The organism is Aquibium sp. ELW1220 (assembly GCF_030398385.1).
Lineage (GTDB): Bacteria > Pseudomonadota > Alphaproteobacteria > Rhizobiales > Rhizobiaceae > Aquibium.
Genome location: NZ_JAOAOQ010000018.1, coordinates 1 through 115,343 on the forward strand (window position 1 = coordinate 1; position 115,343 = coordinate 115,343).

A 115,343-nucleotide genomic window follows, 5' to 3' on the forward strand; every position below is an offset into this window, starting at 1 on the left:
CTCGGTTCGGGAAAGCTACGCCGATTCGGGCCGTCGCCCGTGGGTCACGCTCCGTTCCGCTCCGCTTCACTTCGCGCGACCCACGGCGTGCATCCAGAAACCGCGGGAAAAGGGTACAGGGGGCTGCAGGCATGACGGGTCGGCAAGGTACGACGATCCGCCCCGCCGAAGGCCTTGGTCGCCGCTGCGGCCGGGCTTCGGACGGTGACCGCCTGCCGTGATGGAACCGCGCGCGGTCGGCGGCCTTCTTTTCGCGCCGGGATTGTTCTAATTCAGTCTCAGGCCGCACACGGGAGACAGCCTTGGACCGAAACGCCTTCTTCGGCACGCTCGCCGCGCTGAGACTGCATGCCGGAACGCATGCGCCGCAGGACCTGCGCATGGCTTTCGCCCTTGATACGGACCGTTTCGACCGGTTCTCGCTGCGGCTCGACGACCTGCTGCTGGACTGGTCGAAGACCTCGGTGGACGCCCGGGCCATGGACCTGCTTGCGGGCCTCGCCAGCGCCGCCGGTCTGGAGGCGCGGCGCGACGCGATGTTTGCGGGCGAGCCGATCAATACGACCGAAGGCCGGGCGGTGCTGCACGTCGCGCTGCGGGCGCCTGAGGGCGCCGGCCTCGGCGTAGGCGGGCAGGACGTGATGGGCGAGGTGCATGCGGTGCTGACCCGCATGGCGCGTTTCGCCGAGGCGATCCGTTCCGGCGAATCGGCGGGCGCGACCGGGCAGCCTGTCACCGACGTGGTCAACATCGGCATCGGCGGTTCGGACCTCGGACCGGCCATGGCGACGGCCGCGCTGGCGCCGTATCACGACGGGCCGCGCTCGCATTTCGTCTCCAACATCGACGGCGCGCATATAGCCGACGTGCTGAAGCCGTTGGATCCCGCGACGACGCTCGTCATCATCGCGTCCAAGACCTTCACCACGGTCGAGACCATGACGAACGCGCAGACGGCCCGGCGCTGGATCGAAGCGGCGCTGGGCGCGGATGCGATTTCGGCGCATTTCGTCGCCGTCTCGACCGCGCTCGACAAGGTCGCCGCCTTCGGCATCGCGCAGGACCGGGTGTTCGGCTTCTGGGACTGGGTCGGCGGACGCTATTCGCTGTGGTCGGCGATCGGCTTGCCGATCATGCTGGCCATCGGGCCGGACCGCTTCCGCGCCTTTCTCGAAGGCGCCCACGCCATGGACGAGCATTTCCGTACGGCGCCGCTGCTCCAGAACCTGCCGGTAGTGCTGGGTCTCGTCGGTTTCTGGCATCGCGTGGCGAAGGGCTATCCGGCGCGCGCGGTGATCCCCTACGATCAGCGGCTGGCCCGACTGCCTGCCTACCTGCAGCAGCTCGACATGGAATCAAACGGCAAGTCGGTGACCGTCGACGGCCAGCCGGTGCCGACGCCGACGGGTCCGCTCGTCTGGGGCGAGCCCGGCACCAACGGCCAGCACGCCTTCTTCCAGCTGCTGCACCAGGGGACGGATGTGGTGCCGGTCGAGTTCATCGCGGCGGCCGTCGGCCACGAGCCGGAGCTGCGCCACCAGCACGCGCTGCTGCTCGCCAATTGTCTCGCCCAGTCGCAGGCGCTGATGACGGGGCGGACGCTCGACGAGGCGAGAGCGCAGATGGCGGCAAGGGGCATGGCGCCGGACGAACTGGACAGGATCGCGCCGCACCGCGTCTTCCCCGGCAACCGGCCGTCGATCACCATCCTGCATCGTCAGCTCGATCCGTTCACGCTCGGTCGCCTGATCGCGCTCTACGAGCACCGGGTGTTCGTGGAGGCACAGCTCTTCGGCATCAACGCCTTCGACCAGTGGGGCGTGGAGCTCGGCAAGGAACTCGCGACCGCGCTGCTGCCCGTCGTGGAAGGCAAACAGGACGCCGCTGGCAGCGATGCCTCCACGGCCGGGCTGGTGAACTATCTGCGCGGGTTCGCCTGACAGGCCGCCTGTTTCCTATCGTTCGTTTCCCGCGCCGTCCGGCGCCGATTTCGCGAGATCTGCATGGCCATCAGGGGCATCCTGTTCGACAAGGACGGAACGCTGGTCGACTTCCACAAGACGTGGCACGCGATCGGTGACCGGCTCGCTCTGGAGGCGGCCGGCGGCGACCGCGGCAAGGCCAACGACCTGATGGAACTGGCCGGCTATGATTTCGAAGCCGGCCGTTTCCGCGGCGATTCCGTGTTCGCGGCCGGCACCAACGCCGACATCGTGGCGCTGTGGTATGCCAACGCGCCGCAGGACGAGCACGAGGCGCGGGTCAGGCATTTCGATGCGGTGACGGCGGCGGAGGGGGCGCGGTCGGCGGTGCCGCTGGACGGCGTGCTCGATGCGCTGCGCGACCTGCACAAGCGAGGCTACAAGCTCGGCGTCGCCACCAACGACAGCGAAGGTGGCGCGAAGCAGACGATCCAGGCGATCGGCGTCGCCCACCTCTTCGTCGCAGCCTATGGCTACGATTCGGTCGCACGGCCGAAGCCCGCGCCGGATGCCATCGAGGCCTTCTGCGCGCTGACGGGATTTGCGCCTGACGAGATCGCGATGGTGGGCGACAATCGCCACGACCTGGAGATGGCGCGCGCCGGCCGTGCCGGCCTCGCCGTGGGCGTGCTTTCTGGGACCGGCACGCAGGAACGGCTCGCGCCGCTGGCCGACGTGGTGCTATCGTCGGTGCGTGATTTGCCGGCATATCTCGCAGGCTAGGGTTCGGCGCGGCGAAGGTGTTTCGCAGCCGGTCCGTGCAGCTGCAGGTTGCCGCGTTCTTTCGCAGGCGAAGCTTGCGGTTCCCCTAGAGACGGATCGGCGACGACGATGAAGCAGGAACTCGACATCCGGCCCGTGGGCGAGGCGAACATGCCGGGGCTCGCCTCGCTCTATCGCTACCTGCATCCGCAGGACCCCGCGCTGGCCGTCGTCACCGCGCGGATGACGCTCCGCCAGGGTGTCGCCGAACCCGGGAGCGCGGTGCTCGTGGGCTTTCTCGGCGATGTGCCGGTGAGCAGTTGCGCGATGGTGGTGGTGCCGAGCGGAACCAGGGTCGGCAAGCCTTCGGCTCTGATAGAGAACGTCGTGACGCATCCAGGGCAGCGTCGCCGCGGCTACGGAACCCTCGTCCTGCAGTCCGCGCTGGCCCGCGCCAGGGAGGCCGGCTGCTTCCGCGCCACCGTACTGACGACATCGCTCGACGACGTGCCCGCGGCCTTCTTCTTCGCCTCCGGATTCGAGACGTCGGCGAACGGATTTCGGCTGAAACTTGCCTGACGGTCGGCGGTTTACATTTACCATTTTATTAACTATATGAATTAACATCATTTTCAGGCGTGAATTGATGCGGTGCCGGGGAGTGGACCTCCAGGCGCGTGCGGGACCGGCAAGACGATGGAACAGGCACTGCGCATCCGACCCATTTCCGATGGCGACCTGACTGACCTTACGTCATTGTACAGGCACCTCTATCCGCGCTACCAGATCTTCGCGGCGGCCCTTGCCCGCGACGCCTTTCACCAGGCGCTGGAGGAGCCGGGCATCACCATCCTGGCTGGGTTCAAGGGCAAGCAACTCGTCTCCGCCAGCACCCTCATCGTCATCCCGAACGCCACCTGGGCGGGGAAGCCTGCGGCGCTGATCGAGAACGTCGTGACGCATTCCGACCATCGCCAGAAGGGCCACGCCGGCAAAGTCATCAACTGCGCCGTCAGGCTCGCCTGGCGGGTCGACTGCATCAAGGTCCTGGTGCTCGGAGGGTTCAACGACCCGGCCGTGCTCGGCCTCTGCGCGGCCGCGGGCTTCGACCAGACACGCTATGGCTTCGAATTGCGGCGCGACGCGCAGCCGGCCCCGGTCAGGAGACGTCAGGCCCTTCGAGCCTGACGGTTGCAGGACCTTGGTCCAGTCTACCTTCCGCCTGCCCGGCGCAGCGCGTCGTGAACGCTCCGATCCCACCGCGCACCCTTCAGGCTTCCGGTTCGCGCATTCCCCTTTGCCGAACCGGTGCACGTGTTCGGAAGACTGCGCTCAGTTCCTCAGTTCGCGCCGCAGGATCTTGCCGACGTTCGTCTTCGGCAGTTCGGTGCGGAATTCGATCTGCTTGGGCCGCTTGTAGGCGGTGAGCTTGTCCTTGCACCAGTCGCGGATGTCGTCGGCGGTGAGGTTCGGATCCTTCTTGACGATGAAGACCTTCGGCACCTCGCCCGACTTCTCGTCCGGCACGCCGACCGCCGCCACCTCCAGCACGCCGGGATGGCCGGCGATCACGTCCTCGATCTCGTTGGGATAGACGTTGAAGCCCGAGACCAGGATCATGTCCTTCTTGCGGTCGACGATCTTGATGTAGCCGTCGTCGTTCATGAAGCCCATGTCGCCGGACTTGAAGAAGCCGTCCGCCGTCATGACCTTGGCGGTCTCGTCCGGTCGGTTCCAGTAGCCGGCCATCACCTGGGGGCCGCGGATGCAGATTTCGCCGACCTCGCCCAGCGCGACGTCGTTGCCGTCGTCGTCGCGGATCACGATTTCCGTCGACGGAATCGGAAGGCCGATCGTGCCGGTGAACTCGTCGGCATCGAAGCGATTGCCGGTGGCGACCGGCGAGGTCTCCGACAGGCCGTAGCCTTCGGCGATGACGAGGCCCGTCACCTGCTTCCAGCGTTCTGCCACGGGACGCTGCACCGCCATGCCGCCGCCGAAGGTGACGAGCAGGTGGGTGAAATCGAGCTTGCGGAAGTCCTCGTTGTTGAGGAGCGCGTTGAACAGGGTGTTGAGGCCCGGAAAGACATTGACCTTGTAGGTGCCGAATTCCTTGACGAGGGCCGGGATGTCGCGCGGGTTGGCGATCAGGATGTTCTGTGCGCCCTGCTGCATGCCCATCAGCGCGTTCACCGTCAGCGCGTAGATGTGGTAGAGCGGCAGCGCGCAGAGATAGACCGGCATGTCGGGCCGCGGTTTCTTGACATAGGCCGCCTCCACCCAGAGCGCGTTCTGGGCGACGTTGGCCAGGATGTTGCGGTGGAGCAGCACCGCGCCCTTGGAAACACCGGTGGTGCCGCCCGTGTACTGCAGGAAGGCGACGTCGTCGGGGCCGACCGCGACCGGCTTGAGGCTCTGGCCCCGGCCGGACGAGAGCGTCTCCTTGAACGAGACGTGGCCGGCCAGCGACCAGGCGGGGACCATCTTCTTCACGCGGCGCACGACGAGGTTGACGAGCAGGCCCTTGAGGCCAAGCATCTCGCCCATCGAGGCGACGACGACATGCTTCACCTTCGTCCTGCCGACCACGGCCTGCAGCGTCGCGGCGAAGTTCTCCAGGATGACGATGGCTTCGGCGCCGGAATCGTTCAGCTGATGCTCGAGTTCGCGCGGGGTGTAGAGCGGATTGACGTTGACGACCGTGCAGCCGGCGCGCAGCGCGCCCATCATGGCGATCGGGTATTGCAGCACGTTCGGCATCATGATCGCCACGCGCGCGCCCTTGGCGAGGCCCTTGCCCTGGAGCCAGGCGCCGAAGGCGGCCGAGGCCTGCTCGACTTCGGCGAAGCTCATCGACTTGCCCATGCTGGTGAAGGCCGGGCGGGCCGAGAACTGCCGGCATGCATTGACGAGAAGCTCGCCGATGGAATTGGCCGGGAGCCCGGCAATGTCGGCCGGGATGCCCTGCGGATAGCTCTTCAGCCAGATGCGCTCCGCGCCTGCCGTCTGCCCAGAACTGGCCATGTCTCGCTCCCTCTTGCCGGAACGGCGGGCGCGTGCGGCGGCCCGGCCGTTCGGCTCTCTTGTGCTGCCTCCCGGCGGGTCGTGCCCGCCTCTCTGCGCCTATCTACGGGCAACCGGCGATCTCGTGCAAGTCTTACGAAAACGTAAACGTAAGGGAGTGTGCCGATGCCGTGGCCGCCGTTGCTGCTACTGGCCGTAACCCGCGTGCGTGGCGAGGAATTCCGCCTCCTCGGGCGTGGTCTCGCGGCCCAGCGCGGCGTTGCGATGGGGGAAGCGGCCGAAGCGGGCGACGATGTCGCGGTGCTCGATTGCGAACTTCAACGCCTCCTCGTTGCCGAGGTCGCGGAACAGCTTCACGCAGAGTTCCTGGTCGGACACCACCTCCGAATGCATCAGCGGCATGTAGAGGAACTGCCGTTCCTGTGGTGTCATGCCCGCATCCCAGGAGCGGTCGAGCGCTCCGTGTGTCACGAGAAGCGCGACCGGATCACCTGAAAAGGCACGCGGCTGGCCACGGAAGAGCTGGCGCGGAAACTGATCGAGCAGGATGATGCCGGCCAGCGCCGTGCGGGGATCCGAGAGGTAGTCCTCCGGCTTGCCGCCGAGCGCCTGCTCGCAAAGCGCACCGAAGCGGGTCCTGATCTGCTCGTCGAGTTCGGGCCTTCCGCTGAACCAGTCCGCGGGGCCGAGTTCGCCGAACCAGTAGGCGAGTACGGCGTCGGTCGCCGGCTTGTCGTCCATGTTCACGTCCCTCCTCTTGCCCTGCGCAGATAGGCGATCGAGACGCGAATTCAAATGCGTTCCTCTTCGCTTTGGCGCGGATGTTTGTCATCCGAATGCCAGCCGCGGCGCAAATCTTTACCCAAGGTCGCCCTGCGGGGAGTTTTCTTGTCCATTGAACGGTGCTTATATGCCGGCTTCACGGGCCGGGGCACAACGGATCCCGGACACTTGAATGGGAGTCTCAAGACTATGAAACGATTCGGTTTCGCGGGAATGCTGCTTGCCGCGACTGTGTTGAGCGGTGCGGCGAGCGCCAAGACGCTCGTCTATTGCTCGGAAGGATCGCCGGAAGGCTTCGATCCCGCGCTCTACACCGCCGGCACCACGTTCGACGCCTCGTCGAACCCCGTCTACAACAAGCTGATGGAGTTCGCGCCCGGCACGACCAACCCCGAGCCCGGCCTCGCCGAAAGCTACGAGGTCTCCGACGACGGCCTGGAGTACACGTTCAAGCTCCGCCCGGGCGTCAAGTTCCAGACCACGGACTTCTTCACGCCGACGCGCGACTTCAATGCCGACGACGTGATCTTCACCTTCGAGCGCCAGCTGAAGGCCGACAATCCCTGGCACCAGTATGTGGCCGGCGCGGCCTGGGAGTACTTCAACGGCATGGGCTTCCCCGACCTGATCGAGACGATCGAGAAAGTCGACGACATGACGGTCAAGTTCAAGCTGAAGCGGAAGGAGGCGCCGTTCGTCGCCAATCTCGGCATGGACTTCGCGTCGATCATGTCGAAGGAGTATGCCGACAAGCTCCAGGCCGATGGCAAGATGGAGCAGCTCAACCAGATGCCGCTCGGCACCGGGCCATTCGAGTTCGTGGCCTATCAGCCCGACGCCGTGATCCGCTATCGCGCGAACGACGATTACTGGAAGGGCCGCGAGAAGCTCGACGACCTCGTCTTCGCGATCACGACCGATGCCGCCGTGCGCTACCAGAAGCTGCTCGCCGGCGAGTGCCATGTGATGCCCTATCCGAACGCGGCGGACGTGGAGGCCATGAAGGCCAACGAGAGCCTCACCGTGATGGAGCAGGAAGGCCTGAATATCGCCTACCTCGCCTACAACACGACCCAGGCGCCGTTCGACAAGCCGGAGGTCCGCAAGGCCCTCAACATGGCGATCAACAAGCAGGCGATCGTCGACGCCGTGTTCCAGGGCGCGGCGACGCCGGCCAAGAACCCGATTCCGCCGACGATGTGGTCCTACAACGACGCCATCCAGGACGATCCGTATGATCCGGATGCGGCGAAGAAGATGCTCGAGGAAGCCGGCGTCACCGACCTCGACATGAAGATCTGGGCCATGCCGGTGGCGCGTCCCTACATGCTCAACGCGCGCCGCGCGGCCGAGCTGATCCAGGCCGACTTCGCCAAGATCGGGGTCGACGTCGAGATCGTCTCCTTCGAATGGGCCGAGTATCTCGCCCGCTCCAAGGACAAGGATCGCGACGGCGCCGTGATGCTCGGCTGGACCGGCGACAACGGCGACCCGGACAACTTCCTGCACACCCTGCTCGGCTGCGATGCCGTCGGCGGCAACAACCGCGCGCAGTGGTGCAACGAGGAGTTCGACCGCATCGTGAACGAGGCCAAGGTGGAGACCGACCAGGCTGCGCGCACGAAGCTCTACGAAGAGGCGCAGGTCGTCTTCAAGCGCGAGGCCCCGTGGGCGACGCTCGACCACAGCCTGGTCGTGATGCCGATGCGCAAGGAAGTGCAGGGCTATGTCATGAGCCCGCTCGGCAAGCACCACTTCTCGGGCGTCGACATCGCCGAGTAAGTCTCGTGTAGACGAGGGAGCGGGGGCGATCGCCAGGCGAGCGCCCCCGCTGCTTTTGTGTTGCTGAGCCGGACGCGCTCTTGTCCGGCAACAGGGGGCAAAACATGCTTCGGTTTCTCGTCGGTCGGTTCGCCGTTCTCATCCCGACCTTCATCGGCGTCTCGATCATCGCCTTCTCCTTCATCCGGCTGCTGCCCGGCGACCCGGTCATGCTGATGTCGGGCGAGCGCGTGATGTCGCAGGAGCGCTACGAGAAGATCACGCAGGAACTCGGCTACGACCGGAACATCGTGATCCAGTATCTCGACTATTTCGGCGACCTGATGCAGGGTGATTTCGGCACGTCTCTGGTGACGAAGAAGCCGGTCCTGACGCATTTCTCGGAACTGTTCCCGGCGACGCTGGAACTGTCGCTCTGCGCGATCCTGTTTGCCGTGCTGCTGGGCATTCCCGCCGGCGTGTTCGCGGCGATCAAGCGCGGCTCCGCCTTCGACCAGACGATCATGGGGACCGCGCTGGTCGGCTATTCGATGCCGATCTTCTGGTGGGGCCTGCTCCTGATCATCCTGTTCTCCGGCATCCTCGGCTGGACCCCGGTCTCGGGCCGGATCTCGCTGCTCTATTATTTCCCGTCCGTCACCGGTTTCATGCTGATCGACTCGCTGCTGTCGGGGCAGGCCGGGGCTTTCAAATCCGCGGTGAGCCACCTGATCCTGCCCACCATCGTGCTCGGCACCATCCCGCTTGCCGTCATTGCCCGGCAGACGCGCTCGGCCATGCTTGAGGTGCTGAGCGAGGACTACGTCCGCACCGCGCGCGCCAAGGGCATGCCGCCGCTGCGCGTCATCGGCGTGCACGCGCTGCGCAATGCCATGATCCCGGTCATCACCACGATCGGCCTGCAGGTGGGGGTGATGCTGGCTGGTGCGATCCTGACCGAGACGATCTTTTCCTGGCCCGGCATCGGCAAGTGGATGGTCGATTCCGTCTTCAAGCGCGACTACCCGGTCATCCAGGGCGGGCTGCTGCTGATCGCGGCCATCATCATGCTGGTCAACCTGCTGGTCGACATCCTGTACGGCCTCATCAACCCGCGCATCCGGCATTGAGGTCGACCATGGCACAGGCATCCACCGCGGCATTGGACAAGGCGAAGGCCGGCGAGGTGACGCGCCGGCAACGCTTCGCGGAGTTCTGGTTCTATTTCTCCGAAAACAAAGGCGCGGTCATCGGGCTCTGGGTGTTCCTCGCGCTCGTCGTGCTCGCCATCCTGGCGCCGCTGATCGCACCGCACGCGCCGAATGCGCAGTATCGCGAGGCGGTACTGTTGCCGCCATTCTGGCAGGACGGCGGTCAGGCGGCCTATCTGCTGGGCACCGACCAGGTGGGCCGGGACATGCTGTCGAGACTGCTCTACGGCGCGCAGTTCTCGCTGTTCATCGGCATCGTGGTGACGACCCTGGCGCTGACCGGCGGCATCTTCGTCGGCGTCATCGCCGGCTATTTCCGCGGCTGGGTCGACACCGTCATCATGCGGCTGATGGACATCATCCTGGCCTTCCCGTCGCTGCTGCTCGCGCTGGTGCTGGTGGCGGTGCTCGGACCCGGCCTGATGAACGCGATGATCGCCATCGCGCTGGTGCTGCAGCCGCATTTCGTGCGGCTGACACGCGCGGCCGTGATGGCCGAGAAGGGGCGCGACTACGTCGTCGCCGCGAAGGTGGCGGGCGCCCGGCCGCTCAGGCTGATGTTCCGCACCATCCTGCCCAACTGCATGGCGCCGCTGATCGTGCAGGCGACGCTGTCGTTTTCGACCGCGATCCTCGATGCAGCCGCGCTCGGCTTCCTCGGCATGGGCGCGCAGCCGCCGACGCCGGAATGGGGCACCATGCTCGCCGAAGCGCGCGAATTCATCCTGCGCGCCTGGTGGGTGGTCACGCTGCCGGGCGTCGCGATCCTGGTCACGGTGCTTGCCATCAACCTGATGGGCGACGGATTGCGGGATGCGCTCGATCCGAAGCTGAAGAGGAGCTGAGGGGTGGAGGCCTGGGTTGGACCGGCGATCGTCGCCGCGGTCATCTCGGGCCTCGTGAGCCTCATCCTGGTGCAGTTGAACTTCAGGCAGGGACGGCGGCTGGAGCAGGCGAGGCGGGACGAGAAGGTCAGGGACTTCCAGATTGCGATCCGTGCGGAAATCAGAAGCGAATTAAGGAATCTCGTGCAGTACGACGTAGGAAGACAGCTCGAGCAGGTGAAGGCGCGCTACGAAAGCGATCCCGCCTACGCCATCTCGGTGCCGCGGCCGGTTCGCCAGTCGGTCTTCGAGGCGCTGGTGGGGGAGATACACGTCCTGCCGGAGGCGGTGATCGATCCCATCGTGCTCTACGCGCGGCAGCGCAATGCGATCGATTCGATCGTCGAAGACATGCGCGCGCCGGGATTCCGGGCTCTCTCACGCGACCAGCAACTCGCGATGTATGAAGACTACCTGAACATGTGGGATGCGTGGCGCGCGTTTGCACTTGCGGCGGAGGCCGCACTCAACGGAAGCGCGTCAGTAGCCGGGCCGCGGGCCGGTCTGGCCGCTGATGGGCGGAACGGGAGGTAGGGGGCGTGGCTTGGACATTCCGTCGATCTCACCTCTTCATCTCAAGATATAAGCGTCTTCGACGCGAAAATCCAACCGGAATTTATCATGCCCCTTTTGACAATCGATAACCTCGTCGTCGAGTTCGAGACCGCCACCGGGCCGTTCCGGGCGGTGGACGGCGTGTCGCTGTCGGTCGACGCGCGCGAGGTGCTGGCGATCGTCGGCGAATCCGGGTCCGGCAAGTCGGTGTCGATGCTGGCCGTGATGGGTCTTCTGCCCTGGACGGCGATGGTGACGGCCGACCGGATGGACTTCGCCGGGCGCGACCTCCTGACGATGAGCGATGCAGACCGGCGCAAGATCATCGGCAAGGACATCGCGATGATCTTTCAGGAGCCGATGTCGAGCCTGAACCCGTGCTTCACCGTCGGCTTCCAGATCGAGGAGGTGCTGCGCTTCCACCTCGGCATGGACCGCAAGGCGCGGCGGGGCAGGGCGATCGAACTGCTGGAGGCAGTGGGCATCCCCGATCCCGAGCAGCGCCTGTCATCCTATCCGCACCAGATGTCGGGCGGCCAGTGCCAGCGCGTGATGATCGCCATCGCGCTCGCCTGCAACCCCAAGCTCCTGATCGCCGACGAGCCGACGACGGCGCTCGACGTGACGATCCAGAAGCAGATTCTCGACTTGCTGATGGCGCTGCAGGCCGAGCACGGCATGGGGCTGATCATGATCACGCACAACATGGCGGTGGTGGCCGAGACGGCCGACCGCGTCATCGTCCAGTACAAGGGGCGCAAGATGGAGGAGGCGGACGTGCTGACCCTCTTCGAGAACCCGAAGAGCAACTACACCAAGGCGCTGCTGTCGGCGCTGCCCGAGCGCGCGACCGGCGACCGGCTGCCGACCATCGCGAGCTTCATGGAAGGCCTAGAGCCGACGGGAGACGCCCGATGAGCGAGATCGTCGTCGAGGGCCGCAACCTCAAGCGCGACTACCGCATCGGCGGCGGCCTGTTCTCAAAGGAGCGCGTGGTGCATGCCGTCAAGGGCGTGTCGTTTTCGGTGGAGAAGGGCAAGACGCTGGCGATCGTCGGCGAATCCGGCTGCGGGAAGTCCACGCTGGCCCGCATCATCACCATGATCGACGCGCAGACCGACGGCGAGCTGCTGATCGACGGCAAGCCCGTCGACATCCGCAAGCAGTCACTGACGGCCGAGATGCGCCGCAAGGTGCAGATCGTGTTCCAGAACCCGTACGGTTCGCTCAATCCGCGCCAGAAGATCGGCGACGTGCTGGGCGAGCCTTTGCTGGTCAACACCGGCATGCCGGCGTCGGAGCGGCGCGAGCGGGCGATGGAGATGCTGGTCAAGGTCGGGCTGGGGCCCGAGCACTTCAACCGCTATCCGCACATGTTTTCCGGCGGGCAGCGCCAGCGCATTGCGATCGCGCGGGCGCTGATGCTGAACCCGCGGATCCTGGTCCTCGACGAGCCGGTCTCGGCGCTCGATCTTTCGGTGCAGGCGCAGGTTCTGAACCTGCTATCCGACCTGCAGGACGAGTTCGACCTGACCTACATCTTCATCAGCCACGACCTGTCGGTGGTGCGCTACATCGCCGACGACGTGATGGTGATGTATTTCGGTGAAGCGGTGGAGTATGGCTCGCGCGACGCGGTGTTCACGGACCCGCAGCACGACTATACGAAGACGCTGTTTGCCGCGACGCCGCGGGCCGATGTCGAGAGCATCCGGCGGCGGCTGGCGGCCAAGGCAGCCTGACGGGACACCCCTGCGGGGCGGCCTGTCGCGACATGAGGGCATGATGCAGCTTCCGACCTTTGACGACGTGGTGGCCGCACATGAGCGCATCCGCCCGCATGTCCACTTCACGCCGGTGCTGACGAGCAGCCACCTCGATCGCCTGACGGGCGCGCGGCTGTTCCTCAAATGCGAGAACCTGCAGAAGATCGGCGCATTCAAGGCGCGCGGCGCCTGCAACGCCGTGTTCGGCCTGTCGGAGGCGCAGGCTGCGCGCGGGGTGCTCACCCACTCGTCGGGCAATCACGGCCAGGCACTGGCCTATGCCGCTGCCAAGCGCGGCATCGCCGCGACCATCGTCATGCCGGAGACCTCGGCCAGGCCGAAGCTCGACGCGGTGCGCGGCTATGGCGGCCGCGTCGTGACTTGCGCGCCCGGCACGAAGGCGCGCGAGGAGGCGGTGGCGGCCGAACTCGAGCGGACGGGCGCTGAGATCGTACACCCCTATGCCGACGCGCGCGTGATCGCGGGGCAGGGGACCTGCGCGCGCGAACTGATCGATGAGACGGGGCCGCTCGACGCCATCGTGGCGCCGGTGGGCGGCGGCGGGCTGATCTCTGGCACCTGCATCGCGGCGCATGCGATGGCGCCGGGGATCAAGGTCTTCGCGGCTGAGCCGGCCAATGCCGACGATGCCTTCCGGTCGAAGCAGGCGGGGCATCTCGTCGAGGACGACGCACCGCAGACCATCGCCGACGGGCTGCGCGCCTCGCTGAAGCCGATCACCTTCCACTATGTCCACAATGCGGTGGAGGAAGTACTGACGGTCTCGGAGGCTGAGATCGTGGCGGCTATGCGCCTTGTGTGGGAGCGGCTGAAGATCGTCATCGAGCCGTCCAGCGCGGTCGCGGTCGCGGCGGTGCTGAAGAACGCGCAGCGCTTTGCCGGGCAGACCGTCGGGATCATCATCACGGGTGGGAACGTCGATCTCGACCGCCTGCCGTGGATGGGATGACAGGAGGCTTTTCCCGCCGGGTGCGCGGCATCTTCCACCGGTCCCGCAAAGCCCTATCTTGACGGGATGCGTCCCTCCGACCTGCTGCAGCCGCGCCCCCAGGGCCTCTACTGCCCTCCCGGCGACTTCTTCATCGATCCGGTGAAGCCGGTCGGCCGTGCGCTGATCACGCATGGCCATGCCGACCATGCGCGGGCGGGGCATGGCACGGTGATGGCGACGCGCGAGACACTCGAGATCATGGCAATCCGCTACGGCGAGGGGTTTGCCGGTTCCAGGCAGGAAGCGCGGCTCGGCGAGCGGGTTGCCGTCAACGGCGTCGAGGTGAGCTTTCACCCGGCGGGGCACGTGCTGGGTTCGGCGCAGATCCGCGTGGCGCAGGGCGGCCGTTGCATCGTCGCCTCCGGCGACTACAAGCGGCGGCGCGACCCGACCTGCCTCGGCTTCGAGCCGATCGCCTGCGACGTCTTCATCACCGAAGCGACCTTCGGCCTGCCCGTCTTCCGCCATCCCGACGATGCCGGCGAGATTGCGCGGCTGCTCGCGTCGCTCGGGCAGTTTCCGGAGCGCACGCATCTCGTCGGCGCCTATTCGCTTGGCAAGGCACAGCGGGTGATCCGTCTGCTGCGCGACGCGGGATACGCGGAGACGATATACATCCATGGCGCGCTGGAAAAGCTCTGCGCCTATTACGAGAGCCAGGGCATCGCGCTCGGGCCGCTGGCGCCCGCCACGATCGACAATGGCGGCAAGGCGGCATTTGCGGGAAAGATCGTGGTGGGGCCGCCGTCCGCCTTCGCCGACCGCTGGGCGCGGCGTTTTTCCGATCCCGTCTCGGCTTTCGCCTCGGGCTGGATGCGCATCCGCCAGCGCGCCAAGCAGCGTGGCGTGGAATTGCCGCTGATCCTGTCGGACCATTCCGACTGGGACGAACTCGTCGCGACCATCGCCGACACCGGCGCCTCGGAGGTCTGGGTCACGCATGGGCGCGAGGAGGCGCTGGTGCGCTGGTGCGAGATCAACGGGATCGCGGCACGGCCGCTCCACCTCGTGGGGTACGAGGACGAGGGGGATTAGGTGGTGAGGTCGTTCGGTTACGTCGCGTCCTGTCGCGCCCCCCTCTGTCCTGCCGGACATCTCCCCCACGAGGGGGGAGATCGGCAGCTTCGGCGCGGCCGCCATTCCTGCACCGTCGATGATCGGCGAAAGCGGACGCGACAGGCGATCTCCCCCCTCGTGGGGGAGATGGGCGGCAGCCCAGAGGGGGGCGCGACGGAACGCCGGCCTATGCCTGACCGCGATGCACCTGCATTTCGAGCGTCCCGTTCCCACCCATGAAACTCTTCGCCGACCTCCTCGATCGCCTGGTGCTGACGTCGTCGCGCAATGCGAAGCTGAAGCTGCTGGCGGACTATTTCGCGTCCGTGCCGGACCCCGACCGCGGGCTGGCGCTGGCGGCGATCACGGGGGATCTCGACATTCCGAGCTTCAAGCCGGCTATGCTGCGGGCGCTGGTTATGGAGCGGATGGACCCGGTGCTGTTTGCCTATTCCTACGACTATGTCGGGGACCTGGCGGAGACCGTGTCGCTGGTCTGGCCGGCGCGCGAGGGCCGGGTGCTGCACAATGCCGATCCGAGCCTGTCGGAGGCGGTGGCGGCGCTGATCGAGGCCGGACGCGCCAACGGGCCTTCGGTGTTCGCGGCCCTGCTCGACCGGCTCGACGCGCCGTCGCGCTTCGCGCTGATCAAGCTGGTGACCGGCGGCCTGCGCATCGGCGTCTCGGCCAGGCGCGCCAAGCAGGCGCTGGCGGATTTCGGGCAGATCGAGGTGGCCGAGATCGAGGAACTCTGGCACGGGATCGCGCCGCCCTACGAAGCGCTGTTCGCCTGGCTGGAGAAGCGCGGCGAAAAGCCCGTGCCGCAGGCGCAGGCGCTGTTCCGGCCCGTGATGCTGTCGAACCCCGTGCAGGACGGCGACCTGGAGAAGCTCGATCCCGCCGACTACAGGGCCGAATGGAAATGGGACGGCATCCGTGTGCAGGCAACGTCCGAGGGCGGCGTGCACCGGCTCTATTCGCGCACCGGCGACGACATCTCGGGCGCGTTTCCCGACCTGCTCGAGGCGATGGATTTTTCCGGCGCGATCGATGGCGAACTGCTGGTGGGCGTGGCCGGGCAACACACCGGCACCTTCTCGGACCTGCAGCAGCGGCTGAACCGCAAGGCTGTGTCGGCGAAGATGCGCGAGAAGTTCCCGGTCTTCGTGCGCTGCTACGACCTGTTGCAGGATGGCCACGATGACCTGCGGCCGCTGCCCTTCCTCGAGCGGAGGTCGCGGTTGGAGGCTTTCGTGGCGCGCCTGCCGGCCGTGCGCTTCGACCTGTCGCCCTTCGTCGATTTCTCCGGCTGGGAGGAGCTCGACGACAGGCGCCGCCGGCCGCCGCACCCGGTCATCGAGGGGGTGATGCTGAAGCGGCGGGATTCGGCCTATGTGCCAGGCCGGCCGAAAGGGCCTTGGTTCAAATGGAAGCGCGACCCGCACACGGTTGACGCGGTGCTGATGTACGCCCAGCGCGGCCATGGCAAGCGGTCGAGCTTCTATTCCGACTACACGTTCGGGGTCTGGACCGGGCCTGAGGAGAAGCCGGAGCTCGTGCCGGTGGGGAAGGCCTATTTCGGCTTCACCGACGAGGAACTGCGCCAGATCGACAAGTTCGTCCGCGACAACACGGTCGAGCGCTTCGGTCCCGTTCGATCCGTTCGCGCCGAACGCGGGCACGGGCTGGTGCTGGAAGTGGCCTTCGAAGGGCTCAACCGGTCGACGCGGCACAAATCCGGGGTCGCCATGCGCTTTCCGCGCATCTCGCGGCTGCGCTGGGACAAGCCGGCGGCGGAAGCGGACCGGCTGGAGACCCTGCAGGCGCTGCTCGACGGCTGAGCCGGTGCGCGCCGCGGTCTTTCAGACGGGCTTCCTGCGCCTCGGCTTCTCGTGGGGGTGCGTCGGCCTCAGTCCGGAACCGAGACGCTGATGTCGATGATGTCGACCGAGCGGCCTCCGTCGCCGAAATCGGTAACGATGGCGATGTTGCCGGCTCGGGTCGGCTGGATGTCGGGGACATCCAGTCCGACGGCATAGTCGCGGTTTTCCGAGGAGACGACGTAGCGCTTGCGGCCGCAATCGCCGAGCGGGCCGAAGTCGCAGGTGACCAGGATCTCCGTCTCGCGGCCAGGCTCGGTCCTGGCCCTGATGTTGAACACGGCGCTGCGGCCGGCGATCCTCTGCAGAATGCCCTGGCCGACTTCGAAGCGGACGGGTTCGTTCGGCGCAGAAGAGCGGATGCGCAGGGCCATGCCGCCTTCGATCTCGATCACCTGTGCCGTCCCGCCCGACAGGGTGAGCACGCGCGTCGGGTCGGTCGGCGTGAAGACGGTGATCCAGTCGTCATTGCCGTCGGCCGCCTGCGTGTCGCTGAGCGGCGGCGGGGCTTCAGGCTGGAACTCCTCGTCCTCCAGCGTCAGGGGCGGGTTCGGAACGCTGGTGTCACGCTCCTCGGCAGAGAGGAAGAGGCCGCTGTCGATTGCCCACCAGACGGCCATGGCGCCGGCCGCGAAGAGGGTGACTGCGAGAAACAGGATGATTAATAAGCGGCCGCGGCGACGCCTCGGCTCGCCGTCACCGTGAGTCGGCCCGTCGAACCGCGAGCCTCGGCTACGCTCGTCGCGCCGCGCCACCAGTCCGTCCAGGCCTGGTGCAGCGGCGCCATGGCTGGTGTCGCGCGGGGCGCGCCGGGGCTCTATGTCGGGCAGCGGAATGGGTCCATCGTCGAAGGCCTGGCGCGGTTGCTGCTCGATGACCACCGTCTCGCGCGCCCGCTGCTGGCGCGGCCGTGCGGGAGCATTGTTCCTCTGCTCACCGCCGTAGTACCGGCTGGATGCGGCCGCCCAGGAGGACGGCTGTTCGCCGCCGCGCGTCGGCGCCTGCGGAAACGGATCCATGCGATGGTCCCGGGCCGCCGGGGCCTCGAAGCTCTCTTCGTCCTCGAACGGCTCTTCGAACTCGATGGGTTCCTCGTCCTCGACAGGGTTCTCGGGTTCGAAGGCGGCCACGAATTCCTGCTCGACCGTGCGGATGCTGGCCTTCAGCATCTCGCGACGCTGATCCACGGCATGGTCCGGGAGATCCGGATTGGCGGCGATGTTCTTTTCCAGTGCCGCGTAGACGGAACGGTAGACCTTCTCGCGATAGGCGCGGTCGTCGGCGTCGCCTCGCTCCAGGGCGGTCCGGATCGTCTTTTCGATCGGATTCAACTGCAGTACCTCATATGCCGCGTCGCGAATGGTTAACCGCGCCACAGGCAGCAATCAACAACGCATCGGCTTTTGCGGTGCCCCGTCCCAAGAAACTCGCTCGCGGCGCTGCCGATGGATGCGACCGGCCCGCCGCGCTTGCCCGCATGGCGATCTGCTTGTATCGACGTTTACGCAAACGTCAAAGCCTGCGGGGAGTGAACGACGCCATGGCCGTACCGGACATCCTGAAGAAGAACCTGCGCATTCCGGTGGTCGGGTCGCCGCTCTTCATCATCTCGCACCCGCCGCTGGTGCTGGCGCAGTGCAAAGCCGGCGTCGTCGGATCGTTTCCGGCGCTGAATGCCCGCCCCGAGGCACAGCTCGACGAATGGTTGGCCGAGATCACCGAGACGCTGGCCGCCCATGACGCGGCGAACCCGGACCGCCCGGCCGCACCCTATGCGGTCAACCAGATCGTCCACAAGTCAAACACGCGCCTGCAGCACGATCTGGAGATGTGCGTGAAGTACAAGGTGCCCGTGGTGATCACGTCGCTCGGGGCGGTGGAGGAGGTCAACCAGGCCGTCCATTCCTATGGCGGCATCGTGCTGCACGACATCATTCACGACCGCCATGCCCGCAAGGCGATCGAGAAGGGTGCCGACGGGCTGATCGCGGTCGCGACGGGCGCGGGCGGCCATGCCGGAACGCTGTCGCCCTTCGCGCTGGTGCAGGAGATCCGGCGCTGGTTCGACGGGCCGCTGCTGCTGTCCGGTTCGATCGCCAATGGCGGCGCCATTCTGGCCGCGCAGGCGATGGGTGCGGACATGGCCTATATCGGCTCGCCCTTCATCGCCACCGCCGAGGCGCGCGCCGAAGATGCCTACAAGGCCATGATCGTCGAGTCGAAGGCGGCGGACATCGTCTATTCCAACCTCTTTACGGGCGTGCACGGCAACTATCTGAAGGGATCGATCGCCGCGCAGGGGCTCGATCCCGACAACCTGCCGGTCTCGGATCCCTCGAAGATGAACTTCGGCAGTTCCACGACCAAGGCCTGGAAGCACATCTGGGGCTGCGGCCAGGGGATCGGCGTGGTTGACGAGGTGGTTCCGGCGGCAGCGCTGGTGGACCGGCTGGCGAGCGAGTACGAAGCGGCGAAGCAGCGTCTCTTCGCCTGATCGAAGCCGCCAGGTCGGCGGATGCCGCCGGCAGGGCTTGCGTCAGGCAACCCGACGCTGCGCGCCGCCGTGATCGGGATACGCGTGCATGACCGCGAGAACCTTTTCGCGGCATCGCTCGAAGGCGGCCACGCAATCCGGATCGAAGTGGCGTCCCGCCTGCTCGCGCAGGTGCTGGAAGGCGCGGTCGACGGTCCAGGCGCACTTGTAGGCTCGCTCGGAGGTGAGGGCGTCGAACACGTCCGCCACCGCCGCTATGCGCCCGACGAGAGGGATGTCCTCGCCCGACAGGCCTTTCGGATAGCCGGATCCATCCCAGTGCTCGTGATGCGAGACGGCGATGGTGGCCGCGAGCTGGAGCAGGTCGCAGGACGAGCCGGCGAGGATCGCGGCGCCGATGCTCGTGTGCGTGTCGATGTGCGCGCGTTCGGATGCGGTGAGGCTTCCCTGCTTCAGGAGCACGTCGTCGCGGATGCCGACCTTGCCGATGTCGTGCATGGGAGCGGCGAGTTGCAGGTCGCGGCAGAACGCGTCCGACAGTCCGAGTTCCCTGGCGATGAGCGCCGAGTAGCGCGCCATGCGCAGGGTGTGGTCGGATGTCTCCTGATCCTTGTAGCCGGCGGCGAGCGTCAGCCGGTTGATGATTTCCTCCTCGCGGCGGCGCAGTTCGAGCGTCGCCATCTCCACCTCGCTGCGCAGCCACTCGGCCTGGTCGGCAAGCTTCAGCTGCACCTCGCAGAGCCGCGCGAGATTGGTCAGGCGCGCCTTGAACTCGACTGGCTCGAGAGGCTTGGTGAGAAACTCGACCGCGCCCGCCTTGATGGCGCGAAGTCGCAGATCGGCATCGTCGTCTGCGGTGATCATGACGATCGGCTTTTCGGCGAAGCGGCGATCCGCGCGGATGGCGGCGATCAGGTCGATCCCGTTCATGCCCGGCATCTGGTAGTCGACGAGAGCGATGTCGAAATGGATGTCGGGGAGATCGGCGAGCAGCCTGCCTGGATCGGGATAGGAGAGGACGGAGCAGCGACCGACCTGACGGACGAGCATCTCCATCAACATCAGGTTGGATCGGTTGTCCTCGACGATCAGGACGTTCAGTTGCATGCCATGCTCCTATGCCGCCTGCTGGCCCTGGGTGTCGTTCAACCGTGCGATCTCGGCGGCCACCCGCGCGAGTGCGGCTTCGTCCAGACGCGTCGACCGCAGACTCTCGGCGAGCTCCGCGACCTGCGTAAAGCCGAGATTGGAGGCCGAGCCCTTCAATGAATGCAGAGACCGGTCGAGAAGCTCGTGGTCGTGCGAGCCCATCGCCCGGTGCAGGTCCGACAACAGCGACGTCGCGTCATCGAAGAAGACGCCGAGCAGCTGTTCGAAGCCGTCCTGGCCGATCGCTTCCACGAGTTCCTCGTACCGTCCTTCGTCGCGGATGCCTGCGGTCGGCGAGGCGGCAGCCGCCGGCGCCGAAACCGAAGCCTCGACCTGCCGATCCAGCGCCATGCCGTGTGGTGCTGCCTGTCCGCCGTGCTCGGTCAATAACCTGGCGAGCCTTGCCGAACTGATCGGCTTCGCCTCGAAGCCGTTCATGCCGACTTCCATGCAGAGATTGCGGTCGGTGTCGGAGGCGTTCGCCGTCATGGCGACGATGGGAACGCGGCCCAGGATGCCGTCGAGCCTGCGGATTTCGCGGGTGGCGGCGATGCCGTCCATCACGGGCATCTGCATGTCCATCAGGATCAGGTCGTAGAGATGATCCCTGGCCATCGCCACCGCCTCGGCGCCGTCGACGGCAATCGTGACCGACTGTCCGAGGCGTTCCAGAAACCGGGTCGCGACCTGCCTGTTCACCTCGTTGTCCTCGACGAGCAGGATGTCGAGGCAGGGTGGCGGCACGGAAGCCACCGGCTGTTCGGCCATGGGTGCCTGTGCCGGAGCGCGCTCGGCCGGAACCTCGAACCAGAACAGGCTGCCGCGGCCCGGCGCGCTTTCGACGCCGATCTCGCCGCCGAGGCTTTCGACGATGCGCTTGCAGATCGCCAGTCCGAGCCCGGTGCCGCCATAGCGACGGCTGATCGTGCCGTCGACCTGGCTGAAGGCGTTGAACAGGCGGTGGAGCGCGTCCTTGGGGATGCCGATGCCGGTGTCGGAGATCTCGAAGCGCAGACGCGGACTGCCGTCGGGCGAACGCGAGTCTGAGGCCTTGACGTGGATCGTGCCGTTTTCGGTGAACTTCACCGCATTGCTGACCAGGTTCAGCACCACGCGGCGCAGCTGCGTGGGGTCGCCATAGTACCAGCTTTCGCCTTCGATCCCGCAGGAGCAGGTCAGCGTGTCCCCCTGTTCTCTGGCGCGGCCCTCCATGATGCGCAGCGAATCCTTCACCAGCGCACGCGCATCGAAGGGCAGGTTCTCGGCCGGCTGCTCGCCGTGCTCCAGCTTGGCGAAATCGAGGATCTCGTTGATCACCTCGAGCAGCGCCGTGCCGGAGCTGGTGATCACCCGCACGTTCTCGCGGTTCTCCGCCGAGAGCGTCGTGCCGGACATCAGTTCGGCCATGCCGAGGATGGCGTTCAGCGGCGTGCGGATCTCGTGGCCCACCGTGGCCATGAACTGCGACTTGGCGCGGTTGCCGGCCTCGGCGGCCTCATATGCCTCCGAGAGTTTCTCCGTCATCCGCTCCAGATGTTCTGAAGCCCTGCGCATCACGGAAAGCTGGCGCTTCAGGTTGAGGACCAGCAGCCCGATCGACATCATCAGCGCCACGACGAAGATGGCAGCGATGTTCTGCAGGCGCATGACGAAGTCGCGTGAATCGGCGCGCGCGGTCGAAACGGATGCGTTGGTGAAGGTCAGGAGGTCGTTGGTGTGCTGCAGGAGTTCGGGCAGTTTCGCGCGCAGGTCGACCAGCGCGGACGTCGTCAGCGAATTGCCGCGAGCGATATCGTTGAACACCGGCTCGATGCCGAGCACGATCTCGCGCACCTGGTTGCGCCGGTTGCTGATCCGCTCGCTGGCGACGAAATGTGGCGCGTACTGCCCGTTGTCGAGGATCGACAGCCGGGAATAGAGGATGTCGTAGCGGGTGATGAGGTTCTTCAGCGTCGCCGCATCGCTCGTTTCCGATGCGCCGTGCAGTCTCTCCGAAAGCGTGCGGGCTTCCCGGTCGAGCTGGTAGACCGCCCAGAGCGCGTCCTCGCGGATGGAGTCCTGGAGCGAATTCTGTCTCGACGACAGGTGCAGGAAGGCTCCGGCAAGCGCCAGCATCAGCCCGACCGACAGCGCGATCAGGTATCTGGTCGTCCTGCCGGCCTTCCGGACGGCCTCGCGGCTGGCGGCGAAGTCGGCTTTCAATCGACGACCTCGATTTCCTTGATCTGCCAGACCGAGCGCGAGAAGTACTTCTCGTTATAGAGCTCGGGGTGCTTGTCGAAGGGGTAGATCATGAAGAGCGGTCCCTTGTCGCGGACCGACATCTCCTCGCCGTTCATGCGGATCGCCAGCATGGTGGGGAAATCCTGCGCATCCTCCATCGGCACTTCGGCCGAATAGTCGTTCAGCGCCTTGACGATCAGCGTCTTCCCCTGTGCGCCGGCGGCATCGAGGATCGCCTTCAGGAGCGGGCCTTCGAACGCCACCTTTCCCTCGGTCCAGGGGGTCTCCATCGTCGCGGTGCGCCTCTCGAGCGCCTCGAGCATGGCCTTGTCGAAGGTGGCGACGCCGTCGCCGTTGGTGTTGGCGATGTCGCCGGTGATGGTCAGCACCGTCTCGCCGGCCGGCTCGCCGAGCGGAGCGGCCAGCGCCGTGGTTATCGATAGGAGCGCGAATGCGCAGCCCGCAAGCAAGGTCTTCATCTGGACAGGCCCCCAAGGTGTGCGCGAGCGTCGTCGTCGGCAGGAGGACGTCCTGCCCGCGGTCGCGGCTATCATGGTCGAGGAACACACCGCCGGTTCGACCGGCCGGGGATGAAGCGGCGTCATGCCTTTGCCGCGCCGATGCGACAATTCTCCCCCATGACGACCGGCCTAGCACGCCTCCCGTTGAAGGCCGGTGAAGCCGATCCGTGCAAATTGAACGATCGCGGCAGGATGCGGCGGTTCCTGCCGAAGTCAAGGCAGGAGCGGCGTTCACGGAGAAGCGGGTCTACCGGCAATGCAGCTGCCAGAAACACCGAAAGGCCCCGCGAAGGGCCTTCCGGCAAGCATGGTCCTTAGGCCGGTGGCCGAGGGCGGATCAGCCCCTGGCGGCGGTCACGGCGCGCCTGGCCATCACCACCACGAGGTTGGCGCGGTAGTCGGCCGAGGCATGGATGTCCGACATCATGCCGTCGGCCGGCAGCGTCATCCCGTCGAGCGCCGAAGCGTCGAAACTCGACGACAGGGCGGCCTCCATCTCGGCCGAGCGGAAGACGCCGGTGTCGCCGGCGCCCGTCACAGCCACCTTCACGCCGTCGCCGCCCTTGGCCACGAAGACGCCTGCCATCGCATAGCGCGAAGCCGGGTTCCGGAACTTCTGGTAGGCTGCCTTCTCGGGCGCGGTGAAGCGGATGGCGGTCACGATCTCGCCGTCGCCCAGCGCGGTCTCGAACAGGCCGGTGAAGAAGTCCTCGGCCGCGATCTCGCGCGTATTGGTCACCACCGTGGCGCCGAGCGCCAGGAGTGCGGCCGGATAGTCGGCCGCCGGGTCGTTGTTGGCGACAGATCCGCCGATCGTGCCGAGATGGCGCACGTGCGGATCACCGATACCGCCGGCCAGCCTGGCGAAGGCGGGGCAGGCGGCGGCGAGCTCGCCGTTGCCGGCGACCTCGGCATGGGTCGTGCCAGCGCCGATCGTGACCGTGGAGCCCGCCACGGTGACGCCCTTCAGCGCCGTGATGTGGCGCAGGTCGATCAGGTCGCTGGGGGCCGCCAGCCTGGTCTTCATCGCAGGGATCAGCGTCATGCCGCCCGACACCAGCTTGGCTTCGCCATTGGCGGCGAGCAGGCTTGCGGCTTCCTCGACCGAGGCGGCGCGGTGATAGTTCACGGAATACATGGTCTCGTCTCCTTTCGGGATGGCGGGGCGGGAGAGGGGGCTGGCGTGCCGGCTGCCGCCGGCTGCCCGGTCCCCATCTCCTGCCGCTGCGCGTTCATCCCATTCTGGTTGTCACTCGTCTCTATCAGTGTCCGATGTCAGTGCCTCGTCGCCGCCCTGATCGCCGCCCACACCTTCTGCGGCGTCGCCGGCATGGTGAGGTCGTTGTTGCCGATCGCGTCGGTGATGGCGTTGATCACCGCCGGCGGGGAGCCGATCGCGCCCGCCTCGCCGCAGCCCTTGATGCCCAGCGGATTGCCCGGGCAGGGGGTGTTGGTGGTCGACACGGTGAAGGACGGCAGGTCGCCCGCGCGCGGCATGGTGTAGTCCATGTAGCTCGCGGTGATCAGCTGGCCGGTCGCGGGATCGTAGTGGCAGCCTTCCAGGAGCGCCTGGCCGACGCCCTGCGCGATGCCGCCATGCACCTGGCCCTCGACGATCATCGGATTGATGATGTTCCCGAAATCGTCGGCGGCGACGAACTGGACGATCTCGGTGGTGCCCGTCTCCGGGTCGATCTCGACCTCGCAGATGTAGCAGCCGGCCGGGAAGGTGAAGTTCGTCGGGTCGTAGAATGCGCCTTCCTTGAGGCCGGGTTCCATGCCGGCCGGCAGGTTGTGCGCGGCGTAGGCGGCGAGCGCCATCTGGAACCAGGGCAGCGCCTTGTCGGTGCCGGCGACCTTCAGCTCGCCGTTCTCGATGACGATGTCAGCCTCGTCGGCCTCCAGCAGATGGGCGGCGATCTTGCGGGCCTTGGCTTCCACCTTGTCGAGCGCCTTGACGATCGCCGACATGCCGACGGCGCCGGAGCGGGAACCGTATGTGCCCATGCCCATCTGCACCTTGTCGGTATCGCCGTGGACGATCGAGACCTGCTCGATCGGCACGCCGAGCCGGTGCGAGACGAGCTGCGCGAAGGTGGTCTCGTGACCCTGGCCGTGGCTGTGCGAACCGGTCAGCACCTCGATGGTGCCGGCCATGTTGACGCGCACCTCGGCCGATTCCCACAGGCCGACACCGGCGCCGAGCGAACCCACCGCCTGGCTGGGGGCGATGCCGCAGGCCTCGATGTAGCAGCTCATGCCAAGACCGCGAAGCCTGCCGCGGCTTGCTGCTTCAGCCTTGCGGGCGGGGAAGCCGGCATGGTCGGCAGCCGCCATCGCCGCGTCGAGCGAAGCGGCGTAGTCGCCCGCGTCATAGGCCATGATGACCGGCGTCTGGTGCGGGAACTGCGTGATGAAGTTCTGCCGGCGAAGCTCGGCCGGGCTGACGCCCAGCTCGCGCGCCGCCGTCTCCACCACGCGCTCCACCACGTAGGTGGCTTCCGGCCGGCCGGCGCCGCGATAGGCGTCGACGGGGGCGGTGTTGGTGTAGACCGCCTTGACGTTGCAGTGGATCGCCGGGATGGCGTACTGGCCCGACAGCAGGGTGGCGTAGAGATAGGTCGGCACCGACGACGAGAACAGCGACATGTAACCGCCGAGATTGGCGACGGTCTCGACCTTCATGGCCGTCATGCGGTTGTTTGCGTCGAAGGCGAGCTTGACCTCCGAGACATGATCGCGGCCATGCGCGTCGGTGAGGAAGCTCTCGGTGCGGTCGGCCACCCACTTGACCGGCACGCCGGTCTTCTTGGAGGCCCAGAGGCAGACGATCTCTTCGGGGTAGATGAAGATCTTGGAGCCGAAGCCGCCGCCGACGTCGGGGGCGATGACGCGCAGCTTGTTCTCCGGCGCGACGTTGTAGAAAGCGCTCATCACCACGCGGGCGACGTGCGGGTTCTGCGAGGTGGTCCAGCAGGTGTAGTGGTCCTCGGCCTTGTCGTAATGGCCGAGTGCGGCACGCGGCTCCATGGCGTTGGGCACGAGGCGGTTGTTGACGAGGTGCATGGTGGTGACGTGGGCGGCCGAGGCTAGCGCCTTGTCGACGGCGCCCGCATCGCCGATGTCCCAGTCGTAGATCAGGTTCTTTTCGGCCTCGGGGTGAAGCTGCGGTGCGCCGTCCTGCATGGCGGCGACCGCGTCGGTGACGGCGGGCAGCTCGCTGTAGGCGACGACCACGGCTTCGGCCGCGTCGCGCGCCTGGCCCTTGGTCTCGGCCACGACGATCGCCACCGCCTCGCCGACGAAGCGCACCCGGTCGGTGGCCATCGGCGACCAGGCGCCCATCTTCATGGGTGTGCCGTCCTTGGAATGGATCATCCAGCCGCAGATCAGGTTGCCGATGCCGTCGGCCTTGATCTCGCGTCCGGTCAGCACACCGATGACGCCCGGCATCGCCTTCGCGGCCGAGACGTCGATGCTTTCGATCCCGGCATGCGCGTGCGGGCTGCGCACGAATGCCGCATGCTTCATGCCGGGGACCACCATGTCGTCGACGTAGCGGCCCGCGCCGGTGATGAAGCGCTTGTCCTCCTTGCGCACGACCCGTGCGCCGATGCCTTCCATGCCCATGTCCAAACCTCCTCCAGAATTGCTTTGCACGTTGCGGCTGACGGCAGTCACGGCGATGCGGCCGGGGCGGAATGGCGGTCGGGAACCGGAAGCGCCGTCCCGCTGGACGGCGATGCGACGGTCCCTGGCGCCTCCTCCTCCCGCGCCCGGGCCTCGCCGGTCAGGCGGCCTTCGCCGCGCCCTTCGCCATGGCTTCCGATGCCGCCAGGATCGCCTTGACGATGTTGTGATAGCCGGTGCAGCGGCAGATGTTGCCCTCGAGCTCGGCGCGCACGGTCTTCTCGTCGAGGCCCTCCGGGTGGCGGGCGATCATGTCGGTGGCGGCCATGATCATGCCGGGCGTGCAGAAGCCGCACTGCAGGCCATGGTGCTCGCGGAAGGCCGCCTGGACCGGATGCAGGTCGGCGCCGCTGGCCAGGCCCTCGATGGTGACGACCTCCGAACCCGAGGCCTGCACGGCCAGGATCGAGCAGCTCTTCACCGCCTTGCCGTCGAGATGCACCACGCAGGCGCCGCACTGCGAGGTGTCGCAGCCGACATGCGTGCCGGTCATGCCGAGGTTCTCGCGCAGGAAATGCACCAGCAGGGTCCGGTCTTCCACGGTGCCGGTCACCGTTCGGCCATTCACGACCATTTTCACGTCAGACATCGATCTCCTCCTGTGCCTGTCTCTTGGATGGGTCTGCGCCGACGACGCGCAGTCAGGTCGAGGCGAGATTACCGAAGCGCCGGAAAGAGTCCATCGGCAAGCGGGTGAATATTCGGTGGTGCAGCGTCTCGACCGAGGGGGGCGGAGAGGTGCCGCGCGGGCGCTTCTCGCGCGGGCAGGGCCCGCGAACCCGAGGGGACACCCCACCATGCCGCCTCCACCGATGTTTCCGCGCCTGCATGGCCATGCGGGGCCGGTCCGCGAGGGTGCGGCCCGGGGCCGTCCCGCGCCGCACTCGACCGGGGTCTCCGCGCGGGCGCGCCGGGAGTTCCGATTTGTCGCGCTTGGCGCTTGAACTTTGCGCCCGATGCCGTTATCAGGCGCACACGATCCGGTGCCGTGTAGAACTGCGCCGCGAGGGCCGCTTTAGCTCAGTCGGTAGAGCACATCATTCGTAATGATGGGGTCGCGTGTTCGAGTCACGCAAGCGGCACCACTTATCTTCTTAATCCCGCCGGCCGACCCGTCCACTACGCAGTGCGAAGCCTGGTCTGGCGGCCCACCGTCTTTTGGACACCTCCGCCGGAGCGTCGCAGCCCTTTCAGCCGAGGCTCGCATGTCAGCGGCCGGAGCGCGGGTGGCGTCGATGGCCGGATGGTGGCAGCTGTCGTGATTCCATCGGCAGGCGTCTGTTGCGCCGACGGGACTGCGCGTGGGACACCTTCGCGATCCTTCAGGCCGCAATCATTTGCGGCCGCTCTGCGTGGCTTATCCACAACCGAAGATATGCGTCCCGTAAAATTACCTGAGAGCCAGATTGACTGTGACGATCGGCGCGATCAATCTCGCGTCTGGGGTGTATCGGGCGGGGAAAGATCATGCGGCTGCTTTCACAAGCGGTTATCGCTGCAGTATTTTTTTGTCTTCAGGTTGTGATTGCCTCCGGCCAAGGTCTGGCCCCTGCGGAGCGCGCGCCGGGCGGCCTCGGCAGTGCGGCGCCGGCCGTCCCGCCCGGCAAGGCGCCCGACGCCGCCGGCGGGCTTGGCAATGCCGGCGCCCCGCTGACCGGGGAGGAGGACGCCGAAGCCGCAGACGCAGAAGGCGCGGAGGAGGAGGAGGAAGCCGTCGCCGAAGAGAAGGCGCAGGAGAAGGTTCTCGCGCCTGCGGCGGCCGAGAGCATGGCGGTGGCCGCCGCGTCCTCGCCGACCGGCGGCATCCGGCCGCCGGACGCCAAGCCCGAACCGAACTTTCCCGAAGCCAGGGGCAACGGCTCGCTGAACTACCGCCTGCCGATCCCGCTGCCGGAGTTCCGCGGGCTGCAACCCGACATCGCGCTGAACTACAATTCCTCGCGCAAGACGAGGACGAGCGGTCTCTACCAGGGTTGGCTGGGCTATGGCTGGGGCCTCGACGGCTTTTCCGTCATCGAGCGCGGCCGGCCGCGCAACGGGGTGCCGTCCTATGGGGCGGAGGACGTCCACTATCTCAACGGCGTACCGCTCGTGGCCTGCACGGCCCAGCCCCAGGGCACGACCAGCCCGTCCTGCCAGGCCGGCACGGGCGGGACGCATTCGACCGAGGTGGAGAGCTACCAGCGCATCCGCTTCGACGCGGCGCAGAACCGGTGGGAGATCACGGCGCGCGACGGCACGAAGACAATCTTCCAGTCGGTGGGGGCCATCGCGTCGGCGGGCACGCTGACGCCCGGCACGGACGAGCACGACATCGCCTACCGCTATCGCTGGCTGCCGACGAGCGTGGTCGACACGTTCGGCAACACGGTTACGTTCGGCTACACCTGCCCGGAACTGCCGACCTGCTATCCGGACGTGGTTTCGTATCCCGGCGGCGAGGCGCGGTTTTACCGGCAGAACCGACCTGACCATCTGCTGGTGGGCAATGGCCGCAAGCTGTCGCGGATCGGCGAGCGTGTCGTGACGATCAAGGTATCGTCGGGCGGCGCGCTGAGGGCCGCTTATGCGCTGGAATACAACCAGGCGCCGGTGTCGAACGCCTCGCGGCTGATCAAGGTGCGGCAGTTCGGCCGCGACGCCACGGTGAGTGGCGCGGGCGTGGTGAGCGGCGGCAGCGAGCGGCCGCAGACGGTGTTCGCATACAAGGATTTTGCGGCGCAGTATGACGAGGTGGTCGCGTCGCCAACCGTGACGGGCCTGCTGGCGCTCAATCCGATGGACACCAGTTACAGGTTCGTCGAAGACCTCAACAATGACGGGCGGCACGAGCTCATAGGTGGGGCCAGCAACAGTTCTTCGGCCAGCATCCGCTCATTCTCGACGGGCAACGTGGTCGCCACGCATCCCAGCCTGTCGCTGCCGTCTAACGAGATGGAAACGCGAACCGTGGCCAATATCGGCCGGTTCGACGGCCAAAAGAAGGAGAGCTTCGCCCTCATCAAGCGCAACAGCGGCGGAGCGCGGGTCTATGCCTTCAACGATGACCTTTCGCACGTCCAGTCCTGGTGCTCGGATGCGACGGGTCCGCTGGCTGCTGCCTGTGCGCAGGTCACGTCGCAGACGTCAGTTTTTGCCAAGCGTTACATCGTGGACCCTGATGGGGACGGCGTAGAGCAGATGTTTCAAACGACGCATGCCGACGGGAATCTCCATGTCAAGAGTTTTTATGGCGACGGAATAGATCGACTTTTCGACGAAGAGGGTCGAAAAATTGCTGAATATGATGGTGTTGAATGGATTCGCTATAATATACGACTAAGAAAGCCGAATGGATCCAATTTCGGATCATCAAATATTAAAAATTCTCGGGCGATAATCGGCGACTACAACGGTGATGGCGTCGATGATCTGTTCTATTCGTTGACACAACAAGGAGCCTGCAGCGAGTCCGGCGGATGCTCGTCCAGCAATGAATGGCACGTTCTGCTCGGCACCGGCGATCGCTTCATCGTCCTGGCTAGAAACGGCTCCGGCCAGTCCCAGTCGGGCGGTGAACAGTCCGGGATGACCGATGCCGGCGACCTGGATGGAGACGGCCGCGATGAACTCTACGTCGCCACCGCATCGGGATATCCTCTGCAGAACCCTTCTTCGTCAGGCGACAAGTATTCAACCGTTCTTTACAGCTTCCGCATTACGTCGAGCGGCTTCGTCCGCACCAGTGTCGGCACGACCAAGTACAGCGAGAGCGTCGCGGACTTCAACGGCGACGGACTTGGCGACACCATCTACCTTTCGGTCTCCTGCGGCTACCAAGGCGACCTCGACGTCTGCTACTACACCCGCAAAGCCCGCCTTTCGAAGGTCGGGACCGCCCTTCCGAACCTTATGATCTCGGCGACGGACCAGCTCGGCGGGGTGGCGCAGTTCGAGTACAAGCCGTCGACGGTATGGCAGAACGATTTTCTGCCCTATTCGACGCCGACGGTGACGAAGATCGCGATCGATGACGGCCGCGGGCAGGTCGCCACGCACCAGTTCGCCTATGAGGGCGGGCTGTTCGATCCGCCGTCGCGCAAATTCCTCGGCTTCCGCAAGGTGATCGAGACCAAGCCGCTGGCGTCGGGCGAGACGGTCGCGCCGACGGTGGAGACCACCTACCGCCAGGATCTGGCGAGCTACGGCCTGCCGGAAGTGACTATCCACAAGGACGGCGGCGGCGTGGTGCGCAAGCAGGTCGCCGAGGCCTACGCGACCAACCTCGCGGCGATGCCCTACTGGGCGAAGAACGTCTCGACCACGACGACGCTGACGGAGGATGCGTCGGTCTCGCTGCTCACCGAGCGCAGCTTCGACGACTGGGGCAACCTGCTTGCCACGAAGGACCATGGCCGCACCGACGCCACCGGCGACGAGCGGATGACGCGCAGCGACTATGCCGTCAACGCGGCGGCCTTCATCACCGCGCTGCCCTACCGCGAGACCGCCTTCCTCGGCCATGACGATTCCAGCCTCGCCGCGGCGACGAAGCGGGTCGATTCGCTCTATGACGGCAGCACGGCGCCGGGTGCCGCGCCGGTCAAGGGCAAGGTGACGCTGAAGCGCAGCTACGCCAGCCCGACGGTCGCGGCCGACGAGAGCTTCGGCTACGATGCCGCCACCGGTAATCTGGTCTTTGCCGTCGACCCCGTCGGCAACCGGACCGAATGGGACTACGATCCGACCTACCAGCTCTATGCGGTGACCGAGCGCGCTCCGGCCTTCTTCGCCAATGGCGGGCTGCCGGCCGACACGCGGCACGTGACGTCGCTCACCTGGACCTATGCCTGCGGCGCGCAGGCGACGCGCACGATGCCGGGCGGCGTCGCCTATTCCTACACATACGACGCCTTCTGCCGCATCCATGATTTCGTCAATGCCACGAACGGGCATACGAAGTCGGTCCGGTGGGCCAGCGAGGGCAATCCCGCCCTTCAGAGCATCACGACGTCGGAGACGCTGCCCTCGGGTGCGCCTGCCCGCAGCGAGGCGCGGCTGTTCGACGGCCGCGGCCGCGTCCATCTCGAGCAGACGAGCGGCGACATCGCGGGCCAGACGCGGCTGGTGGCGAGCAGCTTCGACGCGCGCAGCAACGTCGCCTCGAAGACCCATCCCCACTTCCAGGGCGATGCATCCTTCGCGACCACCACGACCTATGACTGGGCCGACCGCCCGGTCGCGATCACCAACCCGGATGCGACGGGCAAAAGCTTCGCCCGCTTCATCGCGCCGGCGACGGTGGTCGGGAGCGGCAATCGCGGCCTGCTGCGCGAGCGGCTGACCGACGAGATCGGCCGCTTCACCGACACCGTCACCTCGAGCTGGGGCGACGTGGTGGCGATCAGCCGGACCATGCAGGACGGGTCGGTGCGGCTGATCCACGGCGCGAGCTTCGACATGGCGCAGCGCCTGACCAGCGTGACCGACCATGGCGGCGCGGTCTGGGCCTATGCCTACGACATGCTGGGCAACCGGCTGTCGGTGGCCGATCCCGATCTCGGCGCCTGGAGCTATGGCTACGATCTCGCCGGCCGGCTGACCAGCCAGACCGACGCGCGCGGCACCACGACGGCAATGACCTACGACCAACTCGGCCGCCTTCTCACCCGCACGGTCACGGCACCGTCGGTTCCCGACCCGCTGCTCGTCCAGAACATCTATGACGAGGCGCGGGCGGGCTACTTCAACGTCGGCCAGCTCACCACCTCGTCGAACGGGGCGGCGACGCATGTCATGGACTGGCATGCCTCGGGCAATCTCGCCCGGCGCGCCACGACCATCGGCGGCAGGACCCATGCCCGCACCGAGTTCGAGGATGCCGGCCAGAAGCCGATCCACACAACTTATGAGGGCGACGGTGCGGGCACGACGCTCGCCGTGGGCACAGCGTCGTCGCGCTGGACCTACACCGGCAACGGTCTGCTGAAGACGGTGCCCGGCTACGTGACGGACACCGAGTACGAAGCCGACGGGCAGACGCGGTCGATCGCCTATGCCAATGGCGTGACGACGGCGTTCACCTATTCCCCGCAGCGCCGCTGGCTCACCTCCTTCGAGACGAAGCAGGCCAACGGCACGGTGCTGCTCGCGGCCAGCTACACGCGCGACGCCGTCGGCCGCATCACGGTCATCGACGGGCCGGGGCTCGCCGACGACTGGACCTACGCTTATGACCATCTCGACCAACTGCTCACGGCCGACAATGCCGGCGACAACACGCTCGACGAGACATTCGTCTATTCCGCGACCGGAAACCTGATCTCGCGCACGCGGCTCGGGCAGGCGTTCACATACCCAGCCGCGACCGACCCACGCCCGCATGCGCCCACGCTGCTCGGCGCCACCCCGATCGGCTACGACGCCAACGGCAACATGGTCTCCGACGGCGCCCGCACGCTCGCCTGGGATGCCGCAAACCGGCTCGGCCAGGTGACGGCCGGCGGCCTGGCGACGAGCTTCGCCTACGGCCCCGACGGCACGCGGGTCAAGAAGAGCTCCAGCCTCTCGGAAACGCTCTATCCGACCCCCGACGTCGAGGTGGACACCGCCGTTGCGGGCCACGCCGCCTACACGCGCTATCCGCACATGGACGTGAAGATGGTCGGCACGACGGCCTATTTTCTCCACCGCGACCACCTGGCCTCCGTCCGCGCCGTCACCGACGCCAGCGGCGCCATCGCCGAGGACACCCGCTACGCCGCCTACGGCGAGCGCACCAACGCCGCCTTCGCCACCCAGAAAGGCTATATCGGCGAGCGCCACGACCCCGAGACCGGCCTCATCTACCTCAACGCCCGCTACATGGACCCAATCTTCGGCCGCTTCATCTCGCCGGATGACTGGGATCCGACCATGCCGGGCGTGGGGACGAACCGGTACGCCTATGCGCAGAACGATCCGGTGAACAAGGCGGACAACAACGGGCATCAATCACTCAATGAAGCCCTCGGTCGAGCTTACATCGCTCGCGAAGTTGGTATCGCAGCAAAGGCGTCCACGGTCGCAGCCGAAATTGTAGGCAACACGGCTGTCGATGTCGCCGAGGAAGCCGCAAAGATCGCTATCGACGCATCGCCGGTTGGCCCCGCGCTTGGTGTGATTGAAGCCTACGAAAATCCAACTGTTGGAAACATTGCTGCCGCCGCGTCCGGTTTCATCCCGGGAGCACGAGCTACGAGGGAGGGGGTGGAACAACTTTCACGCGTCGGCCGCTGGATGGGACGAGACGAGTACGGAAAAATGTTGACAACAGGCAAAGTGCAAGAGAGTTTTTCAGGGGCAACATATGTTGCGACGCCTGCTTCACCGGCTGCCTACGAAAGGCAGGCGAAGCCGGGGAGTATATACGTCGAATTCGATGTGCCAGCGTCTTCGGTAAAGCAACTGCAGGAAGGCTGGGGGCGAATCATTGGTCCGAGCACCTTGGAGAGCAGGCTTGCTGCTAGAAGAGGAACCAAGGCGGCGGAAGAGATGCCGCCCGCGACCAATATCCAAGTTGTAACTCAAAAAGAACCAATGAGCGGAAGCGGCGGGGCGACGTCTCCAAATGAACGATTTGAATAACCCCGTACCTATACTCAGAGATATTTATTATGATCTTCGATCAACTCAATTTCTTGACGGTATAGAATCTACTATAGATTTGGACGATGATCTTCGTGCAGTATTTATCGACTTTTTTACTGTTGATAACTACGCGGCGGCGCGCATTTCGATCAACTCCGATGGTATGGCGGATTCTGAATTCATACAAGGAGAACATTTCTCTTGCAAGCACCACGAAGGACTTCGTTCGTCTAGTGAGATATCAGATAAGCTGAAAGAAGTTGTCAGTTTCGTAAGGAGCAATATTAATCGCACGTGAAAGTCAGTCATTTCGAAACATGCAAGAAAGCCGCTTAAGCGCAGGATGCGGTATGCCGTGTCCTGTGATCGACGTGATTGCCCCTGCCCATAATGGCGACGACACGCTCGACGAGAGCTTCGTCTATTCCACCACCGGCAATCTGATTTCCCGCACGCGGCTCGCGCACGCTGCGGATGCTGAGATCGAGGTATCCATCCGCCCGCGTCCCGTCCATCGCGCAGTTCCCCCTCAAACCTGTGAACATCTCCCCTGAGTTGCCGCAAGCCATGGGCCTGCGCCTACCTTGCCGCTAGACTGGCCTGCAATCGAGGGTGGGAGCAGTCGATGCGAGGGACGTGGTTGCCTGCGGCGCTGCTGGTCGTTCCGCTCGCCGGCTGCATGGGCGGGCAGACGCGGGATTTCTTCGCCGAGACGGTCGACAGTCTGCATGCCCGCAACTCGCCCCTGCGGAACGGCGAGGGCCGCTCGCAGGCGATCGGGGGCGGACAGCCGGGCGCGGCGGCCTTCGCGGGTGCGACGCATGCGGGCTCCGGCAGCTTCGTCTCGGGCGCAGCCCCGCTCGGGCGCGGCACGACGACGACCGGCGGCGAGGGGTTCGAGCTCGATCTCGTCGATGCGCCGGTGGCGGAGGCGGCGCGCGTGGTGCTGGGAGACGCGCTCGGCGTGCCCTACGTGGTCGATCCGCGGGTCACCGGGACCATCACGCTGCAGACCTCCCGGCCCGTCGCGCGCGAGGCGCTGTCCGACATTATGGAGGCGGCGCTGTCGGTCAACGGCGCCGGCATCGTCGAGCGGGCCGGCACCTATCGGGTGGTGCCACTGTCGGACGTGCTCGCCGCGACGCCGTCGGTCAGCATCCCGCGCATGACGCCCACCGGACCCGGCATCCGGGTGCAGGCGATCGAACTGCAGCACATCTCGGCCGAGGAGATGCGGACGATCCTGCAGCCGATCAGCCGGCAGGGCTCGATCTTGCGCGCCGACTCAGCCCGCAACCTTCTGGTGATCGCCGGCGCGCCGGGCGACCTGAAGGCCATGCGCGACGCCATCGCGGTGTTCGACGTCGACTGGATGCGCGGCATGTCGGTGGCGCTGCATCCGCTCAAGGCGTCTCGTCCGGCGGAAGTGGCGAAGGAACTGGCGACGATCTTCGGCACGGAGGGCGGCCCGGGCGCGGGCTTGGTGCGCTTCGTCCCGAACGAGCGGCTGAACGCGGTGCTGGTGATCTCGCCGCGGCCGGCCTACCTGTCGCGGGCGGCGGATTGGATCGCCAGGCTCGACACGCTGGCTGAGACCAGCGACGAGCAGATGTTCGTCTACACCATCCAGAACCGCCCCGCCAAGGAACTGGCCGAGGTGCTGCGCTCGGTGCTGGCGCGCGGCGAAGGGACGGCGGCCGCTAGTCCGCTGGCTCCGAATGTCAGCGAGGTGGCGGTGACGGTCGATGCGGGCAGCGGTCCCGCGCCGAGCGCCGACGAGCCGCTCGACGGGGGCGGGGGCGCCGATCCGCTGTCGGTCGTGGCGGACGTCGAGAACAATGCGCTGCTGATCCACACCACCGCGCGGGAATACGAGCGCATCGAACGCATCCTGAAGCAGCTCGACGTGCTGCCGGTGCAGGTGCTGCTCGAGGCCGTGATCGCGGAAGTGACGCTGTCGGACGAGCTGAAGTTCGGCCTGCGCTGGTTCTTCGAGAGCGGAAATTTCGGCGTGTCGCTCTCCGACGTGGCCAGCGGCTTCACCGGGGCCGCCTTCCCGGGCTTTGCCTGGAGCTACGCCACCGACAACATCCAGGTGACGCTCAATGCGCTGTCGAGCGTCACCGACGTCAACGTGATCTCGGCCCCGACGGTGATGGCGCTCAACAACCAGAAGGCCGTGCTGCAGGTCGGCGACCAGGTGCCGATCGTGACGCAGCAATCGGTCGGCACCGATGCAGCCAACGCGCCGATCGTCAATTCGGTGGAGTTGAAGGACACCGGCATCATCCTGACGGTGACGCCCCGGGTCAACAGTTCCGGCCGCGTGATGCTCGACATCGACCAGGAGGTGAGCAACGTCGTCAAGACGACGTCGTCTGGCATCGATTCGCCGACGATCCAGCAGCGGCGCATCTCGACGCGGGTGCTGGTCACCGATGGCGAGAGCCTGGCGCTGGGCGGCCTGATCCAGGAGCGGAATTCGATCAACCGGGGGCAGGTGCCGTTGCTGGGCGACATTCCGGTCATCGGCAATGCGTTCAAGAACAAGACGGACGGGATCACGCGGACCGAACTGATCATCTTCATCCGGCCGCGCGTGGTGCGCGACGTGCAGGAAGCGCGGGACGTCACGGCGGAGTTTCGCGAGCAGCTGAGCCTCGATTCGGCGATCCGGGCGCGGCGTGGCGGGACGCAGGTCGAACGCGACATCAAGCGGCTGGCGCGATGATGGCGGAGGGGAGCACCGGCCAGCTGGTCGTGTTCACGGCGGCGCTCGCCGCGCTGCTCGTGGTGGTCGCGTGGATCGACTTTCGCCGCATGGTCATCCCCGACCCGCTCAACCTGGCGCTCGGCGCCGCGGGCCTCGCCTTCGTACTGGTGGTCCGCCCTGCGGAGATCGGGTGGCAGGTCGCCGGTTCGACCCTCGTCGCCGGATCGCTGTTTGCAGTCCGGGAGGCGTTTCTTCGGCTGCGCGAAATGCATGCGCTCGGCCTGGGTGACGTGAAGTTCGCCGCGGCGGCGGGCCTCTGGATCAGCCCCTGGCTGCTGCCGCAGTTCATCCTGATCGCCAGCGTTTCGGCGCTCGGCTACGTCGTGGTGGCGAGCGTGGCGACCGGCACGGTGCGGCTCGGGCAGCGCCTGCCTTTCGGCCCGTTCCTCGCCCTTTCGACGTTCACGCTGTTCCTGATCGAGACCATCCTTCCACACCTGGAGGCATAGATCGCATGCGCCCAACACGATCCCGCGCCGGCCGCCCCCCGAGAACCGCTTCCGGTGAGGACGGCTATTCGCTCGTCGAACTGCTGGTCGTACTCGGCATCGTTGCGCTCATCGCCACCATCGCCACGCCACGCGTGCTCGGCTATCTCGGATCGGCGAAGGTCGAGGCGGCGAAGACACAGATCCGCAACGCGTCGAGCGCGCTCGAACTGTTCTATCTCGATACCGGCCGCTATCCGAGCAGCGAGGAGGGCCTCCCGGCGCTTTCGGTTGCACCTGCGGGTCTCACCGGATGGAATGGTCCCTATCTCAAGGGCGCCGACCGCCTCGCCGATCCCTGGGGCAATGGCTATGTCTACGAGGCCGCGGAGACCGAGGGGTTCAGGCTGACGTCGCTCGGGCGTGACGGGCGCCCCGGCGGAGACGGGCAGGACGCCGATCTCGGCCAGTAGGTCCTCCGACGATCACGGTTCCGGACGCGAAAGGTGCAGGATCGCGAGCGACCGGGCTTCGTATGTCCTGCCGTCGCGCTGCAGGGTGACGATAATCGAGATCGCTCGCGGAAGAGCCGCAAGTTCGTTCCAGTCGTCGGACCAGACGTCTTCCGCCCCGCGCCAGCCAAGATAGCGAAAGCGGATCCGCGCCTGCGCCGGCAGCAGGGTCTCGGTCTGGACTGCGATGCCGCGCACGGGGACCCCGAAACGGCGCGGACGAAGCACCTGGCTTATGGCCGCGCCGACTTCGGCGTCCGTCGTCGCAATCTCGACTTCCCGCAGCGATTGACGCTGGTGGCCCGTCCGGGCGATCGCCGAGAACCGGACGTCTGTTGCCGTTCCGACGAGGAACCGGCGTTCGGCAGGCCTGCCGGACAACAAGGGCAAGGGCTTCGCGCGTTCGAGGAGCCCTTCCACATAGGCCGACACGGCCTGCGCCTCGCGTGCGACCGCGAGGCGCTCGGCCGTTGCGGAGAAGCCGCGAAGCTGGCCGATGAAAAGCGCGATCAGGGCCGCCATGGTGGCGACGAGGGCGAGCGACACCAGGAGTTCGACGAGCGCGAAGCCGCCCTCCGCGCCGCCCGCAGGGGAGGCGGGCAAGACCCAGGTTCCGCTCGAGCGTGCGGTCATGGCCGGAAGCCTGCGTCCGGTTCCACCGGCCCCGGCGGCCGCGCAAGCGCCGACCGCTTCAGCTCCAGCCTTTCGCTCCGGAGCCGGTCGGCCACGCCGATCGAACGCGATGCGACGGCGAGGGCCTCCAGCGCGACCATCATGCCGAGAGCGAGGATGACGAAGGCGATGACGACCTCGATGGTGGCGAATCCACCCGCGGACTCCGGATCGCTGCGATCGGTCATGGCGCAGCGTCCTCCGAGACCTGCACCCTTCCCGTCAGCCAGTGGAGGGAAAGGCGGGACGAGGCGCCGCTCGCAGCGCGAAACTCGATCACCACGCCTGTGGAGCTTCCGTCCGCTGCGAAGGGGATCTCCAGCCCGCCCTGCCGGTCGAGCCATTCGCCCGCCACGCTGGCGCGCAGCGTGAAGCCGGCGAGCGAGACGTCCCGGCGCGGCGGCCCTTCCGTGGATGCGCGCGCCTCGGCGAAGGCGACATCGACCGATCGCGGCCTGCCGTCGGCAAGGACTGCGTTGCGCGTCGAGACCAGCAGCCGCCCGAGTTCGAGCGCCTTGTCGGCCGGCGACGCCCGCGACTGCCGTCCGGGGAGACCGGATGCGAGGACGGCAGCCGACAGGGCGAGGATCGCGAGGACGACGAGCATCTCGACGAGGCTGAAACCGGCCGTACCGTCATTGCGATCCATCGGCCCGCCTATCTCAGAGCGAGGTCGTTCAGGCTGAGCAGCGCGCTCATGACCGACAGGATGACGGTGCCCACCAGGGCGCCGAGGATGAGCGTGATCGCCGGGCCTGCGACGGCGGAGAAGCGGGCGGTGCGCCGCGCAGTCCGCGCATTCATCAGGTCGGAGACCTTGAGCAGCATGGCAGACAGGCGGTTGGCCTCTTCGCCCGTTGCAACGAGCGACAGGTCCGACGGTGCGAACCGGCTGCGTCGTGCCAGGGCCGACCGGAGGGAGGAGCCTTGTTCGACTAGCCCCGCCGACGATGCCAGCGCCTCGCTCAGAGCCCGGTTGGAACAGGACCGGGCCGACAGCCGCATGGCCTGCGGGAGCGGCACACCGCTGCCGATCAGCATCGACAGTGTCCTGGAATAGCGGGCCAGGTCGATATCTGCGACGAAGCCTCCGACGAGCGGGATCTTCAGGGTCAGGCGATCCATCGCCATCCGCCAACCTGGCCTTCGCCGCGCGAGGATGATGATCAGAAAGGCAATCAACGGGGTGGCCGCGAGAACGGTCCACTGGTCGGACAAGAGGCTCCGCAGGCGCGACAGTGCAGCGATGGCGACGGGCATTGCCGCCGCTTCGGCCTCGAAAAGCGGCTCCAGCGCGGGTGCGAGGACGAAAGCAAGGAAGACCACGGCGCCGAGCGTCATCGCGACAAGAAAGACCGGATAGGACAACGCGTCGAACAGTTCCCGCCGCACCCGTGCGCGATCGGCTTCGAAGGAGACGATCTGCGTCACGACATCCGCCAGCCTGCCGCTCTCCTCGCCGGCCGCGACGAGACCCGCATGATGTTCGGGCACGCCCCTGGCCGTCCGAAGGATCTCGGACAGGCTCTTCCCCGTCGCCAGTGCATCCGCGACCGTTCCGAGCAATGCGCGCTGCCGCCCTTCGGTGGCGGAGGCATGGGCAACGTCGATCGCGTCCTTTGGGTTGAAACCCGCATCGAGCAGGACGGAAAGTTGCTCGAACGCCTTCGTCCATTCGGCGCTGCGGACGGCCTTCAGGCCTGCCGCCGCCTCGTCCCTGGAACTCCGACCCGCCTTTGCAGGTGTCACCTCGACGGCTCGCAGCCCGGCCCCGGCGAGCTGCCGGATCGCTGCCTGCCGGTCGGTCTGGTCCACCGTTCCCCGGTGCAGCCGGCCGTCGGCGCCATAGGCGACATAGGCGAAACGCTGTGTCATCGAAGTGACTCCGGCTCCAGGACGCGGAACACTTCGGCGGAACTCGTCTGTCCACGCTCGATCTTGTCGCCGGCGTCCTCGACGAGTGTCCGGAAGCCTTCGCTACGTGCGCGGGCGAGAATGCCCGCTTCGCTTTCGTGTTTCGCGACCGCCTCTGCGATTGATGCGGACACCGGCAGGATTTCGTACACCGCCAACCGGCCGCGATGACCTTGATGGCCGCACCGCTCGCAGCCGGCCGCAGCACAGTCCTGGCAGCTGCGGCGCACGAGGCGCTGCGAGACGACGCCCCGCAGCGTGGCCGAGATCAGGAAGTCGTCGATACCCAGGTCGCGCAGGCGGGTGATTGTGCCTGCCGCGCCGTTGGTGTGGAGGGTCGAGAGGACGAGGTGGCCGGTGAGCGCCGCCCGGACGGCGATTTCAGCGGTATCCCGGTCGCGGATCTCGCCGACCAGGATCACGTCGGGGTCCTGCCTGAGCACGGAACGCAGTGCTGCCGGGAAGTCGAGACCGATTTCCGGGTTGACCTGCAGTTGCGTGATGCCGTCGATACGGTACTCGACGGGGTCTTCCACGGTGAATATCTTGACGTCCTCCGACAGACGCTCGCGCAGCAGAGCGTAGAGCGTCGTGGTCTTGCCGCTGCCGGTCGGCCCGGTGAGCAGGACGATCCCGTTCGGCGTGTCGACCAGCGTCTTCAGCTTCGCTGTGGCGCTTCCGTCAAAGCCGAGCCGGTCCAGATCCAATCGCACCTGCGACCGGTCCAGGATGCGCAGGACGAGGGATTCGCCATAGCTCGACGGAACCGAAGAGACGCGGATATCGACCGGCTGGCCCTTGACCGTCGTCCTGATCCGTCCGTCCTGCGGCAGGCGCCGTTCGGCTATGTTGAGGCGCGCGAGGACCTTGAGCCGGGCGATCAGCCCTCCATGCGAGGCTTTCTGCACCGTCTCCACCGTCACCAGGCGGCCATCGATGCGCTCCCGGATCCGGATGCCTTCGGCCTGGGGCTCGACATGGATATCCGAGGCACCGTCGGAGACGGCACGGGAGAAGATGCGTGACACGAGACGTATCATCGGCGCGTCGCTGGCTGAAGCCTTGAGGACGTCCAGGTCAAGATCGTCGGGTGCGACCTCGGTGTCGACTGCATCCGGTTCGTCGACGGTCCCGGCACGAAGTGCGGAGATGATCCGGCTCCGTTCGCCAGCCGAGACGACGAGCGGCCGCCCGAGATGAAAGGCGAGCGTGCGAAGTTCTGTTCGGGCGAAGGGATTGGCGGCGACCACGCGGACGGCGGTCTCGTCGGCGGTGAGTGGCAGAAGGCCTGCCCTGAGGAGGAAGTCCTCGCCGATCTGCGCCACGAGGTCGCTGTCGTGCGCCTCAAGGTCGCTCCGGACGTCAATGTCGCCGATCTCGCCAGCAGCCCGCGCGAACTCGTCTTCGCGCAGAATGCCGAGTTCGGTGAAGACGAGGTCCAGCGCATGTGGGGACGTCTCCAGCGCACGGATGACGCGGCGCTGCGCATCTTCCGAGATCCGGCCGCGCCGACCCAGTTCCTGTACGAAACCGAATTCGTCCGGGTGCCTCATCGGAACGGCTCCACAGCATCCGACCAGCGCTCGACCAGCCTCGCCGCCGCCTCGGGACAGGGCCGGGCTGCCGGACCGGGGGAGGCGGGTGCGCCAGCCGGACCGAAGACGTCGATCAACAGCGCCGTATGCGATACCGGATCAAACGACATGATCGCGCTGAACGCAGCCGCACGACCGTCGGGGCGCGCCGCACGGACCTCGACGGAATATCTCCCGGCGCCGTCGTCTCCCATCCCGCCACCCATCCGCCGCTGGATGGTGAACACCTGCCGCAGGCGCGAGGGTTCGATAGCCGCGAGCGCGGGAAAGTCGGCGAGTTCCTCGACGGCTTCGAACGGCCCTCTCTTCAGGCCTCCGTCGATATCGACCCGTTCGACGTTGAAGCGGTCATGCGGATCGTAGCTGCGAAACCGGACGATGTCGGCCGCGACTTCGCCGGTAACCCGAGGCGGAAGGCCAAGGCCTCCCAAGGCCGCGGCAATGTCGTCGGCCGGGGCCGCGTTGAGATCAGTCAGTCGGTCCTGCTTCCGGAGGGCAACCGAGACAGAGTGGGCGCGAGCGGGACAGGAGAACGACGCCGCGTCTTCGCTCGAACCCTCGATCCAGGACGGCGCGAATCCCAAAGCGATTTTCCGCGCCAACGCGTCGAGCGTGGCGTGCGCATGCAAGGTCCGCTGAATGTCGAGCTCCAGCCGCGCTTCGCCGGCGAAATGTGCCGACATGGCCGCGACGATGCCGAGAAATACGAGAACGGCCGGCAGGGCATAGCCCGACTGCCCGGGCGACCCCGCCACGGTGCCTGCCTCACCCGCATCGCTCATTGGTCTGCCCCGTGCAGATGCAGGTCCATCGTCGATTGCGATAGCCGGAGCGTGATGGACCGCGATGTCACCGTCTCGATCCTCCAACCCTGCACCACTTCCCCCATGCCGAGCCACGCGGGCGCTTCGGATGGCTCGTCGATGGCGGCGATCAGCGCGCGGGTCTGCCCCGCGAAGCGGCGCGTGCCGAGAAGGCGAAGACGCGGCGGCGCGGGCTCCGATACCGGTTCCGACGGCACTGGGATTGTTGCGACCACCTCCGCGACCTGCTCGATGTCCGATGCGTCCGGTCCGGTCACCGCGATGCGAGCCGGGGCCGGGCGCCGGCTGCGATCGAACAGCGGGCGTTCCAGGAACGCGCCGCGCACCGGCGTGAACTCAGTTGAGGGCTCGCTGCCGCTCGCTCCCGACGACCGGGAACTATCGAAGGCCGACGAGGATGGAGCGAGAGGCGAGACGTCGATCGGATCGCGCGTCAGGACCGCAAGCGTGCAGGCGACGATCACGAGACCGAGGCATAGAACCCGGATGCCGCGCCAACCGATCATCGTCGTGGTGCGCTCGTGCTGGCGGCACCGCGCGGCAATGCCCCGAAAACCTCGATCTGCGCGACCATCGCCACTTTGTCGACCGTCGTCGTCCCGTTGGCCGAGCGCCAGACGGCGACCTTTCGCATGTCCGCGTTGCGAAGGCGGTGGAACAGACGGTCCAGATAATTGTAGACCGCAGGCATATCTCCGCTGACGTCGATCCTCACGCCGATCATCGTCAGACCTTCGATGATGAAGGATGGTGCGCGGCCGGACGAGATCACCTCCAGTCCACTCTCGCGCGCCGCCGCCGTGACGAGCGTCTGCAATGTGGATGCCGCTGCAGCCTCGTCCGCTCCGGCGAGAAACAGGGCGTCGATGCTCCGGTCTCGCTTCTCGGCTTCCTGCCGCAGGTCACGGCCTCGCTCCACGAGTGACTTCACCCGACCGAGTTCGTGTCGCAGTTCCTCGATCTCGCCGCGCCGGGCTTCGAAAAGGCTGGCGACCGAGAGGATCAGGGCGATCGCCATGAGAAACGTCATCGACAGGATCGCGACCGTCAGCCATCGGCGGGTCACCGGGGCGAGGTTGATGGCGAAGGTCAGCGGCTCGGTCACCGCGACACCTCCATGTGCATGGTGAAGCGCTCGCCGTCCTCATCGATCGCCTTAACGACGTTGCCTTGAAAGCTCGCCTTCTGGAAGGATCCGGATGCGGAAAAAAGCGACGGCAGCTCCATGGGCTCGGTGGACACGCCGGCGATCTCGATGATCCCGTTCGAAATGCGGACGTCCGTCAACCAAGCATGATCCGGCAGCGCGGCTGCAAGCGCATCGAGCAGTATCGCGGGGTTGCGCCGCGCCGATACCGTCCTGTCGAGCATCTGCCGGGTCTGCTCGAGCTGGGTGATCTGCTGCCGGGCTTGCAGGGTAGCGGCTCGCTCGAGATCAAAGCGCGCGATCTCCTGGCCGAGCTTTTGCTTCGCGGCAGCAAGTGCGACGACCGTGTCGGCTGCCATGGCACCTGCGGAGAGCAGCGCCAAGGCGGCCAGGCCGCGCATGATGAGCCGGGCTGTCGCGCCATCCGATCGGCACGTGTGCGGATCGAGCCGGTAGGACCGTCCGTCCTCCGTGAAGGCGATTTCGACGTCCCCATGCCGATGTGCCCGGATCGCGTCGCGAAGTGCGGCATGGACGCCGCGCCTGACGACGAAGTAGGCGTTATCCGCGGATACGGCCGTACGCCGCTCGAAAAGGAGGACGACGTCCGCGCGCCTGATCGGCGTCGTGGAAATGTCCACTTCCGCCATTGCTCTGAGATGGCTCGCCCGCAGGCGGATTGCGGCCACCGGGCGCCTGAGGCATTCGGAGGGGGTCAGCGCGATCGCGACGGGCTTTCCGGAATAACGGACGGGCGCGCCGTCGGCGGCTCCCCCGGAGACGAGATCGGTCAACGCGACCGAAGGCTCCCGCTCGATACCCGGTACACTGCGTGAAAGACCCTTTCCGCCCCCCCGGTGCAGCAGGTCGCGAGCGAGCGACTTCATCTCGGCTTTCAACCACTCACAGGTATCCAGAAGCAGTGCGAGCATGAGACGATGACCATCGGAAGCGCACCATGAGACTAGTCCTGGCGGGTCTCCGCAGCCATCACCCGGCTCGACGGTGCACAGACTTTTCTACTTTCGGATGCGTACGCATCGCCGAGGCGAAGGAAACCATGCGAGGTTCCACGGCACCGTTCCTCGCGGGTCACAATGATGGCGCGGAAGACAAATTGCCCGATGGCGATCCGCCGGCTATCGGTGCGATGACATTAATGAATCTTGAACGATCTTGCTCCAACCATCCCTCCAGATTGCGGCTGGGGGGCCACGATGCGGACCATGGTCATTGACGACAGCAGATCCAGTCTGTCCGCTGTCGTGGATCAGCTTTCGCGCCTCGAGGGGTGCGAGCCGGAGGGCTGTCTTTGTCCCGAGGAAGCGCTCGGGCGGTGCATGCTCGAGCAGTTCGATCTGGTGATGGTCGACTACGTCATGCCGAAGATGAACGGACTGGAGGTGCTGGCCGCTCTGCGTGCGCTGGATCGGTACGCCACGGTTCCGATCGTCGTCATCACCTCGATGAACGACCGCGAACTCAAGCGTCAGGCCATCGAGCTGGGCGCCACCGATTTCCTGACCAAGCCGTTCGACTGGAGCGAGCTGCTGGCCCGCGCTCGCAATCTGCTCGACCTGCGGCAGGCGCAGGTGGAACTGGCGAACCGGGCCGCGCGGCTGGCTCTCGAAGTGGAGGCGGCCGTGCGGGACCTGTCCGAACGCGAGGAGGAGGTCATCTGGCGGCTGGCGCGCGCGGTGGAGTACCGTGACGGCACGACCGGCGACCATGTTTCCCGCGTCGCGACGATTTCGCGGCTGATCGCGGAGGGTCTGGGCTTCGACGACGTGCGGTCGCGGATGATCTACCTCGCCACCCCGCTTCACGACATCGGCAAGATCGGCATCAGCGACTCGATCCTGAACAAGCCTGGGCGGCTCACGACCGAGGAGTTCGAGCAGATGCGAACGCACGTGACCATCGGCGCGAGCATTCTCGACGGCGGTTCGTCCGAACTCGTCAGGATCGCCGGGCTGATCGCGCGCACCCATCACGAGAGGTGGGACGGGACCGGCTATCCCGCACGCCTGGCCGGCGACGCAATCCCGATCGAAGGTCGTATCGTCGCCGTCGCGGACGTCTTCGATGCGCTCTGCTCCGAAAGACCCTACAAGCCGAGCTGGAGCATCGAACGGGCGCGCGCCGAAATCCGGTCCCAGAGCGGCCGCCACTTCGACCCGGCCTGCGTGGCCGCCTTCGAGGCGCAATGGCCCCTGATCGACCACTTCCTGCACGCGGGCGAGGTGGCTTCGACCGTCTAGGAGTTCTCTCCGCCGGCAGCTGGACGGGCGTCTGCAGGGCGACTTTCCGTCGCTTCACTGCTTTTCTTTTTTGTTTGAATACAACTATGAATTGAATTAGAATATTTGAAGACTACTTAACTTGCCAAGTAAATTTCTGATTTGATTCAATATTCTTTAATTCCGCGGAGCTAACCATTCGACTCAGGTTTTGGCAGTGCATCTCCTTCGGGCGCCATCCCGCCGGGATCGATCTGCCGAGGATCGTGAGAATGGGGCGACGAAAATGAGTTCAGTCTTGTCGATGGAGCGTGCGGGGAAGCCGGGCGGGGGTGCATTCGTCATCGCCAGGAGCGGCCCGCTCGATCTGCGCAACGCGAGCGAACTGCGCGACGAGATACGGGGCGCCCTGGAGGGCAGCGGATCGGTGACGGTCGACGCGAGCGAGGTCACCGCCGTGGACACCGGCATCGTGCAGGTGCTGCTTGCGGCCCGACGCAGCGCAGACCAGGCCGGGCGCCGGTTCACCATCATCGCAGGGGCCGGCAGCGCCCTGCCCGATACCGTCTCGCGCCTCGGCATCGCACCGCTCCACACCTGATCCAGACAGACATTTCTCCGCGACAAAAGGTCATTGCCATGAGCAAGACAATCCTGGCCATCGACGACTCTCCCTCCGTTCGCCAGATGGTTTCCCTTACCCTTTCCTCGGCCGGCTACACCGTCGTCGAGGCGTGCGACGGGGCCGACGGCTACAACAAGGCGATCGGCAACCGCATCGACGCGGTCCTGACCGACCTCAACATGCCGGGCATGAACGGGCTCGACTTCATCCGGAAGTACCGGTCGCATCCGTCCAGCGCCGGCGTGCCGATCGTCTTCCTGACGACGGAATCGGACGAGGGCCTCAAGCGCCAGGCGCGCGAGGCCGGCGCGACGGGCTGGATCGTCAAACCCTTCAAGCAGGACCAGCTGTTGGCGGTGGTCCGGAAAGTGGCAGGCGCATGAGCATCGGTATCGATCCCGCCGAGACGTTTCGGCAAGAGGCGCGCGAACTGCTCGATGCCCTCGAACAGTCGCTGCTCGATCTCGAGCAGACGCCCGATTCCCATGACCTCGTCGACGCCTCGTTCAGGGCGCTGCACACGCTCAAGGGTTCCGGTTCGATGTTCGGCTTCGACGAGGTGGCCGATTTCGTGCACGAGTTCGAGACCGCCTTCGACAAGGTCCGCAAGGGCCGGTCGGCGATCAGCACCGGACTGGTGACCGTGGCGCTTGCCGCACGCGACCACATCCAGAAGCTGATCGAGCAACCCGGCCAGCATGCGCCGGCGGGTCGGCCGATCCTCGAGGCGCTGCGCAAGATCGTTGACACGGACGGAGCGCCTGCTCCGGAGCCGGCAGTCGCCGCCGTGGCGGATGCGTCCGCGACCGCCGGGAAGACGTGGCGCATCGTGTTCCGGCTGCCCGACGACGCGCTTGCCTTCGGCACCAACCCGCTGCTGCTGCTCGACGAGCTGCGCGAGCTCGGACCATGCCGCGTCACCGCTCTGACCGACCGGATCCCGATGCTGGAGACGATGGAGCCGACGCTGGCCTATCTCGGCTGGGAGGTGATCCTGGAGACGGACGGCGGCCTCGAGAAGATCGAGGACGTCTTCATGTTCATCCGCGACGGCATGGAACTTTCGATCGAACCGGGGGCCGGAACGGTCGCCGGTGGCGCCGACGTGGCCAGGACGCCGGACGCGGTGTCCGAACCCGTCGCGACGACGAAGGAGAGTTCGTCAGCCGCGCCGGCCGTGCGGGGCGCCAAGGTCAAGGCCAAGGACGCCACCGCCGCTGCCTCGTCTGCCGACCGCGGCGGCTCGTCGATGCGCGTCGCGGCCGAGCGCCTCGACGAGCTGATGGACCGGGTGGGCGAACTCGTCATCGCCCAGTCGCGGCTGACCCAGATCGCGAGCGCCAGCAACGATCTCAATCTCAAGAACGTCGCCGAGGAACTCGAACGCCTCGCTTCGGGCCTGCGCGATACGACGATGGGCATCCGCATGGTGCCGATCGGCTCGCTGTTCGGCCGGTTCCGCCGCCTGGTGCACGACCTGTCGCACGACCTGGGCAAGGAGATCGAGTTCGTCACGACTGGCGAGGAGACCGAACTCGACAAGACGATGATCGAGCGTCTGGCCGATCCGCTGGTCCACCTGATCCGCAACTCGATCGACCATGGCATCGAAAGCCCCGACAAGCGGCTCGCCGCCGGCAAGGGCGAGCGCGGCCGCGTCAAGCTGTCGGCAACGCATTCGGGCGCCGAGGTGGCGATCTCCATCAGTGACGACGGCAAGGGCCTCGACGCGCAGCGCATCCGCGCCAAGGCCGAGGAGGCGGGGCTGATCGCGCCGGACGCCAAGATCGCGGACGCCGAACTCTACCAGATGATCTTCCATCCCGGCTTCTCGACGGCGGGCGAGATCACCTCCGTCTCCGGGCGCGGCGTCGGCATGGACGTCGTCAAGCGCACCATCGAAGGCCTGCGCGGCTCGATCGATCTGTCGACGCGGCATGGCGAAGGCACCACGGCGACGCTTCGCCTGCCGCTGACGCTCGCCATCATCGAGGGCATGCTGGTGCGGGTGGGCAATGGCCGCTACTCGATACCGCTGTCGGCGGTCGAGGAATGCGTCGAGCTGCCGCCGGCCGCCGATCTCGGCGACCAGGGCCGCAACTTCCTCAACATCCGCGGCAGCCTCGTGCCGTTCCTGCGGCTGCGGGAACTGTTCAAGACGACGACCCCGCCCGATCCCTACCAGAAGGTCGTCATCGTCGCGGCGGGCGATGCCCGCGTCGGCCTCGTCGTCGACCAGATCATCGGCAACAGCCAGACGGTCATCAAGTCTCTCTCGAAACTGCATGCCGACGTGGAGACCTTCTCGGGCGCCACGATCCTCGGCGACGGCACGGTCGCGCTGATCCTCGACGTGATGAACCTCGTCAGTTTCGGCCAGAAGCTGGAGGGTAGGCTCAGAAGCGAACACCTCAGGAGGGCGGCATGAGTATCGAGAAGGCAAAGGTCGGTGAGACCGGCAGGATGAACGTCCTCACGATCGGTCTCCAGCACGAGACCTTCGCGCTGCCCGCCGAGAGCGTGCGCGAGATCCTCGACGTGGTGCCCATCACCGAGGTTCCGAACGCGCGCGCCTTCGTGGGCGGGCTCATCAACGTGCGGGGCCGCGTGGTGCCGCTGGCCGATCTCAGGGTGATGTTCGGCATGGACCGGCCGCCGCCCGACAAGGACACGCGCATCGTCGTGATCGAGATCGATCTCGACGGCGAACCGACGATCGCCGGAATTCTGGCCGACCGGGTCAGGGACGTGACGGACATCGAGGCGGCGTCGATCGAGGAATCGCCCAAGGTGGGCATGAGATGGCCTGCGGAATACGTCCGCGGGATCGGGAAGAAGGGCGACGAGTTCATCATCGTCCCGGACATGGCGCGGATATTCGGCGCGGCAGAAAATTAGGCTTGGCCGCTCCAGACAACACGGGGGATACCAACATGACACTCTCACTCAAGGCGAAGTTCGCCCTTTCTTTCGGACTGCTACTTCTTCTGACAGCCGCGTTGGGCGGCGTTTCGATTATGAAGATGAGTACGATCAACGACGCTTCGACTGTCATTGCCGAAAACTGGCTGCCGAGCGTCGACGCTGTACATACCGTCAATACCGATACGTCGGATTTCAGAATTCTCGAGTATCGACATGTGGCTACGATTGACCCGGCAGGAATGGCACAGGTCGAAGCGGATCTGGACGTTCAACTCAAGAAACTGGTGGAGAATCGGGCGAAGTACGAGGCGCTGATCTCTTCGCCCAAAGAACGGGCTTTGTATGATCGCTTCTCCGAAAAATTCGAAGAATACATGAAGAACCATGAGCGCATGATCTCTAGTTCTCGTCAGAATCAGAACGAAGTCGCAGCCAACATGCTGCGCCAGAGCAGCGCGCTCTACAGTGATTTCTCGAATGATCTGGTTGCGCTGGTGAACCTCAATCGGGACAGCGGCAAGTCCGCCAGCGACGATGCGACGGTGGACTACAACAACGCGCGCACGATTGTCCTCAGCATGATCGCTGTTTCGATACTGCTTGGCGTGGGTGTCGCAGTGATCGTAAGCCGTGGTATTCTCAAGCAACTCGGTGGTGAGCCGGATTATACGGTGTCGGTCATCAAGGAAATATCAGCAGGCAATCTCGGCGTAGAAGTCATGACGAGTAAGGGTGACAACACCAGCCTTCTGGCTGCCGCCCGTGACATGGTCGCCAAGCTAAAGGAGGTCGTCTCCGAGGTCACCACGGCGACCCGCAACGTCGCGTCGGGCAGCCAGGAGATGTCGGCCTCGTCCGAGCAGCTGAGCCAGGGCGCCACAGAACAGGCCTCCTCGACCGAGGAAGCCTCGTCCTCGATGGAAGAGATGGCTGCCAACATCAAGCAGAGCGCCGACAACGCCATGCAGACGGAGAAGATCGCCCGGCAGTCCGCGCTCGACGCACAGGCTTCCGGCGAGGCCGTCGGCAAGGCCGTCGACGCCATGCAGACGATAGCGCAGAAGATCCTGATCGTGCAGGAGATCGCCCGCCAGACCGACCTGCTCGCCCTCAACGCCGCGGTGGAAGCGGCGCGGGCCGGCGAGCACGGCCGCGGCTTCGCCGTGGTGGCCTCGGAGGTGCGCAAGCTCGCCGAACGCAGCCAGGCAGCGGCCCAGGAGATCTCCGGCCTCTCGGGCGACACGGTCAAGGCGGCCCAGGAGGCCGGCGAGATGCTGACCAGGCTCGTGCCGGACATCCAGAAGACCGCCGAGCTGGTCTCGGAGATCTCCAACGCCAGCCGCGAGCAGAATGCGGGTGCCGCCCAGGTCAATGCCGCGATCCAGCAGCTCGACAAGGTGACCCAGCAGAACACGTCGGCGGCCGAGGAACTGTCCTCGACGTCGGAGGAACTGGCGAGCCAGGCCGAGCAGCTGGAGCAGGTGATCTCCTACTTCCGCCTCGACCAGTCGTCCCCGGCCGGCCATGCGGCCAAGCCGGTGGCCGTGCGGGCGAGCCTCAAGGGACGCAAGATGGGCGTTGCCGAGATGCACACGGCGCTGCGCTCGGCCGCGCCCAAGCTTGGCGGGACGAAGGCCAAGACCAAGGGCAATGGCGGCGGCTTCGCGCTCGATCTCGAGGGAGACGAGGACGAACTCGACCGTCAGTTCATGCGCAACAGCGCGGCCTGATTGGAGCAAGGTGCGGTCCCCGGAACTCGTCCGGGGACCGCACCGATGCGAGGGGAAACCAATGTCCATCACATCGCAATACGTAACGCTCGGCGTCGCAGAGGACCTGTTCGCCGTTCCCGTGGAACAGGTGCAGGAAATCCTCGAGCCGCAGTCGATCGCGCGCATGCCGCACGCGCCGGCCGATTTTCTCGGCATCATCGACGTGCGGGGCGAAGGCGTCCCGGTCATCGACCTCAGGACACGCCTCGGCCTGCCGGTTGCGCGCGACACCGAAAACACGCGCATCATCGTGCTCGAGGTTCACCTCCGCGGGACCATGCGCAAGCTCGGGCTGAAGGCGGACCGTGTCTTCGAGGTGACGAGCCTCGACGGCGAACTGGAATCGCCGCCGGAGATCGGCGCCCGCTGGCGAGCGGAGACGGTGCGCGGGGTGGGGAGGCGCAGCGGCGCCTTCGTGACGGTGTTCGATCTCGACCGGCTGTTGTCCATGGACGACATCGCCGTCGACCGGCAGGCACCTGCCGAACTGGTCGCCTGAAAGCCGACCTGGTCGCCTGAGGGATACCGGCAGCCGGCCATGGCCGGTCGCCGCCACGCAACAGCATGATTGGTGTCCTGGCGACACCGGAGACGTGACAATGGCTCCTGCTTCCGCCGCCCGTCGCAAGTCGAACCCGATCGTCCTGCCGGCCTCCGACAGCCTGTCGGACGAGGAGTTCACCCGCATCGCGGATCTCGTCGGCGGTCATACGGGCATTCGGCTGCCGGCCGGCAAGCGCACCATGGTCGAAGGGCGGATCCGCAAGCGCATGCGTGCGGTCGGGCAGTCCAGCTTCTCAGGCTATTGCCACTACGTCTTCGAGGATGGCGGGCTGGCGAGCGAAGTCACCCACATGATCGACGCGGTCACCACCAACAAGACCGATTTCTTTCGCGAGCCCGAGCATTTCGAGGTCCTGCGCCGACAGATCGTTCCGGACTGTCTGTCGAGGTCAAAGGGGGCAGCGAAGACCGGGATCAAGGTATGGAGCGCGGCAGCATCCAACGGTGCCGAAGCCTACACGATCGCCATGGTCCTGGCCGAGACGGCGGGCAGCGGGCGGAAGTTCGACTATTCGATCCTGGGCACCGACATCTCGACGGATATCCTGGCCCAGGCAAGGCGCGCGGTCTACCCGGGCGACTTCGTCTCGCCGGTTCCCGCCGAGATGCAGCAGCGCTACCTGATGCGCTCGCGGGATCCGTCCGCGAGCGAGGTCCGGATCGTCCCGGAACTGCGCCGGCGCGTCGGCTTCATGCATCTCAACCTGATGGACGAGAAGTACCCCGTCGATACGGACGTCGATGCCATATTCCTGCGCAACGTCCTGATCTATTTCGACAAGCCGACACAGGCGGCGGTCGTGGGCCGGCTGCTGCGGCACCTGCGGCCGGGCGGCTATCTCCTGCTCGGCCATTCCGAGAGCATGATCGGCACGTCGCTGCGGCTGAAGCAGCTGGCTCCCTCCGTGTTCAAGCTGGTGTGAGGATAAAATGACCGAACGCCCACCACGATCCGGACGAAAGACGAGGGTCCTCATCGTCGACGACTCCGCCTCGGTTCGACAGACCCTCTCCGACATCATCTCGAGCGATCCCGCCCTCGAGGTGATGGCGACGGCGGCCGATCCCTATGCCGCCGCCGAGCGGATCCGGCAGGAAGTGCCGGACGTCATCTTCCTCGACATCGAGATGCCGAAGATGGACGGGCTGACCTTCCTGCGCAAGATCATGGCGCAGCGGCCCATCCCGGTTGTGATCTGCTCGAGCCTGACGGAGAGCGGATCCGACGCGCTGCTCCAGGCGCTCGAAGGGGGGGCGGTCGACGTCGTCACCAAGCCGCGCGTCGGCTCGATCGAATTCCTCCAGATGTCGCGCATGCAGATCTGCGACGTGGCGAAGGCCGCTGCCCAGGCGCGACCGCGCGGGCCGCGCCCGAAGCCGATCGTCGTGGAACGGAAGCTGACGGCGGATGCGATGCTGCCTCCCGTCAGGGCCAATCCGGCGCGGGCAATGCCCGAGATCGGCACGAAGATCATCTGCATCGGCGCTTCCACCGGCGGGACCGAGGCGCTGCGCGACGTGCTCGAAGCGCTGCCGGCCAACGCGCCGCCGATCGTCATCGTCCAGCACATGCCCGAGAAGTTCACGGCGGCCTTCGCGCGGCGTCTGGACAGCCTGTGCGCGATCTCCGTGAAGGAGGCCGAGGACGGTGACGACGTCCTGGCCGGTCGCGCCCTCATCGCTCCCGGCAACCTGCACATGATGCTCCAGCGGATCGGCGCGCGGTTCCGGGTGTCGATCGCAGATGGTCCCGCCGTCTGCCGGCATCGGCCTTCCGTCGACGTCCTTTTCCGCTCCGCCGCCCAGGCCGCCGGCGCGAATGCCGTCGGTGTGATCATGACGGGAATGGGCGACGACGGAGCGCAGGGGCTTCTCGAGATGAAGACCGCCGGAGCCTTCACCCTCGCGCAGGACGCGGACAGCTGCGTCGTGTTCGGGATGCCTAAGGAGGCGATCGAGCGGGGTGCGGCGTCCAAGGTCGTCCCGCTCGCCAGGATCGCGGGCGAGATCATGACGGCCGCCCATGCTTCAACGTTGGCAAAATCACGATGAATGCACTGACGACACACAGCATCGACGAGGCGGCGACGGGCAGGGGCCACGCGGCCGCGGCGGAAGCGCTCGCCTTCTCGCGCAGGTCGATCGAGAAATCCTTCCTCGACATGGGGCAGCGACTGCTCGACAGTTCGCGCCTCCTGCGCGAGATCACGTCGGCGCACGAAGGCATGCCCGGCGAGCTGCAGGGCGAGCATTTCACCGCTGCCGTTGCCCTTTTGACGAGGCTGCAGGAGGAAGCCGGCAAGATCGCGAATCTCCAGGATGCCAACGGCCACCGCGTCGTGGCGCTGATGGCGATGGCGCGGGACCTGGAAGATCCCATCGACAGCCTCAGCAAGGCGATCCGCAACCTCGGCCTGATCGCGATCAATGCGCGCATCATCGCGGCGGGAATGTCGCAGATGACCGGCGACTTCGATTCCTTCGCCCTGGAAATGGTGGAGCTCGGCAGGAATGCCGCTTCCATCGTCACGGAATTCTCCAAGGCCCACCGCCGGCTGATCGACGCGCTGACGCATGCAGGCAGTGCGAACGCCGCGTTCCGCCTGAAGCACGAGGGGACGCTGCCGGCCATCTCGATCCGCCTCGGCGAGCAACTCGCCCTGATCGACGGTCACAAGACCCATGCTCTCGCCGACGTCGCCCAGTCGAGCCGCATGGCCGGCGTGATCTCGCGGCGGATCGGCGAGGCCGTGTCGGCGATGCAGATCGGCGACATCACCCGGCAGCGGCTGGAGCATGTCGAGGATGCGCTGGCCGACCTCGACGCGCACGATCCTTCGCCCGCCACGGAGTCTCTCGCACTGCGGGTCCAGGCCTTGCAACTGGCCGAGACGCGCGAGGACTTCTCGCGCGAGGTGGCGGCGATCACCAAGGCCCTGCTCAGTCTGTCCAGCGATGCCCAACGCGTGCTGGACGACAGCTGTGCCCAGTCCGACGCGCTGCTGTCCAATGGCGGCACTGCGCTGGCCGGGCTGGTCTCCGATCTCGGTTCCGTCACCGAGGTGCTCGGAGACTACGAGACGATGCGAACCCGCATCGAGGCGCTTCGGCGCGAAGTCGGCAGCTGCGTCGGCGACATGCAGGACCGGATGGACGACATCGGCGATCTCGAGCAATCGATGCGGCTCCTGTCGATCAACACCTCGGTGCGTTGCTCGCGCTTCGGCGAGGAAGGACGTGCGCTGAGGGTCGTCGCCCAGGAGATGCGCGAACTGGCGGCATACACCGTCGAGGCCGCCACCACGATCACCGGCGGACTGAAGCGCTCGAAGACGGAACTCGGAAGCGATGCCGATCCTGAGGCGGGCGCCACGACCGAGGCCCTGTCGGCCGATGCGTCGCGGGCGATCGAACTGCTCGAAGGAGTGGTCGAACGGATGCGCGCGCGGGCGGCGACGATCGCCCAGGTCGGCCCGCGCACCTCCAGGCTGCTGCGGGATGCCGCAGTGGCGTCCGAAACCTATGGCCGGCACGCACAGGACTGGCAGGGCCTCGCCTCCCACATGGACCAGGCCTGCGAACGGATCGGGGAGGGCGGGGGCGATGTGGACGCCGGACTGCTGGACCGGATGCGGCAGCGCTACACCATGGTCGCAGAGCGCCGCATCCACGACGAACTCTGCGGCGAGGAAGTTGCGGAGATCGACCAGCCGGAACGCCGGCCGAATGCGGGAGCCTCCGCCTCGGACGTGTTCTTCTGATCGGAAACGTCGCGACCGGGCGTCGGTAGCGGCCTGATCCGGGCCAGCCTAGCGGGGAGCCTCGCGCTCCCGCGTCCGGCATTCAGCAGCGGCTATGTCAGCCGAAGCTCTTCTCGATCCGGTCGAGCGTGCGCATGGCGTCGAGCACCTGCCTTGCCGAGCCGTTCGGCTCACGGCCTTCCCGGATCGCGGCGATGAATTCGCGGTCGATCAGCTCGATGCCGTTGCTGGACACGGCCACGCCCGACAGGTCGATCGGGTTGTCGCGGCCGTCGTAGAGGTCGTCGTAGCGGGCGATGTAGGTGCCGTTGTCGCAGATGTAGCGGAAGAAGGTGCCGATCGGCCCGTCATTGTTGAAGGAGAGCGACAGGGTGCAGATGGCGCCGGACGGCGTCTTCATGCCGATCGACATGTCCATGGCGATACCGAGTTCGGGGTGGTGCGGGCCTTCAAGACCGAAGGCCCGCGAGGCAACCTCGCCGGTCTGGTACTGGAACAGGTCGACCGTGTGGCAGGCATGGTGCCACAGGAGATGATCGGTCCAGCTGCGCGGCTCGCCCTTGGCGTTCATGTTGGAGCGGCGGAAGAAATAGGTCTGTACGTCCATCTGCTGGATCTTCAGCTCGCCCGCCTTGATGCGGTTGTGGATCCACTGGTGGCTCGGGTTGAAGCGGCGCACCTGCCCGGCCATGCAGAGCACGCCGGTTTCCTCCTGCGCCTTCACGATCGCCTCGCTGTCGGCGAGCGAATCGGCCATCGGGATCTCGACCAGGACCGGCTTGCCGGCGCGCATGCAGGCGATGGCCTGCTCGGCGTGGAGCTGGGTCGGCGTCGAGAGGATGACGGCATCGACGTCGTCGCGCGCCAGGCACTCCGCCAAGTCGGTCGCGGCATGGCCGATGCCGCGGGCCGCCGCGAGCGAGTCGATCTTCGCCCGTGTCGGCCCCATGACCGAGGTGACCTGAACCCCCTCGATCGCGGCCAGCGCGTCGAGATGCTTGATTCCGAAAGCGCCATAGGCGCCGGCGACACAAATCCTCATGGTTCCTCCCGAAGCGGCTGCTGCCCGTTCTGCCGTCCACTGCCGGCTCGCGCCGGCTTGCGGCAGCGGGCGCGGCACGGATCACGGTCTAGCACCGGCGCGGCCGATCGGCGTATCCGTATTGTTGCTCTGGCATTGGAAAAAGCTATGAGCAGGACTGCGGAAGGACCGGGCCGGAGGCTCAGTCGGCGCTATACGCGCGCATATAGTGAATGAAGCGACGCTGCGTTTCGGTCGGCCGCCAGCCGGTGCGCCAGGTGAGGCCATAGGCCCGCGTGTTGTCCAGGAGCGCAATCGGCAGGGCGACAAGGCCGGTTGGTTCCGTGCCGCCCCGCCGGCGCGAGACGATGGAGATGTAGTTGCCGGTGGCGAGAACCTCCTGCATCAGCGCCGGCGCCGAATAGACCAGGCGCACCGGGGTCGTCCGGCGCTCGTGGATCCGCAGCGTCTCGAAAAGATAGGTGCCGGGCGGCGTGTCGCGCGGCGGCGCGATCCAGGGGAAGGCCAGCGTCTCCTCCAGATCCACGTCAGCACGCCCGGCCAGCGGATGGCGCGGGTGCACGACGATGGCCAGTTCGTCCTCGAAGAGAAACTCCTCAGTCACGTCGTCGGCGGGGGCCGGTCGCCGCAAGGCGCCGATCAGGCAGTCGAGTTCGCCCTCGCGCAGGCTTTTCAAAAGATGCGCATAGCGGCCGTCGGTGACGCGAATCTGCACACCGCGGGTGGCCGAGATCAGCGCGTCGGCGGCGCGCGCCACCAGCGACGTCCGCGCCAGAGGCAGCATGCCGAGGTTGAATGTGCCGCGGTCGTCGCCGCGCATTGCACCGATCTCCTCGGTCGCCTGCCGGATCTCCGCCTGGGCGAGCTTGACGCCGAGCGCGAAGAACTGTGCGGCTGGCGTCAGTTCCACGCCCGAGGCGGTCGCCCGGAAGAATGCGGTGCCGGCAAGCGCCTCGAGCGTTCTCGCCGTGCGGTGCACGGTGGGCTGCGACACGCCGAGCGCCTGGGCCGCCATGGTGAAGCTGCCGCTGCCCGCGATCGCGACGAGAGCCTTGAGTTGCGCAGCGGTGACATGCCTGTCGAAGCTCTGCCGCACTTTGCGCGGCGCGGAGACGTCGGCCCGCGTGGCGGCCTGGGCGCCGACGCGCAAGTGCTCGAGGGCCGGGCCGATGCGGGCGGCAAGCAGCCTGCCTGCGGCGGTGGGCTCGGTGCCGCGGGAGGTCCGCCGCAGCAGCGGCGTGGCGAAGGCGTCCTCCAGCCGCGCGATCGCCTGCGTGGCGGCGGGCTGGGACAATTGGCAGCGTTCGGCGGCCGCCGTGACGGAACCGGTCTCGACGGCCTCGTGCAGGACCCGCAGGTGGCGGATGTTCGGAAGATCGGTTCGCAATGCGGCCTCCCTCTTGAGGTATAGAAAAATCTTATCACCCGGACGGCATTCGAAATAGGCAAGAAGTTAACAGCAGCGCATTCTCGTCCCGTTCGGCTCAGGCGAGGCCCAGGGGGTGGTCCGCCGATGGCCGACACGACCGTGGAGGAGCGGTATGCGCATGACGATCCAGACCATGGATCAGGGCTGGCTGGTCTTCGATCCGAAACCGAGCAAGCCGCTGTTCAGGTTGCCGCCCGGTGCCGTCGACGCGCATTGCCACGTCTTCGGGCCGGCGGCGGGGTTCCCCTATGCACCGGAGCGGAAGTACACGCCTTGCGACGCCGGCAAGGACGAACTCTTCAAGCTGCGCGACTTTCTCGGCTTCGAGCGCAACGTCATCGTGCAGGCGACCTGCCACGGCCGCGACAACCGGGCGCTGGTGGATGCCTGCCGCGCCGCCGGAGAGCGGGCACGGGGCATCGCGACTGTCGGTCCGGACATCTCCCGCGACGAACTCGCAGCGCTCGATGCGGCCGGCATCCGCGGCGTGCGGTTCAACTTCGTCAAGCGCCTCGTCGACGCGACGCCGAAGGCGGTCTTTCTCGGCATCTCGGAGAAGATCCGCGAATTCGACTGGCATGTCGTGGTCTATTTCGAGGCCGCCGACCTCGCGGAACTGCGCCCCTTCCTCCGGGACCTGCCGACGATCGTCGTCGTGGACCACATGGGCCGGCCCGATGTCGCAAAAGGTGCCGATCATCCCGATTTCCAGGCCTTCCTCGACCTGATGGCCGAGACCCCGACCATCTGGTCGAAGGTGACCTGCCCGGAGCGCCTGTCAGTGCAGGGGCCGCCCTATGACGACGTCGTGCCCTTCTGCGCGGCGGTCATGGAGCGGTTTCCCGACCGCGTGCTCTGGGGCACCGACTGGCCGCATCCCAACATGACCACGCACATGCCCGACGACGGAGCGCTCGTCGACTTCATCCCGCGCTTTGCGACGACCCCCGAGCAGCAGCGCAAGCTGCTCGTCGACAACCCGATGCGCCTCTACTGGGCGCGATAAAGGGGGAGACCATGGCTGCCGAGCCTTTCGACCAGCATGCCGACATTCCCGGCACGACGATCTTCGACGGCAAGCAGGCGATGAAGGGATATGCACTGAACAAGATGTGCTATTCCTTCAACAGTGCCGAGAACCGCGCCGAATATCTGCGCGATCCGGAGGCCTATTTCGTCAAGTACGGTCTCGCCGACGACCAGAAGCAGGCCTGCCGCGACAAGAACGTGCTGGCGATGATCGCCGCCGGCGGCAACATCTACTACCTCGCCAAGTTCGCCGGCATCTACAAGCTCTCCGTCCAGGACGTCGGCGCGCAGCAGACCGGCATGACCACCGAACAATTCAAGGAAAAGCTCAAGAGGGCAGGAGACTGACCATGGCCACGATCATCGGTGGGCTGACCAGCTCGCACATCCCCGCCGTCGGCAACGCGATCCACAACAAGCTGTTCGACGACCCCTATTGGAAGCCGTTCTTCGACGGCTATCCGCCGATCCGCGAATGGCTGGACCACCACAAGCCCGACGTCGCGATCAACATCTACAACGATCACGGCCTCGGCTTCTTCCTCGACCGCATGCCGACTTTCGCCATCGGCGCGGCGGCCGAATATCGAAACGAGGACGAGGGCTGGGGCATTCCGAAGCTCGACCCGTTCCCGGGCGATCCGGAACTGTCCTGGCACATCATCGAGAGCATGGTCGCCGACGAGTTCGACATCACCTCGTGCCAGGAACTTGCGGTCGACCACGGCTTCACGGTGCCGATGCAGCTGTTCTGGCCGGGCGCGCCGAACAACCCGGCCATGCCGCGCACGGTGCCGATCAGCGCCAACACCGTGCAGCATCCGATCCCGACGCTGAAGCGCGCGCTCGACTTCGGCAAGGCGCTGCGCAAGGCGCTGCTTAGCTTCCCGAAGGACGTGAAGATCGTCGTGATGGGCACCGGCGGGCTGTCGCACCAGCTCGACGGCCAGCGGGCCGGTTTCATCAACAAGAGCTTCGACCAGATGTGCATGGAGAAGATCGTCACCGCTCCGGAAGAGCTGACGCACATCTCGCGCATGGAACTGGTCGAGAAGGCCGGCGCCCAGGGCACCGAGTTCCTGATGTGGATGATGATGCGCGGCGCGCTCGGCGACAAGGTCGTGCCGCTGGAGAAGAACTATCACATTCCGATCTCCAACACCGGCGCCGGCACCATGCTCCTGGAGTGCGCGGCCTGAGAACCCGCCCGCCGGGCGCGATGAAGCGCGTCCGCGGGCTTTCACCCAAACAACGTCCGTCCCGCGGGAGGAACCGCCATGAAGACCCAGATCTGCATCATCGGAGGTGGCCCGTCTGGGCTCATGCTCTCCCAGCTTCTGCACCTCAAGGGCATCGACACGATCGTGCTCGAGCGCCAGAGCCGCGAATACGTGCTCGGCCGCATCCGCGCCGGCGTGCTGGAACACGGCTTCGCTGAACTGATGCGCGAGGCGCAGTGCGGCGAGCGGATGGACCGCGAGGGCGAGATTCACGAAGGCTTCTTCATTGCCCATGACGGCAAGCTCGACCGGATCGACCTGCACGAGCATTCGGGCGGGTCGTCGGTCATGGTCTATGGCCAGACCGAGCTGACGCGCGATCTCTACGAGGCGCGCGACCGGATGGGCGGCAAGGTCATCCACAATGTCGAGGACGTGAAGATCAACGACGTCACGTCGGCCGCGCCCTTCGTGACTTATCGCGACGGGGACGAGGTCGTGCGGATCGACTGCGACTATGTCATCGGCGCCGACGGCTTCCATGGCGTCAGCCGCAAGACGATCCCCGCCGATGTCCTGCGGGAACACGAGCGGCTCTATCCGATCGGCTGGCTGGGCGTCCTGTCGCGGACCAAGCCCGTGTCGCCCGAGCTGATCTACGCCCGGCACGAACGCGGCTTCGCGCTGTGTTCGCTGCGCAGCCAGGTCCTGAGCCGCTACTACATCCAGGTGCCCTTGACCGACACCGTCGAGGACTGGTCCGACGAGGCGTTCTGGGCGGAGCTGAAGAAGCGCCTCCCCGAAGAGGTCGCCGCGCGGCTGGAAACAGGCCCCTCGATCGAGAAGTCGATCGCGCCGCTGCGCAGCTTCGTGGCCGAGCCGATGCGCTACGGCAACCTGTTCCTGGCCGGCGACGCCGCCCACATCGTGCCGCCCACCGGCGCGCGGGGGCTGAACAGCGCCGCCTCGGATATCTACTATCTCTACCATGCGCTGGTCGACCACTATCAGAAGGGCGACGACGCCGGCCTGGAAGGCTACTCGGCGAAGGCGCTCGCGCGCGTCTGGAAGGCGCAGCGCTTCAGCTGGTGGATGACCATGATGCTGCACACGTTTCCCGACGGCATCTCCTACGACCGGAAACTGCAGGAAACCGAGCTGCAGTACCTCTTCTCGTCCGAGAAGGCGCTCGGCTCGCTGGCCGAGAACTATGTGGGGTTGCCGTTCTGACGGGCCTGCGACGGGCCCGAGGCCTCGACCGCGCCTGCCTGTGACGGAGCCGTCTCGGGCAGGTGCGCGGCAAGCGGCAGCTGGTCCGGCTCCAGGCTGCCGCGCGTGGCCGCGAAGATGTCCCAGACGGCGATGAACATGGCGGCGACCATCGGGCCGACGACGAAGCCGTTCAGCCCGAAGACGGAGATGCCGCCGAGCGTCGAGATCAGCACGACGTAGTCGGGGATGCTCGTCGACTTGCCGATCAGGAACGGCCGCAGGAGATTGTCGACGAGACCGATCACCAGCATCCCGAACAGGATCAGCACCAGGCCTTCCCAGACAGATCCGGACAAGAGCAGATAGACCGCGACCGGGAACCAGACGATGGCGGACCCGACCGCTGGCAGCAGCGACAGGAATGCCATCATCACCGCCCAGAGTACGGGCGCGTGGATGCCGAGTATCCAGAAGATCAGGCCTCCCAGCGCGCCCTGTACCGCGGCCACGAGGAGAGAGCCCCGGATGATCGCCTGGGCGACGATCGTGAAACGCTCGAGGAGGGCATCCCGCTGGCGCGCGCGGAGCGGGATCGCCGTCTTGATCCTGCAGGTCAGGCCGGCGCCGTCGCGCAGCAGGAAGAACAGCAGGTAGAGCATGACGCCCAGGCTGACGATGAACTCGAAGGTGCTCTGCCCGACGAGGAGGGCGCGCGCGACGAGCGCCTGCAGGAAGCGGGACAACCCGTCGCGGACGGCCGCCAGGTTGGTCAGGTCGAAGGTGTTGAACAGATCCGTCAGCCAGGCCGGGGCGCCCTCGACCACCTTTCGCACGAACTGCTCGAGGTCGAGCTGGCCGGACTGGATGTTGGCGTAGAGCCCTGCTGCCTCGACGGCGAGCGAGGATGCGACGACCATCAGCGGCAGGATGACGAGCAGGACGGTGAGGACGACGGTGGTGACGGCCGCCAGCCCTTGTCGGCCGCGCAGGATCAGCGTCAGTCGCCGATGGACCGGCAGGAACAGGATAGCCGCGATGACGCCCCACAGCACGGCGCCGTAGTAGGGCGAGACGACCAGTCCGAAGGCGAGCGACGTGGCGAGCAGAAGCCACAGGAACGCCTGGTCCTCGATCGTCCGCATCGCCGCCACCTCACTCGCCGGTCCGGCCGCGACCTTACGCCAGTGGCGCGTTCGCGACAGGAGAAAATCCTGCGGGGCGCGCAGGATCTTTTGCAGGCCTCCGGCCAACCCGGCCGGCGGGCTGCGGCGGCCCGCCGTCAGCGCTCGTCGGTGCGCATGCGCCTTTCCAGCCAGCGCACGCCGGCCGAGACGATCAGGATCAGCACGAGGTATTCGAGCACCAGGAAGGTGTAGATCTCCAGCGGCCGGTACTCGGTGACGACGAGTTCGTTGGCCTTGCGGGTGAGTTCCTGCATGCCGATGACCGAGACCAGGGAGGACATCTTCAGCATGTAGACGATCTGGTTGCCGATCGCAGGCAGGATTCGCCGGATCGCCTGCGGCAGGATCACGTAGCGCATCGTGTCCCGGTAGTTGAGCGAGATGGAATAGGCCGCCTCGTACTGGCCGCGCGCGATGGACTGGATGCCGGCGCGGAAGATCTCTGCCTGGAAGGCGCTGTCGGAGAGCGCCAGCGCGATGACGCCGGCCCAGAACACGCCGATGGTCAGGCCAGTGATCTGCGGCAGGCCGTAATAGACCCAGAGCACCAGCACCAGGATCGGCACCGCCCGGACGAGTTCGACATAGACGCGGCTCGCCCAGCGCAGGGCGCGGTTGTTCGAGAGGCCGGGCAGGGCGACCAGCAGGCCCGCCACGATCGAGATCGAGATCGCGGTGGCCGACAGCAAGATCGTGTACTGGAGGCCGCTCAGGAGAAAGCGGACATTGTTGTAGCCGTTGGGCGTGGTCGGGTTGACGACGTACCAGCCCCAGCTGCCGGAACAGCCTGTGAGCGCCAGTGCGACGGCGAACAGGATGAGAGCCTTGCGCATGGTCGGGGCCCTCAATGGTTCAGGATCTTCTGCAGGAAGTCACGGCAGCGCTGGCTCTCCGGCGCCGAGAAGAAGCGCTCGGGCGGCGCGGTCTCGACGATCTCGCCGTGGTCCATGAACATGATGCGGTCGGCGACGCGCCGCGCAAAGCCCATTTCGTGCGTGACGCAGAGCATGGTCATGCCCGTGCCGGCGAGTTCGGCCATCACGTCGAGCACCTCGTTGATCATCTCGGGGTCGAGCGCCGAGGTGGGCTCGTCGAACAGCATGATGCCGGGCTCCATGCAAAGCGAGCGGGCGATCGCCACGCGCTGCTGCTGGCCGCCCGACAGCTGGCGCGGATACTTGTCGGCCTGTTCGGGAATGCGCACGCGGGCGAGATAGCGCCGCGCGATCTCCTCGGCCGCGGCGCGGTTCATGCCGCGGGCGCGCATCGGCCCGAGCATCAGGTTTTCGAGCACCGTCAGATGCGGGAACAGGTTGAACTGCTGGAACACCATGCCGGCCTTGCCGCGCACCGCGCGCCGGCTCGCCTCGTCGGTTCCGAGCGCAAGGCCGGCGACCCGGATGCGCCCCCGGTCGTAGGTTTCCAGGCCGTTGATGCAGCGGATCAGGGTGGATTTTCCGGAGCCGGACGGGCCGCAGATGACGACGCGCTCGCCGGGAGCGATCGCCAGGGAGATGCCCTTCAATACCTGGAAGTCGCCGAACGACTTGAAGACACTGTCGAAAAGGATGATGGGCTCGTCGTCTTTCACCGCAGCTTCGATCCTTTTCCTGCCGATACGCGTGGGGCGGCGATCCGTCCTGCCACAGATTTAGGCATAAGTTTCGCTTGCATAGCAACTGATTTCGGACAAGGATCAAGCGTCCCACGGTCACGGCCGATCGAAGGTTGGAGGTTCCCAATGAGCATGCTGAAATCGCTTGTCCTGACCGCGGCGCTGGCGCTGTCGTCCGTCCCCGCACTGGCGCAGTCGGCGCTGAACGACATCCTGAACGGCGGCGTGCTGAAGGTCGGCACCACCGGCGACTGGAATCCGATGACCATGAAGGACGTCGCCACAAACGGTTATACCGGCTACGACATCGACGTGATGAACCAGCTCGCGACCGATCTCGGCGTCACCGTCGAGTTCGTGCCGACCGACTGGAAGACGCTCGTCTCCGGCGTATCGGCGGGCACCTACCACATCACCGGATCGGCCTCGATGTCGCCGGCGCGCGCCAAGGCGGCGGGCTATTCGATGAGCTACTTTTCGCTCGCCACCGTGCCGCTGATCAACAAGAAGGACGCCGACCGCTTCAAGGACTGGGCCGATCTCGACAAGGCCGACGTGACCGTGGCGGCGACGCTCGGCACCACTCAGGAAAAGCAGGTCAAGGAGTTCTTCCCCAACGCCCAGTACAAGATCGTCGAAGCCCCCGCGCGCGATTTCCAGGAAGTGCTGGCCGGCCGCGCCCAGGCGCACATCACCTCCAACGTCGAGGCCTACAAGCTCGTCGCCCAGTATCCCGAGCTGATGATCGTGCCGGTCTCGGCGCCGCGCGCCCGCACGCCGGTCGCCATGCTGATGAAGCAGGACGACCAGGTGTGGATCAACTACATCAACACCTGGATCACGCTGAAGAAGGAAGCCGGCTTCTTCGACCAGCTGGCAACGAAATGGCAGTTGCAGAACTAACCAGGGGTGCCGCGGAGCGCCCAAGGCGCTCCGCCTCTCGTCCATGCTGACGATTTACGCCATCCCACCCAGCCTCTACTGCGCCAAGCTGCGCATCCTGCTGCGGCACAAGAACCTCGAATGGCGCGAACTGCCGCCGCCCGGCGGCTACGGCTCGGCTGCCTACAGGCAGGTCGTGCCGTCCGGCAACCTGCCGGCCATGCTCGACGGCGATCTGCTGCTCGCGGACGGCGAGGCGATCGCGGAATATCTCGAGGAGCGGTATCCGGCGCCGCCGATGCTTCCGCGCAACCCGGCGGACCGGGCGAAGATGCGCGAGCGCGGGCGTTTCCACGACACGCGGCTGGAGCCCGCCCTGCGGGCGCTGTTGGGTTCCATTGCGCCCGACAGGCGCGATGCCGCTCTCAACGAACGCCAGTCTGCCATCCTGTCGGAAAAACTCGGACAGTTGAGCCGCATGCTGGAGACCGGACCGGAGCTCGCCTTCGGTCTCGGCGATTGCGGCTTCCCGATCACCTTCGCCTGGATCGATGCGCTGACGCCGCCGCTGGCGCTTTCGGTCGCGTGGCCTGCGGCGGTCCTCGCCTTTCGCGCGCGCATCGAGGCCGAGCCGGCTGTGGCGGCGGAGCTCGGGGCGTACAGGCCGGTCCTGCAGGGCTGGGTCGCGAAGACCGCGGGTTCGCCGGCATGAGGCTCGACCTGATGACCTGGCCGGAGGTCGACGCCCATCTGGCGGCGTCGGGCGGCATCGTCCTGCCGGTCGGTTCCACCGAACAGCACGGGCCGATGGGGCTGATCGGCACGGACGCGCTCTGCGCCACGACGATCGCCGAACGGGCGGCGGAGCGCTGCGGCGCCCTCGTGGCACCGACGCTGGCGCTGACCCCCGCGCCTTTCAACACGGCATTTCCCGGCACGATCTCGATTTCCGTCCCGCTGTTTGCAGCGCTGGCCGGAGAAGTGATCGACGGGCTTGCCGCGCAGGGCTTTCCCCATGTCTATCTGCTCAACGGCCACGGCGCCAATCTGGCGCCGCTGCGCGAGGTCATCGCGGCGCGGCCCGGCCTGCGCATCCGGCTGAAGAGCTGGTGGGACTTCGAGCCGGTCAACGTGCTTCGGCGCGCCTGGTATGGCGACTGGGAGGGCATGCACGCGACGCCCTCGGAGGTGGCGATCACCATGGCGGCGCACCGGCAGCCGCCCGTCCCTGCGGAGGCGTTGACGCCGCCGCGCGCCCTTTCGGCCGACTATGTCCGCGCTCATGCAGGCGACCGGCACGGGCCACCCGACGAGCATCGTCGCGATTTCCCGGACGGCCGCGTCGGCTCGCATTCGGCGCTCGCGACGCCCGAGCAGGGCGCAGCGCTGATCGAGGCTGCGGCGAATGCGGTCGCGGACGACTATCGAAGCTTCGCGGGCTCCTGACCCGCTTCCGCCGACAGCCGCCCGCTGGCCGAGAGGCCGATCGCCTGCGCGGGATCCGCGAAGGCCGCGGCGACCTCCGGATAGGCAGCGAGAATGTCGCTGCCGCCGTCGACGCGTTCGGGATGCAGCCGTCCGTTGTCCCAGACCGCCACCCCGTCGACGCGTACCGTGGGGTCGACGACGTTCCAGCAGATCTCGCCCGGCGCATAGTCGCCGCAGGTGTGAAAATGCAGCAGGCGCGGGTTGCCGAAGGCCGCGCCGCTCCAGCGCTCGAGGCTGTCGCCGGCGAGGCCGGCAAAGGCACAGCCCGGATGAATGCCGGCATGCCAGGAATGAACGAAGTCGCGCTCGATGCCGAACCGCTCGGCCACGAAGGCGTAGTGCCGCCGCGCCGTCTCGACATCGGCGGCATCGCCTTCAAAGCCGATGATCCGGTTGCCCTCGAAGCTGATGAACAGGACGTCGCGCAGCGCGGCGCCGTAGGGCTGGTAGTATTTCGAACCGGTGCCGACGAGGAAGCCCGCCTGCGCCACGCGGCCGCGATAGCCCGCAGCCGGCGCGGGCGTGAAGACGGACATCGGAAAGCGTGCGACCGTGACATCGCCGGCCGCAGCCGGGAATGCCACGCCCGGGCCGGAGAAGTCGGTGCCGAGCGGGCAGGTCACGCGGATGGTCGAGGCGCGGGCCAGTGCCGCGTCGACGCAGGCCTTCAGTTCGACGAAGGCGCGATAGGGCGCGCGGCCGAAGGCCGAGCCCAGCATGGCGCGGTCGAGCGCGTAGCAGACGATCGGCCTGACCGTGGCCAGTTCGGCATTGAAGCGCAACTGGTCGCCCATGCGGGCGAGAAACAGCGTCCGGTCCGCCGCCAGCATCGCCTGCCGAAGCTCGGCGGGCGGGGCGTTGACGTCCGGATCAAAGGGAATTTCCCGGGTCTCTGCGCGAATGCCCATTGCCGCTGCCGCCTCGAGCACCGCCTCCGCCATTCCCGGTCCGTAGTAGCCGAGCGACGGGTCCTCGTGCAGCACCAGCAGCGTTTCGCCGGCCCGCATCCCCGCGCACTGGGCCAGCAGGTTTCGTGCGCCCGCTAGCACGGAAGGGTTCGTCTCGCATTCCGGCGTCACGGGCAGCCTCCTCCGGGCATCAGGCACCGCTCCCGGCGGGAAAGCCGTCGCCCGCCGAATTGACTTCGAACAGGCGCTTCATTAGCAGCACTTATATGAAGGCGAATCTTCCTTTCGCAGCGCTGCGAACCTTCGAATCGGTCGTGCGGCTGCAGGGCTTCGGTCGCGCGGCGGAGGAACTCGGCGTCACGCAGAGCGCCGTGAGCCAGCACGTGCGGACGCTGGAAGACTGGCTCGGCCGCCGGCTGGTGATCCGCGGCGGCGGGCGCGCCACGGCCAACGACGACGGGCTGAAGCTCGCAGCCGCGGTGGCGGAGGGTTTCGGGCAGGTCGCGCAGGCCTGCAATGCGCTGCGCGTGCAGCCCGGCGAAAGCCTGACCATCGGCATTTCCTGCCTGCCGGGCTTCGCCTTCATCTGGCTCATCCCGCGCCTGATCGAGTTCGACCAGCGCTGGCCCGATTTTCCAGTTTCGATTCTCACGTCGGGGTCGCTCGCCAATTTTGCCGACGACGAGGTCGACATCGCGATCCGCTACGGGCTTGGCAGCTATCCGGGCCTTCACGTCGAGCCGCTGCTGACGGAGCGCGTCTTTCCGGTCTGCGCGCCGAAGCTTCTCGAAAAGGGGCCGCCGATCCGGGCGGTCGAGGACCTGGCGCACCACACGCTGCTCTACGACGAGATCGCCGACATCGGCGGCCGTCCGCCGACATGGCAGTACTGGGTCGAAGAGACCGGCCGGGTGCTTCCCAAGCCGCAGCGGGCCCGCCGCTTCGGCCAGTCCAACATGGTGGTGCAGGCGGCGATCAACGGCTATGGCGTGGCGCTCGGGCGCGAGCCGCTGGTGATCGACGCGCTGACCGACGGACGGCTGGTGAGGCCTTTTCCCGAACTCGTGCCGTCGCAGTTCTCCTACTGGTTCGTCTGTCCGGCAGGAGCCCTGCGGACCGAACGGATCCAGGTGTTTCGCGACTGGCTGCATCAGGAGGTCGCGCGTCAGCCGGCCATCACCGACGCCTCGCTCGCCGCATCCTGAGCCGCTTCGGCGGCGATGCGGCGCTCGACCTTGCGGCGGAAGCGCAGCGCGCCCGCGTCGAGCCCGAGATTGATGCTGGGCGTGCGCGGGTTCTTCATGCCGCTGTGGACGGATTCCAGAACGTCCTTGTCCTCGTTGAACGCCATGGTGGCGCCAGCGAACATGCGCTCCGACATGACGGTGTCGTCAGCCCGCTGGTTGCGGTGCTGGAACCAGAAATAGAGCGAATTATCCTCGTCCACCGGTGTGATGAAATTGTAGGAGACGTTGACGAAGGACCCTTCGGGGATGTCGTTGCCCGACGCGCCGGACCCGCCGGGAGCATAGACCGACATGTTGAGAGCGATCGCAGGAAGCCGCATCTCGTAGTGCTGCTTGCGGTCGCAATTGTCGGCGAAGGCGAGGAATGGCGCATAATAGGGCGGCGCCGGCTTGTCGTGTATCCAACGGTAGACGATCACGCCATCGTCGTCCTCCGTCATTTCCAACGGCAGCGTGTCCGATCCCGCGCCGGCAAAGGAGGTGACGTGCACCCAGGCGACATGCGAGGGGTCGAGCAGATTGTCGGTGACCCAGAGATAGTTGCAGGCGATGGAGAGCGCGCCTCGCGCGGTGCGGCCCCAGGACGGGTCGTCGAAGTGCGGGATGTCGACGAGGGCCGAATCGGCGGCCAGCGCCGGGTCGCCGGGCCAGATCCAGACGAAGCCGTAGCGCTCGATCACCGGCCAGGAGGCGACGCGCGCCCGTTTCGGGATCATGTGCTCCTGCGTCGGCGCCGCCACGCACCGTCCCGACCCGTCGAAGGTCAGGCCGTGATAGCCGCAGACGACCGTGTCGCCCTTCAGCGCGCCTTTCGACAAAGGGAGCTTGCGGTGGGGACAGGCATCTTCCAGCGCCGCCACCGTGCCGTCGAGCCTTCGGAAGAACACCATCGCCTCGCCGAGCAGTGTCATCGGCTTCAGATCGCGACCGAAATCCTCGCTGCGGCCGGCGACATACCACGTGTTGCGGATGAAGGCTGAAGACTGCATCGGATTCTCCGGTTGCGCGACTTGCCGCCGACATTAGCATGGGCTTTAGTGAAACTGAAGTACGGCTTTCGGATCGGAGTACGGCGGAATGGACCTCTCGCGCTGCATCGACATGCACGCCCATTTCTACGGCGGAGGCCTTGCCGAGATGCTGGCCGGCCGCACCACGCGCCCGTGCCTGCGCGAGACGATCGACGGCCCGGTGATGCTTGCCATGAACGGCGAGTTTCCGTTCACCCGGTCGCATCACGATTCAGCGCTTGGGCTCGCCGAGATGGTGGGGCAGGGGGTGACGCAGCGCATGCTGACCTTTCCCGGTGCGCTGTGTGCCGACGTGCTGCCGCTTGCCGAATCGCTTCCCGCCATTCGCGGGTTCAACGACCACATGGCTGCGCTGCGGGCGCAGACGGGCGGCCGCCTCACAGCGCTCGCCGGCCTGCCGCTGGCCGACATGGATGAGGCCGCGCGCGAACTCGTCCGGGTGCGCCGCGAGTTGCGCCTGCCGGGCGCGATCCTTCCGTCGAACTACTTCAACACCATCGCGGAGGCGCGTGCGCTCGAGCCGGTGCTGAAGGGGGCGAACGAGACCGGGGCGCTGCTGATGCTGCATCCGGGGCTGATGGTGGGCGAGGCGCCGCCGGTGCTCGCGGCCGACCATCCGCAGTACCGCACCTCGGCGGTGGCACTGCAGGCGCAGGCCTCGCAGGTCGTGCTGACATTGATCCTGTCGGACCTCCTCGACACCTTCCCCGAGATCGCCTTCCAGGCGATCAATCTCGGCGGTACGCTCCCCTTCATAGTCGAACGAATGGAAAGCATCGGCCGGCATCGCAACGGCGACCGCCCGTTCCCGACCGCAAGGCTGAAGCGGATCTGGTACGACGCGGCCTCGCTCGGGCCGCGCGCGCTGGAGGTGGCGGTCAAGCTCTACGGCGCCGACCGCATCATGGCCGGATCGGACTACCCGATCTTCCACGACAGCCCGCTGGATGCGATCCGGGCGGCGGCGATCTCCGATGGCGCAAAGGAACAGATTGCCTGGCGCACAGCGCAGGCGCTGCTCGAGCGCCAGGACGCCTTCGTCTGAGGCGTTGGTCGACAGCAGCGCTTCGCAGGACCGCGCAAGGGCGGCGGTCCGGGGAGGGGAGGGGCGACAGCGCCGCCCGGACGCGCGTTCATGGCCGCCATGGGCAGAGGGCGGCGTAGTCAAGGGACGAGAGAAACGGACACAATCGGGCGGCGCGCCGCCCCGGTCAGCTGGTGAGTTGTGCCAGCCGCTTGACGGCGAGCTGGTTTCCGGCGGCCGCAGCTTCCTGCAGCAGCGTCTTCGCACGCTGCGGTTCCTTGTCGATGATCAGGTTTGCGAGCGCGAACTGCGCGTAGGATATGTCCTGGGCTGCCGCCTTTTCGAGATAGGCTCGGGCCTTGACCAGATCCTGCGGGACATCCGTTCCCGTGGCATACATCTCGCCGACGCGATACTGGGCCCAGCCGATGTTCTGATCGGCCGCCTTGGCGAGCAGGGCTGCACCGCGCGCGGTATCCTTCGGCACGCCATTGCCGTCCATGTAGAGCACGCCCAGCTGGTACTGCGCCCAGCCATTGTTCTCTTCCGCAGCCTTGGCGAAGGCCTCCGCGGCGGCCGGAACGTTCTGGGCGACGCCTTTTCCATCCAGCAGCATGGTGCCGTACTTGTACTGGCCCCAGTGGCTGCCCATGTCGGCGGCGCGCTTGTAGTAGCGGGCCGCCAGCGCCTCGTTCTTCGCTCCGCCCTGCTTCATCAGCGTGTCGCCGGCCTGGAACGCCTGCCGCGCAGCGAGGCTGCTGTCGTCGTCCATCTTGGTGGCCGCGTCGATGGTGCAGGCCGTGAGCACACTCAGCAGCAGCACGTCGATGATGCGAATCCGTCTGCGCTTCATGCGATAGAAGTCCTGTTCATTGGTCCCAGACCGGGATGAAGCGAGTATAACATCCGGTTGCTCCGCCGACTAGGTCAGTGTGCCGACGGCTTGACCATTTGCACGTTCCTGGGCGCTGCCGCCTTGTCGACGATCACGCCCCCGTCGAATGCCGGATAGACGAGCGGCACGATCATCTGCGGCGCGGCGATCGTGACGCGCACGGGAGTGGACGGCTGATCCGTGGCGATGCGAGAGCCGGACGGGTTCGGGGTCGCGAGAATCAGCGCGACGGTGAGGCCCGGCACGGCGACATAGCGGTTGCCGAACGGTGCGAAGACAGGTGCGACAAGGTTTCCGAACCGGCCGAGCGCCCCGGTGACGGCGAGCGCCAGGCGCCGCAGCGACGGGAACATGTCGCCAAGGCTGTCCAGAATGCCGACGAAGCGGATGAGGCCGTAGCTGTAGAGCAGGATGTTGACGATCGGGATCACGGCCCCGGAATATTCGCCGTACATGACCGCCTTGGTCGCATAGGCGAGCATCAGCATGAGGACGCCGAGGTTGAACAGCAGCGCGTAAGGCGGAACGTAGGTCCGCTTCGAGACCTTGGGCGTGCGGACGAAGCTTCCCTTGCGCCCGGTGACCATCTGCAGGATGGACGCCAGGATACCGGCGAAATTGACGGGGAGCAGCATGAGGTTGAGGGCGCAGACGCCGAACAGGTCGCCTGCCTTGTAGCCCAGGCGGCGCAGGTCGAGCATGTAGAGCGCGAAATAGGGCAGCATGATCACCGGCGTCCACAGGATGCCGCGCGCTTCCGCGCCCGCCCAGATCATCAGCATGAACACCGCGACGTTGCCGACCACGGGCGACAGCAGGTAGTGCGTCCGCAGCACGAGTTCCGGGAAGCGGTTCAGTCGGTCCGGCGAGCGCAGGTATTGCCGCACCAGATCCGGCAGGATGATCAGGCCGCCATTGGCCCAGCGCTTGCGCTGGATGGCGAGTGCACCGAAGTCGGCCGGGGTGGCGCTGTAGGCCAGTGGCACGAAGTGATTCTGCACGCGCCATCCCTGCTGCAGCAGGTCGATGGTCGAGCCGGTGTCCTCGATGACGGTCTTGTCCTGGATGAAGATCCTGACCGTCTTGCCGTCGTCGACGCGCGTCTTGGCAATGGCCTCCAGTGCGGAGAAGCGGATCAGGGCATTGGCCCCGACCCAGAAGGCGGCATCGAACCAGCTGGAGCCCTGGTGGACGAGGTACTGGATGTCGGTGGTTGCGCCTGCAATGCGCTCGACGGGCGCGTCGCCGTTCGGGAAGGTGAGGTAGGGGGTCTGGGCGACGCCAGCGCGCGGATCGGCTTCCAGTATGTCGACGAGCGTGGCGACATACTGATTCAGGATCACGCTGTCGGCGTCGAGCGTCAGCACGTAATCGGGCCGTGGCACGTCGACGTCGATCTCGGACCCGATTGCCGGCTCGAGGCTGGTCATACCGTTGCGGTGGACCCGGACGTACCGGCCGCCCATCAGGCCGATATAGGCGTTGAGGTTCATCGCCTTGTTGGGGGCGTGCGACAGGTTGGCGAAGCTCTTGCGCTGAAAATGCGTAACGTCGTCGCAGACAAGCAGGGCCAGGCGGGCATGCTCTGCATCCGCATCGGCGAGCGTCAGATCCGCTGCGGCCAACCTCTCGGCGCGGCCGCGATAGCGTGCGGCGACGTCACGGACGATCCGCTCGACCACGAAGCCGTCGACATGCAGGAAGTCGTCGGATGTCTCGGCCTCCAGGCGAACGGCGAGCCCGTTCAGCCAGTTCACGGTATCCCGGTATCCGTCGGCGAGGCGTCGCGCTTCGCCCGCCGGATCGAAGGTACCGGCCGTCTTGCGGGCAAGCCATGCGGCGTGCTCGGCGCGGCGGCGATCGCCCTGCTCGCGCAGCCAGCCGGACACCTCGGCAATCGCCGACAGCGTGGATTTCAGTCCGGTCTTGTCCGCCGGGGAATCGTCGACCAGTACGACGACCCGCCGATTGGCGTATTCGGCGAGCGCCGCCGACAGCACCGTCGCGATCAGCACCCGTCGCTCCTCGCGATAGGTCGGGATCAGGATCGAGACGGAGGGCGCTTCCGCTTCGGCCCGCCAGGGGATCTCCGCGGCGGACAGATGCTGAAGCTCTTCACGGCGCCGGGACGCGCCGAAGCGGTTGAACTGGTAGGCGAGGCTGCAATAGAGCAGCATGACCAGCATCGCATAGTAGAAGATGATGTCGGACCCGGTCATGCGCAGGGTGCCGAAATGGTAGGCGGCGAAACCCGCGAACATGGCGATCGAACTGGCGATGGCGAGCTTGATGCCGGTCGATCCGATCGTGCGGCGCTGCTCGGCGATCCAGGATGCGACTGCATCGCGAAGCGCAATCCAGGCCGCCCTGAGGCGGCCCAGTATCCTGGAAGGCCACTTGATCCTCCCCACGCCAAGGGTTTCCGTCCCATTGGACACGGGTGCAGTCGCTTGTGCCGTCGTTCCAGCGTCCATGACGTTACCCCGAATGTCTACCGTCATGATGATCGCCGTTCCGGTTCCCCGATCAGAAGTTGACGCTGAACTTCGCGCCGCCTGCGTTGATCGTGGTGTCCTGGCCGAAGGCGCCCTCGTAGAAGATCTGCAGGGTGCCCATGTCGCCCTTCAGGATGTCGACGCCGGCCGAGACGGTCCACAGGACGTCTTCGGAGGACGTGCCGATGGTGAAGGCCGTGGCGGCGTTGCCGTCGGCGTTGAAGACGCCGGTCAGCGCGTAGTCGTTGCCGGTGTAGAGGCCGACGCCGCCGCGCAGGTAGGGGCGCAGCAGGATATCCCCGCCGAGTTCGACCTGACCGCCGATCTCGACCGCCGGCATCAGCGCCAGGACGGTGTTGTCGACGCCGTCGGTGCTGACCGAGGCGATGCCGCCGCTTTCGGTGAAGGCGCCGGTCTTCACGTAGGTCACCGAGGCGTCGACCATCGGGCGCAGGTAGAAGCCGCCGGTCTGCATGGTGTAGGCGGCGCGCAGGCGGCCGCTGACGGTGGTCACGTCGGTCTCGCCCGACAGGAGGTCGGTGAAGTTGCCGAAGGCGATGGGCCGCAGCGTGTCGTAGCTGCCGTGCGATGCCGACAGCGACGCTGCCAGCAGCAGCGGCCCGGGCGCGTACTTGACGACCGCACCGGCCGAGAAGCTGTCGCCCTCGCTCGATGCGCCGCCGTCACCGTCGCGGTCGGACGAGCGGTAGCCGATGGAGCCGCCGATCCGCCAGGGCGTGCCGTCGATGGCCATCTGCACGCCGCCCATGATCTCGGTGGAGCGGGTGTTGAAGCCGGTCAGGTCGCCATTGGTGGCCTCGAGGTCGTACTCGCTGTAGACGGCGCGTCCCCAGGCGCATTCGCCCTCGGCGGCGAAGGCGTTCTCGCCGCCGGCCATGCGGCAGCTCAGCATCGCGTCCGAGAAGGTGTCGATGTCCTGCACGGCGGCGATCTGGTCGGCGACGTAGATGTTGGGCGAGAGCTGGTTGAGCGCGTTCTCGCCTTCCTCGACCGAGCCGAGGTTGAGCAGCGCGACCGCGAGCGGCTCGAGCCCGCCGGGGCCCTCGATGCTGGCCTGGATGGCGTTGCCGATCGAGCTTGCATTGTCGCCCATGCCGGCCGGCGAGAAGTCGAAGCCGTCGATCGACAGCTGGACGTCGTTGCCGCTGTTCACCGTGTTGACGCTGGCGAGCACGAAGGGGTTGGTGATCGTCAGCGACTGCTGGGTGACGCCGTTCACCGTGGTGATGATGGTGTAGGTCTCGGGCGTGTCGTTGTCGGCGCTGACGAAGTTCAGCTGCAGGTCGCCGTCCACCGAGGCGGTGTCGGAGACGGTGATGCGGTCGGCGGTGTCGTTGTCCATGTCGACGTCGAACAGCAGCGTGCCGGTCGCATCGTTGACCAGGATGCCGGTCAGCGCCGACGTGAAGACGTTGTCGTCGCCGCCCGGCGACAGCGTGCCCCAGTTGGTGAGGGTGCCCGACGCGATGTTGACTGTGCCGCCCATGTCGAACAGGCCGCCTTCATAGTTGTTGAAGACGTTGTTCCAGGGGCCGAGGAGCACGTTGCCGCTGATCGTGCCGAAGTTGTCGACGGTTGTGTCGTTCTGGGCCGAAACGACCGCATACTGGTTGATGCCGCCGGTGTTGGAGATCGAACCGTAGTTGGTCAGCTGGAGGTCGAGACCGTCGACGAAGCGGACGGCGGCATTGCCAGTCGTGCCGGTCACGCTTGCGTCCTCGCCGACCGTAACCGTCATCGCGCCATAGCTCGTCACGCGAATGCCGTCGAGCGCGCCCGAAATCGTGCCGCCGTCCACCGAGACGTCGATCGTGCCATTGGCGATCGACGTCGCGGCGATGCCATAGCCGGTGGTGGAGGTGATGTCGCCATCGTGGTCGATGTCGATCAGGGTGTCGCCATTGGTCAGGGCGTAGATGCCGTGGTTGACCGAGGTGATGTCGCCGGTCGTGTTGATGTCGGCATTGCCGGCAAGCGCGTTGACGTAGACGCCGTAGCCGCTGGCGTTGATGTCGCCGACCTGTGTCACGGTGACGAGTTCGGTGCTCAGCGTCGTCGCTCGGATACCGTCGCTGCCCGACCAGATGTCGCCGGTGTTGTTGATGGTGACGGAGCCGGCATCCGAATGGCCGAAGATGCCGTAACCGTCCGCGTCGATGTAGCCGACATTGACGATGCCGACGCCATTGTATCCGTTGGTCAGCGCATAGATGCCGTCGCCGCCAGCCTGGATGTTGCCCGTGTTGTTGACCGAGATGATGGCGCTCGTCGACGTCGCGCGAATGCCGCTACCGTCCGCATAGATATCGCCGGACTGCGTGACGCTGACGGTGCCATCGCCGAGGTTCAGCGCATAGATGCCGTGATCGCCCGACCAGATGGTGCCGGTGGACATGATCGTGACGGCGCCCGTGGCGGAATAGCCGTAGATGCCGTAGCCGTCGTCGGTCGAGATGTCGCCGAAGCTGGTGACCGACACAGTGCTGGCGCCCGTCGAGCGGGCAAAGATGCCGTCGCTGTCGGCGGTCATGTCGCCGGTGCTGGTCACCGTCACGACGCCGGTCGCGGAGTAGGCGAAGATGCCGTCGCCGTTGGTCCCGGCAGAGAGATCGCCGATGCTGGTGACAGTGACCGTGGACGAACCCTCGTTCTGGGCGAAGATCGCGTCGGAATCGGACGTCACGTTGCCTGTGGTGACGACGGTGACGGTGCCGGTCGCCGACTGGGCGTAGATGCCGCGGTTGCCGGCATCGATGTCGCCGGTGCTGTTCACCGTCACGACGTTGTTGCCGAGGTTGACCGCGTAGATGCCATAGCCACCGGCCATGAGGTCGCCGATCGAGTCGACGTCGACGACGCCCTGCGAGGAATTGGCGAAGATCGCGTCGCCGCCGGCATCGATGTCGCCGATCGTGTCCACCGTTACGGTCGACGAGGCCTTGCTCTGAGCGAAGATGCCGTTTGTGTTGGCGTCGATGTCGCCGCGCATGGTCACGGTCACGACGCCCTGTGCCGACAGCGCAGTGATGCCGTCGCCGCCGGACTGGATGTCGCCCGTCACTCCGACGATGACCGAAGCGTTGTTCTTGTTCTCGGCATAGATGGTCGTTCCGCCGGACTGGAACAGGTCGCCGGACGCGGTGACCGTCACCGCGCCGTTCGGCGTGTAGGCGTAGATGGCATGGCCGGAATCGGCGCTGATGTTACCGGTCTGGTTCACCGTCACGCTTTCCGAGCCGGTGTTGGCGGCCCAGATGCCGTGATCCCAGGCAGTGATATCGCCGTTGCTCGTGACGAGCACGGCGCCCGCGGTCGCTTCGGCCTGGATGCCGATCCAGCTGCCGGCGATGGTGCCGTCGAATTCGACGGTGACGTCGTCGTCGCTGGCGGAGCCCTTGGTCTGCGCGAGAATGCCGTAGCCGGCAACGTCGATGACGCTGTTCTCGACGGTGACCATGACCGCGCCACCGGCGGCGTAGGCATAGACGCCGTTACCGTCGGCGGAGGTGAGGTTGCCCGTGTGCTCGACCGTCGCGCCGTCGAAGCTGTCGGTCATCGCAAAGATGGCGTCGCCGTAGGAGGAGATGTCGCCCGCCGTCTCGACGGTGACGAAGCCATTGGCGGCATAGGCATAGACGCCCTTGCCGATCTGGGAGGTCACGTCGCCGGTCCAGATGACCGTGGCGGACTCGTTGTTGCCGGTGGACTGGACGAAGATGCCGTCCTCATAGGCCGAGATGGCGCCGGCGCCCGTCAGGTTGGCGCCGCCGTCCGGCGCCTCGACCATGATGCCGTAGCCATTGGTGGACGTCACGTCGCCGTAGTGCGTGGCGGTTGCGTCGGAAGACGACGAGAGGAGGTGGATGCCGGTGCCGGCCGAGGTGAAGTCGCCCGAGCTGTTCACCGTCACGGTCCCGTGCGCTGCGCTCGCGAAGATGCCGCGACCGCCTGCATCGATGTCGCCGGACTGGCTGACGTAGACATTGTCGAACGACGTCGCGACGGCGCTGATGCCGTCGCCGCCGGATTCGATGTCGCCGTAGTTGTAGACGTTGACCGCAGTGCTCGAAGACAGGGCATCGATGCCGGGTCCCGACGAGGCCACGATGCTGCCCTCGTGGTAGATATGGAGATCCGAGCCCGCGTCGTCGTTGCGCGCGCTGATGCCGCCGAGGGTGCTCTCGATGTCGCCGTCGACGATGATAGAGGTGCCGCCGAGCGAGATCGTGCGAACGCCGTAGCCGCCATCCGACACGATGTCGCCGTCATGGGAAATCGTGATCGAGCCGCCCGTGGTGTCGGCATAGATGCCGTCGGCATCGACGGCGATGGTGTCGAACTTGCCGGTGTCGCTGATGATGGTGATGGGGCCGGTGGACTGGAAGTCGATCGCATTGACGCCGGCATTGTCCGGCCAGACCTTGCCGGTGACGTTGTTGATCAGAAGCGTCTCGATCGGGCTGGTCGCCACGACACCGTCACCGAGGAGCCCGGTGCAGGTCTGGATGGTTCCATTGATCGAGCAGGCGGCATAGGCATCCCCGGGTGCGCCGAGTGCCAGGAAGACAAGGCCGAGAGCTGCACCGCCGAGCAACGAATTGCGCCTTGTTGCCGTCCTCCCGCGGGAGAGGCCGGAGGTGAGGAGGGGGCCGCCGTCTTGCTTAACTCGGTCAATCATATCGATTTTCTGCCTCGTCACGGTATGGAATGAGCGTGCAGAATCATGCGCGCCCGGAGCTCTCTTTTGATAGGTACCGGACGCCCGTTTGAACGGACAGCGCACATTGCCGTTCCTGCCCGAAATTTCCCGGTTGTGGCCACCTTGCAACAGTTCCCGACGGCAGCAGCGGGGGGCGCCGCGGAATCGGCTTCCCGGACGTCTTGCAAGCCGCGGCCGGTTGTTCGATAAGCCGTCGCCCGCGGCGCGCGGGTGCCGGAACAGCCTTCATGACATCGTTGCAATTCTCTTCGGGCGATCTGGTCGCGGATCGCCGTGCCGAATATGCCGAAATGCTGCTCGCCGATGGCGACGCTGCGGCGGCGGCAGGGCTGCTGGCGGATACGCTCGGTCTCGTGCCGGCATGGGCGGCAGGTTGGTTCCGGCTGGGTGAAATGCGCGAGACTGCGGGCGAGCGGGCGGCGGCGGCCGAAGCCTTCGCCGAGGCGCTGCGGCTTGATCCGGCCGATCGCCTGGGTGCCAGCCTCAAGCTCGGGCTCCTGGGGGCCGCGCATGCCATCGATGCGCCGCCGAGCGCTTTCGTCGAGACGCTTTTCGACCAGTATGCCGACCGCTTCGACAAGGCTCTGGTGGAGCGCCTCGCCTATCGCGTGCCGGATCTGATCGCGGAGGCACTGTCGGCAGCCGGCGCGACCCGTTTCGCGCATGTGCTGGATCTCGGCTGCGGCACCGGGCTGATGGGAGAGCGTCTGCGCCGGTGCGCGAGCTTCCTCGACGGCGTCGACATCTCGGGCGGCATGCTGAAGAAAGCCGAAGCCAAGCGCATCTACGACCGTTTGTCGCGGCAGGACCTGCAGACCTTCGATCCGGACGCCTTCGACGCCGGTTCGCCTGGCGAAGCGGCGGCGGCTTCCGCAACGGGGCCGGGCGCTCGCTCCGGCGTGCCCGCGGATCTCGTGGTCGCGGCCGACGTGTTCCTCTACATGGGCGCGCTGGACCGCATCGTGGCCACCATCGCGACGATGCTGGCGCAGGGCGGGCTGTTCGCTTTTTCAGTCGAGCGCCACGATGGCCCCGAGCCGCTGGTCCTGCGCCCGTCGCGCCGCTATGCCCATTCGGAAGCGCCCCTTCGCGACCTCCTTGCAAGCGCCGGCTTCACCATCCTCTCGCTCGACGCACACCCGATCCGCATGGACCGGGGCGAGCCCATCGAGGGGCTGATCGTGGTGGCGCGGAAGGAGAGGGGGGACGCCCATTCGCCGGTGCCCGCGGAGGAAACCGTTCAGCCTGACGACGACAGGCCCGTACTGCCGAACTGAGGGTGACCACCGGCAAGTGCTGCGACCACGCTCTACAAGCAGGTCGTAACAGAGCCGGACTTGATCAGTTCCGGCCATTTCGGTCCGAGAATCTCCCGCGCTGACAGTGCGGACGAAGCATTTGGATCGCCCTCCTTGAACATCTTGATGGCGAACGACTGGTCGTAGTTCCCGGTCGAGATCATCGCGCCGGGCTGATAGGTGGTGGTCGTCGTGATGAAATTCCCGGTGACGGTGCTGCTGGTGTTGTAGCTTCCCGGAAGTTGCGACAGTTGAACGTTGTTCGCGGCAGCCGCATCGAAGATCACGTATCGATCATAGCCTGCCTTGATCGTTTCTATCGCAGCCTGGCGCTGAGCCACACGCGCTGCTCCCGTGCTTCCGCAAGCGGCTTCGGCGCTTGCCTGGACGATTGCAGTGTCTGCGGAGGTCCGCACCGTATGGGTGCCCGCGCATCCCGCGGCCGAAAGCCCGAAACTCAAGACGATCGGGCGCAACAATTTGTAATTATTCATGGAATTCCCGCAAGCCACCGTCAAGGCCGGTGCCGATCACCATGTACGCGCCCTGGAGCGTCTACAAGAGGAATGCCGCAAAGACCTGTTGATCATCGTCCGTCGCAAGCCATCTGCGCACCACCGCGATCACCCTTCCCTCAAACCCTGTTCTGCTTTAGTTCTGTCGTCGTGACAGAACAGCCCGCTTTCCCGCAAGAGACCGCCGCCGCCCCGCAAGAGACCGCCGCCGCGCGTCTGCCCGAACCCTTCCTGCGCTGGTTTGCCGAGCGAGGCTGGGCGCCGCGGGCGCATCAGCTCGACCTGCTCGCCCGCGCCCAGGGGGGGGCGTCGGTGCTGCTGATCGCGCCGACCGGCGCCGGGAAGACGCTGGCAGGGTTCCTGCCGTCGCTGGTCGACCTCGCCGAGCGCGGCAGACGGCGACCGGGCCAGGCGCACCGGGGCGTGCACACGCTCTACATCTCGCCGCTGAAGGCGCTGGCCGTCGACATCGAGCGCAACCTGACCAAGCCCGTCGAAGGCATCGGGCTGCCGGTGACGATGGAGACGCGCACCGGCGACACGCCTGCGCACAAGCGCCAGCGCCAGAAGCTGTCGCCTCCCGACATCCTGCTCACCACGCCCGAGCAACTGGCGCTGCTGATCGCCTCGAGCGATGCCGCGCGGTTTTTCTCGGGTCTGCGCTACGTCGTACTCGACGAACTGCACTCGCTGGTCACCTCCAAGCGCGGGCACCTGCTGGCGCTGGGGCTGGCGCGGCTGCGCGCGCTGGTGCCGCGGCTGCAGACGGTCGGTCTCTCGGCCACGGTCGCCGAACCCGACGCGTTGCGCCGCTGGCTGGTGCCGCAGGACGGGGCCGGCGCGATGGCCGAACTGATCACGGTGGCGGGTGGCGCCAAACCGCAGATCACGATCCTCGAGTCGCGCGAGCGGGTGCCGTGGGCCGGCCACTCGGCACGCCACGCGATGCCCGAGGTTTACGAGGAGATCCGCCGACACCGGACGACGCTGCTCTTCGTCAACACGCGCAGCCAGGCCGAGTTGCTGTTCCAGGAGCTCTGGCGCATCAACGAGGACAATCTGCCGATCGCCCTGCATCATGGCTCGCTCGACGTCGCACAGCGCCGCAAGGTGGAGAAGGCGATGGAGAACAACGCCTTGCGGGCCATCGTCGCGACCTCGACGCTCGACCTCGGCATCGACTGGGGCGACGTGGATCTCGTCGTGCATGTCGGCGCGCCGAAGGGGGCGAGCCGGCTCGCCCAGCGCATCGGCCGCTCCAACCATCGCATGGACGAGCCTTCGAAGGCGATCCTGGTGCCGGCCAACCGCTTCGAGGTGCTGGAGTGCCGTGCCGCGATCGAGGCCAACTATCTCGGCGCGCAGGACACGCCGCCGCTGCTCGACGGCGCGCTCGACGTGCTGGCCCAGCACGTGCTCGGCTGCGCCTGCGCCGCGCCTTTCTCGGCGGACGCCCTCTTCGACGAAGTGCGCTCCGCCGCGCCCTATGCCGCGCTCGACCGCGACAGCTTCGACCGTATCGTCCAGTTCGTGGCCACCGGCGGCTACGCGCTGCGAACCTACGAGCGCTATGCCCGTATCCGCCAGACGAAGGAGGGGCTCTGGCGCGTCAGCCATCCGCGGGTGGCGCAGCAGTACCGGCTCAACGTCGGCACGATCATCGAGGCGCCGATGCTCAACGTGCGCTACGTCCGGTCGGGCCGCGGCTCGGCCGGGCGCGGCGGCCCGGTGCTGGGCAAGGTCGAGGAGTACTTCCTGGAGACGCTCGCTCCCGGCGACACCTTCATGTTCTCCGGCCGGGTGCTGCGCTTCGAGGGCATTCGCGAGAGCGAGGCCTTCGTGTCGAACGCCACCGGCGTCGACGCCATGGTTCCCTCCTATGCAGGCGGCAAGTTTCCGCTTTCGACCTATCTCGCCGACCAGGTGCGGGCGATGCTGGCCGACCCGGCCCGGTGGCAGGCGCTGCCCGACCAGGTGTCGGACTGGCTCCGGCTGCAGCGCGACGTGTCGGCCCTGCCGAAACGCGACCAGCTGCTGGTCGAGACCTTCCCGCGCGGGCAGCGCTTCTACATGGTGGCCTATCCCTTCGAGGGCCGGCTGGCGCACCAGACGCTCGGCATGCTGCTCACGCGCCGGCTGGAGCGGGCTGGCGCGCGCCCGCTCGGTTTCGTGGCCAGCGATTATGCGCTGGCGATATGGGGCCTCTCCGACATGGGAGGCATGGCGAAATCCGGCGAGGCACCGCTGGCGCAGCTCTTCGACGAGGACATGCTGGGCGACGACCTCGATGCGTGGTTGGCCGAGAGCTGGCTCCTGAAGCGCACCTTCCGCAACTGCGCCGTGATCGCCGGACTGATCGAGAAGCGTCATCCGGGACAGGAGAAGACCGGCCGGCAGGTGACGGTTTCGGCCGACCTGATCTACGACGTGCTGCGCAGCCACGAGCCCGACCACATCCTGATGCAGGCCACGCGGGCCGATGCCGCGACGGGGTTGCTCGACGTGGCGCGGCTGTCGGATATGCTGTCGCGGATCAAGGGTCGAATCATGCATAAGGACCTCGACCGGATCTCGCCGCTGGCCGTCCCGATCATGCTGGAGATCGGCAAGGAATCGGTGAATGGCGAGGCGAGCGACACGCTGCTGGCCGAGGCGGCAGACGACCTGATCGAGGAAGCGCGGGGACAGATGACCGGACGGGCCGAATGACGATCGCAGCGCGCATCGAAGGCGGATCGGCCGTCGTCTGCGTCGCGGGCGAGGAGGCCGTCTGCGATCCCGCCGGCGCGCTGTTCCTGCCGGCGCACGGGCTGCTCGTGGTTTCCGACCTGCACCTGGAGAAGGGCGCGGCCTTTGCGCGGCGCGGCGTCATGATGCCGCCTTACGATACCGCCGCGACGCTCGCCCGACTGGCGGTCGTGGTGGAGGCGTGGAAGCCGTCGGCCGTCATCAGCCTCGGCGATTCATTCCACGACGTGACCGGTGCGCGCGACATGCCGGAGCCGTTCCGCGACCGGCTGAGCGAAATCATGCAGGATCGCGACTGGTTCTGGATCGTCGGCAACCACGATCCGGAGCCGCCTGCGGGGCTGCACGGCCGGACCGTGCGCGAGATCGCGGTGGGCAGTCTGCTGTTTCGTCATGAACCGGCAGCGCGCGCCTGCGACGGCGAGGTCGCGGGGCATTTGCATCCCGGCGCGCGCATCGTGCGGCGCGGGCGCTCGGTGCGGCGGCCCTGTTTCGCGACCGATGGCCGCCGACTGATCATGCCGGCCTTCGGCGCGCTGACGGGCGCGCTCAACGTGCGGGACCGCGCCTTCGCCCGGCTGTTCGACTGGGCCGCCTTCCGCGCCTACATGCTGGGCTCGGACCGGGTCTATCCGGTGGCCGGAAAGATGCTGTCGCCCGGCTGATCTCAGGCGGTGGCCACGAAGGCCAGAACCATCGCCGCCACCACGAGAACGGTCAGCAGGATCCGCAGCCGGCCGTACCAGCGCGGTGCCATCCCGGCATGGGCGGCGAAGTTGTCCCAGGCGCCCTGTGCCGCGAAGGCGACAGCAAAGAGGGCGAAGGCATAGGGTACGGGCGCGTACACGGCGGCCCAGCCGACCAGCGGCGGCACGCAGCTCGCGATCAGGTCGCGCGGGCTGCCGCCGTTGCGGAACACCATTCCCAGCCCCCAGCGGATGCCGCCGAGGAAGGACAGGATGATCGCGCAGTAGCTTTCGAGCAGCGCCAGCGTGGGCTCCCGCGCCGGATCCGCTGCATCGATGCCGACAAGCCACAGCACGAGGACGAGGATCGGCACGTATCCGAACAGGGCGAGGAAGCGGGCGGTCCGCTCGGTCTGCGCTTCCTGTCCGGCGTGTCGCGAGGGCTTTTCGTCCATTCTCAGTCCCGCCTGAAGATCACGCGCCCGAGCCAGCCGATGACGATGGCGAGCAGCACGGAGATCACGCCGTAGGCGAAGCCGTTGGTGTTGGCGAAGCGGAAGAGCGTCTGTTCGAAGCCGGCTTTCTGGATCGCCAGCTGTGCCGAACTCTCCTTCACGAAGATGCCGTTCTTGAACAGGAAGGCGCGCGCCTTGTGGGTTCCGACCGGCACGTTGGGCGCCAGCCGCAGGCTTGCCCGGAACAGGCTCTGGGTGAGGAACTGCACGCCGCTGATGTTTTCGGAATAGAGGCCGCTGGTGCGCTTGAGACCGCGCAGCGCCGCCTCGAACTCGTCGATCTTCACCGGATCGCCCGTCCGGTCCAGCGGCGCGATGTAGATGTTGTCGGTGCCCAGTGCCAGCTGGCGGAAATTGTTCTGGTCGGTGATGTCCTGCAGCGCCCGCGTCGTCGCCACCGAATAGGATGCCGGCGCGCTGACGAAGGTCTCCGAATCGGTGTTGATCCAGACGCCGAGCACCCGTTCCTTCTTGCGCACCACGATCGGCCGCATCGGCCCTTCGAGGACCACGATCACGTCGTAGCGGCCCTGCCGGTTGATCAGCGGGTCGGCATTGTCGAGCGCGCCGAAGATGGTGAGGTCGGCGCCCGAGAAGTCGGAGGTGATGGAGATCCGATCGGTCGAGAGACCGATCTGGATGCTTTCGACGATGGCGGCGGGAACCTGTTGCGGCGCCGGCTCGGCGGGGGCGGCCGGCACGGCTGCGCCCGGCTGCTGCGCCTGCGCGCCGGCTGCAAGGCAGCCGAGAAGCAGGAGCGCCGTCGCAAGACCGGTTTGCCGTGCGGCCATGGCTCAGAGCACCACGAGGGGCGAAAGCGAGTAGATGTTCGGCGGTCGGACGAACAGATCGAGCGCCAGGCGGATCGCCACCGCCAGGACCAGCAGCGCCAGCAGGGCGCGCAACTGTTCGCCGCGCAGCTTCTGGCCGGCCTTGGCGCCATACTGCGCGCCGGCCACGCCGCCGACCATCAGCGCCACCGCCAGCACCACGTCGACCGTGTGGTTGGTCGCCGAGTGGATGATTGTCGTGTAGGCGGAGGTGAAGATGATCTGGAACAGCGACGTCCCGATGACGACGTTGGTCGGCACCTTGAGCAGGTAGATCATGGCCGGGACCATGATGAAACCGCCGCCCACGCCCATGATGGAGGCAAGGAAGCCGATGGCCGCACCCAGCACGAGGACGGGAATGACACTGACGAACAGCTTGGAGGCGCGGAAGCGCATCTTCAGCGGCAGCTTGTGGATCCAGTTGTGCTGGCCGGGCCGGCGCAGGCCCGTCGTGTCGCCCTTGCGCGCGGCGCGCAGCGCGTTGACGCTTTCCACCAGCATCAGGGCACCCACGGTGCCGAGAAGGCCGACATAGAGGAGCGAGACGAAAAGGTCGAGCTGGCCGAGCTGGCGCAGCAGCTTGAACACCCAGACGCCGAAGGTCGAGCCGAAGATGCCGCCGAGCAAAAGCACGGTGCCGAGCTTGAAGTCGATGGTCCCGCGCTTGAAATGCGCCAGCGCGCCGGAGAAGGAAGAGGCGATGACCTGGTTGGCGCCAGTGGCGACCGCGATGGCCGGCGGGATGTTGTAGAAGATCAGGAGCGGGGTGATCAGGAAGCCGCCGCCGACGCCGAACATGCCGGACAGGAATCCGACCGCCGCTCCCATGGCAAGGAGAACGAACAGATTGACCGACATTTCCGCGATGGGAAGATAAATGCCCACCTGACCAACTCGATTAGGTTGCGCTTGGCAACGACCCCGACCCCATGGAGCCTAACACACGGATCATTAAGGGCTTGTTGCGCCCGGAAGAAGGCGGAGTCAAACACCATTCGCGCAGGCAGCTATGCCGTTTGCGTCATGTCGGCGTATCGGCTCCCGTAAGACGCCGGCCGGCGTCCGATCACTTCTTCGCCAGCAGCGTCTGCACCAGTTGGTCGTTGACCTCGCCGGTCGGCGCCATGCCGTTGTCCTTCTGGAAAGCCATGATGGCGGACTTGGTCCGGTTGCCCATGACGCCGTCGGCGGTGCCTGCGTCGTAGCCGTTCTTGTTGAGGATCAGCTGGATCGTCATGACCGCCTTCTTCATGTCGACGCTGGCGGTCGTGCCGGCGCTTTCCTGCCAGGATTCGGGAACGTCGACCATGTTGGCGTCCTCCGCCAGCGGCTTCGGCTTCCAGAGTTCGGTGGCCGCGCGGGCCCTCGCCAGCTGCTCGGGACGCAGCGCGTTGGCGACCTCGTCGCGCTTGGCGGCGGCGTCCTTGTCGCCATCCTTGGCGAGCAGCGCGAACCACTTGTAGGACTCCTCGAGGCTCTGCGGCACGCCGAGGCCCTTGGCCGACAGGATGCCCAGATTGTACTGGCTGTCCTTCACGCCGAGTTCGGCCGCCTTGACGAACCAGCGGGCGGCCGAATCGTTGTCGACCGCGCCGTCGGTGCCCATGGCGAAGAGCACGGCGAGATTGTGCATCGCGCTGGCGTTCCCCTGGGCGGCGGCGAGCTGGTACCAGGTCTTGGCCTTCGCGACATCGCGCTCCACGCCGATGCCCTTCTCGTGGAAGTTTCCGATTCGGTACTGGGCCGGCGCGAATCCCTGCTCGGCGGCGCGCTCGTACCATTTCGCCGCGGTCGCCCTGTCGGCTGCCACGCCGCGGCCGGAATCGTAGCGGTTGCCGATCTCGAACATCGCCTTGGGGTCGCCGGCATCGGCAGCTTCCCGCAAGGCGAGCGGCCCGGCTTCGACCGGCGCCGCTTCGAAGCCCAGCGATGCCACCTCGTCGCTGTCGACGTCCGTCGTGTCGATCGCCTCCGACGGTGCGTCCTCGACGACGTCCACCGGAGCATCCGGTTCGATATTCTGCGGGATCGAGGCCGCAGACGCACGCGCCGGCGCGGACGCCTTCGGCGCGGCAGGGGCCGACTGGCTCACCGTCCGGACAGCGTCCGGCCTGGGCGCATCGACCTCGGGGGCCGACGGCGCCGACGCCACGAGTGCGGTCTCGGGCGCGGCGGTCGTGATCGGTGCGGCCGGCACGTTCGCGACGCTTACGGCGTCGGCGAAGAAGGCCTTGCCGAGTTGAAGCCCGGCCAGCGCCATCATGATCGCAGCCGCGGCCATCAGGATCGGCTTGCGCTTGGCGCGCAGGAACTCGGAGGGGCTGAACTTGCGCTTGGCGCCGTCGGCGCCTTCGGCCTGGCGGAAGCTCTGCGCTTCCGCGGCAGCGGCCTGGGCGGCGCGCCTGGCGGCGGCGATGAAGTCGGCCTTGCCGGTCGCGCCGGCGTCGGGGGTGCCCGGGTTCGCGGCACGCTCGTCGCGCACGCGCCGCATGATCGCGTTCAGGTCGGGCGCGCCCGACCCGGGCTCCAGCGGCTGGTCGACGACGGCAGTGTCGAGCGGCTCGTCCAGACCGGCCTCGGCCATGCCGGCGAGCACCGGCTCCTCCTGGACGGGCCGTTCCGCCTTCGCCGCGCGACGCCCCGAGAGCGCGCGCGCAAAGCCGCCGAGCAGCGACTTCTTCGGCGCATCGCCCGCCTGCTCGTGGCCGGCGGATGAGACGGCAGCCTGGGCGGCGGCCTTGGCGGCGACGTGGGGTGGCTGGGGCCGAAGCACCGGTGCAGCGGGAATGGCGGTCGACGCCGAGAGCGCCGCGGCGGACGACGCCAGCGGCATCTCGTAGGCAGTCGGAGACAGCGGCGGCACACCGGCAGCATCGATCCTGCTGCGGTGGGCGGTGGCGTTCTCGGCGTTGCGGACCTCCAGCGAGGCCAGCCGGTCGACGACCTTCAGAAGCGTGTCGTGGATGGCCTCGAAGGTGCGGGTGTTGCGCTCGTCCGACTTGCGGGCGAGTGATTCCAGCGTGCGCAACTCATCGGCGAGCGCGCCGGCGTCCTCGTCGTCGATGCCGCTGGCGCGCAGGGAGGCAACCGCGCGCTGCGCTGCTTCCTGCGCCGCCGCCACGATCGCGTCGCGCTGGTCGGCCAGCGAGCGCTCGATGTTGTCGAGGCGCGGCGCGAGCACCTCCAGGTCCGGCATGTCGGTCTGCGGGCGCGACAGGTGGGCGGTCAGCCCTGCCAGTTGCCTTTCGAGGCCGAGGATCAGATGCGGATCGATGTCGGCGACGTGCCGGGAGGTGTCCTCCATGCGCGCCGCGATGGTCTCGAGCCGCTCTTCCAGTGCGCGAAGCGCCATCCCGTTCGGCGCGCTGGAGCGGCCGTCGATGCGGTCCGACAGGTCGGCGAACTTCTCGTCGAGGGCCTGGAGCAGGATCGGGTCCGGGTCGCCGGCGCGCCTGATGGAGTCGTCGAGCCGGTTGGCGATGCTCTCGAGGCGCTGTTCGAAGGCGTCGAGCAGCCGGGGATCGGTCCGGTCGGTGCGGGCGGCGTCGATGCGGTCGGAAAGATCGGCGAATTTCTCGTCCAGCGCGTCCAGCAGGCCCGGCTCGACGGAGGGCCGAGCCTCGAGGCGTTCGGTCATCTCCTCGAGTCGGCGATCCATGTCGCGCATCAGCGCGTGGCCCTGGGCCGTGGCGCGCTCGTGGCGTTCCTCGAAGAGCGCGGCGATCTCCGCGAAGCGCCGCTCGAGGCTGTCGAGCACCCGCTCGCGTTCGGCGCCGGAGGAATCGTTCTCGAGCTTATCGTAGATAATGGCGATCTGACGGCCCAGCCGCTCGATCGCCTTTTCCGGAAGCGCGGCCTGCAGGGCGATGTCCTCCACGCGCCGCGACAGTCCGCTCAGCCGGTCGAGGAGTTCGCCGGAGCCGCCGTCGGCCGACATGTCGTCGATCTGTTGCGCGAGCGCGGAGATGCGGGCCTCGATGCGCTCGAAGGGTTCCGTCGGCATGGTTCGGCCGGAAACGCTCGACGCGACGATGGCGCGCGAGATCTCGTCGAGCCGGTGCTCGATGGTCTCGAAGGAATCGACCGGGTTGCCCGCCTGGCGCGAAAAATGGTCGACGGCGCCGGCGAGCGTGCGCACTTTCTCGTCGAGCGAACGCAGGGCGCGCGAATCCGGCAGGTTGCCGATCGCCTCGCCGATCTGCTCGAGGCGTTCCGTCAGCGCGGCGATGGCCGGATCCTGCGCGACCCGCGCGTCGGCGCGCTCCTCGAAGCGCGACCAGCGGCTGTCGATCGAACGCACGGTGTCCTCGCGTGCGAGTTCGGCCAGCGTCGCGCGCACCTGTTCCATCTCGGAGCGGAGCATCTCGAGCCCGCGGTCGTCGCTGCGGTTGGCCATGGAATGGATCGCGCGCGAGAGGCGCTCCATTTCTGCGGCCAGTTCGCGGCCCTCCGCGGCCGCCTGGGGCGGCGTGGGAGCGGCGGTGCGGCCGAGATCGTCGCGCAGGGCGTCGAATTCCTTGCGCATGCCCGATGACATCTGCAGGCGCATGTCTTCGCGCAGCGCCTTCAGTTCGTCCGAGAGGCTGGAAAGCGCGTTGGCGCCTGCGGCCTGTTGCCGCGAGCGCTCGATCTCGCGGCGCAGCGAGCCGAGGGTATCGGCGCCCTCGGCGGCGCGCCGCGGAGCGGGTGCAGGCTCGGCCGCGCGCGGCTCCGGGCGGTTCTGACGCGGCGTGCGCGGCTCGGTCGGCGCGACGGCGTCGGTCAGGCGGCGGGCGCGGCGATCTTCGCCGTCGGAGGAACTGCGCCCCTGCTGCATGCTGCCGAAGCGGGTCTCGAGATCCTCGAGCGTGCGGTTGAGGTCTTCCAGTGAGGCATGCGCCCGACGCTGCCTGCCGGCATTCAAGGTGTCGAGAAAGGACCGGTTGCTGCTCATCGAAAGGCCTGTTCGTAAGGATTTCCCGAGACTTTTCCCGGAGTCGCATGGATGGCACGAAGCGCCGGTCGGACCGTCGTCATCGCGCAGGCTGCGTCTGGATTGGCGGTCATCGCGCCTGGCCCTCTCTTCGGTGCAGACAGCCGTGGGGAACGCGAGACAGGATACCTACGGGAAATCGACGCCCAACCATTCGCCCAACGTGGTAAACAAGCCGTTAACCATGCTTAAGATTTCGAAGGGAACGGGCTGCGAACCGGGCCTTACGCAGCGATACCCGTTTCGATTTGAAACAGTTTGTATCCAAACTTGAATTGCAATCCGCCGCGCGGATCACTAACTGCGCGCCCATGCAGAGTGGCCGGGTGTCCGTGAACGCCTTGCGGCCGATGTTTCAGATTATCTGAACGAAGAAGAAACTGGCCCAAAGGGCCCCGATTGCGTGCGCCGAGCGGCGGCCGCGCCGAAGGAACCACTGAACATGATGAAGACCGTCTCGGCCATCGAGGCCATGGCCAACGCATCCGAAGCCTTCTCCGAGTCCGACGATGAAATGCTGCGGATCGGCGACATGGCCAAGGAATTCGACGTATCGCTGCGCACCTTGCGCTTCTATGAAGACAAGGGGCTGATCCATCCCAAGCGCGAAGGCAGCATGAGGCTGTACTCGCGGCGCGAGCGCGCCCGCCTGCGTCTCATCCTGCTTGGGCGCAACGTCGGCTTCTCGCTGCGCGAGGTCAAGCAGATGATGGACCTCTACGACCCGCAGGGCACCAACGCAAAGCAGCTTCGCGTGGCGCTGGAAAAGTCGGAAAAGCAGCTCTCCCGGCTGGAGAAGCAGCGCGAGTCCATCGAGGACGCCATCGCGCAGCTTCGCGCCGCGATGGAGGTCGTACGCGGCTCGCTGGAGGAACGGCAGCGCCAGTCGGCGGCCTGACCGGCTTCATTCTCCTGCATGCGGGACAGTCCCGACGGCGCGCTTCGGCGCGCCGTCTTGCGTTTGGCCATCGAAAAAAGACGCCTCACGCGGAATTGACGTTTACGCAAACGTCAATATTTGCTAGGGCACGCTCCAACGAGATGTGGTCGCCTTCGCACTCGTGGGGCGCCCTTGGATTTCATTCTGGAGGATTCCATGCCCAGCTATCGCGCGCCGGTTCAGGACACGCTTTTCGTGCTCAACGAGGTGCTCGGCTACGAGCGCTATTCCAACCTTCCGGGCTTTTCCGACGCCACCCCCGACGTGCTGGAAGCGATCCTGTCGGAAGGTGCCAAACTTGCCGAAAACGTCATGCATCCGCTGAACCTGTCGGGTGACCGGGAAGGCTGCGTGCGCCACGACGACGGATCCGTCTCCACGCCGAAGGGCTTCAAGGAGGCCTTCGACCAGTATTGCCAGGGCGGCTGGATGTCGCTCTCGGTGCCGACCGAATATGGCGGGCAGGGGCTGCCCTACACGGTGCACTCGGCAGTCGGCGAGTATCTGTCCTCGGCCAACATGGCGCTGATGATGTATCCCGGCCTGACGCAGGGCGCGATCGCGGCGATCCTGGCGCATGGCTCCGAGGAGCAGAAGCAGACCTTCGTGCCGAAGATGGCCGAGGGCACGTGGACCGGCACGATGAACCTGACGGAGCCGCATTGCGGTACCGATCTCGGCCTGCTGCGTACTAAGGCGGTGCCCGCGGGCGACGGCAGCTACAAGATTTCGGGCCAGAAGATCTTCATCTCGGCGGGCGATCACGACATGGCCGAGAACATCGTCCACCTGGTGCTCGCCCGCATCGAGGGCGCGCCCGAGGGCGTGAAGGGGATCTCGCTGTTCATCGTGCCGAAGTTCAAGCTCGATGCCGAGGGCAATCCGGGCGAGGCGAACGGCGTGTCCTGCGGCTCCATCGAGGAGAAGATGGGCATCCACGGCAACGCCACCTGCGTCATGAACTACGACGAGGCGATCGGCCAGTTGATCGGCGCCGAGAATGGCGGCCTGAAGGCCATGTTCGTGATGATGAACGAGGCCCGCCTCGGTGTTGGCCTGCAGGGGCTGTCGGTCGCCGAGATCGCCTACCAGAACGCGGCCAACTATGCCCGCGAGCGCATCCAGGGCCGTTCTCTGACCGGCGCCAAGGCGACCGACAAGAAGGCCGACCCGATCATCGTCCACCCCGACATCCGCCGCAAGCTGATGACAATGAAGGCCTTCAACGAGGCCGGCCGGGCGCTGATCCTGTGGACGGCGATCAAGTCGGACGTGGCGCACCGCTCGGGCGACGAGAAGGAGCGGGTGGCGGCCGACGACCACATGGGCCTGATGACGCCGATCATCAAGGGCGTGCTCACCGACAAGGGCTTCGAGCACGCCGTGATGGCGCAGCAGGTCTATGGCGGCCACGGCTACATCGAGGAATGGGGCATGAGCCAGTTCGTGCGCGATGCCCGCATCGCCATGATCTACGAAGGCGCCAACGGCATCCAGGCGCTCGACCTCGTCGGCCGCAAGCTCGGCGCGAATGGCGGCCGCGCGGTGCAGGCCTTCTTCAAGGAGGTCGGCGATTTCTGCGAGGAGAACCGCTCGAACGAGAAGATGGCGCCGCTGACCAAGCCGCTCAAGAAGGGGCTGAACGACCTGCAGGCCGCGACCATGTGGCTGGTGCAGAACGGCCTGTCGAATCCCGACAATGCGGGCGCCGCCTCGACCGACTACATGCACCTCTTCGGCCTCGTGTCCCTCGGCTACATGTGGGCCCAGATGGCCAGGACTGCGCAGGGCAGGCTCGCCGCGGGCGCCAACGGGTCGTCGGCCTTCTACGAGACCAAGCTGGTGACGGCGCGCTACTACATGGAGCGGGTGATGCCCGAGACGTCCGCGCATCTCGCCCGCCTCTCGACGGGCGCCGAGACGATGATGGCGCTGCCGGCCGAGGCGTTCTAGGTTCGGCGCGCGCCTCTGCGGAGGCGCGCCCGCCCGCCGCTGGACTGTTCAACGTTGAACTTTCTGGCGGATTGGAGTACCGGTCGGGCAGAGGGGCGAGGGCAGTCGCGACGTTGCCTGCCCGTCCGTTCGCGGGGGCTCTTGCGCCCGGCAGCCACAGGGCGCAAGGGTCCTGCGCAAGCTTGGAGGAGACGTCATGACCACCAGCCCCGCATCCGTCCTCGGTGTTCCGCAGCCCGCTTGGGCCGGCGAGGACGTGGCGATGCTCTACGACATGGCGACGAAGTTCCTCGAGGCCGAGATCGCACCGCGCTACGAGGAGTTCGAGAAGGCGGAGATCTTCGACCGCGAGAGCTGGAAGAAGGCCGGCGAGAACGGCCTGCTCTGCGCCTCGATCCCGGAAGAGTATGGCGGCTCGGGCGGCACCTATGCTCACGAGAGCGCGATTATCGAGGCGATCAGCCATGTCGGCGTCGACGGCTTCGGCATCGCGCTGCACAATTCCATCGTGGCGCCCTACATCCTCCACTACGGCTCGGAGGAGCAGAAGAAGAAGTGGCTGCCGAGGATGGCGACCGGCGAGCTCATCGGCGCCATCGCCATGACCGAGCCCGGTGCCGGCTCCGACCTGCAGGGCGTGAAGACCCGGGCGGAGAAGGACGGCAACCACTACCGCATCAACGGCTCCAAGACCTTCATCACCAATGGCCAGCTCGCCAACCTGATCGTCGTCGTCACCAAGACCGATCCGGCCAGGGGTGCCAAGGGCACCTCGCTGATCGTGGTGGAGACCGACGAAGTCGACGGCTTCCGGCGCGGCCGCAACCTCGACAAGGTAGGCTTGAAGTCGAACGACACCTCCGAGCTGTTCTTCGACGACGTGCGCGTGCCGACGTCGAACCTGCTCGGCACCGAGGAAGGGCAGGGCTTCGTCCAGCTGATGCAGCAATTGCCGCAGGAGCGGCTGCAGATCGGCGGCACGGCGATCGCGGCAATCGAAAAGGCGCTCGCCATCACCATCGACTACGTCAAGGAGCGCCGCGCCTTCGGCAAGGCGGTCATCGACTTCCAGAACACCCAGTTCAAGCTCGCCGAGCTGAAGACGGAGGCCACCGTCGGCCGCGTCTTCTACAATGACTGCGTCGCCCGCCACGTCGCCGGCGGCCTCGACCCGTCGACCGCCTCGATGGCCAAATACTGGCTGTCGGACCTCCAGGGCAAAGTCATGGACGAGTGCGTGCAGCTGCATGGCGGCTACGGCTTCATGAACGAATACCCCATCGCGCGCATGTGGCGCGATGCCCGCGTGCAGCGCATCTATGGCGGCACCAACGAGATCATGAAGCTCTTGATCGCGCGGGGGCTCTGAGCATCATGTCGGAACACACCGCCACGATCAGCTGGCGCCAGGACGAGGACGACCACTTCACGCTCGGCCGCTACACGCGCGTGCACGAGATCGCCTTCGACGGCGGTACGACGATCCAGGCCTCCGGGGCGCCGCAGAACGTGCCGGCGCAGTTCTCGTCGGAGATGGCCGTCGATCCCGAGGAGATGTTCGTCGCTTCGCTCGCCTGCTGCCACATGCTCTGGTTCCTCGACTTTGCTCGCCGGGCGGGCCTCGACGTGCGCTCCTACCGTGACAATGCGGTGGGCACGATGGGGAAGAACGCCGCGGGGCGCACGGCCATCCTGACGGTCACGCTCAGGCCGCTGGTCGAGGTCGAAGCCGACGCGGCGCTGCTCGACGACCTGCACCACAAGGCGCACGAGGCCTGCTTCATCGCCAATTCGGTCACGACCGTGGTCACGGTCGAGCCGCAGGGGTAGATCGGGCGCTGCGCCGCGCCCATATCGGTGGCGAGACGCCGCCCTGTCCGGGCCAGTCCCCGGATCGACGGGAGGATTTGACGGCTGGCAGAGGGCCTTCGGGACCAGCCAGCCGCCAGGACGACGAATACGAACCAGCGGCAGCCCACGAGCGGCCGCGCCAAAGAGGAGACTTCCGATGGCTGACGCTTATGTCTACGACGCCGTGCGCACGCCGCGCGGCCGCGGCAAGAAGGACGGATCGCTGCACGAGGTGCCGGCGGTGCGGCTCGGCGCGAAGGTGCTGGAGGCCGTGCGCGATCGCAACGGGCTCGACACGAGCCAGGTCGACGACATCGTCTTCGGCTGCGTCGACCCGGTCGGCGAGGCGGGCTCGGTGATCCCGCGCGCGTCCGCCTTCGAGGCGCGCTACGCGACCGAGGCGCCCGGCATCCAGCTGTCGCGCTTCTGCGCGTCCGGTCTCGACGCCATCAACATCGGTGCGGCCAAGATCGCCGGCGGCTCGGACGACATCGTCATCGCGGGCGGCGTGGAATCCATGTCGCGCGTCGGCATGGGCATGTCGGGCGGCGCCTGGTTCATGGATCCCTCGGTCGGCCTGCCGTCCTACTTCGTGCCGCAGGGTATCTCGGCCGACCTGATCGCCACCAAGTACGGCTTCTCGCGCGACGACGTCGACGCCTATGCTGTCGAGAGCCAGAAGCGCGCCGCCAAGGCCTGGGAAAAGGGCTGGTTCAAGAACTCGGTCGTCGAGATCAAGGACCAGAACGGCCTGACCATCCTCGACCGCGACGAGCACATGCGGCCTTCGACCGACATGCAGTCGCTGGCCTCGCTCAACCCGTCCTTCATCATGCCAGGCGAGATGGGCGGCTTCGACGCGGTGGCCGTGCAGCGCTATCCCGAGATCGAGGCGATCAACCACGTCCACCATGCCGGCAACTCGTCGGGCATCGTCGATGGCGCGGCGGCCGTGCTGCTGGGCTCCAAGAAGGGCGGCAAGGCGATGGGGCTGAAGCCGCGCGCCCGCATCCGCGCCTTCACCAACATCGGCTCCGAGCCGGCGATCATGCTGACCGGTCCGGTCGACGTGACCGAGAAGCTGCTCCAGCGCGCCAAGATGAAGCTGTCGGACATCGACCTGTTCGAGCTCAACGAGGCCTTCGCCTCGGTGGTGCTGCGCTACATGCAGGCCTTCGACATCCCGCACGACAAGATGAACGTCAACGGCGGCGCAATCGCCATGGGCCACCCGCTCGGCGCGACCGGTGCGATGATCTTCGGCACGGTGCTCGACGAGCTCGAGCGGCGCGACCTGAACACCGCGCTGGTGACGCTCTGCATCGGCGCCGGCATGGGCACCGCGACGATCATCGAGCGGGTCTGACGCTTCTTTCCCTTCTCCCCGCGTGCGGGGGAGAAGGTGGCCTGAAAGGCCGGATGAGGGGCAGGGCCAGGGTCAGAACGTTCGCGCCGCCCCTCATCTGCCTGCCGGCATCTTCTCCCAGCAAGCGGGGAGAAGAAAGCAGTTCCACCGTCGCGCTCGTCCGCTGACGCAACCGATTTCAAGGAGGGATTTCTCCAATGGCAAAATACACCAACTTCAAAGTCGAAACCGATGCCGACGGCATCGCGCTCGTCACCTGGGACATGCCCGGCAAGTCGATGAACGTCTTCACCGAGGAGGTGATGAACGAGCTCGAGAAGATCGTCGACCAGGTCGCGGGCGACGAGGCGATCAAGGGCGCGGTCGTGACGTCCGGCAAGGACTCGTTCTCCGGCGGTGCCGACCTCACCATGCTGCAGCGCATGCTGAAACTGTTCAAGGACGAGAAGACGAAGGATCCCGACGCGGCGATCAAGATGCTGTTTTCCGGCGCCGGCCGCATGAACTGGCTGTTCCGCAAGCTGGAGACGTCCGGCAAGCCCTGGGTCTCGGCCATCAACGGCACCTGCATGGGCGGCGCCTTCGAGCTGTCGCTCGCCTGCCACGCCCGCGTCGCCGCGGACAGCGACAAGGTCAAGATGGGCCTGCCCGAGGTGAAGGTCGGCCTGTTCCCCGGCGCCGGCGGCACGCAGCGCGTGCCCAGGCTCACCGATACGCAGGGCGCGCTGCAGATGCTGACCTCGGGCCAGTCGCTGTCGCCCAAGAAGGCGAAGCAGATGGGCCTGATCACCGAAATCGCCGCGCCCGACGCGCTGGTCGAGACGGCCAAGGGGCTGATCAGGAACGGCCTCAAGGCTGTCGCGCCGTGGGACGTCAAGGGCTTCAAGCTGCCGGGCGGACCCGTCTACTCGGCCGCCGGCGCCAACCTCTTCCCGCCGGCGATCGCCATCCTGCGCCGCGAGACCTATGGCAACTACCCGGCCGCCAGCGCCATCCTGAAGTGCGTCTACGAGGGCCTTCTCGTCCCCTTCGACACCGCGCTGAAGATCGAGCAGCGCTATTTCACCGAGATCATGCAGACGACGGAGGCGGCGATGATGATCCGCTCGCTGTTCATCTCGCTGCAGGAGCTGAACAAGGGCGCGCGCCGTCCGGCCGGCGTGCCGGACACCAAGTTCCAGAAGATCGGCGTTCTGGGCGCGGGCTTCATGGGCGCGGGCATCGCCTACGTGACCGCCAAGGCCGGCATCCCGGTGGTGCTGCTCGACCGCGACATCGCCGCCGCCGAGAAGGGCAAGGCGCATTCGGAAGGCCTGATCACCGACGCCGTCAAGAAGGGCCGCGCCACTGCCGAGGAGAAGGATAAGCTCCTGTCGCTGATTACGCCGACGGTCGACTACGCCGACCTGGACGGCTGCGACCTCGTCATCGAGGCCGTGTTCGAGGATTCGGAAGTCAAGAAGGGCGCCACGGAGCAGACGGAAGCCGTCATCGCAGAGGACGCGATCTTCGCCTCCAACACCTCGACCATCCCGATCACCGGGCTTGCGAAGAACTCGAAGCGGCCGAAGAACTTCATCGGCATCCACTTCTTCTCGCCCGTCGACCGCATGATGCTGGTCGAGATCATCCTCGGCAAGAAGACGGAGGACAAGGCGCTGGCGGTGGCGATCGACTATGTCCGCGCCATCAAGAAGACGCCGATCGTGGTCAACGACACGCGCGGCTTCTATGTCAACCGTTGCGTGCTGCGCTACATGGCCGAGGCCTTCCAGATGCTGATCGAAGGCGTGCCGCCGGCGATGATCGAGAACTCGGCCAAGATGGCTGGCATGCCGGTCGGGCCGCTTGCGCTGACCGACGAGACCGCTATCGACCTCGCCCAGAAGATCATGAAGCAGACGATCCGCGACCTTGGCGAGAAGGCGGTCGACAAGGACCAGTTCGCGCTGATCAACACCATGGTCGACAAGCACGGCCGCCACGGCCGCAAGAACGGCAAGGGCTTCTACGACTACCCCGCCAAGCCCGCCAAGAAGCACCTGTGGCCCGGACTGAAGGATCTCTATAAGCAGCAGGATCCGGACACGATCGACGTCGAGGAGCTGAAGCAGCGCTTCCTCGTGACGATCGCGCTGGAGGCTGCGCGCGTGATGGAAGAGGGCATCGTCACCGATCCGCGCGAGGCCGACGTCGGCTCGATCCTTGCCTTCGGCTTCGCGCCCTATACGGGCGGCGCGCTGTCCTACATCGAGGGAATGGGCGTGAAGCAGTTCGTCGACCTGGCGAAGAAGCTGCAGAAGAAGTACGGCGCACAGTACAAGGCGCCGAAGCTGCTCGTGGAGATGGCCGAGAAGGGCCAGACCTTCTACGGCCGCTTCGACCCCTACAAGGCGGCGAAGAAGGCGGCTTGAGGCGCGAGGGGCTCCTCCGCCCTTCGGCAGGTATCCTGGCGCGGCGCCGACGCCTCCCTCCCCCTTGGGGGGAGGGTAAGGGTGGGGGTGCCTGGCGGGAGGTAGACAAGAGATCTTGTTTCGCCCTTCGGGCGGACCCCCACCCCTAGCCCCTCCCCACAACGGGGAGGGGGACGCGCGGGGCGGGCCGCCCCCCTAACCGTGGAGTCACGCGTCTGGCAGGTCCTGCGGACACCCGCAGGGGGCAGGGCGGCGAATAGCGCCATGCAAGGAGTTCATCATGTACGTCTGGGGACGCATGGCCCGCATGATGCTCACCGCGCGCTCGCGCGGGGCCTATCGCATGGGCGAGGAAAGCAGGCTGTCGTTCCGCTGCCTGCCGACCGACGTCGACACCAACCTGCATCTCAACAATGCCCGCTACATGATGCTGGCCGACATCGGCCGCATCGACATCTTCCTGCGCGCGGGGCTGCTCGGGCTTGCGCGCCGTAACGGCTGGGCGCCGATGATGGGTGGGCTGCAGGCGGTCTACGTGCGCGAGATCCGGCTCTGGAAGCGCTTCGAGGTGGTCTCGACCGTCGAGACCTGGGAGGACACCCAGGTGATCGGCCGCCACCGTTTCGTGCTGGAGAACGGCGAGACGGCGGCGCTGGTGATAACGACGGCGGGTGTCTACGACTTCAAGAACCGCCGCTTCGTGCCGATCGACGCCATCGTCTCCGACCTAGGCGCCCGCATCGCACCACGCCCTCCGTCGGAGGAGGAGCGCATCTTCATGGCCTCGCATGCGGGTCTGCGGAAGCTGGCGAAGGGGGCGGGGTAGCCCGTTCCAGATCGCGAAGCGGCTTACTCGCGGCTGATTGAGATGCTATTCTCCCTTCAGGAGCCAATTGCATGACCAAACTGGAAAACGCCATCAAGGATGCCGAGCGACTTCCCGAAGAGCTTCAGGAGAGGCTTGGCGAAGATCTGCTGCACTTCATCGACAAATATTTGGCGCTTCGAGATGACCTCGAAGCCGCGATCGCCGAGATCGATGCTGGCAAGGGAATACCCGCAGAAGAAGTGTTTGCCGAGGTGAGGGCTTCGCTTGGCGCGTAGGAAAGTCCTCGCGCCACTGGCGCGCCGCGACATCAAGGATCTTGCCGACTACATAGGGGCCCAGGACGGCGCGGCTGCACTGCGGCTTGTCGGACGCATCGAGAAGACGATCGAAGTTGCTGGCGCAGCGCCCTCATGTGGGGCCGCCCGCGATGCTGCCGTTCTCGCTGCCGATGCGGAGAATGTCGGTTCCGACATACATCGTCTCCTATGTTCCGACGGAGACGGAACTCATCGTCTTTCGCGTGCTCCATGCATCGCGCGATCTCGCCGATCCGGCGCTTTTCGACCAAGGGTGAACCCATGCCTGCCACCATCGACTATTTCCTGACCTGCGCCTCGCCGTGGGTCTATCTCGGTCACGACGCCGCGCAGGCACTGGCGGCGCGACATGGCGCGACGCTGAAGGTGCGGCCGGTCAATCTGGGCGAGATGTTCAAGGTGTCGGGGCAGGTGGGGCTCGCCGACCGGCCGGCGGTCAGGCAGCGCTACCGGCTGATCGAGCTGCAGCGTCATGCGGCGTCTCGCGGCAAGCCGATCAACGTCAGGCCAAAGCACTTCCCCACCAATCCGGCGCTCGCCGACCTGACGATCTGCGCCATCCTCGCCGACGGCGGCAACCCGATGGACTACATGGGCAAGGTCTTCGCCGCGCTCTGGGCGCAGGAGCAGAACGTCGCCGACGAGACGACGCTGGCTTTCCTCCTGTCGGCGTCGGGTTTCACGCCGAAGGACGTCCTTGCCAGGGCACAGACGGCGGAGGTTGCGGAGATGCGGGCGAAGAATACCCAGGATGCCATCGATGCGGATGCCACCGGCGTGCCGTCCTTCGTGCTGAACGGCGAGCCCTTCTGGGGGCAGGACCGGCTCGACCTGCTCGACGAGGCGCTCGCGTCGGGCCGGGCGCCCTACAAGGCCGACATCTGAGGCGCGGTCGGCTGGACAAGTGCCGCGACGGCCGCTAGAAACGTGCCGAAGGCATTTATTCCTGTTGCGAAGGAGAGCCACGATGCTCTCGCACGACCGAGTCTGGGCGGCGATCGACGCGCTCGCCGATCGCTATTCGCTGTCGGCATCGGGGCTCGCCAAGCGCGCGGGGCTCGATTCCACCGCGTTCAACAAGTCCAAGCGCCAGTCTGCCGACGGCCGCCCGCGCTGGCCATCGACGGAGTCGCTCGCCAAGATCATGGAAGCCACGGGCGCCTCGCTCGACGAGTTCGTCGCCCTGGTCCAGCCGGGTCGCGGACGGTCGGTGGCGCTCGACCGGCCGCTGCCGGTGCAGCGTTCGTCCGTGCCGCTGATCGGCTTCGCGCAGGCGGGTGCGGGCGGGTTCTTCGACGATGCAGGCTTTCCGGCCGGGCATGGCTGGGACCTTGTCGAGATACCCGATCGTTCGTCGGAAGCGGCCTACGCGCTCGGCGTCCAGGGCGACTCGATGCTGCCGCTCTATCGCGACGGCGACGTGCTGATCGTCGAGCCGGGCGCTTCCATCCGCAAGGGCGACCGCGTGGTCGTCAAGACGACCTACGGCGAGGTCACGGCGAAGGTACTGGCGAAGCGGACGTCGAAGCAGGTGGAGCTCCTGTCCCTCAACCCCGAGCACCAGCCGCGCGTGATTCCCATCGCGCAGGTCGAGTGGATCGCCCGCATCGTCTGGGCGAGCCAGTAGCGTGACCGTGCCTCCGCTCTTCTCCGCAGTGGCGTTTCTCGCCATGTCGATCGGCGTCCTGCCCGCCGCCGCTTCGCCGATGCTGCTCGCCCAGGCGGTGGATAACGGCGGCCGCACGATAAGGCAGATCGCGCCGGAGATCGTCGCGCCGCCCGCAGTCGACGACGGCGACCTCGAACGCGAGGCGCCGCGCGAGCCGCTGAGCGAGCTTGGAACCGCAGGACCGCCCGAGCGGACGAGAGCGCGCGGTCCGGCTACGGACGCAGCCGCCAGGGGATCGGCCAAGCCGCAGCTCTTCCGCCCCGTGGCGTCGGCCGCGGGACGCATCGAGGCCGACGGGCTGACGATCGCCATCGCCGGCATCGAGGTCCTCGAACCCGAGCAGTCCTGTCGCGGGGACAATGGCGACTGGCCTTGCGGCATGGTTGCGCGCACCGCCTTCCGGTCCTTCCTGCGCGGCCGGGCGCTCGACTGCGACCTGCCGGATGGCGAACTGCCCGACAGGCTGACCGCCAGCTGTCGCCTCGGATCGCAGGATCTGGGCGCTTGGCTGGTCTCGAACGGCTGGGCGAAGGTGTCGAGCACCGGTCCCTATGCGGGCGAACAGGCCGAAGCCGTCGAGGCGCGCCGGGGGATGTTCGGACCGGGACCGGGACCGGCGCCGCTGCCGCAGGCACCCGATCCGGCAAGCGCGACGACACCGGCGAACGGGACCGTACCCGCGGCGCCCGAGGCGGTGCAGCCGCCGGTCACAGGCGCGCCTGCCACCGAAGCTGCGCCCGCCCCGATCGAACGCCGGCCACTGCCGGAGCCCAAGGGACTCTACTGAGGCGACGGCGGTCCCGACGGTTTCGCACCGGACCGGGACGCGTCAGTCGAGGGTGCCGGCGAGCGCGTTCTCGATGAGGGTCTTCGTCTCGGCCACGCCGTAGAGCGCGGCGAAGGAGCCGAAGCGCGGTCCGCGCTCCTGGCCGAGGAGCACTTCGTAGATCATCTGGAAGAAGGCGACCGAGACGCCGGGGCCGCCGGTGGGGCTCTTCTTCGCGTGGTCCTGGTAGCGCTCGATGCCGCGCGCGACGTCGAGCGCGGCGTTCTGGATCGCCTCTCCCTCGGCGCCCTGGGGCAGGGCGCCCAGCCTGTCGGCCAGCGCCTGCAGCGCCTGCCGCTCGACGTCGTCGGCGGCGCGGAACGTCTTGGCGGGCTTTACGAAATCGTCGAAGTAGCGGATGGCGTAACCGACCAGCCGGTCGAGTTCCGGATGGGTCTGCGGCGTCACGCCCGACGCATGGCGCGAGATGAAGCCCCACAGCACCCCCGGCTCGTGCGCGTTGGATGCGCTGACGAGGTTGAGCAGCAGGCCGAAGGATACCGGCAGCTCGATCGCAGGCGGCTCGCCCGAGTGGATGTGCCAGACCGGGTTGCCCAGGCGTTCCTTCCAGTCCTGGCGCTGGTAGGCGGCGAGAAACTGGTAGTATTCGTCGACGGCGCGGGGAATGACGTCGAAATAGAGCTTCTTGGCCTGTCGCGGACGCTGGAACATGTAGAGCGCCAGGCTCTCGGTCGGCGCATAGGTCAGCCACTCGTCGATGGTCAGGCCGTTGCCCTTCGACTTCGAGATCTTCTGCCCGTTCTCGTCGAGGAACAGTTCGTAGACGAAATGCTCCGGCGCGCGTCCGCCGAGCGCCTCGCAGATGCGGTCGTAGACGCCCATGTTCGGGCCGTGGTCCTTGCCGAACATCTCGAAGTCGACGCCGAGCGCCGCCCAGCGGGCGCCGAAGTCCGGCTTCCACTGCAGCTTCACCTTGCCGCCGGTCACGGGCAGCGTCGTCTCGGTGCCGTCCTCGTCGTCGAAGGTGACGGTCCCCGCCTCGGCATCGACATTCTTCATGGGAACGTAGAGGACACGGCCGCTCTTCGGCGAGATCGGCAGGAAGGGCGAATAGGTGGCGCGGCGTTCCTCGCCCAGCGTCGGCAGCATGATCGCCATGACCGCATCGTAGCGCTCCGCCACCCGCTTCAGGATCGCGTCGAAGCGGCCGGACTTGTAGTAGTCGGTCGCGCTGGCGAAGTCGTAGTCGAAGCCGAAGGTGTCGAGGAAGCGCCGCAGCATCGCATTGTTGTGATGGCCGAAGCTCTCGTAGTCGCCGCCGAACGGGTTCGGGACCACGGTCAGGGGCTTGTGCAGATGCGGCTCCAGGGACGACCTGTCCGGCACGTTGTCGGGGATCTTGCGCATTCCGTCCATGTCGTCCGAGAAGCAGAGCAGCCGGGTGGCCACCTTGTCCTCGGTCAGGACGCGGAAGGCGTGGCGCACCATGGTGGTGCGGGCCACCTCGCCGAAGGTGCCGATGTGCGGCAGTCCCGACGGGCCGTAGCCGGTCTCGAAGAGCACCGTTTCGGGAAAGCCGCTGCCGGCGTAGCGGGCGATGATCTTCTTCGCTTCCTCGAACGGCCATGCCTTGCTTTCGCGGGCGGCTGCGAGGATTTCGGGCGACAGGTCGATCATGGGCGTGGCTGTGGTCATTGGCTCTTTGCGGGTGGGTGAAAGGCTCTAGGCCGGGGCAGGGGGAGCGTCAATGACACGCGGTGTTTTTCCTTGCGGGGCGAACACCGCGTTCCTACTTTCCCACGACTTGAATCGTCAGCCATGGAGCCCGAATTGATACGTCCCGCCAGCGTCCAGGAAGCCCTCGTCCACATCATGGTGGTCGTCTCGGCCTCCGACAGCAACATGACCGACCGGGAACTGGCGAAAATGGGCACCGTTGTGCAGACCATGCCGGCCTTCGCGGATTTCGACCCCGAACAGCTGCTCGACGTCACTAGGCGCAGCCACCAGCTGCTCCAGCAGGAGGGCGCGCTGAACGACATCATCGCGTCGATCGCCGAGGCGATCCCGGCGCGCCTGCGCGATACGGCCTACGCCTTCGCGGTGGAGATCGCCGCGGCCGACCGCCAGGTGCGGCCCGAGGAGCTCCGCATCCTGCAGATCCTGCGCGGGCATCTCGGCCTCGACACGCTGACGGCAGCCGCCATCGAGCGCGCTGCGGTCATCCGCCACCGATCGATGGTCTGAGCGCCGGCCGGGCTTCACTGCATCGTGGCTTGTGCGTGATCCGGCCGGGCGCCATCTGAACCCCGTTGGAGGGCGCCGGAGCGTCCGCGCGAGGGAAATGCCATGTCCGAAGCCGCGATCCGCCTCGCCGCCTTCCTGTCGATCTTCGCCGCGATGGCGGCGTTCGAGCTCTGGTCGCCGCGGCTCGAGCGCGACGAGATGCGCGGCGCACTGAAGAGCCGGCGCTGGTTCACCAATGTGGCGATGGTGGTGCTGTCGTCGGTTCTGGTGCGCATCCTGTTTCCCGCCGCGGCCGTGGGCGCCGCGCTCTGGGCGCAGACGCAGGGCCTGGGGCTGTTCAGGCTCGCTGGTATCGACCCGGTGCTTGCCGGCATCGCGGGCTTCGTGATCCTCGACCTCGCGGTCTGGCTGGAGCACTGGGCAAGCCACAGGATTCCGATTCTGTGGCGCATCCACCGCATGCATCACGCCGATACCGGCTTCGACCTGACCACGGCGCTGCGCTTCCATCCGCTCGAGATCGTGCTGTCGATGGTCTGGAAGGCGGCGATCGTCGTGGTGCTCGGCGTTCCCGTGGTGGCGGTGCTGGTGTTCGAGATCGTGCTCAACGGCATGGCGATGTTCAACCATGCAAATGCGCGGCTGCCGCTCGGTCTCGACCGCGTGCTTCGCCGGTTCGTGGTCACGCCCGACATGCACCGCGTGCATCACTCCTCGATCCCGGCCGAGACCGATTCCAACTATGGCTTCAACTTCCCCTTCTGGGACCGGATCTTCGGCACCTACAACGACCAGCCGCGGCTCGGGCACGACGGGATGGAGATCGGCCTGCGCGAGTTCCGCGACGGCTCGCCCGCCAATCTGCTGTGGGCCCTGGCCCTGCCGTTCCGGGCGTCGAAATCCGTGGTCGGCAGTCAGAAGAAGCTGATCGGGAAATAGCGCAGGTAGAGTTCGGTGAAGATGCCCTTCGCGTCGATCTCGCGCAGCGCGTAGTCGAAGGCGTCGACCAGCTTCTCGTCCTGCGGCCGCACCGCGATCGCCATCCCGGTTCCCAGATAGCCGGGGAGCAGGTAGGGGCCGCCCGCAAAACGGCAGCAGGTCTCCGAATCCGTGCCCGCCAGCCAGAAGGACAGCCGCATGCCATCGTCGAACACGGCGTCCGTCTTGCCTTCGCGCAAGTCGTCGAACATCCAGTCGGCGCGGCTGTAGACCACGACCTTCGCCTGCGGGAAAAGATCGCGCAGGATGCGCTCGTGCGCGGATCCCTCGCGCACGCCGATGCGCCGGCCCGCGGTCGCACGGAACATCGGCTCGGCCAGCGTGGTGTCGCGCCGCGCGACGAAGCGGGCGGGTAGTTGCAGGTAGGGCCGCGAGAAGGCGAAGCGGTCGCGGTTCTCCCGCGTGATCGCGATGCCGGCGAGCAGGGCCTCGCCTTCTCCGGCCTCCAGCGCCATGGGAAGGTCGGTCCACGGCAAGGCCTGGATCTGGCACTCCTCTCCCAGGCCCAGCTCCGCGCAGATCGCCCGCGCCAGGTCGACGTGGAAGCCCGACAGCCGTCCCGCCTCATCCAGGAAGTTGAAGGGCGGGAAGTCGACGGTCGTCAGGAAGCGGAGCCGGGTGACATCGGTGATTTCGGGCTTCGGCAGCCGCTCCCGGGCATCCCAGAAATTCGGTGTCAGTTCCTGCGCCGACGCCGCAGTCATCGACAGCAGAAGCAGCAGGATGAGCCGGATCGTGCGAGACAGCTGTCATTCTCCCTTTGCCGGGCCCCCGGGCGCGGACAGGCGACGGCTTTCGATAGCAGGTCAGCCGAACCGCCGGCAAGCCGGGCATCGTGATCGCTGTCTGTCCGCGCGAGGGCACCGGACCGGGTACGTTCCGCCAGGCGCTGCGTCCATTGCTCATCCGGCAGGCATGTCTCTGTGGTGTCTATCGGCGAGGCGGCTCTGTCGTTGCTGGGCTGTTCTTGCGGGCTGGAAATCACGCGATGATTGTGCATCAATATCGACAAGTGTATGCCCGTCTTCTAGACTGGGTTGAAGGACGGGAGAACGTGCAGTCAGGGGCAGCGGCGACCGCATCGGGGGCGACGGCGGCACGGGCCGCTTTTGCGGCCAGGCGGATCGGGGCGGATCCGAAAGGGGACAGATGGGCGAAGCGCTGGCGCGGAACGGATCCGCAGGCCTCGACGTGCATCCCGGGCCGGCGACCGGGCTAGCCGGGACCGTCGGCAACCGGCTCGAAGGGGCGAGCCATTTCGAGCGTGTACGCCTGCCGGACGGCTGGGCGGACGTTCTCCGCGACCTCGGCGTGGACGATCGGGCGGCGATGCTGATTGCCGAGCGGGCGCGCGCGAACCGCACCGGCTTCCACGCAGAACTCCTCGCATCGGGGCGGGTACGGGAAGACGCGCTCTTTGCCGCCGTCGCAAAGACGCTCGGCTTGCGCTTCCTTCAGCACGTGCCGGCGGAACGGCTGGTGATCGACGAGAGCCAGGCGATCACCGCGTTGCGCGGCATGCGCCGGAACGCCATCGCCACGTTGCGTGGCGGGAATGGCACGCCGATCTTCGTCCTGGCGCCGCAGGACCTGAACCTCGCCAGCCTCCGCACGCGGCTGCACGCCACGCCAGGTCTGGCAAGGCGCCTCGCGATGACGAGCCCGACGGCTCTTCGCACGGCACTGCTGGCACGGGCGGGGCCGGCGCTTGCGCGGGAGGCATCGCTCGGGTTGTTCGGCCGCGCACCCGATCTCTCGGCGCGCTTCGTGACCAACCCATGGCAGGCCTTCGCGACCGGCCTATTCCTGGCCGGCGCACCCGTTCTCCTCTACGTTGCACCCAAGGCGACGGTGCTTGCGGCCTCGGCCATGTTGACCCTGCTGTTCCTGGGCTGCGTCGGCCTTCGGCTTCTCGCCGGTCTGCGGCACCATCCGGTCCGGCCTGCGCCGGATTTACCGCCTCACGGCACCGCGCTGCCTGTCTACTCCGTGCTCATTGCTCTGCACCGGGAGGCGGAGGTGGTGCCCGACCTGCTCGCCGCACTGGGCCGGATCGACTGGCCGCGCAGCCGGCTGGAGGTGAAGCTGGTCTGCGAAGCCGACGATGCGGAGACGCTGGCGGCGCTGGAGCGCCATGCGTTGCGCTCCTGGGTGGAGGTCGTACGGGTGCCGCCGGGCGAGCCGCGCACCAAGCCGAAGGCGCTCAACTTCGCCCTGCCCACCTGCACGGGCGACATCGTCGCGCTCTACGATGCCGAGGACCGGCCGCATCCGCAGCAGTTGCGGGCGGCCTGGCACGCGCTTCGCACCGGGGGAGAAGACCTGGCCTGCGTGCAGGCGCCGCTGCAGATCGCCAATGCCGCCTTTGGCGTGCTGCCCTTCATGTTCCGGATCGAGTTCGCCGCGCAGTTCCGCGGGCTGCTGCCGTGGCTGGCAGGACACGACCTCCTGATCCCGCTCGGCGGCACGTCCAACCATTTTCGCCGGGCTGCGCTCGAGGAGGTCGGCGGGTGGGATCCGCACAACGTCACGGAGGATGCGGATCTCGGCGTGCGGCTCGCCCGCTTCGGCTACCGGGTCGGGGTGATCGATCCGCCGACGCTCGAGGACGCGCCCGAGACCTTTCCGATCTGGTTCCGGCAGCGGACCCGTTGGTTCAAGGGCTTCCTGCAGACCTGGCTGGTGCACATGAGGACGCCGGGCCGGCTCTACCGTGAGCTCGGACCGGGCTCCTTCACGATCTTCCACCTGATGATCGGCGGCGTCGTCGCCTCGGCGCTGCTGCATCCGCTGCTGCTGGTCACGATGCTCGGGCTGGTGTTCAGGCTGGTCGTCGAAGGAGGCCTGCCGCGGCACGAAGCCATCGTGCTCGGGCTGGCGACGATGAACGTGCTCGGCGGCTACGGGGCGCAGCTGCTCTTGTCATGGTCGAGCCTCGATCCGGCGGAGCGGCCCGGCTTCTGGAAGGCCGCGCTGCTGACGCCGGCCTACTGGATGATGCTGTCGGCGGTGGGATACCACGCGCTCTGGGAACTCGCTCGAAACCCGCACCACTGGGCCAAGACCCCGCATCGACGCTATCGCCGCCAGGCCTTGCCCAGCAGCGACAATTCGGCGGGGGTGCCGTTGCTCGCCCGCCTGCGACGTCACTTGCCTGCGACGTCGGCGCCCGAGCAGACGATCCTGTCGTCCTCCTTGCCGATGACGGAATCGTCGCGGCCCGCATAGGGCAGCGTGGTCAGGATGCGGCGGATGGCCGCCAGCCGGGAGCGCCGCTTGTCGTTGGCCCTGAGCACCGTCCACGGCGCATGGTCGGTGTGGGTGTGCTTCATCATACGGTCACGTGCGCGGGTGTAGTCGTCCCATTTCGTCATGCCGGCGAGATCGATGGGGGAGAACTTCCACACCTTCAGCGGATCGTGACGCCGGTCGTGGAAGCGCTCGAGCTGGGTCTCCTGGCCGATGTTGAGCCAGAACTTGAAGAAATGAATGCCCTCGTCGACGATCATCTGTTCGAATTTCGGCGTCTCCTCGAGAAAGAGCCTGTGCTGCTCGGGCGTGCAGAAGCCCATGACGGGCTCCACCCCGGCGCGATTGTACCAGGAGCGGTCGAAGGTGACGAACTCGCCGGCCGTGGGAAACTGTGCCACGTAGCGCTGGAAATACCACTGTCCGCGCTCCGTCTCGGTCGGCTTGGTCAGCGCCACATTGCGGGCCGAGCGCGGGTTCATGTACTGGCGCACGACGAAGATGGTGCCGCCCTTGCCGGCGGCGTCGCGGCCCTCGAACAGGATCATGACGCGCTTGCCGGTGGATTGCAGCCAGTACTGCAGCTTGACGAGCTCGACCTGGAGGTTCTCCAGCGTCTCCTCATAGTCCTTCTTGTCCATCTTCTTGTCGTAGGGATAGCCGCCCGCCGACATCGCCTTGTCCTGCACCCAGTCGGGCAGCTTGGGGTCGTCGATGTCAAAGACGCGCTCCTTCCCGTCGACGACGATGCGGATCGGCTCGTTGGGCGGCATGGGCGGCGTTGGGCGCGTCGGCATTCCAAATTCTCCTCACGATGGATGGCGACATGCTATTGAGCGACCCGCGCGCCGTCCAGCCGGGGCGGGCAGGACGGACAGCGAAGGCCGCGCGGCGGCGAGGAGTGCGATGATCGAGACCGAGGGCGAGACGCTGGCCGGGGGAAGCGTCATCCTGGCGCGGCTGGCCGGGAGCCGCTGGCCCCTGCTGGCCTCCGCTGCGGCGATCGGCGCGCTCGGCCTCGCCGGCGAGGTGGCGCCGCTCTGGCAGGCGCTGGCCTTCGCGGGCGTCGCAGCGGTCGCCGGGCTTGCGCCGCGCCGCACCGTTCGTCGTCGGAAGAACGAGACCGAGGCGGCGGCGGTGATCGGCCTCGACGGCCATCCGGCCCGCGAACTCGCCGAAGCCGTACCCGATCCGCTGATCGTGTTCGACCGGCACGGCATGATCACCAACGCCAACACAGCCGCCCGTACGGCCTTCGGCAAGCTCGACGCGGGAACGCTGCTGACCCTGCGATTCCGCACGCCCGAATTGCAGGGCCTCGTCGCCCAGCTGCTCGCCGGCACCGGCGTCCCTCCCTTGTCGGGCGACTATGCCGAACGGGTGCCGATCGAGCGCTGGTTCCGCGTCTCGGGTGCGCCGCTCGGGCAGGGAAGCGGCCTGTTCGTGCTCGTGTTCAAGGACCAGAGCGAGATGCGCCGCATCGATCGCATGCGCTCCGACTTCATCGCCAATGCCAGCCACGAGCTGCGTACGCCGCTTGCCTCGATCGCCGGCTTCGTCGAGACCCTGCGCGGGCCCGCGCGCAACGACGCGAAGGCGCGCGACCAGTTCCTGCAGATCATGCAGACCCAGACGGGCCGCATGGCGCGGCTGATCGACGACCTGCTCTCGCTGTCGCGGCTGGAGATGAAGTCCTTTTCTGCGCCGGCCGAACCGCTCGACCTGAAGGCGCTCATCGACGGGGTGCTCGATGCGCTGCGGCACCTGGCCGCGGAAAGCGGTGTGACGATCGAGAAGGTCTATCCGGCCGAGCCGGTCGCACTGCGCGGCATGCGCGACGAGCTGATCCAGGTGTTCGAGAACCTGCTCGAGAACGCGATCAAGTACGGCCAGAATGGCAAGCGCGTGGTGGTGACCGTGGAGACGGGGCAGGGGGCAGCGGGGCCGCGCGTCACCGTGCGCGATTTTGGCCCCGGCATTCCCGAAGAGCACATTCCGCGCCTGACGGAACGCTTCTACCGCGTCGACGTCAACACCAGCCGTACCCAGAAGGGCACGGGCCTCGGCCTCGCGATCGTCAAGCACATCCTGACCCGCCACGACGCACGGCTGACGATCCGCTCGACCTTGGGCGAGGGGGCGGCGTTCACGGTGCAGTTTCCGGGGAAGTAGGGGCTAAGGCAGCGCCCGCAAGGCCAACACGCGACGTTACGGACGGGAACAATTCGGCAACCGAAAGGTTGACCGGGAGACCTCCGCACGTGCCCCGTGCCCAATCCAACCTCCAGAAAAGGAGGAGCAGCCATGTTCCTGAAACTCGCATCCACCACCGCCATCGCAGCCGGCGGCATCGCCATCCTTTCCGCCCCGGCAATGGCGCAGACCGCGCCCCGGGCTGACACCCAGATCTCCGAAGCCTGCATCTACGAGATGAACGACTTCGCGGAGCGCATGAACGAGAACGAATTCTGGCTCACCGGCTGGGGCACCGGCGCCTATGGCGTTCCCCCCGGCCCGCAGTCGACCAGGACCTCGGCGACGACGTCTCCGGCGACGGGCGGTACATCGACCACCGTTCCCGGCGCAGGCACGGCCAGCGGCACGGCGACTATGGCAGCGGACCCGCGTGGCGCCGTCGTGGGCATCGACGCACCGCGCTACCAGATCCGCGCGCTCTACAGTGCTGCCCGTGTCCTTGCCCATCGGGGCGACGGCGAAGGCTGCCAGTACGTCGTCGCCAAGATGAACGAGGTCTATGACGGCTATTCGCAGCAGTTGCAGGAGGCCGGCGTGGACCCCGCATCGGTCGCGACCTGGCGCCAGGAGCAGCTCGCGCTGGCCGAGCCGGTGTCCGGCCGCGAAGGGATGTCGTCCTACCGGATCGACGACATCACCGGCACCGACGTGCGCAATGTCGAGGACGAGAATCTGGGCAGCGTCAGCGACGTGGTAATCGATCCGCAGACCGGCCAGGCGTCCTACGTCATCGTCGCGCGCGGCGGTTTCCTGGGGATCGGCGAGGACCACTACGCCGTTCCATGGAGCGAGATACGCGCCACACCGGGTCTCGACACCATCGTCCTCGACCGAGGCGAAGCCGAGCTCGAGCAGGCGCCGTCCATCGATCCCGACCGGTTCCGGGCCTCCGAGACGATGATGGAGGAGCGTCGCGCCACGGACGCCTACTGGCAGGCCGGCTGAGCCGCGTCGCGCCTATCCATCGGCGAGGGTTCCGCATCCGCGGGACCCTTTTTCGCGTCAGCGGAACATCAGGACCGGCACCTTGCAGCGGCGGACCATGGCTTCGGTTGTCGAGCCGATGACCAGGCTGCGGATGCGCGAGTGTCCATAGGCACCCATGACGAGGAGGCCGATGCCCTGCGTGTCGACATGCGTGCCGATGACGTCGTCGGGTTCGCCCTGCCGGAGCAGTCCTTCGACCTCGAAGCCGGCCTCGCGAAGGCGGTGCACCGGTGCCTCGAGCCTCGACCGGTTTTCGGCGGTGTCGGCGCCGACGGAGAGCACGGTCGCCTTCAGGCCTTTCAGCAGGTTGCCGGATGCGACGAAGTCTACCGCGCGGTTGGCGCTCCTGCCGCCGTCGAAGGCGATGAGGAAGCGGTCGAAGGGCGTGTAGGCCCGGGCCGCGACGAGCACGGGCCGGGTCGCCGTGCGCACGATGCGTTCGAGGTTCGATCCGAGATGCATCCGGGCGAAATCGGCGGCCTCGCCACGCTTGCCCACGACCACCATCGCCGCGTCCTTCTCGAGGTCGGCGAGCGCTTCCATCAGGTCGCCGTGGCGCAGCTTCGTCTCGACATGCTCAACCCCGCCAGCGGCGACGATGGTGCGGGCGGTGTCGAGCAGGGCGCGTCCCTTGGCCTGGGCCAGCCTGGCATGCTGTTCGTCGAGGCGGGCATATTCGTCGAGAAGGGCCGACCGCTGGTCGGCTTCGAGGCTGCCGCTGAGATCGAAGGATCCCGACATTCGTCGGCCCAGCACATGGGCGATCTCCACGGAATGCTCCAGGCGAACTGCCGCCCAGGCGGTGAGGCGGCAAACGCTCTCGGCGTAGGTGGAGCCGTCGATGAAGGCGAGTATCCTGGACATGGTTCTTCCTCCTCAGTGACCGGTCAGCTGGTCGAGCGCGCCCGGCTTGTCGTGAATCGCCAGCCTGTCGACCAGCGTCGCGCTCGCCTCGTTCATGCCGATGACCTCGACATCTGCACCTTCGCGCCGGAACTTCAGGATGACGGTGTCGAGCGCCGCCACCCCGGTCAGGTCCCAGATGTGGGACCGGCCGACGTCGATGCGGACCTTCTCCACCGCCTCCTTGAAGTCGAAGGACTTCAGGAACCGGTCCGCCGAGGCGAAGAACACCTGGCCTTCGACGACGTAGGACCGCTCGCGGCCGTCCGGCGACACCGTGGAGGTGACGCGGAAGATCTGGGCGACCTTTGCGGCGAAGAACAGACCTGACAGCAGGACCCCGATGAGGACGCCGATGGCAAGGTTGTGGGTGAAGACGACGGCCACGACGGTCGCCAGCATCACCACCGAGGAGCGGCGCGGATGGTCGCGCAGGTTCCTGATCGATGACCAGGAGAAGGTGCCGACCGAGACCATGATCATGATGGCGACGAGCGCTGCCATGGGGATGATCGAGACGAGATCGCCGAGACCGACGCACAGGACGAGCAGGAAGACGCCGGCGGCGAAGCAGGACAGCCTGCCGCGGCCGCCGGACTTCACGTTGATGACCGACTGGCCGATCATGGCGCAGCCCGCCATGCCGCCGAGGAAGCCGGTGACGATGTTGGCCGTGCCCTGGCCGACGCATTCGCGGTTCTTGTCGCTGCCGGTATCGGTCAGTTCGTCGACGATGGAGGCGGTCATCAGGGATTCGAGCAGGCCGACCACGGCGACCGCCGCCGAATAGGGCAGCACGATCATGAAGGTCTCGAAGTTCAGCGGCACGTCGGGCAGCAGGAAGACCGGCAGCGTGGCGGGGAGTTCGCCCATGTCGCCGACCGTGCGGATGTCCATGTCGAACCAGAGCGCGATGGCGGTGAGGACGAGGATGCAGACCAGCGGCGAAGGGATCGACCGGGTGACATACGGGAAGAGGTAGATGATCGCCAGGCCGCCCGCGACCATGACGTAGGTCGGCCAGGTCACGCCGATCAGTTCCGGCAGCTGCGCCATGAAGATCAGGATCGCCAGCGCGTTGACGAAGCCGGTGATGACCGAGCGCGAGACGAAGCGCATCAGGTCGCCGAGGCGGAAGAATCCGGCGCCGATCTGGATCACGCCGGCGAGGATGGTCGCGACCAGGAGGTATTGCAAGCCATGCTCCTTCACCAGCGTCACCATGAGGACAGCGGTGGCGGCCGTCGCGGCCGAGATCATTCCGGGGCGTCCACCCGTGAAAGCGATGACGACGGCGATCGAGAAGGAGGCATAGAGACCGACCTTGGGATCGACGCCGGCGATGATGGAAAAGGCGATGGCTTCGGGAATGAGGGCAAGCGCCACGACGAGGCCCGCAAGGAGATCGCCGCGGATGTTGCCGAACCACTCGTCGCGGTAGGCGGAAAGAGAATGCATGGAAATCCGGAAAATGACGGAACCGCCGCAGCCTCGATGGCCATGGATCAGGAACG

At 66.7% G+C, this 115,343-nt stretch carries 96 protein-coding genes, 1 tRNA gene and 1 pseudogene; 60 read left to right on the forward strand and 38 right to left on the reverse strand.

Going from position 1 to position 115,343, the window contains the following annotated elements; translation table 11 throughout:
* Positions 1-302 precede the first annotated feature (302 nt).
* From pgi to N1F91_RS16810, 4 genes are all read left to right on the forward strand, one after another.
* A complete protein-coding gene (pgi, locus tag N1F91_RS16795; protein WP_289994038.1) occupies positions 303-1,940 on the forward strand; it encodes a glucose-6-phosphate isomerase in 1,638 nt (545 codons plus the stop codon).
* 63 nt (positions 1,941-2,003) lie between these two features.
* Positions 2,004-2,705, forward strand: a complete 702-nt coding sequence (locus tag N1F91_RS16800) for an HAD family hydrolase (protein ID WP_289994040.1) — start codon at positions 2,004-2,006, stop codon at positions 2,703-2,705.
* A gap of 108 nt (positions 2,706-2,813) precedes the next feature.
* Positions 2,814-3,263: a GNAT family N-acetyltransferase gene (locus N1F91_RS16805; protein WP_289994041.1), complete on the forward strand. Its 450-nt coding sequence runs from the start codon at positions 2,814-2,816 to the stop codon at positions 3,261-3,263.
* A gap of 117 nt (positions 3,264-3,380) precedes the next feature.
* On the forward strand, positions 3,381-3,872 hold the full coding sequence (locus tag N1F91_RS16810; protein WP_289994043.1) for a GNAT family N-acetyltransferase: 492 nt from the start codon (positions 3,381-3,383) through the stop codon (positions 3,870-3,872).
* 144 nt (positions 3,873-4,016) lie between these two features.
* On the opposite strand, the gene N1F91_RS16815 is transcribed toward N1F91_RS16810, so the two are convergent.
* Positions 4,017-5,708, reverse strand: a complete 1,692-nt coding sequence (locus tag N1F91_RS16815) for a long-chain-fatty-acid--CoA ligase (protein WP_289994045.1) — start codon at positions 5,706-5,708, stop codon at positions 4,017-4,019.
* A 186-nt stretch (positions 5,709-5,894) separates the two neighbouring features.
* A complete protein-coding gene (locus N1F91_RS16820; protein WP_289994046.1) occupies positions 5,895-6,449 on the reverse strand; it encodes a DUF924 family protein in 555 nt (184 codons plus the stop codon).
* A gap of 231 nt (positions 6,450-6,680) precedes the next feature.
* On the opposite strand from N1F91_RS16820, the gene N1F91_RS16825 reads away from it, so the two are divergent.
* From N1F91_RS16825 to N1F91_RS16865, 9 genes are all read left to right on the forward strand, one after another.
* Positions 6,681-8,273, forward strand: a complete 1,593-nt coding sequence (locus N1F91_RS16825; protein ID WP_289994047.1) for an ABC transporter substrate-binding protein — start codon at positions 6,681-6,683, stop codon at positions 8,271-8,273.
* 104 nt (positions 8,274-8,377) lie between these two features.
* Positions 8,378-9,382: an ABC transporter permease subunit gene (locus N1F91_RS16830; protein WP_289994048.1), complete on the forward strand. Its 1,005-nt coding sequence runs from the start codon at positions 8,378-8,380 to the stop codon at positions 9,380-9,382.
* 8 nt (positions 9,383-9,390) lie between these two features.
* On the forward strand, positions 9,391-10,308 hold the full coding sequence (locus N1F91_RS16835; protein ID WP_289994049.1) for an ABC transporter permease subunit: 918 nt from the start codon (positions 9,391-9,393) through the stop codon (positions 10,306-10,308).
* Positions 10,309-10,362: 54 nt separating this feature from the next.
* On the forward strand, positions 10,363-10,881 hold the full coding sequence (locus N1F91_RS16840) for a hypothetical protein (protein ID WP_289994050.1): 519 nt from the start codon (positions 10,363-10,365) through the stop codon (positions 10,879-10,881).
* 87 nt (positions 10,882-10,968) lie between these two features.
* Positions 10,969-11,820 carry an ABC transporter ATP-binding protein gene (locus tag N1F91_RS16845; protein ID WP_289994051.1) on the forward strand — a complete coding sequence of 284 codons (852 nt, stop codon included), beginning with the start codon at positions 10,969-10,971 and terminating at the stop codon, positions 11,818-11,820.
* The gene (locus tag N1F91_RS16850) at positions 11,817-12,644 is read left to right on the forward strand and encodes a dipeptide ABC transporter ATP-binding protein (RefSeq protein ID WP_289994052.1); all 828 of its coding nucleotides are present in this window, start codon (positions 11,817-11,819) and stop codon (positions 12,642-12,644) included. The genes N1F91_RS16845 and N1F91_RS16850 overlap by 4 nt, the downstream gene beginning before the upstream one ends.
* A gap of 43 nt (positions 12,645-12,687) precedes the next feature.
* Entirely contained in the window at positions 12,688-13,638 is a 951-nt protein-coding gene (bhcB, locus tag N1F91_RS16855) for a beta-hydroxyaspartate dehydratase BhcB (protein WP_289994186.1), read from the forward strand.
* 66 nt (positions 13,639-13,704) lie between these two features.
* A complete protein-coding gene (locus tag N1F91_RS16860; RefSeq protein ID WP_289994053.1) occupies positions 13,705-14,715 on the forward strand; it encodes a ligase-associated DNA damage response exonuclease in 1,011 nt (336 codons plus the stop codon).
* A gap of 257 nt (positions 14,716-14,972) precedes the next feature.
* Positions 14,973-16,577 carry a cisplatin damage response ATP-dependent DNA ligase gene (locus tag N1F91_RS16865; RefSeq protein ID WP_289994054.1) on the forward strand — a complete coding sequence of 535 codons (1,605 nt, stop codon included), beginning with the start codon at positions 14,973-14,975 and terminating at the stop codon, positions 16,575-16,577.
* Positions 16,578-16,645: 68 nt separating this feature from the next.
* Here N1F91_RS16865 and N1F91_RS16870 read toward each other — a convergent pair whose 3' ends face one another.
* Positions 16,646-17,947 carry a hypothetical protein gene (locus N1F91_RS16870; RefSeq protein ID WP_289994055.1) on the reverse strand — a complete coding sequence of 434 codons (1,302 nt, stop codon included), beginning with the start codon at positions 17,945-17,947 and terminating at the stop codon, positions 16,646-16,648.
* A 209-nt stretch (positions 17,948-18,156) separates the two neighbouring features.
* On the opposite strand from N1F91_RS16870, the gene N1F91_RS16875 reads away from it, so the two are divergent.
* On the forward strand, positions 18,157-19,110 hold the full coding sequence (locus N1F91_RS16875; RefSeq protein WP_289994057.1) for a nitronate monooxygenase family protein: 954 nt from the start codon (positions 18,157-18,159) through the stop codon (positions 19,108-19,110).
* A gap of 42 nt (positions 19,111-19,152) precedes the next feature.
* Here the strand turns inward: N1F91_RS16875 and N1F91_RS16880 are convergent, their stop codons facing one another.
* The 6 genes from N1F91_RS16880 to N1F91_RS16905 form a co-directional block, all read right to left on the reverse strand.
* Complete coding sequence (locus N1F91_RS16880; RefSeq protein ID WP_289994058.1) at positions 19,153-20,217, reverse strand: HD domain-containing phosphohydrolase; 1,065 nt, start codon at positions 20,215-20,217, stop codon at positions 19,153-19,155.
* A gap of 9 nt (positions 20,218-20,226) precedes the next feature.
* Entirely contained in the window at positions 20,227-22,461 is a 2,235-nt protein-coding gene (locus N1F91_RS16885; protein WP_289994059.1) for an ATP-binding protein, read from the reverse strand.
* Complete coding sequence (locus N1F91_RS16890; RefSeq protein WP_289994060.1) at positions 22,458-22,961, reverse strand: molybdopterin-dependent oxidoreductase; 504 nt, start codon at positions 22,959-22,961, stop codon at positions 22,458-22,460. Before N1F91_RS16890 ends, N1F91_RS16885 begins: the two co-directional genes overlap by 4 nt.
* 379 nt (positions 22,962-23,340) lie before the next feature.
* A complete protein-coding gene (locus N1F91_RS16895) occupies positions 23,341-24,141 on the reverse strand; it encodes a xanthine dehydrogenase family protein subunit M (RefSeq protein ID WP_289994061.1) in 801 nt (266 codons plus the stop codon).
* Positions 24,142-24,278: 137 nt separating this feature from the next.
* Positions 24,279-26,633, reverse strand: coding sequence for a xanthine dehydrogenase family protein molybdopterin-binding subunit (locus N1F91_RS16900; protein WP_289994063.1), 2,355 nt, complete (start codon positions 26,631-26,633; stop codon positions 24,279-24,281).
* 160 nt (positions 26,634-26,793) lie between these two features.
* Complete coding sequence (locus N1F91_RS16905; protein WP_289994065.1) at positions 26,794-27,282, reverse strand: (2Fe-2S)-binding protein; 489 nt, start codon at positions 27,280-27,282, stop codon at positions 26,794-26,796.
* Between the two features lie 420 nt (positions 27,283-27,702).
* Here N1F91_RS16905 and N1F91_RS16910 point away from each other — a divergent pair.
* From N1F91_RS16910 to gspG, 7 genes are all read left to right on the forward strand, one after another.
* Positions 27,703-27,778, forward strand: a tRNA-Thr gene (locus N1F91_RS16910).
* Between the two features lie 382 nt (positions 27,779-28,160).
* The gene (locus N1F91_RS16915) at positions 28,161-34,298 is read left to right on the forward strand and encodes an RHS repeat-associated core domain-containing protein (RefSeq protein WP_289994067.1); all 6,138 of its coding nucleotides are present in this window, start codon (positions 28,161-28,163) and stop codon (positions 34,296-34,298) included.
* Positions 34,282-34,599, forward strand: coding sequence for a hypothetical protein (locus N1F91_RS16920; protein WP_289994068.1), 318 nt, complete (start codon positions 34,282-34,284; stop codon positions 34,597-34,599). The genes N1F91_RS16915 and N1F91_RS16920 overlap by 17 nt, the downstream gene beginning before the upstream one ends.
* 64 nt (positions 34,600-34,663) lie before the next feature.
* Positions 34,664-34,855: a hypothetical protein gene (locus tag N1F91_RS16925; protein ID WP_289994072.1), complete on the forward strand. Its 192-nt coding sequence runs from the start codon at positions 34,664-34,666 to the stop codon at positions 34,853-34,855.
* A gap of 71 nt (positions 34,856-34,926) precedes the next feature.
* Complete coding sequence (gspD, locus tag N1F91_RS16930; protein ID WP_289994073.1) at positions 34,927-37,032, forward strand: type II secretion system secretin GspD; 2,106 nt, start codon at positions 34,927-34,929, stop codon at positions 37,030-37,032.
* On the forward strand, positions 37,029-37,523 hold the full coding sequence (locus tag N1F91_RS16935; RefSeq protein WP_289994074.1) for an A24 family peptidase: 495 nt from the start codon (positions 37,029-37,031) through the stop codon (positions 37,521-37,523). The genes gspD and N1F91_RS16935 overlap by 4 nt, the downstream gene beginning before the upstream one ends.
* Before the next feature lie 5 nt (positions 37,524-37,528).
* On the forward strand, positions 37,529-37,975 hold the full coding sequence (gene gspG / locus N1F91_RS16940; RefSeq protein WP_289994075.1) for a type II secretion system major pseudopilin GspG: 447 nt from the start codon (positions 37,529-37,531) through the stop codon (positions 37,973-37,975).
* Positions 37,976-37,987: 12 nt separating this feature from the next.
* Here the strand turns inward: gspG and N1F91_RS16945 are convergent, their stop codons facing one another.
* Genes N1F91_RS16945 through N1F91_RS16985 form a run of 9 tightly spaced genes read right to left on the reverse strand, consistent with a single transcriptional unit; the run spans position 37,988 to position 45,098 of the window.
* On the reverse strand, positions 37,988-38,647 hold the full coding sequence (locus N1F91_RS16945; protein WP_289994078.1) for a hypothetical protein: 660 nt from the start codon (positions 38,645-38,647) through the stop codon (positions 37,988-37,990).
* On the reverse strand, positions 38,644-38,874 hold the full coding sequence (locus N1F91_RS16950) for a hypothetical protein (RefSeq protein WP_289994080.1): 231 nt from the start codon (positions 38,872-38,874) through the stop codon (positions 38,644-38,646). Before N1F91_RS16950 ends, N1F91_RS16945 begins: the two co-directional genes overlap by 4 nt.
* Positions 38,871-39,335, reverse strand: coding sequence for a prepilin-type N-terminal cleavage/methylation domain-containing protein (locus N1F91_RS16955; RefSeq protein WP_289994082.1), 465 nt, complete (start codon positions 39,333-39,335; stop codon positions 38,871-38,873). The genes N1F91_RS16950 and N1F91_RS16955 overlap by 4 nt, the downstream gene beginning before the upstream one ends.
* 8 nt (positions 39,336-39,343) lie before the next feature.
* Positions 39,344-40,561, reverse strand: coding sequence for a type II secretion system F family protein (locus tag N1F91_RS16960; RefSeq protein WP_289994084.1), 1,218 nt, complete (start codon positions 40,559-40,561; stop codon positions 39,344-39,346).
* The gene (locus N1F91_RS16965) at positions 40,558-42,153 is read right to left on the reverse strand and encodes a GspE/PulE family protein (protein WP_289994085.1); all 1,596 of its coding nucleotides are present in this window, start codon (positions 42,151-42,153) and stop codon (positions 40,558-40,560) included. The genes N1F91_RS16960 and N1F91_RS16965 overlap by 4 nt, the downstream gene beginning before the upstream one ends.
* Complete coding sequence (locus tag N1F91_RS16970) at positions 42,150-42,950, reverse strand: hypothetical protein (protein ID WP_289994086.1); 801 nt, start codon at positions 42,948-42,950, stop codon at positions 42,150-42,152. Before N1F91_RS16970 ends, N1F91_RS16965 begins: the two co-directional genes overlap by 4 nt.
* Before the next feature lie 23 nt (positions 42,951-42,973).
* Positions 42,974-43,483 (reverse strand): hypothetical protein, encoded by a 510-nt coding sequence (locus N1F91_RS16975; RefSeq protein ID WP_289994088.1) that lies wholly within the window; start codon positions 43,481-43,483, stop codon positions 42,974-42,976.
* Between the two features lie 38 nt (positions 43,484-43,521).
* Positions 43,522-44,124, reverse strand: coding sequence for a type II secretion system protein GspM (gene gspM / locus N1F91_RS16980; protein WP_289994089.1), 603 nt, complete (start codon positions 44,122-44,124; stop codon positions 43,522-43,524).
* Complete coding sequence (locus N1F91_RS16985) at positions 44,121-45,098, reverse strand: PilN domain-containing protein (protein WP_289994090.1); 978 nt, start codon at positions 45,096-45,098, stop codon at positions 44,121-44,123. Before N1F91_RS16985 ends, gspM begins: the two co-directional genes overlap by 4 nt.
* A 294-nt stretch (positions 45,099-45,392) precedes the next feature.
* On the opposite strand from N1F91_RS16985, the gene N1F91_RS16990 reads away from it, so the two are divergent.
* From N1F91_RS16990 to N1F91_RS17035, 10 genes are all read left to right on the forward strand, one after another.
* Positions 45,393-46,427, forward strand: coding sequence for an HD domain-containing phosphohydrolase (locus N1F91_RS16990; RefSeq protein ID WP_354670550.1), 1,035 nt, complete (start codon positions 45,393-45,395; stop codon positions 46,425-46,427).
* Positions 46,428-46,692: 265 nt separating this feature from the next.
* Complete coding sequence (locus tag N1F91_RS16995) at positions 46,693-47,007, forward strand: STAS domain-containing protein (protein WP_289994092.1); 315 nt, start codon at positions 46,693-46,695, stop codon at positions 47,005-47,007.
* A gap of 38 nt (positions 47,008-47,045) precedes the next feature.
* Entirely contained in the window at positions 47,046-47,414 is a 369-nt protein-coding gene (locus N1F91_RS17000; RefSeq protein WP_289994093.1) for a response regulator, read from the forward strand.
* Positions 47,411-49,459: a chemotaxis protein CheA gene (locus N1F91_RS17005; protein ID WP_289994095.1), complete on the forward strand. Its 2,049-nt coding sequence runs from the start codon at positions 47,411-47,413 to the stop codon at positions 49,457-49,459. The genes N1F91_RS17000 and N1F91_RS17005 overlap by 4 nt, the downstream gene beginning before the upstream one ends.
* Complete coding sequence (locus tag N1F91_RS17010) at positions 49,456-49,929, forward strand: chemotaxis protein CheW (protein WP_289994097.1); 474 nt, start codon at positions 49,456-49,458, stop codon at positions 49,927-49,929. The genes N1F91_RS17005 and N1F91_RS17010 overlap by 4 nt, the downstream gene beginning before the upstream one ends.
* Before the next feature lie 35 nt (positions 49,930-49,964).
* Complete coding sequence (locus N1F91_RS17015; protein WP_289994098.1) at positions 49,965-51,686, forward strand: methyl-accepting chemotaxis protein; 1,722 nt, start codon at positions 49,965-49,967, stop codon at positions 51,684-51,686.
* 61 nt (positions 51,687-51,747) lie between these two features.
* Complete coding sequence (locus N1F91_RS17020) at positions 51,748-52,227, forward strand: chemotaxis protein CheW (RefSeq protein ID WP_289994100.1); 480 nt, start codon at positions 51,748-51,750, stop codon at positions 52,225-52,227.
* A 100-nt stretch (positions 52,228-52,327) separates the two neighbouring features.
* On the forward strand, positions 52,328-53,215 hold the full coding sequence (locus N1F91_RS17025; protein ID WP_289994102.1) for a protein-glutamate O-methyltransferase: 888 nt from the start codon (positions 52,328-52,330) through the stop codon (positions 53,213-53,215).
* A 7-nt stretch (positions 53,216-53,222) separates the two neighbouring features.
* On the forward strand, positions 53,223-54,344 hold the full coding sequence (locus N1F91_RS17030; RefSeq protein WP_289994105.1) for a chemotaxis response regulator protein-glutamate methylesterase: 1,122 nt from the start codon (positions 53,223-53,225) through the stop codon (positions 54,342-54,344).
* Positions 54,341-56,053, forward strand: a complete 1,713-nt coding sequence (locus tag N1F91_RS17035; RefSeq protein ID WP_289994107.1) for a hypothetical protein — start codon at positions 54,341-54,343, stop codon at positions 56,051-56,053. Before N1F91_RS17030 ends, N1F91_RS17035 begins: the two co-directional genes overlap by 4 nt.
* Positions 56,054-56,150: 97 nt before the next feature.
* Here the strand turns inward: N1F91_RS17035 and N1F91_RS17040 are convergent, their stop codons facing one another.
* Together N1F91_RS17040 and N1F91_RS17045 are read right to left on the reverse strand one after the other, a co-directional pair.
* The gene (locus N1F91_RS17040; RefSeq protein ID WP_289994109.1) at positions 56,151-57,095 is read right to left on the reverse strand and encodes a Gfo/Idh/MocA family oxidoreductase; all 945 of its coding nucleotides are present in this window, start codon (positions 57,093-57,095) and stop codon (positions 56,151-56,153) included.
* 181 nt (positions 57,096-57,276) lie between these two features.
* Positions 57,277-58,482, reverse strand: a complete 1,206-nt coding sequence (locus N1F91_RS17045) for a LysR family transcriptional regulator (protein WP_289994111.1) — start codon at positions 58,480-58,482, stop codon at positions 57,277-57,279.
* 160 nt (positions 58,483-58,642) lie between these two features.
* On the opposite strand from N1F91_RS17045, the gene N1F91_RS17050 reads away from it, so the two are divergent.
* The 4 genes from N1F91_RS17050 to pobA all read left to right on the forward strand — a co-directional run bounded on the left by N1F91_RS17050 (position 58,643) and on the right by pobA (position 62,003).
* Positions 58,643-59,530 carry an amidohydrolase family protein gene (locus N1F91_RS17050; protein ID WP_289994112.1) on the forward strand — a complete coding sequence of 296 codons (888 nt, stop codon included), beginning with the start codon at positions 58,643-58,645 and terminating at the stop codon, positions 59,528-59,530.
* Positions 59,531-59,541: 11 nt separating this feature from the next.
* Positions 59,542-59,901, forward strand: coding sequence for a protocatechuate 4,5-dioxygenase subunit alpha (locus N1F91_RS17055; protein ID WP_289994113.1), 360 nt, complete (start codon positions 59,542-59,544; stop codon positions 59,899-59,901).
* Between the two features lie 2 nt (positions 59,902-59,903).
* Positions 59,904-60,752 (forward strand): class III extradiol dioxygenase family protein, encoded by an 849-nt coding sequence (locus tag N1F91_RS17060; protein ID WP_289994114.1) that lies wholly within the window; start codon positions 59,904-59,906, stop codon positions 60,750-60,752.
* Positions 60,753-60,830: 78 nt separating this feature from the next.
* Positions 60,831-62,003, forward strand: coding sequence for a 4-hydroxybenzoate 3-monooxygenase (pobA, locus tag N1F91_RS17065; protein ID WP_289994115.1), 1,173 nt, complete (start codon positions 60,831-60,833; stop codon positions 62,001-62,003).
* On the opposite strand, the gene N1F91_RS17070 is transcribed toward pobA, so the two are convergent.
* The 3 genes from N1F91_RS17070 to N1F91_RS17080 form a co-directional block, all read right to left on the reverse strand.
* Positions 61,982-63,127 carry an AI-2E family transporter gene (locus tag N1F91_RS17070; protein WP_289994117.1) on the reverse strand — a complete coding sequence of 382 codons (1,146 nt, stop codon included), beginning with the start codon at positions 63,125-63,127 and terminating at the stop codon, positions 61,982-61,984. The two genes, pobA and N1F91_RS17070, sit on opposite strands and share 22 nt — an antisense overlap.
* Positions 63,128-63,264: 137 nt before the next feature.
* Positions 63,265-64,002, reverse strand: a complete 738-nt coding sequence (locus N1F91_RS17075; protein ID WP_289994120.1) for an amino acid ABC transporter permease — start codon at positions 64,000-64,002, stop codon at positions 63,265-63,267.
* An 11-nt stretch (positions 64,003-64,013) separates the two neighbouring features.
* Positions 64,014-64,742, reverse strand: coding sequence for an amino acid ABC transporter ATP-binding protein (locus tag N1F91_RS17080; RefSeq protein WP_289994188.1), 729 nt, complete (start codon positions 64,740-64,742; stop codon positions 64,014-64,016).
* A gap of 168 nt (positions 64,743-64,910) precedes the next feature.
* On the opposite strand from N1F91_RS17080, the gene N1F91_RS17085 reads away from it, so the two are divergent.
* From N1F91_RS17085 to N1F91_RS17095, 3 genes are read left to right on the forward strand one after another with little or no spacing between them, the layout of a single operon-like run.
* A complete protein-coding gene (locus N1F91_RS17085) occupies positions 64,911-65,687 on the forward strand; it encodes a transporter substrate-binding domain-containing protein (RefSeq protein ID WP_289994121.1) in 777 nt (258 codons plus the stop codon).
* Between the two features lie 43 nt (positions 65,688-65,730).
* The gene (locus N1F91_RS17090) at positions 65,731-66,378 is read left to right on the forward strand and encodes a glutathione S-transferase family protein (protein ID WP_289994122.1); all 648 of its coding nucleotides are present in this window, start codon (positions 65,731-65,733) and stop codon (positions 66,376-66,378) included.
* A complete protein-coding gene (locus N1F91_RS17095; protein WP_289994124.1) occupies positions 66,375-67,112 on the forward strand; it encodes a creatininase family protein in 738 nt (245 codons plus the stop codon). The genes N1F91_RS17090 and N1F91_RS17095 overlap by 4 nt, the downstream gene beginning before the upstream one ends.
* Here N1F91_RS17095 and N1F91_RS17100 read toward each other — a convergent pair.
* Entirely contained in the window at positions 67,088-68,233 is a 1,146-nt protein-coding gene (locus tag N1F91_RS17100; protein ID WP_289994125.1) for a hypothetical protein, read from the reverse strand. The genes N1F91_RS17095 and N1F91_RS17100 overlap by 25 nt on opposite strands.
* 95 nt (positions 68,234-68,328) lie before the next feature.
* Here N1F91_RS17100 and N1F91_RS17105 point away from each other — a divergent pair, with 95 nt between their 5' ends.
* Positions 68,329-69,267, forward strand: a complete 939-nt coding sequence (locus tag N1F91_RS17105; protein ID WP_289994126.1) for a LysR substrate-binding domain-containing protein — start codon at positions 68,329-68,331, stop codon at positions 69,265-69,267.
* Here the strand turns inward: N1F91_RS17105 and N1F91_RS17110 are convergent.
* Complete coding sequence (locus N1F91_RS17110) at positions 69,228-70,298, reverse strand: aromatic ring-hydroxylating dioxygenase subunit alpha (RefSeq protein WP_289994128.1); 1,071 nt, start codon at positions 70,296-70,298, stop codon at positions 69,228-69,230. The two genes, N1F91_RS17105 and N1F91_RS17110, sit on opposite strands and share 40 nt — an antisense overlap.
* Before the next feature lie 88 nt (positions 70,299-70,386).
* On the opposite strand from N1F91_RS17110, the gene N1F91_RS17115 reads away from it, so the two are divergent.
* Positions 70,387-71,385, forward strand: coding sequence for an amidohydrolase family protein (locus tag N1F91_RS17115; protein ID WP_289994129.1), 999 nt, complete (start codon positions 70,387-70,389; stop codon positions 71,383-71,385).
* Between the two features lie 166 nt (positions 71,386-71,551).
* Here N1F91_RS17115 and N1F91_RS17120 read toward each other — a convergent pair whose 3' ends face one another.
* The 3 genes from N1F91_RS17120 to N1F91_RS17130 all read right to left on the reverse strand — a co-directional run bounded on the left by N1F91_RS17120 (position 71,552) and on the right by N1F91_RS17130 (position 79,369).
* Positions 71,552-72,217, reverse strand: coding sequence for a tetratricopeptide repeat protein (locus N1F91_RS17120; RefSeq protein WP_289994130.1), 666 nt, complete (start codon positions 72,215-72,217; stop codon positions 71,552-71,554).
* A 74-nt stretch (positions 72,218-72,291) separates the two neighbouring features.
* A complete protein-coding gene (locus tag N1F91_RS17125; RefSeq protein WP_289994131.1) occupies positions 72,292-74,670 on the reverse strand; it encodes a glycosyltransferase family 2 protein in 2,379 nt (792 codons plus the stop codon).
* Between the two features lie 115 nt (positions 74,671-74,785).
* Positions 74,786-79,369 carry an autotransporter outer membrane beta-barrel domain-containing protein gene (locus N1F91_RS17130; RefSeq protein ID WP_289994132.1) on the reverse strand — a complete coding sequence of 1,528 codons (4,584 nt, stop codon included), beginning with the start codon at positions 79,367-79,369 and terminating at the stop codon, positions 74,786-74,788.
* Positions 79,370-79,722: 353 nt separating this feature from the next.
* Here N1F91_RS17130 and N1F91_RS17135 point away from each other — a divergent pair, with 353 nt between their 5' ends.
* Positions 79,723-80,772 carry a methyltransferase gene (locus tag N1F91_RS17135; RefSeq protein ID WP_289994133.1) on the forward strand — a complete coding sequence of 350 codons (1,050 nt, stop codon included), beginning with the start codon at positions 79,723-79,725 and terminating at the stop codon, positions 80,770-80,772.
* A gap of 32 nt (positions 80,773-80,804) precedes the next feature.
* On the opposite strand, the gene N1F91_RS17140 is transcribed toward N1F91_RS17135, so the two are convergent.
* Entirely contained in the window at positions 80,805-81,287 is a 483-nt protein-coding gene (locus N1F91_RS17140; protein ID WP_289994134.1) for a hypothetical protein, read from the reverse strand.
* Positions 81,288-81,524: 237 nt separating this feature from the next.
* Between N1F91_RS17140 and N1F91_RS17145 the strand changes: the two genes are divergently transcribed.
* Positions 81,525-84,017: a ligase-associated DNA damage response DEXH box helicase gene (locus tag N1F91_RS17145; protein ID WP_289994189.1), complete on the forward strand. Its 2,493-nt coding sequence runs from the start codon at positions 81,525-81,527 to the stop codon at positions 84,015-84,017.
* Entirely contained in the window at positions 84,014-84,721 is a 708-nt protein-coding gene (gene pdeM / locus N1F91_RS17150) for a ligase-associated DNA damage response endonuclease PdeM (protein ID WP_289994135.1), read from the forward strand. The genes N1F91_RS17145 and pdeM overlap by 4 nt, the downstream gene beginning before the upstream one ends.
* Before the next feature lie 2 nt (positions 84,722-84,723).
* Here pdeM and N1F91_RS17155 read toward each other — a convergent pair whose 3' ends face one another.
* The 4 genes from N1F91_RS17155 to N1F91_RS17170 form a co-directional block, all read right to left on the reverse strand.
* Positions 84,724-85,197 (reverse strand): DUF3429 domain-containing protein, encoded by a 474-nt coding sequence (locus N1F91_RS17155; protein ID WP_289994136.1) that lies wholly within the window; start codon positions 85,195-85,197, stop codon positions 84,724-84,726.
* 2 nt (positions 85,198-85,199) lie between these two features.
* Positions 85,200-86,048, reverse strand: coding sequence for a TIGR02186 family protein (locus N1F91_RS17160; RefSeq protein ID WP_289994137.1), 849 nt, complete (start codon positions 86,046-86,048; stop codon positions 85,200-85,202).
* 3 nt (positions 86,049-86,051) lie between these two features.
* Entirely contained in the window at positions 86,052-86,975 is a 924-nt protein-coding gene (locus N1F91_RS17165) for a sulfite exporter TauE/SafE family protein (protein ID WP_289994138.1), read from the reverse strand.
* Positions 86,976-87,156: 181 nt separating this feature from the next.
* A complete protein-coding gene (locus N1F91_RS17170; protein ID WP_289994139.1) occupies positions 87,157-91,023 on the reverse strand; it encodes a peptidoglycan-binding protein in 3,867 nt (1,288 codons plus the stop codon).
* Positions 91,024-91,507: 484 nt separating this feature from the next.
* Here N1F91_RS17170 and N1F91_RS17175 point away from each other — a divergent pair, with 484 nt between their 5' ends.
* The 12 genes and pseudogenes from N1F91_RS17175 (at position 91,508) to N1F91_RS17225 (ending at position 103,188) form a co-directional block, all read left to right on the forward strand.
* Positions 91,508-91,960: a MerR family DNA-binding transcriptional regulator gene (locus N1F91_RS17175; protein ID WP_289994191.1), complete on the forward strand. Its 453-nt coding sequence runs from the start codon at positions 91,508-91,510 to the stop codon at positions 91,958-91,960.
* A gap of 198 nt (positions 91,961-92,158) precedes the next feature.
* Positions 92,159-93,955, forward strand: a complete 1,797-nt coding sequence (locus N1F91_RS17180; RefSeq protein ID WP_289994140.1) for an acyl-CoA dehydrogenase C-terminal domain-containing protein — start codon at positions 92,159-92,161, stop codon at positions 93,953-93,955.
* A 196-nt stretch (positions 93,956-94,151) separates the two neighbouring features.
* On the forward strand, positions 94,152-95,324 hold the full coding sequence (locus N1F91_RS17185; protein ID WP_289994141.1) for an acyl-CoA dehydrogenase family protein: 1,173 nt from the start codon (positions 94,152-94,154) through the stop codon (positions 95,322-95,324).
* A 5-nt stretch (positions 95,325-95,329) separates the two neighbouring features.
* The gene (locus tag N1F91_RS17190; RefSeq protein WP_289994142.1) at positions 95,330-95,785 is read left to right on the forward strand and encodes an OsmC family protein; all 456 of its coding nucleotides are present in this window, start codon (positions 95,330-95,332) and stop codon (positions 95,783-95,785) included.
* A 178-nt stretch (positions 95,786-95,963) separates the two neighbouring features.
* Positions 95,964-97,172, forward strand: a complete 1,209-nt coding sequence (locus N1F91_RS17195) for an acetyl-CoA C-acetyltransferase (RefSeq protein ID WP_289994143.1) — start codon at positions 95,964-95,966, stop codon at positions 97,170-97,172.
* Between the two features lie 197 nt (positions 97,173-97,369).
* Positions 97,370-99,586, forward strand: a complete 2,217-nt coding sequence (locus N1F91_RS17200; RefSeq protein WP_289994146.1) for a 3-hydroxyacyl-CoA dehydrogenase NAD-binding domain-containing protein — start codon at positions 97,370-97,372, stop codon at positions 99,584-99,586.
* A gap of 280 nt (positions 99,587-99,866) precedes the next feature.
* Complete coding sequence (locus N1F91_RS17205) at positions 99,867-100,412, forward strand: thioesterase family protein (RefSeq protein ID WP_289994147.1); 546 nt, start codon at positions 99,867-99,869, stop codon at positions 100,410-100,412.
* Between the two features lie 71 nt (positions 100,413-100,483).
* The gene (locus N1F91_RS17210) at positions 100,484-100,690 is read left to right on the forward strand and encodes a hypothetical protein (RefSeq protein WP_289994148.1); all 207 of its coding nucleotides are present in this window, start codon (positions 100,484-100,486) and stop codon (positions 100,688-100,690) included.
* Positions 100,680-100,832: pseudogene (locus N1F91_RS31140) on the forward strand (type II toxin-antitoxin system RelE/ParE family toxin); the annotation flags it as partial. The gene N1F91_RS17210 and the pseudogene N1F91_RS31140, both read left to right, overlap by 11 nt.
* 161 nt (positions 100,833-100,993) lie before the next feature.
* Complete coding sequence (locus N1F91_RS17215; RefSeq protein ID WP_289994149.1) at positions 100,994-101,617, forward strand: 2-hydroxychromene-2-carboxylate isomerase; 624 nt, start codon at positions 100,994-100,996, stop codon at positions 101,615-101,617.
* A gap of 82 nt (positions 101,618-101,699) precedes the next feature.
* Positions 101,700-102,359, forward strand: a complete 660-nt coding sequence (locus N1F91_RS17220; RefSeq protein WP_289994150.1) for a helix-turn-helix transcriptional regulator — start codon at positions 101,700-101,702, stop codon at positions 102,357-102,359.
* Between the two features lies 1 nt (position 102,360).
* Positions 102,361-103,188, forward strand: a complete 828-nt coding sequence (locus N1F91_RS17225) for a thermonuclease family protein (protein ID WP_289994152.1) — start codon at positions 102,361-102,363, stop codon at positions 103,186-103,188.
* A 42-nt stretch (positions 103,189-103,230) separates the two neighbouring features.
* On the opposite strand, the gene N1F91_RS17230 is transcribed toward N1F91_RS17225, so the two are convergent.
* Complete coding sequence (locus tag N1F91_RS17230; protein ID WP_289994156.1) at positions 103,231-104,883, reverse strand: lysine--tRNA ligase; 1,653 nt, start codon at positions 104,881-104,883, stop codon at positions 103,231-103,233.
* A gap of 135 nt (positions 104,884-105,018) precedes the next feature.
* On the opposite strand from N1F91_RS17230, the gene N1F91_RS17235 reads away from it, so the two are divergent.
* Both N1F91_RS17235 and N1F91_RS17240 read left to right on the forward strand, forming a co-directional pair.
* Positions 105,019-105,435 (forward strand): tellurite resistance TerB family protein, encoded by a 417-nt coding sequence (locus N1F91_RS17235; protein ID WP_289994157.1) that lies wholly within the window; start codon positions 105,019-105,021, stop codon positions 105,433-105,435.
* A 102-nt stretch (positions 105,436-105,537) separates the two neighbouring features.
* Positions 105,538-106,374: a sterol desaturase family protein gene (locus N1F91_RS17240; RefSeq protein WP_289994158.1), complete on the forward strand. Its 837-nt coding sequence runs from the start codon at positions 105,538-105,540 to the stop codon at positions 106,372-106,374.
* Here the strand turns inward: N1F91_RS17240 and N1F91_RS17245 are convergent.
* Positions 106,350-107,138 (reverse strand): transporter substrate-binding domain-containing protein, encoded by a 789-nt coding sequence (locus N1F91_RS17245; RefSeq protein ID WP_289994159.1) that lies wholly within the window; start codon positions 107,136-107,138, stop codon positions 106,350-106,352. The genes N1F91_RS17240 and N1F91_RS17245 overlap by 25 nt on opposite strands.
* Positions 107,139-107,583: 445 nt before the next feature.
* On the opposite strand from N1F91_RS17245, the gene N1F91_RS17250 reads away from it, so the two are divergent.
* Complete coding sequence (locus tag N1F91_RS17250) at positions 107,584-109,662, forward strand: glycosyltransferase (RefSeq protein ID WP_289994160.1); 2,079 nt, start codon at positions 107,584-107,586, stop codon at positions 109,660-109,662.
* Here the strand turns inward: N1F91_RS17250 and ppk2 are convergent.
* Complete coding sequence (gene ppk2 / locus N1F91_RS17255) at positions 109,581-110,480, reverse strand: polyphosphate kinase 2 (RefSeq protein ID WP_289994161.1); 900 nt, start codon at positions 110,478-110,480, stop codon at positions 109,581-109,583. The two genes, N1F91_RS17250 and ppk2, sit on opposite strands and share 82 nt — an antisense overlap.
* A gap of 109 nt (positions 110,481-110,589) precedes the next feature.
* Between ppk2 and N1F91_RS17260 the strand changes: the two genes are divergently transcribed.
* Positions 110,590-111,855 carry an ATP-binding protein gene (locus N1F91_RS17260; RefSeq protein WP_289994162.1) on the forward strand — a complete coding sequence of 422 codons (1,266 nt, stop codon included), beginning with the start codon at positions 110,590-110,592 and terminating at the stop codon, positions 111,853-111,855.
* 132 nt (positions 111,856-111,987) lie between these two features.
* Positions 111,988-112,884, forward strand: coding sequence for a PRC-barrel domain-containing protein (locus N1F91_RS17265; protein ID WP_289994164.1), 897 nt, complete (start codon positions 111,988-111,990; stop codon positions 112,882-112,884).
* A 57-nt stretch (positions 112,885-112,941) separates the two neighbouring features.
* On the opposite strand, the gene N1F91_RS17270 is transcribed toward N1F91_RS17265, so the two are convergent.
* Both N1F91_RS17270 and N1F91_RS17275 read right to left on the reverse strand, forming a co-directional pair.
* Positions 112,942-113,790 carry a universal stress protein gene (locus tag N1F91_RS17270; protein WP_289994166.1) on the reverse strand — a complete coding sequence of 283 codons (849 nt, stop codon included), beginning with the start codon at positions 113,788-113,790 and terminating at the stop codon, positions 112,942-112,944.
* 12 nt (positions 113,791-113,802) lie between these two features.
* Positions 113,803-115,287, reverse strand: coding sequence for a SulP family inorganic anion transporter (locus tag N1F91_RS17275; RefSeq protein ID WP_289994168.1), 1,485 nt, complete (start codon positions 115,285-115,287; stop codon positions 113,803-113,805).
* Positions 115,288-115,343 lie beyond the last annotated feature (56 nt).

Bases quoted from the DNA above. Each gene is read 5' to 3' on its own strand.
- N1F91_RS16800 (WP_289994040.1), top strand. From the start codon at position 2,004: ATGGCCATCAGGGGCATCCTGTTCGACAAGGACGGAACGCTGGTCGAC.
- N1F91_RS16805 (WP_289994041.1), top strand. From the start codon at position 2,814: ATGAAGCAGGAACTCGACATCCGGCCCGTGGGCGAGGCGAACATGCCG.
- N1F91_RS16810 (WP_289994043.1), top strand. From the start codon at position 3,381: ATGGAACAGGCACTGCGCATCCGACCCATTTCCGATGGCGACCTGACT.
- N1F91_RS16815 (WP_289994045.1), bottom strand. From the start codon at position 5,708: ATGGCCAGTTCTGGGCAGACGGCAGGCGCGGAGCGCATCTGGCTGAAG.
- N1F91_RS16820 (WP_289994046.1), bottom strand. From the start codon at position 6,449: ATGGACGACAAGCCGGCGACCGACGCCGTACTCGCCTACTGGTTCGGC.
- N1F91_RS16825 (WP_289994047.1), top strand. From the start codon at position 6,681: ATGAAACGATTCGGTTTCGCGGGAATGCTGCTTGCCGCGACTGTGTTG.
- N1F91_RS16830 (WP_289994048.1), top strand. From the start codon at position 8,378: ATGCTTCGGTTTCTCGTCGGTCGGTTCGCCGTTCTCATCCCGACCTTC.
- N1F91_RS16835 (WP_289994049.1), top strand. From the start codon at position 9,391: ATGGCACAGGCATCCACCGCGGCATTGGACAAGGCGAAGGCCGGCGAG.
- N1F91_RS16845 (WP_289994051.1), top strand. From the start codon at position 10,969: ATGCCCCTTTTGACAATCGATAACCTCGTCGTCGAGTTCGAGACCGCC.
- N1F91_RS16850 (WP_289994052.1), top strand. From the start codon at position 11,817: ATGAGCGAGATCGTCGTCGAGGGCCGCAACCTCAAGCGCGACTACCGC.
- bhcB (WP_289994186.1), top strand. From the start codon at position 12,688: ATGCAGCTTCCGACCTTTGACGACGTGGTGGCCGCACATGAGCGCATC.
- N1F91_RS16860 (WP_289994053.1), top strand. From the start codon at position 13,705: ATGCGTCCCTCCGACCTGCTGCAGCCGCGCCCCCAGGGCCTCTACTGC.
- N1F91_RS16865 (WP_289994054.1), top strand. From the start codon at position 14,973: ATGAAACTCTTCGCCGACCTCCTCGATCGCCTGGTGCTGACGTCGTCG.
- N1F91_RS16875 (WP_289994057.1), top strand. From the start codon at position 18,157: ATGGCCGTACCGGACATCCTGAAGAAGAACCTGCGCATTCCGGTGGTC.
- N1F91_RS16880 (WP_289994058.1), bottom strand. From the start codon at position 20,217: ATGCAACTGAACGTCCTGATCGTCGAGGACAACCGATCCAACCTGATG.
- N1F91_RS16890 (WP_289994060.1), bottom strand. From the start codon at position 22,961: ATGAAGACCTTGCTTGCGGGCTGCGCATTCGCGCTCCTATCGATAACC.
- N1F91_RS16895 (WP_289994061.1), bottom strand. From the start codon at position 24,141: ATGTATTCCGTGAACTATCACCGCGCCGCCTCGGTCGAGGAAGCCGCA.
- N1F91_RS16900 (WP_289994063.1), bottom strand. From the start codon at position 26,633: ATGGGCATGGAAGGCATCGGCGCACGGGTCGTGCGCAAGGAGGACAAG.
- N1F91_RS16905 (WP_289994065.1), bottom strand. From the start codon at position 27,282: ATGTCTGACGTGAAAATGGTCGTGAATGGCCGAACGGTGACCGGCACC.
- N1F91_RS16915 (WP_289994067.1), top strand. From the start codon at position 28,161: ATGCGGCTGCTTTCACAAGCGGTTATCGCTGCAGTATTTTTTTGTCTT.
- N1F91_RS16920 (WP_289994068.1), top strand. From the start codon at position 34,282: ATGAACGATTTGAATAACCCCGTACCTATACTCAGAGATATTTATTAT.
- gspD (WP_289994073.1), top strand. From the start codon at position 34,927: ATGCGAGGGACGTGGTTGCCTGCGGCGCTGCTGGTCGTTCCGCTCGCC.
- N1F91_RS16935 (WP_289994074.1), top strand. From the start codon at position 37,029: ATGATGGCGGAGGGGAGCACCGGCCAGCTGGTCGTGTTCACGGCGGCG.
- gspG (WP_289994075.1), top strand. From the start codon at position 37,529: ATGCGCCCAACACGATCCCGCGCCGGCCGCCCCCCGAGAACCGCTTCC.
- N1F91_RS16945 (WP_289994078.1), bottom strand. From the start codon at position 38,647: ATGACCGCACGCTCGAGCGGAACCTGGGTCTTGCCCGCCTCCCCTGCG.
- N1F91_RS16950 (WP_289994080.1), bottom strand. From the start codon at position 38,874: ATGACCGATCGCAGCGATCCGGAGTCCGCGGGTGGATTCGCCACCATC.
- N1F91_RS16955 (WP_289994082.1), bottom strand. From the start codon at position 39,335: ATGGATCGCAATGACGGTACGGCCGGTTTCAGCCTCGTCGAGATGCTC.
- N1F91_RS16960 (WP_289994084.1), bottom strand. From the start codon at position 40,561: ATGACACAGCGTTTCGCCTATGTCGCCTATGGCGCCGACGGCCGGCTG.
- N1F91_RS16965 (WP_289994085.1), bottom strand. From the start codon at position 42,153: ATGAGGCACCCGGACGAATTCGGTTTCGTACAGGAACTGGGTCGGCGC.
- N1F91_RS16985 (WP_289994090.1), bottom strand. From the start codon at position 45,098: ATGCTCGCACTGCTTCTGGATACCTGTGAGTGGTTGAAAGCCGAGATG.
- N1F91_RS16990 (WP_354670550.1), top strand. From the start codon at position 45,393: ATGGTCATTGACGACAGCAGATCCAGTCTGTCCGCTGTCGTGGATCAG.
- N1F91_RS16995 (WP_289994092.1), top strand. From the start codon at position 46,693: ATGAGTTCAGTCTTGTCGATGGAGCGTGCGGGGAAGCCGGGCGGGGGT.
- N1F91_RS17000 (WP_289994093.1), top strand. From the start codon at position 47,046: ATGAGCAAGACAATCCTGGCCATCGACGACTCTCCCTCCGTTCGCCAG.
- N1F91_RS17005 (WP_289994095.1), top strand. From the start codon at position 47,411: ATGAGCATCGGTATCGATCCCGCCGAGACGTTTCGGCAAGAGGCGCGC.
- N1F91_RS17010 (WP_289994097.1), top strand. From the start codon at position 49,456: ATGAGTATCGAGAAGGCAAAGGTCGGTGAGACCGGCAGGATGAACGTC.
- N1F91_RS17015 (WP_289994098.1), top strand. From the start codon at position 49,965: ATGACACTCTCACTCAAGGCGAAGTTCGCCCTTTCTTTCGGACTGCTA.
- N1F91_RS17020 (WP_289994100.1), top strand. From the start codon at position 51,748: ATGTCCATCACATCGCAATACGTAACGCTCGGCGTCGCAGAGGACCTG.
- N1F91_RS17025 (WP_289994102.1), top strand. From the start codon at position 52,328: ATGGCTCCTGCTTCCGCCGCCCGTCGCAAGTCGAACCCGATCGTCCTG.
- N1F91_RS17030 (WP_289994105.1), top strand. From the start codon at position 53,223: ATGACCGAACGCCCACCACGATCCGGACGAAAGACGAGGGTCCTCATC.
- N1F91_RS17035 (WP_289994107.1), top strand. From the start codon at position 54,341: ATGAATGCACTGACGACACACAGCATCGACGAGGCGGCGACGGGCAGG.
- N1F91_RS17040 (WP_289994109.1), bottom strand. From the start codon at position 57,095: ATGAGGATTTGTGTCGCCGGCGCCTATGGCGCTTTCGGAATCAAGCAT.
- N1F91_RS17050 (WP_289994112.1), top strand. From the start codon at position 58,643: ATGACGATCCAGACCATGGATCAGGGCTGGCTGGTCTTCGATCCGAAA.
- N1F91_RS17055 (WP_289994113.1), top strand. From the start codon at position 59,542: ATGGCTGCCGAGCCTTTCGACCAGCATGCCGACATTCCCGGCACGACG.
- N1F91_RS17060 (WP_289994114.1), top strand. From the start codon at position 59,904: ATGGCCACGATCATCGGTGGGCTGACCAGCTCGCACATCCCCGCCGTC.
- pobA (WP_289994115.1), top strand. From the start codon at position 60,831: ATGAAGACCCAGATCTGCATCATCGGAGGTGGCCCGTCTGGGCTCATG.
- N1F91_RS17070 (WP_289994117.1), bottom strand. From the start codon at position 63,127: ATGCGGACGATCGAGGACCAGGCGTTCCTGTGGCTTCTGCTCGCCACG.
- N1F91_RS17075 (WP_289994120.1), bottom strand. From the start codon at position 64,002: ATGCGCAAGGCTCTCATCCTGTTCGCCGTCGCACTGGCGCTCACAGGC.
- N1F91_RS17085 (WP_289994121.1), top strand. From the start codon at position 64,911: ATGAGCATGCTGAAATCGCTTGTCCTGACCGCGGCGCTGGCGCTGTCG.
- N1F91_RS17090 (WP_289994122.1), top strand. From the start codon at position 65,731: ATGCTGACGATTTACGCCATCCCACCCAGCCTCTACTGCGCCAAGCTG.
- N1F91_RS17095 (WP_289994124.1), top strand. From the start codon at position 66,375: ATGAGGCTCGACCTGATGACCTGGCCGGAGGTCGACGCCCATCTGGCG.
- N1F91_RS17105 (WP_289994126.1), top strand. From the start codon at position 68,329: ATGAAGGCGAATCTTCCTTTCGCAGCGCTGCGAACCTTCGAATCGGTC.
- N1F91_RS17110 (WP_289994128.1), bottom strand. From the start codon at position 70,298: ATGCAGTCTTCAGCCTTCATCCGCAACACGTGGTATGTCGCCGGCCGC.
- N1F91_RS17115 (WP_289994129.1), top strand. From the start codon at position 70,387: ATGGACCTCTCGCGCTGCATCGACATGCACGCCCATTTCTACGGCGGA.
- N1F91_RS17120 (WP_289994130.1), bottom strand. From the start codon at position 72,217: ATGAAGCGCAGACGGATTCGCATCATCGACGTGCTGCTGCTGAGTGTG.
- N1F91_RS17135 (WP_289994133.1), top strand. From the start codon at position 79,723: ATGACATCGTTGCAATTCTCTTCGGGCGATCTGGTCGCGGATCGCCGT.
- N1F91_RS17140 (WP_289994134.1), bottom strand. From the start codon at position 81,287: ATGAATAATTACAAATTGTTGCGCCCGATCGTCTTGAGTTTCGGGCTT.
- pdeM (WP_289994135.1), top strand. From the start codon at position 84,014: ATGACGATCGCAGCGCGCATCGAAGGCGGATCGGCCGTCGTCTGCGTC.
- N1F91_RS17155 (WP_289994136.1), bottom strand. From the start codon at position 85,197: ATGGACGAAAAGCCCTCGCGACACGCCGGACAGGAAGCGCAGACCGAG.
- N1F91_RS17160 (WP_289994137.1), bottom strand. From the start codon at position 86,048: ATGGCCGCACGGCAAACCGGTCTTGCGACGGCGCTCCTGCTTCTCGGC.
- N1F91_RS17170 (WP_289994139.1), bottom strand. From the start codon at position 91,023: ATGAGCAGCAACCGGTCCTTTCTCGACACCTTGAATGCCGGCAGGCAG.
- N1F91_RS17175 (WP_289994191.1), top strand. From the start codon at position 91,508: ATGAAGACCGTCTCGGCCATCGAGGCCATGGCCAACGCATCCGAAGCC.
- N1F91_RS17180 (WP_289994140.1), top strand. From the start codon at position 92,159: ATGCCCAGCTATCGCGCGCCGGTTCAGGACACGCTTTTCGTGCTCAAC.
- N1F91_RS17185 (WP_289994141.1), top strand. From the start codon at position 94,152: ATGACCACCAGCCCCGCATCCGTCCTCGGTGTTCCGCAGCCCGCTTGG.
- N1F91_RS17190 (WP_289994142.1), top strand. From the start codon at position 95,330: ATGTCGGAACACACCGCCACGATCAGCTGGCGCCAGGACGAGGACGAC.
- N1F91_RS17195 (WP_289994143.1), top strand. From the start codon at position 95,964: ATGGCTGACGCTTATGTCTACGACGCCGTGCGCACGCCGCGCGGCCGC.
- N1F91_RS17200 (WP_289994146.1), top strand. From the start codon at position 97,370: ATGGCAAAATACACCAACTTCAAAGTCGAAACCGATGCCGACGGCATC.
- N1F91_RS17205 (WP_289994147.1), top strand. From the start codon at position 99,867: ATGTACGTCTGGGGACGCATGGCCCGCATGATGCTCACCGCGCGCTCG.
- N1F91_RS17210 (WP_289994148.1), top strand. From the start codon at position 100,484: ATGACCAAACTGGAAAACGCCATCAAGGATGCCGAGCGACTTCCCGAA.
- N1F91_RS17215 (WP_289994149.1), top strand. From the start codon at position 100,994: ATGCCTGCCACCATCGACTATTTCCTGACCTGCGCCTCGCCGTGGGTC.
- N1F91_RS17220 (WP_289994150.1), top strand. From the start codon at position 101,700: ATGCTCTCGCACGACCGAGTCTGGGCGGCGATCGACGCGCTCGCCGAT.
- N1F91_RS17230 (WP_289994156.1), bottom strand. From the start codon at position 104,883: ATGACCACAGCCACGCCCATGATCGACCTGTCGCCCGAAATCCTCGCA.
- N1F91_RS17240 (WP_289994158.1), top strand. From the start codon at position 105,538: ATGTCCGAAGCCGCGATCCGCCTCGCCGCCTTCCTGTCGATCTTCGCC.
- N1F91_RS17245 (WP_289994159.1), bottom strand. From the start codon at position 107,138: ATGACTGCGGCGTCGGCGCAGGAACTGACACCGAATTTCTGGGATGCC.
- N1F91_RS17250 (WP_289994160.1), top strand. From the start codon at position 107,584: ATGGGCGAAGCGCTGGCGCGGAACGGATCCGCAGGCCTCGACGTGCAT.
- ppk2 (WP_289994161.1), bottom strand. From the start codon at position 110,480: ATGCCGACGCGCCCAACGCCGCCCATGCCGCCCAACGAGCCGATCCGC.
- N1F91_RS17260 (WP_289994162.1), top strand. From the start codon at position 110,590: ATGATCGAGACCGAGGGCGAGACGCTGGCCGGGGGAAGCGTCATCCTG.
- N1F91_RS17265 (WP_289994164.1), top strand. From the start codon at position 111,988: ATGTTCCTGAAACTCGCATCCACCACCGCCATCGCAGCCGGCGGCATC.
- N1F91_RS17270 (WP_289994166.1), bottom strand. From the start codon at position 113,790: ATGTCCAGGATACTCGCCTTCATCGACGGCTCCACCTACGCCGAGAGC.
- N1F91_RS17275 (WP_289994168.1), bottom strand. From the start codon at position 115,287: ATGCATTCTCTTTCCGCCTACCGCGACGAGTGGTTCGGCAACATCCGC.